This window comes from Porticoccaceae bacterium LTM1, assembly GCA_030252795.1.
Lineage (GTDB): Bacteria > Pseudomonadota > Gammaproteobacteria > Pseudomonadales > Porticoccaceae > SCSIO-12696.
Map to the genome: position 1 here is coordinate 1,958,944 of CP127080.1, position 115,343 is coordinate 2,074,286.

The following is a 115,343-nucleotide window of genomic DNA, read 5'->3' on the forward strand; positions in this document are numbered from 1 at the left end:
CGGTATTTTGTAGCGGCGTGACAGCGGCATCACACCTTTAAGGTGATCGCCGTGTTCATGGGTAACCAGAATTGCGCTTAGCTGCTCCGGCGTTCGCTCCAGTCGAGCCAGCCGTTTAACCGTTTCGCGTATGGAAAATCCGCAGTCAACAAGTAAGCAGGTGTCGCCACACTCTACCAGTGTGGCGTTGCCTTTACTGCCACTGCCAAGGGAGGCAAACCTCACAACAACCTCAGGAGAGGTTGCCGCGAAGTTCTTTCAGAAGGCGCAGGGCCGCTTTCTCTTCAGGATTAGAACCGTCCGGATTTACGATTCGGACCTCGACACCCTGGTCGACGGTTTTCAACAGAATATGGTAATCCACCCGGCGCGACTCTTCGTCATCCGAGCCAAACCAGCCGCTGAACCAGCCGCCGTCCTCGTCCTCGGATTTGAGCTGGACGTAGAAAATACCCTCGTCACGGTTTTTATCGACGGTTTTGAATTCGCCACGCTGCGCAGAGTAATCCACTGAGGCCCAGGAGCGCTCAAAGCTGAGCTTAATCAGGATGTAGGGTTCAGCACCTTTCGGGGTAACCACTTCTACCTTCGGCTTGCCACCGATTGACTGCGCCAGCAGGGACACAGTGCTATCAGACACATCCCCTGCCAGGGTTTCTGCCAGCAGCTTGAGAACTTCTTGTTCCCGAGCAGAATCATTGGAGGCTTCCGGCCAGGTCTGGGCAGATTCGGAACCTTTCATCGCCTGATTGTGCAGCACGCTGACTTCGGTTGAATTCAACTGAACACCCGGCTCAACTTTTACACGGAAGCGATGCGAATACTCTTCGTCATTTTCAAAGTTGACCCACACGGTTTCCATAATTCCGTCGCTGGCATTGGCCACTGCTGGCGGCAATGCATTACGCGAAAGCGCATTGCGCACTTTGGGCCACACTTCTGCTGGAGAAGCCTGAACCAGTGCCCAACTCTTGTCATCCAGGGATTGAATCTTGATCTTGTCTTCAAAACTGACTTCAGAAGCACGACGCGGACGAGGAACTTCAAACTCGTTAGGAATAACCGTATCGTCAGCAATCGAGGGGATCCGGTAAACCTCACCCAGACTCTCCGCATCCATACCTTCTGGCACATCGAGAACCGCTTGCTCCTCGGCAAGTTGATAATCATTACTGCGATCGCGAAAGGTATCACCAAACAGACCACACCCCGTCAAACTCAGAGAGGCTGCGATCGCTATTGCCAGATTCTTCTTGGTCATTATATTCCTCGACAATAATCGAAATTACAGAACGCCGGCGCCATTCATGGCACTGCGAACCTGTTCATGAAACTCTTCGGAGAGCTCGGTCAGCGGCAAACGGATTGCCTTGGACATCTTGCCCATTTCTGCAACCGCCCACTTTACCGGAATCGGGTTGGATTCAACAAACATAGCGTGATGCAGTGGATCCAGAACCGCATTCAAAGCCCTGGCTCGCTCCGCATCTCCATCCAACGCCGCTTGACACATCTCGGCCATTTTTTCAGGAGCAACGTTAGCGGTAACAGAGATATCGCCTTTACCACCCATCAGAATAAATTCAGTGGCAGTGAAATCATCACCGGAATAAATCGCAAAGCCTTCCGGACAGGTTTCGATCAACTCTTTAGCTCGTTCCAGATCACCAGTGGCTTCCTTAATACCCACAATATTGGGGAGTTCAGCCAGCTGGCGAACCGTTTCCGGAAGCATATCCACACCAGTACGACCCGGAACGTTATACAGAATCTGTGGGATATCGACAGATTCAGCGATCAATTTGTGGTGAAGGTACAGGCCTTTCTGGGTTGGTTTGTTGTAATACGGAGTCACCAACAGACAGGCATCCGCACCGGCGTGCTTGGCCTGGCGAGTTAGTTCCAGCGCTTCTTCCGTGGAATTACCACCCGTACCCGCAATAATCGGGATGCGGCCATTTGCAGCCTGCACTACCAGGCTCAACACCGCCTTGTGCTCGCCCATATCCAAAGTCGCTGATTCACCGGTTGTACCAACAGCAACAATAGCGCTGGTGCCCGCCTCTACATGCCAGTCGACCAACCGTTTAAGGCTGGCCCAATCCACCAGATTGGAGTCAGGCATCATCGGGGTTACGAGGGCAACAATACTGCCGGTGATCATAAAAATTCCTTATGTGTTATATGGGTAAAGGAGAGCTATGGTACTGGTCACCGCAGAACGGCTCAAGCACCTTTGCGCCTCTTTCTGCGGCTTCGACGGCGTTTTTCGACCGAATAGAGAGAGGGTTCACCTTCAGGACGAGTTTTAAAGCGACGGTGTACCCACAAATACTGTTCCGGACACTCGCGAACAAACTGCTCAACCAACTGATTGACTCTCAGCGTATCATTTCGTTCATCGCCTGTAGGGAAATTCTCGAGTGGTGGGTGAACCTTGATCAGGTAGCCGCTGCCATCCGGCTTGCGATGGTGAGTAAAAGGAAGCACCGCTGCATTGCCTTTGCCTGCCAATCGACTGGTTGCCACCACGGTTGCCGCTTCAACACCAAAGAAAGGCACAAAGATACTCTGGTTGCGCCCATAATCCTGATCCGGCGCATACCAGAGAACGCGCCCCTGACGCAGCGCTTTCAGCACACCGCGCAGATCGCGTCGCGGGTAGGCACGAGATCTCTGGCCACGTTTTTCCCTACCCTTGCGCTGCACATAATCAAATACCGGATTATTGTTGGGGCGATACATACCATCAACACAGGCTTTACTGTTAATCCCAGCTGCACCCATCTCAAGTGTGGTGTAGTGCAGGGCCATCAACAGGGCGCCGCGGCCATTGAGGTTTTCCAGGTTTTCGAGACCTTCAAATGTCATTAACCGATTAAAGCGTCGCGCCGACCACCACCAGGCAATGCCGGTTTCAAACAGGGCAATACCACTGCTGGCAAAGTTTTCTTTTAAGAGCTTGTTACGAGCCTCTGCACTCATTTCCGGAAAGCAGAGTTCAAGATTGCGCTCAGCAAAATAGCGGCGCTTTTTACCAGTGTGGTACATCAGCCAGCCAGTAAATCGGCCCAGCTTGAGCAGCACCGAATACGGCAGCATTACCAACAGACGCCAAAAACCCAGACCAATCCAGGTCAACCAATGTTTTGGGTGCAAAAGAGCACGTGAAAAGTGAGGGCGAATTTCCATGGAGCCGACTTTAGTCAAAAGTTCGGCATTATAGCGGCTATTACGCTGTTGGTCAGATCGATTAAATCCTTAGTAAGGCATCAAGCTGATCAACCACTTCGGCCCAGTCAGAATCATCGCGAATGGCATCACGGAGAAAGCTTTTTTGCGAATCATTCCAGAATTCCGCTTCGGTCAGACAGAGACTGGCTTCCAATGGGGCATGCTCTTCAATAAAGCGGTCAATAGCCTCCTCCATGGAGGGCAGGCCCAGCTGATCAAACAAAGTAGGTAATGTGTGGGGAACAGTATCCATAACGACAACAACAGATCATGGCTTCCCTATAGTTATAGACCCCTCAGGGCCTGTTTCCACTAATTTGCCAGTGCTCCTCACCAAACGCCCAGTGACGATCAATGGTTTTGACCGCGACACCGTCTTTTTCCAGTTTCAGCAGGTGCGCCCAGAGCGAATAGCGGGCAATTCTATGTAACCGTGAATCCACGTCGTCGTAAACCGCTGGCAACAGCTTGTCGAGGCTGGCTTCGCCCAGCTCGGCCATCTTCTCCAGCACTTTTTGCTCCCGCTTCAGGCGGTGAGCGATAAGACTGTTAATGACCACATCCGGATGCTGCATCACATCCCCATGGCCAGGGGCGATGGCGGTAACCGGATATTCTTTCAACTTCTCCAGCGACTCAAGATAAGCCTTCATATCCCCGCTGGGCGGAATAATCACCACCGAGCCGCCACCGAAGATATGGTCGCCGGCAAACAACACGCCCTCTTCTTTCAGCAGATAGCAGACGTGATTCCCCACATGGCCCGGCGTGTAAATGGCCTGCAGGTTAAACCCCTGCGCAGCCAGAATTTCACCGTCTTCAATATTTTTGGCCACCTGAAAAGTCGTATCCTGATGACCATCATCCGGCATAACCAATCCGACCGGCTGTGCCCCCGTTGCTGCTATCAGCGCCTGAGTAGCTGGCGAATGATCCGGATGAGTATGAGTGACAACTACCCATTTTAACTTGCCATCACAAGCCGCCAGAATCGCTTCGATATGACTGTCGACAGCCGGGCCGGGGTCAATAACGGCAATCTCATCCGTCCCTACCAGATAAGTATTAGTGCCCGCCGAGGTCATCGGCCCGGGGTTGGGCGCAGTGATGCGGCGAACCAGAGGAGAGAGCTGAATGAGTGAGTGCATAGTCGGGATAAACAAATTGTTTGTGAATTTCAGAATAAACAAAAAAGGCAGCCGAAGCTGCCTTTCCCAGAACGCTGACAAACTCCCCTTTCCGTCATTGCGAGCGTAGCGACGCAAACCAGTGTCTTCCAACAAGCCCGAAGGCACTGGATTGCCGCGTCGTCCTGCGGACTCCTCGCAAAGACCGGAATTTTAGAGAATTAAAGCTCTACAAGCGGGCTTATATCGGCATCGTAATCAACACCTTCAAAGCCAAAGCCGAACAGCTTCAGGAAATCTTCCTGATAACCAGCGTAGTCAGACAGCTCACGCAGGTTTTCAGTGTTCACCTGAGCCCACAGCTCTTTCACCTTGTCCTGAATGGCGTCGTCCAACTCTTTCAAGTCCACACGCAGACGGCCGACTTCGTCGATATCGCGCTCACCAGTGGTGTAAAGCTGATTTGCAAAAAGGCTGTAGATCTGCTCGATAACACCCTCGTGACAACCCTGCTCTTTCATCACCTTGAACAGCAGGGAGATGTACAGCGGCATTACCGGAATCGCGGAGCTGGCTTGGGTAACAACGGCCTTGAGAACCGCAACACGAGACTCGCCACCAATTTTTTCCAGCTTTTCGTTAATCGCTTTAGAGGCGCGATCCAGATCTTCCTTCGCCTTACCGATAGTGGCCTTGCCGTAGATCGGCCAGGTCAGCTCTTTACCGATGTAGGTGTAGGCAACGGTCTTGCAGCCTTCCGCCAGAAGGCCAGCGTCGGCCAGGGCGTCCATCCACATTTCCCAGTCTTCACCGCCCATCACCTTAACGGTGTTGGCGATTTCTTCTTCAGTGGCTGGCTCAACGGTAACGTCGCTAACCACTTCAGTGTCAGTGTTCAGGCCTTTGGTGGTGTAGCTCTGGCCAACCGGCTTCAGGGTAGAGCTGTAGGTTTCGCCGGTGTTCGGGTCAGTACGACGCGGAGACGCCAGACTGTAAACCACCATATCAACCGGGCCCATTTCCGCTTTCAGCTTGGCAATGGTCTGCTCTTTCAGCTCGTTGGAGAACGCATCGCCATTCAGGCTTTCCGCGTACAAACCGGCAGCGCGTGCCGCATCCTGAAAGGCAACTGAGTTGTAGTAACCGGCAGACGCCGTGCGCTTTTCGGTCGGTGGCTTCTCAAAAAAGATACCCAGAGTGTCAGCACCACCGCCAAACGCGGCAGTAATGCGGGAAGCCAACCCGTAACCAGTAGAAGCACCGATCACCAGTACCTTCTTGGGAGCGCCCTCAACAGGACCCTGCTGCTTCACATACTCAATTTGCTCGCTCACGCTAGCTGCACAACCGGCCGGATGGGCATTGGTGCAGATAAAACCGCGAATCTTAGGCTTGATGATCATTCAAAATCTCCAGTTAGGCTCTCAGCGGTCACTTCACACCGCCACAAAGGCGGCAATAATACCCTGATTTGGCTTTGGAATCAGCTAGTTGGGGAGGGTTGGGGTTGTAGATGTGAATTAGTGATTTGAGTTGGTGCCATGTAGTGCCGCACTTTGGCCTTCCCGGTTAAGCCGCTCCTCATAACACCCACAAATCGTCGCGGCTTAACCGGGAAGGCCAAAGTACTGGTTCAGGAGCAAAGGGGGCAGAGTTATTAGATGGCACAAGTTACTCACAAAGGGCTCTGCCCTCTTTCTTTGTGTTAGATTCTCTTATTAATTACTAGGGCCTCAATATTCTCTTGATTAATATTTCCGGCAGCATCTTTTAATTCCTTCTCATACTCAAGATACTTGATTTCAACATACTTGAAGATCTGATCATTTGTTCTAAACCTTTCTCCGTCAGATGCAAGGTCACCGATTGTTCCGAGCACAATATCCAGATAGTCATGAATATTCTTTATCAAAACATTGATATATCTAGGAGTGTGGCCTGCGTGAACGATTTGGTTTCTCGTTCTATAAATTCTTCTAATTTGCCAATCCACCCTATCGGCATGAGCCTTTAAAATCCGTGATATTTTCTTTGGAGAGGAAAGGCTTGTTGCAAAATAGTGAGTTCTATTTCTAAGCAAATAAAAGTTACCCAAATCAGAGTAAAGGGACGACCTTGCATCCGCGCAATCTTCCAACAACAGCAACCTAATGAATTTCTGCCTATCATTATCTCCATCGATGCCATGAAGAGCGCGATTAAGTGCAGACCTGTTCCAGATCCTATAGTCCCGGACCAGCCTATCTGTGAGTGAGTAAATGTAATTTAATGATAAAAATGGTATGATTGAATCGATTACATTATTGATTTTCGCCTTGCTTCGGCCAAGCTTACTTGGAACTATTGTCTCGAGAGCCACCCATAGGTTTAACAACTGATTTTCAGGCGAATCACTCCTTAGCGCAAGAGAATGAAGCTCGGCAGCACGGATAAACCTCTGAAAACTAACGAATTGAAGATCAAATTCATTGATAAAACTATTTAGTTTAACTGCCGCCTCAGCCGTCTTCATATCCGAGCACATAAGCATGGGATTTTCGGCACTAGAAATTTTTCTAGGCCTCCCTGTATCAAGATTGATTAGGAGGGCGCTCTTCTCCCAAGTAGGAACTTCTTTGTGGTGAAAGAAATTCACAAGTGTACTAAGCCTTTCCACCCTGCTTTCAGCATGATCTCTAGCAGAAAATACATCTAAAGATTCTATATCGTTAACTACGAGAAAAGATTCATCATCACCAACACTAAAGTTTTTATCACGTGCATACCCTGCCGTTTCTTCATCAAGGATCTTGGTGATATCTATTTTGAAAGGCGCACACGAATCCTTAATCTCATCAAAAAGAGTTGACGCCCTGAGCACAGCGCGATATTGATATCTCTTTCCGGAAACCAAATCAAAGAATATTTTTAAATCTTCAACTTTCGTAATCCTATTCTCACCCCAATAGAAAAATCGTCTCACAGCAGGATACAGATACCTTGTACTGTATCCCAAGCTAATTAAAGTAGTAATATAACTTCTGGCAAGCGCTCTTATTCGATTCTTCTCTCCCGCAGCTGAAATAGCCTCCATGAGTAAAGACTCTGTTTTTTCTTTGTATTTAGACAACAATATCTGTGAGTGTAAAATTTCAACTATCGTTTTCTTTTCCGTTAAAGTTGTATTTTCTTTAACAAGTTTATTTTCTATTGTTATAACATCTATGTCGACAAGACCACTAGCCACCTCATCTTTTTTCAGATTTACTACCAGCTCTTCCAACACATAATTCAAGTTAGCAGAATCTATTACCTCTTGCTCAATATCTCCTATAAGCCCCCTAGCCTCCCCACATAAGGTGCTAGTATTCATGGCAGAAGGCTTATATGTGTCAAGACTATAGTCAAAAAGCAACTCTTCGAGTAGTTGGGCAAAAAACACCATTCCTTCTAGCTCTTCTGGCTTTTCCCAATTTCTAAGAGTTCTAAACTTCATATCCTATTTCCTTAGTGGCGCAAAGGGATCTAACAGCCTATTTAAGAGGAACAAGCCCTCATAACAATTATTATCAGGAATCCCGTTTTAGATATTATCGAGAATTCAGCCAGCCTATAAGCCAATGATTTTATTGAACTTTATCCACATAAAATATTTTCAATACAGATACACGGGAAATTAATTCTGGAATTTCCCTTGAGAGAGGAAGGAGAAATTATACTGCGTGTCGTTACAGCACAATTTGGAGAGGAGATCCAAATAGCCCAGTCACCATTCCTTCGATCTATCAATGAGCACTTGCTCACCAGGCACTTCAGTTGTTGAACAATAAAGGGATATCTTTGTGGGATCAAGACGTGGGTGGGTTTTAGTGGCACGCAGCACCCAAGAGGTCCTTCGCTGCGCTCAGGCTGACAAGATATATATCGACCTTGCCACCTGGCGACACATCGCTCATACAGAGCACCGTTCAAGATGGATCCCCGCCTGCGCGGGGATGACGGGGAGTGGGTAGCGGGTGATGTCGGAGAATAGGGAGCGGTGTTGACGGAAAGTGGGGCGCGGGAATGACGGATGGAGGTGGTTGCACGTCTGCGCGGGGATTACGGGAAATGGGTGACGGGGGATGACGGAGAATGGTTGGCATCCAAGTGAGCCCTTGCCTAACCGGAACAGGTTTGCCCGATTTGGGGTATATGAGGGCGGGCCTGTTGTGGTTGGGCAAGGGCGGGTTTTTGGCACCGATTGGCAGAATCGCCAGCGATAGTGAGTACCGTTCAAGATGGATCCCCGCCTGCGCGGGGATGACGGCAAGTGGGGCGCAGGGATGACGGAAAATGGTTGGCACCCAAGCGAGCCCTTGCACAACCGGAACAGGTTTGCCCGATTTGGGGTATATGAGGGCGGGCCTGTTGTGGTTGGGTAAGGGCGGGGTTTGTGCTCCTAATGGGTATCGAGCAAACATGACCCAAGAGGTCCTTCGCTGTGCTCAGGACGACACGTCCCCAAAAGCAAAAAGCCCGACCAATTGGCCGGGCTTTTTGTTTGAACAGCGATCAATAATCACAAAATCAGCTTGCGAAGATCGCCAATCAAATCCACCAGTGTGGTCAGGAAGCGACCGGCATCGCCGCCGTTGATAGCGCGGTGATCGTAGCTCAGGCACAGTGGCAGCATATTGCGTGGTACAAATTCCGAACCGTTCCAAACCGGTTTAATTTCAGCTTTGGAAATACCCAGAATACCTACTTCCGGCGTGTTCACAATCGGGGTAAAGCCTTTACCACCAATTGCGCCGAGGCTGGAAATGGTGAAACAACCACCCTGCATTTCTGCCGGAGTCAGTTTGCCATCGCGAGCCTTAACGGCCAGCTCCATCACCTCTTCGGTCAATTCCCAAATGCCCTTCTTGTCGACATTGCGAATAACCGGCACCACCAGTCCGCGCGGAGTATCTACCGCCATACCGATGTGAATGTATTTCTTCTGAACAATGTGCTCACCATCCGCGTGCAGCGAACGATTGAACGCAGGGTTCTTCTCGATCGCAGACGCTACAGCTTTCAGCAGGAACGGAACCGGCGTCAACTTGGTGCCGCGTTTTTCCGCTTCCGCTTTCATCGATTTACGGAAAGCTTCCAGCTCAGTAATGTCGGCATCGTCAAACTGGGTAACGTGAGGTACGTTCAACCAGCTGCGCTGCATATTGGCCGCAGTGACTTTGGCGATTTTCGACATCTTGACCAGTTCGATTTCACCAAACTGGCTGAAATCAATTTCCGGCACCTGAGGAATTGCAGCACCACCGGCAGATGCGCCACCAGTTTCCGCTTTCTGAACGGCAGATTTTACGTAGGCGTTAACATCTTCTTTCAGGATGCGACCTTTCGGGCCGGTTGCGGCAACCTTGGTCAGATCCACACCCAGCTCACGAGCCAGGTTGCGAACAGCCGGGCCAGCGTGAACACTGCCACTCGGCGCAGCAGTAACCGCTGCCGCCGGCTTGGCTTCCGCTTTCGGCACTTCCTGTTTAACAGGTGCAGGCGCTGCTTGTGGAGCCGCTTCTTCGCTGGACTCATCAGCAGACTCCTCAACTGAAGCAGAAGCCGCACCCTTAACGACGGCAATCAAGTCGCCAGTAGCAACCTTGTCACCCTCTTTAACTTTCAGCTCAACCACTTCGCCGCCAAATGGCGCCGGAACATCCATCGTGGCTTTGTCGGACTCCAGCACCATCAGGGTGTCGCCCTCTTCGATGGTGTCGCCAACAGAAACACTCAGTTCAATAACATCAACCTTACCGTCGCTGCCGATATCCGGCACGGTAACATCTTGTGCCTTGGCCTCGCCAGCCGGAGCAGCAGGCTTGCTTTCCTGCTTGCTCGCTTCTTCAGCAGCCGGCTCTACCGATGGAATTTCCAGTGAAGGATCATCGCTCGCCTGGGCAGACTCTTCCGACGCTTCGCCATCTTCCAGTTCCAGCTCGATAATGGCTGAACCTTCACCAACGGTGTCGCCCTCTTTTACCAGTATGGTGCGCACCACACCCGCTTTCGGGCTCGGCACATCCATAGTGGCTTTGTCGGACTCCAGCACCAGCAGAGATTGCTCAACGTCTACCTTATCGCCAACCGATACTGCGATCTCAATTACCTCAACGGAATCAGCACCACCGAGGTCGGGAACATTAATAATTTCTGTAGCCATGTTGTTACCCTTTTATTTACTGTTCGACACTACTTAGCAGTAGAGTGGGTTGGCTTTTTCCGGGTCGATGCCCAGATCTTTAATTGCTTTGCTCACCACAGAAGCTTCGATCTTCTTCTCGTCCGCCAGGGACTTCAGTGCAGCCACAACAACGTAGTTGCGGTCCACTTCGAAGAAGCGACGCAGCGCCTCACGGCTGTCACTGCGACCAAAGCCGTCGGTACCCAGCACCTTGTAAGTGCCCGGAATGTACGGACGCAGCTGCTCGGTGTAGTTCTTCATGTAATCGGTAGCGGCAATAACCGGACCTTTGCGGCCAGCCAGCTGCTGAGTGATGTACGGAACCTTGGCTTCGTCTTCCGGGTGCAGCATGTTCCAGCGGTCACAAGCCTGACCTTCGCGGGTCAGTTCGTTAACGCTGGTCAGGCTCCAGATATCGGAGTCGACTTTGTATTTCTGCTTCAGGATGGTAGCCGCTTCGCGCACCTCGTTGAGGATGGTACCGCCACCCATCAACTGAACCTTCAGCTTGCCTTTGCCGCCTTCCTGCAACAGGTAAGCACCTTTGATAATGCCCTCTTCGGCACCTTTCGGCATGGCCGGGTGAACGTAGTTTTCGTTCATGGTGGTGATGTAGTAGAAGCAGTTTTCCTTGTCTTCGTACATCTTCTTCAGGCCATCCTGAATGATTACCGCCAGCTCGAAGCTGAACGCCGGGTCGTAGGTGCGGCAGTTCGGAATGGTGTTAGCCAGTATGTGGCTGTGACCATCCTGGTGCTGCAAACCTTCACCGTTCAGGGTGGTACGACCGGCAGTGGCACCAATCAGGAAGCCGCGCGCCTGTGAGTCACCTGCCGCCCAGGCGAGGTCGCCGATGCGCTGGAAGCCGAACATGGAGTAGTACACGTAGAACGGTACCATCGGGCAGTCGTAGTTGCTGTAAGCGGTAGCCAGCGCAGTCCAGGCCGCCATTGCACCCGCTTCGTTGATGCCCTCTTCAAGGATCTGACCTTTTTTGTCTTCCTTGTAGTACATGATCTGGTCACGATCGTGCGGAACGTATTTCTGGCCGCTGGAGGAGTAAATACCCATCTGGCGGAACATGCCTTCCATACCAAAAGTACGGGCTTCGTCCGGAACGATCGGCACAATGCGCTTGCCCACTTCCTTGTCTTTTACAAGGTTGGACAGGATACGTACAAACGCCATCGTGGAAGAGATTTCGCGGTCGCCGGTGCTTTCCAGCTGCTTACTGAAGGCTTCCAGTGAAGGCGCTTTCAGTGCTTCAAAATCCGACTGACGGGCCGGTACCGGGCCACCCAGCTCTTCGCGGCGCTTGCGCAGGTAAGCCATCTCGGCGCTGTCTTCCGGTGGACGGTAGTAAGGCAGATTCGGCAGCTGTTCGTCGGTTACCGGAATCGCGAACTTGTCGCGGAATTTCTTCAGGCTCTCGATATCCAGCTTCTTAACAGAGTGAGTTACGTTGGCAGATTCGCCCGCTTCACCCATACCGTAACCTTTTACAGTCATCGCCAGGATAACAGTCGGCTGGCCTTTGTGAGCCGCCGCTTCAGCGTAAGCCGCATACACTTTGTACGGGTCGTGGCCGCCGCGGTTCAGGTTCATGATGTCCTGGTCGGAGAGGTCTTTAACCAGCTCCAGCAGCTCCGGGTATTTGCCGAAGAAGTGCTTACGAGTGTAGGCGCCGCCGTTGAACTTGTAGTTCTGCAGCTCGCCGTCACACACCTCGTCCATGCGCTTCTGCAACAGACCGGTTTTGTCTTTTTCCAACAGGGCATCCCAGTGGCGGCCCCAGATAACCTTGATGACGTTCCAGCCAGCACCGCGGAATACGCCTTCCAGTTCCTGAATGATTTTGCCGTTACCACGTACCGGTCCATCCAGACGCTGCAGGTTACAGTTGATTACAAAGGTCAGGTTTTCCAGCTTCTCGCGGCCAGCCAGGGAAATTGCACCCAGGGTTTCCGGTTCGTCACACTCACCGTCACCCAGGAACGCCCACACCTGACGATCACCGCGCTCAACAAGGCCACGAGCTGACAGGTAGCGCATGATATGCGCCTGGTAAATTGCCTGCAGAGGGCCAAGGCCCATGGAAACGGTCGGGAACTGCCAGTAGTCCGGCATCAACCAGGGGTGTGGGTAGGAAGACAGGCCTTTGCCGTCTACTTCCGAACGGAAGTTGTCCATCTGGTCTTCGCTCAGACGGCCTTCCAGGTAGGAACGCGCGTAAATACCCGGAGAGATGTGGCCCTGGAAGAAAATCAGGTCGTCCAGATGTCCGCTGTCGCGACCGCGGAAGAAGTAGTTAAAGCCCACATCATAAAGCGTGGCGGAAGATGCAAAGGAAGCGATGTGACCACCGATACCCTCTTCGCGCTGGTTGGCGCGCATTACCATAGCCAACGCATTCCAGCGAATCATGGAACGCAGTTTGCGCTCCATAAACAGATCACCGGGCATGCGCTTTTCTTTGGTAACAGGAATAGTGTTGCGGAAAGGTGTAGTTATCGCTTCCGGCATTTGAACACCGGTATCGTTGGCGCGATCCATTAATTGCTGGATAAGAAATGCCGCGCGCTCTTCCCCTTCATTTTTGATGACAGATTCGAGGGACTCCAGCCATTCCTGGGTTTCGATGGGATCAATATCATTCTGCATCTTATAGTCCACCTTTGGGTCGTTGGCTTCGGTAGGTAAATGCGCCATTCGGCAATCAAAAATTCCACCTGACCGATAAAGCACAGGCGCCCCCTGATGGGAAAGCGCCTGTAGTCATATTACAAAACGCCCGGATTTTACAAAAATTACATTGTAACGTCCAGTAAACGGCGCTTTCTTCAAGACCCCGAAATCAACTATAAGCAATTGTTTTTTATGTTATTTTTAAATCTCAACCCCTTGGATGCAAAAATTAATTTAGCTACATTTGTGAAATTTGACCTTGAGGTCACCAACTTTTGTTACATTATAACAAAGCCTGCAATTCTTCATCTTGGGCACAGCAAGGGATCTCTTATGCCGGTTTGCGGCCGCTTAAAATCCTTCGCTACTCTCAGGATGACAGGTTCTAGCTCTTGGCCTCTTCCTGTCGATCAGTTCGTGGCCATGCGTTGTAAACAGCCTTGACCAAAGTTGCCAGCGGAATGGCAAAGAACACCCCCCAGAAACCCCAAAAACTGCCAAAAACCAGCACTGCCAGGATAATGGCAACCGGGTGTAAATTGACCGCCTCTGAAAACAACAGCGGCACCAGTACATTACCGTCCAGCAGCTGAATCAGCGTGTAGACGCCCATCAACATAAAGAACTCGCCTCCCCACCCCCACTGGAAGTAGGCCACCATCGCTACTGGCACCGTTACCAGGGCGGCACCAATATACGGGATCACAACAGAAAGTCCGACCATCAACCCCAGCAACGCCGCGTAATTCACCCCCAGTATTAAAAAGGCAACATAGGTGACCACACCGACAATAACGATCTCCGTTGTTTTGCCTCGAACATAGTTGGAAATCTGATCGTTCATTTCTGCCCAGATACGACGCATAACCGGTCGCTGTTCCGGCAACATCTCACCAACCATTCGGTGCAATTGATCGCGATCCTTTAAAAGGAAGAACACCATCAGTGGAACCATCACCAGGTAAACAACCACCGCCATAAGATTTGGAACCTTGCCCAGCGAGGACTTCAACAGGTCTTCTGCGCCGTGAGCAATTTGCGCCGACGCATAATTCATGAAAGTTGAAATTTGCTGTTCAGAGATCAACTGGGGGTACTTTTCCGGCAGCGCCTGCAGAGCCGTTTGCCACTGAGTCACCATGCCCGGTACCTCACCCAGCAGATTGGTACCCTGCCTGATAACCAGCGGGACCAGAAAGAACAGCACTGCCATCAGCAGGCCGATAAAAAAGGTAAAAACGGTAACAACCGAAATTAACCGTGGAATATGAAATCGGTGAAGTCCGTCAACCGCTCCCTGCAACAAAAAAGCAATAATGATTGCCGTCACCAATGGCGCCAATACCTGCCCCATTGTGAGCACCATAACCAGCGCAGCAATCAGCATTAAGGCCAGTAGCACAGCTTCCTTGTCGCCAAAATAGCGATTAATCCAGTTATCAAACACCTGCTTCATGAAATTGTCTCTGTTATTACTTGAACAGTTGGTTACTGTCGTTGTCGAACTCATGGTCGATTTGAGTAATACTGATAACCACTCATCAACCAGTATCAAGAGTAGCTAACTGGGCATTTTTAAGATAGTTTCTTGTCAAATAACTGATAACTCTGACATGAAGGACACCGGCTTCGTGAAATTATTCACCCTCAAACACCTACTGGCAGCATCTCTGATCGGGGCCTTGTCACTTATTCCCCTATCAAGTTCCGCTGACGACATTAAACTGCCAGAGCTGAGCGACTCCACTTCCGGAATTGTCTCTCCCGAGAAGGAGTATGTGCTGGGCCGAACCTGGTTAAAGGCCTTTCGCAGCCAGACCAAGGAATACTTTGACCCAATCGTTCAGCAGTATGTGGAAAACCTGATAAATCACATCGCCCGCTACAGTGAGCTGAACGACAAACGCCTTGAAATCACCATGGTAGATAACCCCACCATGAATGCCTTTGCAGTCCCTGGTGGGGTTGTCGGTGTACATACCGGACTTTTCGGCCACGCTGAAAATGAGCACCAGATTGCCTCGGTATTTGCCCACGAGCTGGCTCACCTCAGCCAACGGCACTTTGCCAGACGCATGGCTGAACAGAAAAAATCCACCATTACCACCATGGCCGGATTGCTGGCAGGCCTGGTTTTGGCCGCTACCGCTGACGGTGATGCCGGTATTGCAGCACTGACTGCCTCCCAGGCATTGGCTATGGATCAGCAATTACGCTATAGCCGCCAGAATGAGCAGGAAGCAGATCGCATTGGTATTGAAACCCTTTATAAAGCCGGTATGGATCCCGCTGCAGCACCCGCGATGTTTGAACGTATGCTGCGTGCAGGACGCTTCAGTGGCTCACGCCTGCCTGAATTCCTGCGCACCCACCCCTTAACTGAAAAACGAGTTGCTGATGCGCGCAACCGCCTTGAGAAATACCCGGTAAAGTCTTACAGCGACAATATCGATTACCACCTGAATAAAGCTCGCATCCGCCTTCATATGGATAAAAACCCGCAAAAGAGCATTATCTTCTTCCGCAGTGAGTTAGATGGACATTCAATCTCAGAAGAAGCCGCTCGTTACGGTTTGATGATTGCCCTGATGCAAGCCGGCCAATACAGTGAAGCCGAAAAAGAGTTGGCAGTGCTGAAAAAGCAGTCCAACCACCTTTACTACTCCCTTGCCGAGATTGAGCTGGAACGAGCAAAAGGTAATTTCGAACTTGCCGAACAGCTCAATCACCAGAAACTGCTGTTCCACCCCAATGACTACCCATTGCAAATGGCCCTGGCAGAAACCTTTTTGAAAGCCAAGCGCTACGGTGACTCAGACAAGGTATTAACTGCGGTATCCCGTCAACGCCCTACTGATCCATACGTCTGGTATGAACTGGCCGAAGTGCGTGGACTAGCCGGTAACATTGCCGGGGTGCATACAGCCCGAGCTGAGTACTTTATCCTGGTTGGAGCGTTTAGCATGGCCCGCGACCATCTTGATCAGGCCCTTAAGCTGACCCAGCACGACTTCAAGCAAACTTCTATTATTCGTCAACGGATGATTGAACTTGCCGAACTGGAAGAACAGATCGAGAAGCTTTAAGACCTGCTCGTGCAAACAAAAAGGCAGTTGAATATTTCAACTGCCTTTTTTATGCCTGTCGATCCTAAATCTGGATTCCCAGTTTATTCGAAGCCAACCTGATGAGCTCCTTATCCAGAGGCGGCGGCTCGATATCCACCCCTTCGCTCAAGACCTGATTAATCACTTTGATTACCTCAATCCATGCATACCATTTGTGATTTGCCGGTATCAGGTGCCAGGGTGCTCGCTTGGTGCCAGTTAATCCCAGCATGTCGTTGATAGCTACCTCGTACTCTTTCCAATTGAGGTGATTACGAATATCAGCCTCACTGAATTTCCATTGCTTGGCCGGGTTATTGAGCCGCTCTTTAAAACGCTCAATCTGGGTATCTCGATCAATATGAAGAAATAACTTTACGATCCTGACCCCATCATCCATCAACAGCCGTTCAAACTCATTGATCTCCTGATAGGCACGCTGCCACTCGTGCTTACCAGTGAGTCCTTCCACCCTTTCCACCAGAACCCGTCCATACCAGGATCGATCAAAGATGGCGATCATCCCCGGATTCGGTAAACGATTAAAAAAGCGATAAAGATAATGAATGCCCTGCTCCAATCCCGAGGGCGGGCCGATTGGGTGAACCTGATGCCCCCTTGGATCAAGCCTCTCGGTCAAGCGCCGGATTGAACCACCTTTACCGCTGGCATCCCACCCCTCAAAAATAATTACTGCGCGACGCTTTTGACGATAGAAGGCTTGCTGCACATTGAGCATTGTTTTCTGTTCGGCAAGCAGTGCCTGATGAAATTCTTCTTCACTGCCTTCGAATCGAGTATTCAGGTTCACAGAATCTAACTGCAGCGGCGGATTCAGCAATTCAATTTTGTCAGGTTTATGCATTGGACAGACCTAATTTTATTTACTGCTAAAAATTATAGTGCCCTAAAACGAATAAGGGCCTGCACAATGGCAGACCCTTTATTACTAACGATGATTATTGAATCAATCAGAGATTGCGATTTTTAAAATCGAGCATTCTCTCCAGTGGCTGCATCGCGCGTTTACCCAGCTCAGCATCCACGAACACTTCGTTAGTGCCATTCTCCAGGGCATCCATCATGTTTTTCAGGTGATTCATTCCCATCCACGGACAGTTTGCGCAACTGCGGCAAGTAGCACCATGACCTGCAGTAGGAGCAATAATCAGTTCTTTATCAGGTGCCTCCTGTTGCATCTTGTAAAAGATGCCTTCATCCGTGGCAACGATGCACTGCTTATTTGGCAGGTTTTTGGCTGCGGCAATAAGCTGGGAGGTGGAGCCTACGGCGTCGGCAATCTGGACCACATTATCCGGGGATTCCGGGTGAACCAGAATAGCCGCTTCCGGGTAGATCTTTTTCAGGTCCAGCAGGCCTTTGGCCTTGAACTCTTCGTGGACGATACAACTGCCGTCCCACAACAGCATGTCAGCACCGGTTTTCTTCTGAACATAGCTGCCCAGATGCTTGTCCGGTGCCCAGAGAATTTTTTCCCCTTCGCTGTCCAGATAGTCAATCACATCGAGAGCAATACTGGAGGTTACTACCCAGTCTGCCCGAGCTTTTACCGCCGCTGAAGTATTGGCATACACAACAACAGTGCGGTCCGGGTGCTGATCACAAAACTCGGCAAATTCATCCGCGGGGCAACCGATATCCAGTGAACAGGTTGCCTCCAGGGTCGGCATCAGTACCCGCTTCTCCGGAGTCAGGATCTTCGCGGTTTCACCCATAAACTTCACCCCGGCAACGATCAGGGTCGACGCCGGGTGCTGACTGCCAAAACGCGCCATTTCCAGTGAGTCGGAGACAATACCACCCGTCTCTTCCGCCAGCGCCTGAATCACCGGATCGGTGTAGTAGTGCGCGACGATAACTGCATCCTTCTCTTTCAACAGCTCCTTGATGCGCTCCTTGTACACAGCCTCCTCTTCCGGGGTGTACTTGGGGCCATCATGCAGGTGCTCAAGATATTCCTGAACAACAGCGCGATGTTCGGTATGTTCGGCGACTTTCAATTTTTCGGATTGGCTCATGACGACTGCTTTTGATGAATTTACGGCTCGATTTTACCACATTGAAGTGGCTGGGGTTTGGTTGCAAGGTGAGTAGTCACTGTAAAGAGAAAGCCAAATATATAATTCCTCAGCCAGCCATTGCTAGTCTGGAATAGGTTGGCCCGATTTGTGGGTATTATGAGGGCTGGCCTATTCCAGACTAGCAATGGCAGAATCAAGCGCCATTAGTGTCACAATCACCCCTGCCGAACTTCGTAATTGACCACAGGATTGACTCGCGCCGTCCGTAGGGCAACCTTTTTGTATTGGTGAGTCGTATAGGATTAATGCTTGCGCCCTAAGGGCCGCAACCACCCCTGCGGGGCTTCGCCGCTACGCGGCTCGTCTCAAAATGCTGTCGCATTTTGTCGAACCTGGTAGATTCTCATCTACTATACGACCCACCATATACGCAAAAAGGCCGCTCGTTTGAGCGGCCTTTTTGCGTATATGGTGGGTCGTATAGGATTCGAACCTATGACCAATTGGTTAAAAGCCAACTGCTCTACCAACTGAGCTAACGACCCTCTGCGAGATAAACCTTTTAAAAATCAAGGGTTTATCGAAGACCAAGCGACTTAGTAGCCTTTCGGTTTTTCCCTCCAAGTGTCCCTTTTTGATGCCCAAGAGGACACTTTTCGGACACTTATGCAGGGACCCAATTGGTCTAGAGGCGCGCACTATACATATGCGAATTACTCTTGGCAACCCTTGTCTAACGATTTGCATACATTGATTTTTTAGCTTTGATACTGAACACTCGAATACAACAAACCTTACGAGGGGGAATACATGACTTTTGCTGTAGAAATTGAGCTTGTAAGTGGGGATGAGAGGTTACTGACCGACCTCCTAAAGGACTTTGGACTCAATGTAATTAAGGGTGACAAAGACAACCTGCTGATAGAGTCTCCTAAGACTTTGCAAGAATGCTCCTCGAATGACTTACGTGATGTTGTTAAAGAGAAAATTTCCTTAATTCAGAAAACAAGCATCCAGACTCTAGAGGTCGAAGTGGGTTCAGTTATTGAATTCAATGAATTCGGGGAAAAGGTTGGAGAGCATGTATTTGCTGAATTAAGCGGTAATGCCACCTTCAACATCTCTGCCGCTGGGAAAATAACTGTGCATACATCCGCTTCACCTGAGGAAATAGCAAGGTTAGAAGCCGCCGAAAGTGAAAGAGAGTTTCAAAAAGCCTATTCAGTGTCAGCTACTCGATTAAGAGCTGCCCAAAAACACCCAGTATCCCTAAAGGTCATGGAATACTTAAACATGAAGCCGACTCCGCTAAATCTGTTTCACGCGGTGGAGATTATGATGAAACATATGCGCGGCAATTTGAATGAGCTGACTTCCAGAAGAAACCTGAGGCGGTTTCTACAATCAGTAAATCATCCCGAAGTCTTTCACCTGGAAGCTCGACACGCTGTGGCTAATAACAAAAAGCCAGATAACCCCATGACAATAACTGAAGCCGAGATATTTGCTAAGAAACTCGCTGAAAAATGGTATGAATACCTAGTGAATAATTGAATATACCGGGCTCACACTTTCAACTACATTTATTTGCCACGGGGTAACTCCAACCAAAAAAACTGATTGAGGCCCGAAGACCCCAACCAGTAAAAAGCCCACCACGTAAGCCTTAGCGAGTCACCGCATCACTCACAGCCATCCCTGTTTCTCTAAATAGCCCACGCCACAGGTAGTCCAAAACGGACCCCAAACGGGCCATATCGGTCCCCTTATAGAGTTCCTTCAGCTCACGACTAATAGCCTCCTGCTGCTCAGTCAAAGCGGCTTTGGTCTGCTTTCCGTCAATCAGCCGGTCAACCTCCCCTAAAGCCTTCCGCTCATCCATGTGCTTCACAACCGAAGCTGTTACCGGGGCAACCGCAGCGATTCCTTTAGCGGTTCCCAGGCCATACCGAAGAAAGAGTCTCAGTGCTGCTTCAGCGGTTCCTGAAGGATTGTCATTCCCTCGCAGAGATACCCGTTTACCCCTGAGCGACCATGCTTTAATCGCCTTTTGGATTTCAGCAGCACCCTCCTTGCCCCACAGATTCTCCTGTACTTCAGGGCTGAGCCGGTTGATAGTCCGAGAAAAAGCGGCTGTGTCGAATAGCTGCTGTCCACCTTCAGCAATCCTAGAGGTTTGCTTAGAGGCGGCTTCCAGGGCCTCCAACAAAGGAGCCTGTTTGATATTGGCCCACACTCGAGCATCTTCAGGTGAACCGAAAGCCAACTTACGGCGGACCTTCTCAAGCGTCTCTACGTTTTGAGGTCGAGTGAGGTAGGCAACTGCCTCCAAGGGTTTCATTCGATATTCGTCAGACCCTTTCCGCTTTGAGGTCAGCTTGTCGAAGACATCTCCGGTATCCCACTTTTCATGGAATGACCGCTTCGCTTCTCTTGCTTGACGACCTGCGGTTACTGCTGAGTCTGTCCCGATGTCCAACCGTTGAAGCTCAGAGTCCACGAAGAAATCCAGAGTCTTTTTAACCTGAGTAATCATCCGGTTCTGACCGTCCGACGCATTACGATTCCACAGAGCGTTTAGCTCCTGGATTGCACTTTCAGCATTACGAACCGTCAGTCTCTTTGAGGAGTCTTGTGGTGTAACCTTTCGTGCAAGTCCATCAGCGCCAATGGTCGTGGAGACTCTGGCCTTCGGGTCGGGCAGGATGCCATATTTAACTAAGACCTCTTTCACCTCCCCTTTTGCCAGCTTAAAAGCCTCTGGAGCCTTGTCTAACTGATTGAGAACAGTGTCTTGTAGTTGGCGCGTATCCAACTCAACATCATCACCCCCAGAACTCCTCCAGGATTCATAGGCTTCATTGACGGATCTGTAGTCGCCATCCCGTTCAGCCAGCAGCCGTTCAGCAAACGCCTCAGCCGTTTCCGTTTTGGTTTGATAATTACCACCAGTGTCAGCCGCCAGTCCCTCTGCTTTCGTGAAGATGTCCGCTTCCTGCTGAGCCTGAAACTGCCGTAGCTTCATCCCTGCTTCATCACTCCCTCTAATGAGGTCCTGCTTTTGTGCAAGTCCGCTATGGCGAGCGTAAGCGTCGGCGCTATCCAGAGAATAACCACCGTACTCATTAGCCTCGGACATACGAGAAGCTGCAAGCTCATCCTCAGCAGCATAACCACTTCGAAGGTCTTCAGCGTCTGCTCGCTTGGTAAAGCGTCGGATGCCAGCACCCACGGTATCAACGACCTTCTGACCGGCAGCTCCAAAGACAGCCCCTTGAGCAGCAGCACCAAGACGGTCTCCAAGGTCGCCCCGCTGAGTCACACCTTCGACTATTGCACCCTCGGTTGCAGCATATCGAAGCGGTGTTGATGTTAGACGAGAGCCTACCTGAGCTACACGACTGCCATTAGATGCAGCAACCCCAAGCCGACCGACAGCACCACCCACCCCCATGCCCAGCGGTAACGTAGCGGCAATCTCTCCGGTTACCTCACCGGCACTCGCAGCGAACGACTGGTCCGACAACTGGTTAAAGATGGCGTCTTCATCAGCGGACCGCTTGTTCAACTCAGAGAGAGCGTCATCGTCTCCCGTCATGCGATACCAGAGGTCCTGAGCGCCTCGACCAATATCAGTCATACCCTTACCGATACCGACGAGGAACCGTTCGCCGGTCCCCATGTCATCAATAACGGTTTGTCGGGCGTCGTAGGTTTGCTGCTGGGCTTTTAATTGTTCGTACTCTTCCTGCTTTCCGGTCTGCTCACGGATGTACTGAGCTAAACGGGTAGCTGCTGCGGTGTCACCCGCAGCGTGAGCATTCCGCAAGGCATCGTAGAGCCTTTGCATATCAACAGCCGGGGATTGCTGCTGTTGTTCGGCCTCCTGCTGTTTAACCTGTTTGTAAAGCTGACGTGCCGCCTCAGTGTCTCCCGCGTTATGGGCGCGGACCGCCATTCGTTTTAGATATTCAATATCAACAGCTGGAAATTTCTGAGCTACACCCTGCTGCTCACTATTTGCTTCCACCTTATCTAATTGACGGCCTATGGCTACAACAGCCTGCTTGTCACCTGCTTCATGGGCATTCCTCATTGCACCAATTAACTGTTCGCGGGAGTACTTCATTCAATCATCCCTGTATTTTCAGCTCTCTGGTTCAGTGGATGCTCTACGGGTTTCCAGTGGTTGGTCGAAGAATCATAGAAGTGTGGAGGTCGAGCGTCGATATTCTGCGTTCTCTCTGCCACCGTTGCTAACAACGGACGATATTCACTCCGTCCACTACTGTCCTTACCTGCTGCTGACGGGCCGTAATACCCTGACTCCTCAGCACTCTGTTTGGTCCTATCGTAAACATCAAGTTTCGTTGAATTACGCTTGGTTAATTCTTCATCCCACTTTTTCTCCTTCTCTTCTTGGTCTTTCGCTTCGGCATAACTACTCAACATATTTCCACCTGTTGTTAATGCGGTCGAAGCCAATAACTGATTTGATGTCGTCCAAGCGGCAACTTTACTGAGTAGCCCTCCTGTAACACCTCCAGCGGAGCCACCAGTTACACCAGCAAGTGTCCCGGTGCTAGTTATTGTCCCTGCCCCTCCAATACCTACGGAGATACCAGAAGCTCCTGCACCGGCTGCTGAGGTTGCTCCCACTGTAGTAGTGGTCGCCCCTGCCGTTCCCGCTGCTGCGGTTCCTCCAGCACCAAAGGCCCCCATGGCGGCACCTGCTGTGAAGTAGACCGCAGCAGCCATGAGGACAAGTTTGAACCACTTCTTCTTCATCAGCTTTTTAACGGGAGAAATGATTTTTTTGAAAACCTTTCTGACTTTCCTGAGAGGACTTAAGACTTTCTTTAAAGCTTTACTCATTACAATTATTTCCTTCTTTTGAATCTAAAAGAGCAACTTTCCGTCGCAGTTCGCACAGTTCATCTCTTTTTTTATTACGATACTTTCTGTTGTACTCCTGACAGCACACGACACAGTCACCTGTACTGGCTTTACGCCTTCTGCCGTGACCTTCTTTCCTACAGGGCCTGCCCAAATAGAAGCTGTCTCCGAATGCAAGAGCGCATTGACGCTCTAGGCGGTCTGCTCTGAAGAGGGCTTTTAGCTGACTCTTGGTCAGCACCTCGTAGCAGATGGTCCCCTCAAGTGTGATTTCTTCAGGGCGCGACGAATCGCCGCATTGGTTTTCAACCATGTGGTTTCCTTTTGGTTAGTTTTGGTTGGGGGTGATAGCGTTATATCCGAAAGGTAAACGCTGGTTACTCCGGGTGGAGTTCTGGCTGCATGACTGCCGGATTAGGTGAGAGATTCGCCTTGGCGTTTACCGTAGGCAATTGCTTTGGTGACGTCATTGGCAATCTGTTGAAGCAAGAATATCTCTGGTGGGAGGTCGGTCTTTTCCCTGTTTAACCGCTTCGGCATCACGACGAGATTATCCTGATGGTGGAGACCTCCGAGTGAATGAGGAATCCAATGGTCTACCTCCCAGGGTTCACCAGTTAGTTCTGCAAGCGCCCTCGCCAAATCATAATGTGAACGACAAATAGCCTTGTCGTAATCATCTGGCAGAAGATTGAGCTTCCTTGCTTTGTTCCTAGCATTGGCTTCAACTGCCATGACTCTATACTTCTTCGCTCTTTCTGGAACACGCTCCACGGTATTTCTGTAGTTGATAAGATGGCAGCTTGAACAAGCTTTATTAGAAGTAATGCGGCGGGCTATATGGCCTCGCTTACATTCTTTTCCGGTGAAGTAGTGTTTTGAGCCTACGACTTTTGCTTCAGCTCTTGATGAAGGCAGGTTTGATAAATCCACTTCTGTATTACTCATAGATTCTCCTCTGTTTATTGTTGTTAAGCGGCACAGTTGCGAACTAAATAGTTAGCCCTACCAGTTTTACCGATGGCCTCAGCAGGTACTACTGACCAGCAGTAGCTTTGTACAAAGACGGAGACTTTTTCTGTCCTCAACTTTGATTTAAGAAGGCCACTTCGCAATCCCGTTAGTGCTTCGACTTCAACGGAAGACAGGACGGCAGGGGTATCCTCCGAGACCAGAAGTTCTATCAGTCTCTCCTGTGGTTTCTTATTGTCTCCAGCTTCGGAGTAATCAGCGGCTACTGGAGTTTCTGCACCAGGAAATAACCGGCTGAGGTTACTGAGCAGCCTGTGGTAATCCATTGAGGTATGTAGCGTCATCTGACCGCAACGACCATTAGCATCAATGTTACGGACACGACCTCTGGCAGCTAACTGAGCAGTCCAACGCAGTAGGTCCCCTTCTCGGATAATCCGATAGTCTCCCTTCAGCTCTCGACCGTGAGCCTCCTCCTTCAAATTCCCATCAGCCGCCCTACATTGAGTAGTACCGAGAGTTGTCCCTAGTGTCGCAGAGCGTGGCTTGAAGAACTCCCCAAACAGGAATACATGACCACATTCTCTGTATTTGTTACTCCCAATTCCCATACCCCAAGTAATAATATTGATGCTTCGTCCTTCCCAATCCTGAGTGTTATCTTCCTCCGCACTGAGCGGAAATATCCCGTAGTCCTCAACAAGTTTCTTATGGACGACCAAAAGAGCCTTCTCGCCAGCAATGGTGGAATCCAAAACGACGCGCTTCATCCAGGCGCAATACTCCTTTGCTCTCGCTAGCTTTCCCGTTACCTCGCGGATGCTTTGGAATCGACTCGGAGGATTGATATGTCGTATCGACAAGTTAGAGTAATCAACCTTCGGTACAGGTATCTCCTCCATTCCCGGCATCAGTGCGACCATACCTGTCACGTCTGCTGTGGCATCCAACAGCACGTAGCCTGCTGAGTGTTTAAACCTGGGAGAATAGGCTACGAAGGTACGCGGAGTTTTCCTAGAGAAAAAGACATACCCCTCAGCACATGCCTGGATAAACTTCAGCGTCTCCATTGCTGACTCCAAAGACTGAATACCTTGTCCGTGAACATCAAAGAACTTTCGTATGTGGTCGTCAGTGAGTTTCTGAGCTTCTTCAAGTTTGACCAGGTCGATAGCCACGTAGTCACTACCGGGCGAATCAAAAACACTATCCATCCGACAGTAAATACCTGTGAGCAACGGAAGCCACTCATGCTCAGGGTCTAAGCGAGAAATAGTGTCTTTCAGCTTTGAAATGTCGCTTGGAGTCTTAGGGATAAGCTCCACGATGTCTGGATGCTCATCAATGAACAGCAAGCTCCGAGACAATCCATTGCAGTACCGAACTCCATTATCAACATCCCTCTCCATCTCACCGAGCCACTTCTTATGTGTGCAGACAATGATTGGAGCAGACTTCAGGTCCACAGCATGAAATTGAGCAGCGGGTGTTATGCCGTGTTCATCTCTGACTTTCTCGGGGTCAGCCTTACGGTCATGACCTCCAGACCAGACCACCACATCCTCAACAGACTCAGGTGGAAGCAGACGAGTCAGCTCCCGGTATATCTCGTCGCACTGACGAATAGTCTCAACCACAAAGGCACAGGTAAACTTGGGACTACAGCCACGGGCAGCGACAGCGAAGGCTACTGAACTAGTAGACTTACCTGTTCCTGTAGGAGCAGTGACATACTTGAAAGCTGAGTGATGTCGCCCCTCAAAGACATCATCCATAGCCATCATTGATGCCCGATAGATAGCGTCTGCTACTTGGTCGTTGATAGCGATTGATTCTCTCTTCTGTAGCAAAACCTGTTTTCCTCTGACCTCAGTGAATGCCTGCCTGAGTAACTGAGGGTCAATCTTACAGGCAGCCAAACGGCTACCCTGTGGGCATGTAGACATAAAGTCTCCTTGTGTTGGTTAAGAAATGTAAGTTCGAAGGTGTTGATGAGAGTCATAAATACCAGAGGTACTACTGGTAAAAATGACTGTAACGTGGAGTGGTTGTAGCTGACCTGTAGGTGTTAACACCTACCCCTATCAATTATCGAAGATAATTATTCTGGAGAGTCAGCCATAGCAGGACTGCCAGCCCCTTTGTAAACACCACTACAGTTTGGTCAGGCAGTATTCCTATGGTCTTCTTATGAAAGTTAAGACAATAAAAGTAGATAGCAGTAGATGGTCTCAGGCCTGTAGGTCAGCCGTAGGTAACCTCCCGGTCAGTCGAAAGACTAGCTATGGGGGGTGTATGGTCCTCTCGAACGGAGTGAGCATGGGTCTAGCGCGAGGAAACCAACGGTACTCTTCTTGAGCTGATTTTGTGTCGGCTTATTCTCTGGTATTCCGTGTTTTTATATCTTATTGATTTATAACGATTTTTCGAAACTGGCTAATGGTTAATTTTCTGTGGCCTCTCCCCCCCCTACATTTAGTCTTATTCTTGCTGGTCCCTGACACAAGAAAACCGCCGGAGTCACCCCCAGCGGCCTTTTAATTTTTCCATCAGATTTCGCTTTTATGTAATAAACGTTTTGGGGGTTCTCTAATATTCCGCCTTTTTAGCATCCCGTGAGGGAGCTTCTAAAGTTGGGCTTTTCTACACCGCTTGTGAACACCTTCGGCCATTGCCCCCTCCCCACGACCTAGCTCAATTAAAAGCAGCGGCTTGTTGCGCTTTGGTTATCTGGTCGAACACCATGTTACTATACGCTTCTTCAACATCTGGATAGCGGCTCATAAAGTTACCAATCTCCTCAAGATCGGACTCCAGCCTCGCTATCTCGTAGTGCTGCTGGATTTCAGTTCTAGCCATCTTCAGGTATTCACCTTTAAGCTCAGCGTAGGTCATCCCTTCAACAAACTCAGCGGCCTCTGCCACTTCGATTTCGTATTTACACATACAGCTATTCTCCTTGTGGTCTCGATATTTGATTACTGTTCGCTGGTGTCAGTGTTGAGATAACGATAAAGACTGGCTCGACCAATCTTAAACTCCTTGGCTATCTCAGACTTCGAGCGCTCCCCCTTGGCTACCTCAGCCCGTAGTCGGCCTATTTCATCATCAGATAGCTTTGGTTTGGCACCGAACTGGACACCCTTTGATTTGGCCTTAGCAATCCCTTCCATCTGACGCTCATGTCTGAGGTCATTTTCAAACTCCGCGATAGCCCCAAGCATGTTGAACATCAGCTTTCCGGTAGACGTACTGGTATCTATCTCTTGGTCCAGAACTTTAAGAGTGGCCTTCTTACTTTCGAGCTGCTCGACGATTTTGTGCAGGTCCGCAACGCTGCGTGCCAGTCGGTCTAACTTACAGACAACCAAAGACTCGCCCGGCCTGACATACTTCAAGCACTCCTGTAGAGCCGGGCGCGTATCTGCACGTTTCCCTGAGCGCTTTTCCTGAAATATCTCATCGCACCCGTACTCGTTCAGTTTTTCAAGCTGGACTTCCAAACTCTGCCCGTATGAACTGACCCTTGCGTACCCGACCTTCTGTCCGTGACTCAATGTCTCACATCTCCTTAGCATCATGAGAACCGCAATGTAAGACATATTATGAGACACTGCAACCCCTGATAGCCCCGTAGGGCTAAAAATGTTTCAGAAGGTTTACTTTATGAGATTTACTAAGATGAGGGTATCAATGATTCCATCAAGCTCGCGGCCTTAGAAATCAAGGCGCCACCCAATTCATTTGTCTGAGTGACTAATTCAACAAACTCATTACGCTTTTTAGTCACCTCTTCAACTGAGGAATCAATTCTTAACTGAACCTCTTCTCTAGTCAAAACCTCTTTCTGAATATCAGACTTTCGAGCTTCAAACAATCTACCCATCTGCCGAAAAGCTATATGTGCTTTTACAACCTTCTCAAAATATACTTCAGCAGAGCTTTTCAAGGTGGGGAAATATAGAGTACAAATAGAAGATGTCCTTAAAGCACTCTCGATTTCAACAGTACTTCTAAATTCTAAATTTTGTGCAGCCGCAATCATATTAATCAGACCAACACTTTCTGCACTTACACTTTCCACTAATTGCTCCAACCTTTCCCTCTGAAGCTTAACTCTCTCTTTCTCCCACCAAAATTCGTGGTCAATTTCTGCTTTAATATTCTCAGTAGTTCGAGTTGTTGCCTCCAGCTGCCGTAAAATCTTCTGTTGGTCAACCTGAAGTGCATGCAGCTTGCCACGCGTCCCAACGTAAGATGCCAACCACCCACCCCCAAATGTAACAAGCAATAGCAACCCTCCATACATGAGATAGAACTTCATATTTTCAGAAAATTGCTGGTCAACTATTAGGTGAGCTAGAGTTTTGAGCGATTCATTATCCATAACGCTTTTTTTCATCTATTCATTTGTCTTTTCGGAAATGTAAAACGACCAAATAACTTCAGCCATTTCACGTTTTTCATAAAAATAATCATACGCATTGTAATGGAAATTGTTTACACCTCCGCACCTATGATTCAAATATTTAGCTCTCAACTCCTCCCCATATCCAGCCTTCGCCAATATAGTATTGACTGTGGTACGAAGCTTATGTGGAGAGTAGTGCGGCATCTCCAACTGCTGACAGAACCTCTTCATTGCTTGCCGAATGGTTGAATCAGCCAGGTGCTTGGCGGGGTCAGTGGGCGAACGAAATAAATAGCCACTCTCAACAACCGCAGCCCTTCTACAAAGCATCCTATACAGCGACTCTGGCAACCACAAAACATGCTCTCTTCCCCCCTTGTTTTTCCCTGCTGGAATCAACCAGCTTTGATCTAGGGGACGTAGGTCGCTTACTTCAATAGTGCATACTTCAGTTACTCGACAGCCGGTCTGCATGATTAACTTAATCGCATCAATAGTGGCGTTATCAGCTTCACTATTGCAAAGGTGCCTCAATAATGTATGAGCTTCCAGCCGACTCATTGCGATAGGAGCCTTGTATTCAGACCTTAGTCGGATTCCTCGGCAAGGATTGGAATCCGCCAAGTCCATTTCCATGAGCCACGAGCAAAAGGTCGAGAGGCTCTTCACTACTCTGTTTCCACTGACGTAACGCTCTCGCTGGTAGTACGACAATAGGCACTGTCGAATACTCTGCTTGGATAAAGATGAGAGCTGGGGGTGAGCTTCGCCTAGAGAGTCATTGAAATAAAAAAAGTGACGCTGATAGCCTTTAAGTGTGTTCTCTGATCTGCCTAATAACTGCTGGTGTTTAATGAAGTTGTCTTGTAGATCCGGAAGACTTAGGTACCTCTTGTCGTCCTCACCAAACTGGATAGGAGGCATTGAGGGAAACCAAGCCCTATTAGAGGCAACAGACTGACCATCAGTATACTCGTTGAGTATATGCTGTATCTTGCGTCGAGCCTCTAATAAAGAGACCTCGGGGAATCGCCCCAAGTTGACGTAGAGCCTCTTAGAATACTTACAGTTTTGAGGTTGATTACACTTTTGGAAACTAATTTCCTTGTGAAAATAGAAAGTCTTAACTCCCCCAGGCATAACCCTAAGCACAAGACCGGGTGTCTTGATGTCTCTGACCGTATATATCTTGCGCCTGGGCTGAAGTGCTACAAGTGATTTGTAGGTGAACTCCAAGCAACTCCTCCAGTGCTGAGGCGGACACTATAGCACCATCCAAAAGCATCCGTCTCCTAGTTATACGTAGTCACTGTCTTCCAGAATCTTCCAGCCAATCGACCACAAGACAACCATCAGAACAAACAACCCGAGTGCCGCTAGTATCTGGAAGTGAATGATACTTGCGAGCATTGCAAAGCAGGATGCAAGTCCACCCAACCCCAAGACCATAAGCCAGAGCCAACGCTGCTGAATCAACCAGAGCGCCAGTAGGCCAAGCCCGAGGTAAATCATTGGTAGGTAGTGTTCAAGAACTTCCATTACAACTCCCTGTAACAAACAAAAGGAAACGGTTTTAGATAAATAAATCCTATCGAGGCATGAGTCCTATTTCCAGACCAATTGCCCCCCACCCCCTTTAAATACGCAGGAAGTGCGGGATTGAATAGAAAGGGTTCACGGAATTTTTTCTATGCTTTCTTCAGGGGTTTACAACCTCTTGAAAAGGAAACTTCTTCAGGTCCTCCTCAGACATCAAACTAAAGAAACGCTGTGGCGAATGGAAGTTAGCTGCATACCCTAAATACTGAAATGTAAACTCTATATTGGACAGCATACCAAGCCACGTGTCAGGCTTAACTAAAAACATGTCCATACGACTACACACACTATCGTACAACTCATTGAGTCTCATTTGTTCTGAAACATAATCCCACCTTCCCTTAATGACATGATGTATCCACTCTTTAACTTCAGTCCATTCTGCGGTTAGCTCCAACATAAGCTTTTCATCTAAAATCAAGTCACCCTCTAGCGCCCCTGGAAATAGCAATCCATGAGCTTTAATCCCGAGTCCAGAATTTAAATTATCGAAAACCTTATACCGGTACTTCATCTCATCAGAAACAGGAGATGGAAAAACTATATAACTATCCAACTTGCAAAGTGGTGATATTTTGGACTTATCAAATCCATCTTCTGACTCGAATACAGAGATATATTCACAGAATTCTCGTCGATGCTGATAATAATTCGAAAGAGTATTTTGCGAACGTTGAAGGCTAATATTAGTAGCCATCTGTTCAGACCGGTGGGTAGCCGCCGCAAGTCCAACAGCAGGAAATATCAACGCCAACATCGCCAAAGGAAGCTTGTACATCTCCCAGTAATTTTTATAACCCTCACTATCCCACTTCCACGCCCACCACTGGCCGTCATTCGCCCAGATAACGATAGATGTCAACAGCCATAGAAAGATTGGAATAAGAATAGCCAACCAAAAGCGAGGAAGGTCGTAGAGGCGTTTTTCCGCTGCCATGCGAAGTAGAGTCCTTATTTATTCCATTTACATTAAGAGTGAAGGGTTATTGCAACTAAAGGTCCTTCCCGTACACAACGTCACTTGGATCGTCAAAGAATTCAATCTTATAGAGTTTCCCCTTCTTGTAAAAAGCTTTATAGGGAATGTGATTGCCAGTTCTATCGGTAAGCGGGGTACTATATTTTCCACTGAAAATAGCGTACTCGCCCTCTTTGGTCTCCTTAATGGTTTTCACTTCAAGTTTATTTGACAGAGGAACGGCACGTTTAAGATCTTTTTTGACTGTATCAAGGTCATTGGCAAGTATTGCCTGAGAGAACAACAATGAGAAGAAGAGAGAAACGAACTTATTCATTCAAATTCCTTTTATCTGATTACATGAAGACCCTTCATAAGTACAGGGAGTCTATTGCATCACGCATCTCTTGGCTAGACTCTACTGTCGACTGCATATCGAGGCCATACATTATTTTAATTCAGGCCAAAAGAAACCCACCAGCAGTTAAGCTGGTGAGTGAAAAGTTAGTAGTAGGTTTACAATCTAAAGGAGAAACTTAGCGCTGTCATTAGGTCAACCTACAGTTTCTCCACTGGTGTTACCTATAGTGTGAGGTCTTATGCTCCTAAGTTCGGCCTTTTTAATTCAAGCCGCAGTCCCGCAGGTATCCCGCCACAGCCTCAGCCATCTCTTTATTCTCAGGGAAGTAGTCGTAGGCGTTGTAGTGGATGTCGGTAACCCCCTCTTCTGCGTGGTTCAGGTAACGCTTACGCATCTCCCGTGGAAACCCAAGTTGAGCCAGGATAGTACCTACAGTCCTCCGCAGGTCATGCGGCCTTGTGCGGGGGATTCCTGCGGTTTTACACAGGCGTTCTAACGCTTGGCGGACCGTGAAATGACTTAGGTAGCCTGTAGCACCGGACCTAGCGTTGAGGACGTAGAGACTACTGTGTGTAGCGAGGTGTTCCTCTAGCAGCGTACAAAGCCATTCAGGAAGCCATACGAGATGCTCTCGGTTTGACTTATTGCGAGACGCCGGGATTACCCAGGCCCTCTCCTGTAGATTCAACTCATGGCGTTGCATCTCGCATACTTCAGAGATTCGACAACCAGTCTGGAGAATGATTTTAACGGCGTGAAGTGTATCGGGGTGTGCTGCGGATTTACCTACAGCCTTGACCAGCTGTGTCAGGTGGGTCTTGTTCAGGTAGTCCTTGCGGACCTGCTCTCGGTTCCCTTTAAGTCCCAAGCAGGGATTTTGTGACATTCGTCCTGTCCTTACGAGCCAAGTGCAGAAACTACTCAGTGTTTCTTTGACTCGGTTAGCCGTGGTGGGTTTACCCTCCTCCTCTGTGAGGAATACGTGGATGCGTTGAACATTGAGAGTCGTGAGGTCAGACACAGAGGCTTTCTTTCTGCCTCCGTGGTCTTCGATGAAGAGGTCTAAATAATTCTGGTAGTTGGTTAGGGTTTTCGCTGAGCAACCTATAGCTTTCTTCGCTTTGAGAAACTTACGGACCAGCGGAACGAGAAGCTCCTGCCCGGCTTGTTCTTCAAGCTTGAACTCAGGTGTATTCGAAAGGATTTGAAAGTGAGTGCGAGCCTCTTTAACGGAGGTCGTGGGAAAGCTGCCTAGACGAGTACGCCGCTTTTTACCTAAGTGGACTCGCTCGTAGTAGAACGTCTTGGTTCCTGAAGGATGCACCCGCAGCGTAAAACCTTTGGAGTTTTTCTCGCGGATTGTGTAGGCCGTGGCCCGAGGTGTCAGGGATGCAACAGACTTTTCAGTAAAGCGCATAGAGCCTCCTTAAGTCTTCTCCGAGTCCACAAGAGGACACGAATCGGACACTTAAGAAAGGCTACTAAGCTGAAAATGGTGGGTCGTATAGGATTCGAACCTATGACCAATTGGTTAAAAGCCAACTGCTCTACCAACTGAGCTAACGACCCGAAGGAGGTGCGTATGATACTGGCAAAAACTGAAAGATCAACCCCTTTTTTGCCACTTTATGACAGTTATTTATACCGAGTGGGATCAGCAAGGCCCGCCTGCTCAAACCCCTCACGACGAAGGCGGCAGCTATCGCATTTACCACAGGCTGAACCATCTTCAGTTGCCTGGTAGCAGGAGACTGTTTCAGCGTAATTTACGCCCAATTCAGTACCCAGCTTAACGATCTCATCCTTGCGCAAGGTCATCAGCGGTGCATGGACGGTCAACTTCTGCCCTTCAACCCCTGCTTTGGTAGCCAGATTGGCAAGTCGCTCAAACGCCGCCACAAATTCTGGCCGACAATCCGGGTATCCGGAGTAGTCCACTGCATTCACACCCAGGAAGATATCGTTAGCGCCAAGCACCTCTGCCCAGCCCAATGCAATCGACAGAAATACGGTATTGCGGGCCGGAACATAGGTTACCGGGATTCCATCTGTTTCGTGCTCAGGGACCTCGATAGCGTCATCGGTCAGTGCCGAGCCACCAATAGTGCGCAGATCCAGTGACACCACCTTGTGCTCGACAGCACCCAGCTGGCGTGAGCAGCGCTCGGCGGCAGCAAGCTCCGAATGGGTTTTCTGCCCATAATCAAAACTCAGGGTGTAACACTCGTAACCCTGCTGACGGGCAATAGCCAATACCGTGGTGGAGTCCAAACCACCGGATACCAGCACAACAGCTCTTTTACTCATTTCTATTCCTATTTCCAACCTCTGGCCTGTTTACACTAGTTCAATGACCAGGCTCATCTTTCCACAACAGTTTGTGCAACTGGGTCTGGAAACGCACCGGCAGGCGGTCTTCAATAATCCAGTCCGCCAACTCTGTTGGGCTCAGCTGCCCCTGGCTGGGTGACAACAGCACCTCTTTCGCCTTGCCCAACAAGCCGAGCTCATCAATTTTCATGCGCGTCCACTCATAATCATTGCGGTCGCAGATCACAAACTTCACCTCGTCGTGAGGCAACAGCAATGGTATGTTCTCATAGCGATTGCGCCCCACCTCGCCGGAAGCCGGTGTTTTGAGGTCAAGAATCTTGACCACTCTGGGGTCAACCTTATCCACCGGCATGGCGCCACTGGTTTCCAGGGAAACGACATAACCTTTGTCGCAAAGTGCCTCCAACAGAGGAATACAGTTGGGCTGGGCGAGGGGTTCGCCACCGGTTACTGTGATGTAACGGGCACCATAACTGTCCACTTCGGCAAGAATATCTTCCAAGCTGCGTTTTTCACCGCCATAGAAAGCATACTCGGTATCACAGTAGTGACAACGCAACGGGCAGCCTGTCAGGCGCACAAATACCGTAGGCAGACCCGTGGTACTGGTTTCACCCTGCAGGGAATAGAAGATTTCGGTGATACGAAGACTGAGCTGGTTCATGGAGACGGCTTATGAAAAGCCGCAGTGTATCAAAAAAGCACTGTTTCATCAGCTCAATGAAACAGTGCCCGAGTAGTTGCAATCCTTACAGACTATCCTGTAGATACTGTTTGGCGAGCTGCGCAGCTTTTGAATTACCAGCAGCTACTTTCTCCAGAAGCTCTCTGGCTTTCGCCGCATCGCCCAGTTGGTGATAAACCGTGGCCAGCTTGTAAGCAGCATCCGGCGCTTTGCGGCTGGTCGGGAAGTTATTTACCACCATCGCAAATGAATCGCGGGACTTCTCCAGCTCAGCCTTGGACAGGTAAACCTCACCCAGCCAGTAGTGCGCATTGGATGTGTACTGGCCATTGGGGTACTGCTGAATGTGCTCATTGAAAGCGGCAACGGCTTTGTCCCAGTGCTTGTCACGCAACAATTGGTAGGCATTGCTGTAGTGATTCTTTTCAGCATCGCTGGAAACGGGCAGCAGCGCAGAGGCATTACCAGCCGGAACACCTGCATTCTGGCCCACGGACTGGGGATTGCCCGATGACTGAGCTGAACCGCTGATACGACGATCAAGATCCATGTAGTCGTCCATCTGACGCTGTTTAAGCTGCTTCATCTCGTAGGACATCTCCTCGATCATGCCGCGCAGCTGACGGACCTCTTCCTGGAGAACCTGCATCTGATAATAGAGCTCACCGGCCTGCTGATTAGCCGCCTGGTTGGCTGGCTTGGCTTTCTCTGTGGCAACTTCCAACTCTTCCACCGGGGCACGGCTACTTGCCAAAGCGGCGTTGGAAACAGCTGCACCCAGCAGCAACAGCATCAGTCGGTATTTCATGGCGGGGCTCCCTTATTTATCTCTTCTATGGACAACTCGATCCCGGTTTTTCGCCGGGATACATAAAAAAACGCGCAACCCTGTGGGGATTGCGCGTTATTTTATTACAAATCGCTCAAAAAGAGCGACAAGAGCATTACTTCAGCTCAACACGACGGTTCAGAGCCATAGACTCTTCAGTGCTGCCCATCGCTGCCGGACGCTCTTCGCCGTAGCTGATTACTTCCAGGTAACGACCGTCAACGCCTTGTTGCATCAGGAAGCCACGTACAGACTCGGCACGACGCTCGCCCAGGGCGATGTTGTACTCGCGAGTGCCGCGCTCGTCAGCGTGACCTTCCAGGCGAACCTGACGCGGGTTGTTTTTCAGCACTTCAGCGTGCAGCATCAGTGCAGCACGAGCTTCAGGTTTGAGCAGGGACTTGTCGAATTCAAAGTAGAATACGGTGTCTACGCCTGCCAGCGGATCGGTTTCCACTTCTACTACAGACTCTTCAGCACCGGTACCAATGGATACTGGCTCTGTAGTTTCAACGGTTTCTTCAGCACCAACAGTTTGCTCTTCGGTATCAGTTGTTGAACAGCCAACCAGTGCCAATGACAGCAGTGCGCCAATCATGCCCAGTTTCAGTGTTTGTTGTTGCATTTCCTCTTCTCCTGTGAGTTTTTATAAATAATAAAGTTAATCAATTTTTTGGCTATCACCTGCACATAACACCTGTGCCTGTTCCGCTTTGCCAAGGCGGCCTACCGTAAGAAAGGGGACCACGAAGGCTCCCGTACATCCCCATCTCTGGCCGGCAATAGAAACTTCACTCCGGCATCAAGCGACACAGCAGCAAGGATACCCTTGCCTGCACGCTTGGTAGCGTACATAACCATGGCTCCGTTGGGAGCCACTGTTGGCGATTCATCCAGATCAGTTCTGGTCAACACTCGCAAATCACCGGTTACAAGGTCCTGTGACGCGATGTGAAAGCTGCCATTATCCCGATGCACCATCACTAAAGTGCGGCCATCCGGAGCCAACTGTCCACGGGCGTTGTAATTGCCCCGGAACGTTAAACGTTGCACTTTACCACTAGCAATAGCCAATTTATAGATTTGTGGACTGCCTCCCCGATCGGAAGTGAACAGCAACGTATTACTGTCCGGCATCCAGGTGGGTTCGGTGTCAATGGCAAAGTGGTGAGTCAATCTTTTGAATTGGCGCGTCTGCAAATCAAACAGATAGATTTCCGGATTTCCGTCTTTAGACAAGGTCAATGCCAGCTTGCTACCATCCGGCGACCAGGCCGGTGCACTGTTAATTCCACGGAAGCTGGTGAGTTTTTCCCGCTTACCGGTATTTATCTCCTGGCTGTAAATAGCAGGACGACCACTTTCAAAGGATACGTAAACAATTTTCTTACCATCCGGCGCCCAGCTAGGCGACATGAGCGGCTCTTTGGACTGAACCAACTGAATTTCGTTGGCACCATCCACATCGGAGCGCATCAATCGGTAAATATACTGTCCCGGACCGGTTGGTGTAGAAGTAATGTAAAGCAGCTGCGTTGAAAACGCTCCGGGGATACCAGTGATTGCCTCATAGACGTTATCGCTAACAAAGTGCGCCATGCTACGCACCACCTTGGCATTACCGTTAACAGCGCGAGTAAACACCTCTTTTTGGCTGGTGATATTCACCAGGCTGTAAGTCAATCGAAGACCACTCTCACCCTGTGGTTCAACCTTACCGACCACCAGGTATTCCGCCCCCAGAATACTCCAGTCCCGATAACGCACATCCCTGGCTGTTGCCGGAAAGGAGAGCATGTCGGACTGAGGAATCGATTGGAAAAGACCACTGCGATCCAGGTCTGCGGCAACAATTGCACTGATATCCTCAGGCAGTGCCGCACCGCGCCAGGCGATCGGCGCAATGGCAATTTTAGTTGGCTGATCAATCCCCTGGGTAATTTCAATTGTCAGGCCCGCAAAGCTGTTACTGATCAGCGCACAGGCTCCCAGCAACGCAATAAAAATCTGTCTCAAAAATTTCACTTTTTTATAACCTCAAATCATCGGGACGGAATACCAGTTGCAGGTTACGAAAGTATGACTCGAATACTCTCGACTCCATCTTTTTAAGCTCCGGAAAGCTATCGGCCTTTCGAACAGCCTGCTCTACCGAACGGTCAAAGGCATCATTACCACTGGATTTAATAATCCGCACACTAACTACTCGACCGGTAGGTACCAACTGTATTTCCACCGTCGCTTCCATATCGCGACGGGCACTGGGCGGCCTGCTCCAGTTATTCTGAATTTTCTGCTGAATGACATTCTGGTAGCTATTAGCTATTTGCTCGTCATTTTCGGCGATTAAAAATTCCTGCTCATCATCCAGCGCACTGAGCAACTCTTCCTTACGCTGTTTTTCTAATTCCTGCTGCTTTTTTTCTTCGGCAATACGCTTTTTCTCGGCCTCTTCGCGTTCGCGTTTAATCTTGGCCTGACGCTTTTTTTCAGCTTCCGCTTTGCGGCGTTTTTCAGCTTGTGCTTTCTTTTTAGCTTCAGCGGCTTTTCGTTCTGCTTCTTTTTGTTGCTGTATTTTCTTTTGGTTGTCCGGCTGCTTTTTCGGCTTGGCTTTAGGCTCTTCTTTTGCCTTTAACTCAACCAGTTTGGCGTCAATATACTTGGGGGTAACCGCTTTGCGATGCTCACGCTCTGGAGTCCAGTTCGCGGTAACCACAAACACCAGCCCCGCATGCAACACCAAGGTGCATAACGTAGCTGCTGAATAGCTTCCCGCTTTACCTAACATAGCTCTCGCCCAACTTCTGAACTGACGTCTAACTTAACGATTTTTTGGTGGCTCGGTAACCAGGCCGACACTGGGAGCACCTGCGCCCTGCAATTCACTCATCAAGTGGACCACCACGCCGTACTCAACCTTGGTATCGCCCCATACCAGAACCGGGGTTTTCGGTTGCTGGCGCAAAATCTTACTCACCCGATCCTTGATAACAGCCAGCTCTTCTTTCTTCTGACCGTCGTTACCCAGTTCAAACCAGTAGCTGCCATCCGCCTTTACCGATACGATCAGGGGATCCTGCTCCTGATCTTCCAGCGGTACGGAATTGGCTTCCGGAAGCTCAACTTTTACGCCCTGCATCAACAGCGGTGCAGTCACCATAAACACAATCAACAGCACCAGCATCACGTCGATCAACGGCACAACGTTGATCTCGGACGTCAGCTTCTTTTTTGGCTTTTTCATGTGAATCGCCATAGGTCTGCCCTATCAGGATTTGCTGTGAACGCGACGGTGCAAAATGCTGGAAAACTCTTCTGCAAAAGTCTGGTAACTGCTGAACAGGTTTTCCGATTGTGCCGAGTAACGGTTGAAAGCCAATACTGCCGGGATAGCAGCAAACAGCCCCATTGCCGTAGCGATCAGTGCCTCGGAAATACCTGGTGCTACCACCGCCAGTGTGGCTTGCTGTACATTTGCCAGACCGCGGAACGACTGCATGATGCCCCACACGGTACCAAACAGGCCGATATACGGGCTGGTTGAGGCAACGCTGGCCAGAAATGGCAGGCTGGTGTTGAGCTTTTCCTCTTCACGAGAGAGTGCAACACGCATGGCACGTTCGGTGCCTTCCATTACCGCTTCCGGATCTGTACTGCCGCGCTGGGCCAGGCGATTAAACTCCCTGAATCCGGCGCGAAATACAGACTCCGAGCCGCTCATCATTTCGTTATTCTGGGCTTTTTCGTTACTTTCACGAAACAGCTCATTGAGATCCACACCGGACCAGAATGTCTGCTCAAACTTTCTGAACAGGCCATGAGCCTGACGTAAGTAGAGTCCGCGCTGGACGATCATCATCCAGGAAAATACCGATGCCAGAAACAGCAGCACCATCACTACCTGCACTAAGAATGATGCGTTACTTATCAGTTCCCAAAGCGAAAGTTGCTCTGCCACAGTGGCTCCTCTTGAATCCGTTTGATTATATTGGTTGTAAAAGCTGGCGCATGTCAGCGGGCAATGCTGAGGGTTTCATGGTATCGCGGGTGACATTGGCCACCTTTACCAATCCTTCACACAACAGTTCACCATTACGCCTGATCTGTTGCGCCACTTCAAAATAGGTTCTGCCAACTTTGTGAATGTCAGCAGTGACGTCCAGCTGGTCATCCAATTGTGCCGGTTTGCGATAATTCACTTCTACCGAATGCACCACAAACATCAGGTTATCCGCCCAAAAAGCCGGCTTGTCATATCCATAGCTACGCAGCATTTCTGTGCGCGCCCGCTCCATAAACTTGAGGTAATTGACGTAATAGACAATGCCACCGGCATCGGTGTCCTCAATGTAGACCCGCAGTGGCAGGCTAAATTCCTTTGCCATGACTCAGTCCATCAACCCCAATTGCGGATCCTGGGCACGGGCTATCGAGTCCGGCTCCTGCAGGCCAAAATGTTGGTATGCCAGCCGGGTAACCATTCGGCCACGCGGTGTACGCATCAGATAACCCTGCTGAATCAGGTAAGGCTCCAGCACATCTTCAATGGTTCCGCGCTCTTCACTGATCGCAGCGGCAAGGCTGTCTACGCCCACCGGACCACCATCAAACTTTTCAATCATCGTGAGCAGCAGGCGGCGATCCATATGATCAAAGCCGGACTGATCCACGTTGAGCATATTGAGTGCACTATCAGCAATTTCTGCGGTGACTACCCCGTTGTTTTTCACATCAGCATAGTCGCGAACACGACGCAATAAGCGGTTGGCAATACGAGGAGTACCTCGAGCCCGACGGGCAATTTCCAGAGCACCAGAGCTTTCCATCTGCATGCCTAGGATACCGGCTGATCGCTGCACGATGGTTGACAGATCCTCAACGGAGTAAAACTCCAGGCGCTGGACAATACCGAATCGATCGCGAAGAGGCGAAGTTAACAGACCAGCGCGAGTGGTTGCTCCTACCAAGGTAAAAGGAGGCAGATCCAGTTTGATGGAGCGAGCCGCCGGCCCTTCCCCGATAATGATATCGAGTTGGTAGTCCTCCATAGCCGGATAGAGAACCTCTTCCACCACCGGACTCAGGCGATGGATTTCATCAATAAACAGCACATCACCCGGTTCCAGATTGGTCATCAACGCTGCCAGGTCACCGGCTTTTTCCAGCACCGGACCAGACGTGGTTTTCAAGTCCACCTTCATCTCGTTGGCGATGATATTAGCCAGGGTGGTTTTACCAAGCCCGGGTGGGCCAAATACCAGTGTATGATCGAGAGGCTCAGAACGTTTTTTGGCGGCCCCGATAAAGATTTCCATCTGCTCACGCACAGCGGGCTGGCCGACATAGTCGGCCAGATTGACCGGGCGGATGGCTCGGTCAATTCGCTCTTCGCTGGGTGTCAGCTCCGCCGATACCAATCTATCGGGAGCCACCAGATGGTCTTTTTCAATCATTGTTATTTATCGTCTTATATTGGCTGCAACAGCCTCAATCAAATAAGCGCGCTACTTTACCAAACTTTTCAGGGCCAAACGGATAAGCGTCTCACAACCGGGCTGGTCATCGGGCACATACACCGCCTTGACCATTTTTGCCGCATCCTGGGGTTTGTAGCCCAATGCCACCAGGGCACTTTCCGCCTCTTCCGTCACGCTGGGTGTCATATGTGCCGTTGCAATAGCGCCACCGGAACCACCTTCGACACCCCAGGCTCTGAGACGATCACGCATCTCAATAATCAGGCGTTCTGCTGTTTTCTTGCCTACACCCGGTAATTTCACCAAAGAACTGACATCATCCAGCTGCACACAGCGAACAAACTCGTCAGCATTCATACCGGACAGAATCGCCAGAGCCATTTTGGGGCCAACGCCATTAACCTTAATCAGCGTACGAAACAGCTCGCGCTCACGAGTATCCGCAAAGCCATATAAAAGCTGTGCATCTTCACGCACCACAAAATGGGTAAAAAGTGTGACTGTCTCACCGACAGCAGGAAGCTGAAAAAACGTGGTTAACGAAGCCTGCACCTCGTAACCAACCCCCTGCACATCCACCAGCAGGTCTGGTGGCTGCTTTTCCAATAAAATCCCCTGGAGACGTCCGATCACTTATTTCGCCTTATTTTTATAGCTGGTGCGTAGTCTGAGGGATTTGCCGGGGAAATAAAATGGAAAAGTGGTGGAGATATTTGAAATATTGGTGGCTGGAGCTGCTGCTGGCGGTGTTTGGAGAGCTTTTTAACAACTTATTTGCATCTTTAAAGCCTGGCAGCCGAACACCCAAAGCAGCTCAAGCCACAGCCTGACAGGTCGCGACGATTTGTGGGTATTATGAGGAGTGGCCAGTCAGGTTGTGGATTGAGCGGGTCCAAAAGATGCAGACAAAACCGAGATCCTTCGCTGCTCTCAGGATGACAAAGGGATTAGTTAGTGGTGCGCACGGCGCACCCTACATGATCAATCTGTTGGAATGCCACCACCCAGACTAAATGTCCCAAAGTAGCTCAATCCACAGCCTGATAGGTTACGACGATTTGTGGGTATCATGAGGAGTGGCCTGTCAGGCTGTGGATTGAGCGGGTTCAACGCTTACATTCAGGAAAAAACACAGGGATTCTTCGCTACGCTCAGGATGACACCGATGATAGCTACTTCATCCTGCCGCGTGCATATCGATTGATCCCGGCCAGATTGGCCTGGGTCCGGCTACTGTGGGCATGACAAAGCGCAACAGCCAAAGCATCTGCCGCATCCTCCTTGGGGCGTGCCGCCAGCTTCAACAGGTATTTGACCATCTCTCCCACCTGATCCTTGGTGGCGGCTCCGGTTCCCACAACCGACTGCTTAACCGTACGCGCAGAATACTCCCCAACTGACAGGCCAGCGTTCATACCGGCAACAATCGCCGCTCCCCTCGCCTGTCCGAGCTTGAGCGCCGCACGAGGGTCTTTCGCAAAAAACACCTCCTCAATCGCCATCAGATCTGGTCGAGCTTCCTCAATGATCTCACTGACACCCGCATAGATAATTTTTAATCGCTCCGGCAGCGAAGCTTTGTCCGGCAACTTGATAATACCACTGGTCACGTACAGCTCCTTGCCACCCACCACTTCGATCACACCAAAACCGGTGCGTCGGGAGCCAGGGTCGATACCAAGAATACGTGTCATAGATCAGGAAACGTTAGTTGTTATAAGTAGAACAAGAGTACCGCAATCTTCCAGAACAAAACAGGCGGCCAATGGCCGCCTGTTTCTACGGGCGCCTCCCAAAATGCACTTTTTCAGAGGCGCCCCAATCTTTAAAGTAAGAGTAACTTACTCTTCAGTTTCGCCTTCTGCAGACTCTTCAGCCGCTGCTTCTTCAGCAGGAGCTTCCTGGGCAACAGATTGCTTGATCAGCTCTTCAGCCAGCAGGATCTTGGCTTTTTCTTCGCCGTTGATCCACTTATTGTCAGCGCCTTTTACCGCGTAACGCTCGTTGCGCTTTTGGTAGACAGTGTAGTCTGCTGCTTTCTTAACAGTTTTCATAGTTCATTTCCTTTGGTGAATGTTTCAACACTGGTTTGCTCGGCAAAACCCGAAAAGCAGACTGTTGAAATTCGTTTTCGAGGCAGCTACTGCAAGGCAAAAATGGGCAAAAAGAGGGAATTTATTGTAATAAATGACCGATTTGAGCCCATTTTTAACACCGCAGGAGCAACGCAGATAGAATTTCAATAGTCTGCTAACCCTTACTCCATTTCCGCCAGTACAGACTCTGGAATATCCGCATTGGTGTAAACATTCTGAACATCGTCCAGGTCTTCCAGCATGTCGACCAGACCCATGATTTTCTCTGCACCATCCTTATCCAGCTCAACCATGGTAGAGGCCACCATGGTTAATTCGGCATTTTCAGGAGTGAAACCAGCAGAAATCATGGCATCTTTTACGCTCAAATAGTCTTCAAACGCAGTGGTAACATCAACAGAGCCGTCTTCATTAACTTCAATGTCTTCAGCACCGGCTTCCAGCGCTGCTTCCATGATTGCATCTTCATCAACACCAGGTGCAAAGTTGAGCTGGCCAACTTTACTGAACAAGTAGGCTACCGAACCATCAGTACCCAGATTTCCACCGCGCTTGCTAAAAGCGTGACGAACTTCGGCAACGGTTCGATTGCGGTTGTCGGTCAGACACTCAACATACACAGCGATACCACCAACACCGTAACCTTCGTAGGTAGCAGCTTCATAGTTGGCATCATCACCGGTGCCAGCACCACGAGCAATAGCCTTGTCGATGGTGTCTCTTTTCATGTTGGCAGCGAGCGCCTTATCAACACAGGCTCGCAAACCCGGGTTGTCCTCAGGGTTCGGACCACCTGTTTTGGCAGCTACCACCAGCTCACGGATAATTTTGGTAAAAACCTTGCCACGCTTGGCGTCCTGAGCCGCCTTGCGGTGCTTGATATTGGCCCATTTACTATGACCAGCCATATTCCAAACCTCCGGTTTTGGTTCTGACGTCAGATGTCGGACGTCTGACGCTTTTATGTTGTACTTTGCAGGTCGAGATGTAGGCCGACCTGACAGTGCTTGATTTTAGCGTCGGACGTCCGACCTCAGACGTCCGACTCCAGGCTTACGCCTCTGTAACCTTCTCGCGAAGACGAATATTCAGCTCACGCAGCTGGGCATTGTCCACAAAACCTGGCGCATCAGTCATAACACAAGCAGCTGATTGGGTTTTCGGGAATGCAATCACATCACGAATTGAACTTGCGCCCACCATCAACATGATCAGCCTGTCCAGACCAAAGGCGATACCACCGTGAGGAGGACAGCCAAATTTCAGTGCATCCAGCAGGAAGCCGAATTTCTCACGCGCTTCCTCTTCGCCAATGCCAAGAATGCTGAGAACTTCGCTCTGCATTTCCGGATTGTAAATACGAATGGAGCCACCACCCAACTCGGTACCGTTCAACACCATGTCGTAGGCACGGGACAGAGCAGTTGCCGGATTGGCTTTCAGTTCTTCCAGAGAGCAGGAAGCCTGAGTAAACGGGTGGTGCAATGGTGTCAATGCGCCATCGTCGAGCTCTTCAAACATAGGGAAGTCAATAACCCACAACGGTGCCCATTCGCGATCGTACAGATCGAGATCGGCACCCAGCTGGCAGCGCAACGCACCCATGGCATCGCAAACAACTTTAGCCTTGTCTGCGCCGAAGAAAATGATGTCGCCATTTTCAGCCTGCAGGCGATCAAGAATCGCCTCGCGGGTTTCCATCGGCAGGAACTTAACAATCGGCGACTGCAAACCGTTTTCCAGATCGCTGCGATCGTTGACCTTGATCCACGCCAGGCCTTTGGCTCCATAAGTGGCGACAAAATTGCCGTAAGAATCCACTTTTTTGCGAGCCAGCTTCTCACCACCTTGCGGTACTTTCAGTGCCGCCACTCGTCCTTTCGGATCGTTGGCCGGACCGGAAAACACCTTGAATTCCACATCTTTCACCAGGTCAGCAATTTCCACCAACTCCAGTGGAATACGCAAATCCGGTTTATCAGAACCGTATTTGTCCATCGCTTCCGAGAACGGCATGCGCGGGAATTCACCCAGCTCAATACCTTTTACATCACGGAATACAGAGCGAATCATATCTTCGCTGAGCTGCATGATGTCGTCTTCATTGACGAATGCAAACTCCATATCAATCTGGGTAAATTCAGGCTGACGGTCTGCACGCAGGTCTTCGTCACGGAAACACTTAACGATCTGGTAGTAACGATCGACTCCGGACATCATCAACAGCTGTTTAAACAGCTGCGGCGATTGCGGCAGAGCAAAGAACTTGTGCTCATGAGTACGGCTCGGCACCAGGTAGTCGCGCGCCCCTTCCGGCGTAGCGCGAGTCAGCATTGGTGTTTCCACATCCATAAAACCACGCTGCGCCAGATAGTGGCGAACGGCTGTGGTTACATTGGAGCGGAATTGCAGGTTGCCCATCATCTCCGGGCGACGCAGATCCAGATAGCGGTACTTGAGGCGAATATCTTCACCAACTTTTTGGTGCTCATCCAGCGGGAATGGAACCGTTTCAGAGCTATTGAGAATGTTCAGGTGACTGGCGAAGATCTCAATTTCGCCAGTCTTCATATTGGGATTGACAGCATTGTTGTCCCGAGCGCGCACCTTACCGGTAACCTGGATAACGTATTCACTACGCAGGCGTTCCGCATTTGTAAAGTGTTCCCCACAGTCGGGGTCGAATACCACTTGCGCAATACCTTCACGGTCACGCAAGTCGATGAAGATGACTCCACCGTGGTCACGGCGACGATCAACCCAGCCACAAAGTGTGACTGTTTCATCGATGTTGGATTTGTCTAAGGCGCCACAATAACCAGTGCGCATAATCAATTCCTATTTAGTTTAAGGGTTTAGGGACAACGTCTGGCGATACGAAGCTATGCTTCGCTGCTGTCACCGCCAGCCAGGTTTTTCTTTTTGCCGGTTTTGAAGTCTGTTTCGTACCAACCACTACCCGTCAAACGAAATCCGGATGCAGAAATCTGCTTTTTGAGGTCAGCCTTTAAACAGGCTGGACAATCAGTTAACACCGCATCACTGATTTTTTGCAGCGCTTCCAGTTCGTGACCACAGGAGACACATCGGTATTCGTAGATAGGCATGCCAACACCAAATAAATTTCAAATCCACTCGACCGGCCAATAACATCAGTCCGGCGAATACAAAAGCGCCGCATTATACCCCAGTGGCCGCCAATGCTGAATACACCGCTCATTTAACGCCTGCCAGATGTAAAAAACGTAAGAAATAGCGTTTTTCCACTGTTTTTATAGTGTTTTCATGTTGCCTAAGGCAATTAGATGCTATATACATAGCGTCGGTGGCGGTTTAGACCCTTGGGGGAGGCCGTTAGCCACACAATAAAGATGTTTACTATCGTCAATAACAACCACAGAAGGAATCCAAGATGGCCGCCAAAAAAGCACCTGCAAAGAAGCCTGCCGCTAAAAAACCAGCTGCCAAAAAGCCTGCCGCCAAGGCTGCAGCAGCTCCAGCTCGCAAGACTACTGCTGTTAAAGAAAAATTCACCAAGACCCAAATTCTTAACGAAATCGCTGATAACACCGGCCTGAACAAGAAGCAGGTTACTGCCGTTCTGGACGAGCTGGGTGTTGTGATTGAGCGTCACATCAAGAAGCGCGCTGTTGGCGAATTCACCCTGCCGGGCCTGATGAAAATCAAGACCGTTAAAAAGCCTGCTCGCAAAGCTCGCAAGGGTATCAACCCATTCACCGGCGAAGAAACCATGTTCGCTGCCAAGCCAGCTTCTACTTCCGTAAAAGTTCTGGCTCTGAAGAAAATGAAGGACATGGCCAACGCCTGATCCTGAGTTACTTAAAAAAGGCCACCCTTGAGAGGTGGCCTTTTTTTTGCCCTTAGGGCTCTATCCATCAAGCAATAAAAAGCAACTATCCGTTGTAGCCGTTAATTGCCTTGATCTCCAGAAAATCGTGTAGCGCGTATTCTCCCCACTCACGACCATTACCGGATTGCTTGTACCCACCAAACGGGGCATCGTAATCCTGGTAAGCACCATTGATATGAATCATGCCGGCCTTGATTCGACGCGCCACGCGACGGTTGCGTTCCATATCGCCGCCGTGAACATATCCCGCCAATCCGTAGATAGTATCGTTGGCAATAGCAATGCCCTCTTCCTCATCACCATACGGAATAATGCTCAGCACCGGGCCAAAAATCTCTTCCTGGGCGATAGTCATGTCATTGCGAACATCGGCAAAAATGGTCGGCCTGGCGTAGTGACCAACCTCAAAGCCTTCCGGTTTACCCAGGCCACCACAAAGCAGACGCGCACCTTCATCAATACCAATTTGAATATATTTCTGGGTAGTGTCGTACTGGTTCTGGCTGGCCATTGGCCCAATATGGCGCCCCTCCTGTGTGGGGTCGCCCACCTGAACTTTTGCAGCGATACGCTGGGCAATTTCCAGCGCTTCTTCATAACGTGATTGCGGCACCAGCATACGAGTGGGCGCATTGCAGGACTGGCCACTGTTTTCAAAACAGTTGAACACTCCCCACTTCACTGCCTTTTCCATATCGGCATCGTCCAGAATCAGGTGAGGTGATTTACCACCCAGCTCAAGGGCAACACGCTTGATGCTATCCGCAGCATCTTTGGAAACCGAAGCTCCCACACGGGTAGAGCCAGTAACAGACACCATATCCACTTCCGGATGGGTGGACAGAATATGACCGACCTCGGCACCGCTGCCATTGACCATATTGAACACACCTTTTGGCAGTCCGGCCTGATGACAAATATCGGCAAACAGGTAAGCAGACAAAGGGGCAACCTGACTCGGCTTCATGACCATGGTACATCCAGCAGCCAGTGCCGGCGCTACTTTGCAGGCGATCTGGTTGATCGGCCAGTTCCAGGGACAGATAAATCCACACACGCCGATTGGTTCACGAACAACCTTGGCATTTCGAGTGTCCTCTTCAAACCGGAAATCACGCAGCGCATCAATCGCCGCCTGGATATGGCCTCGACCAGTATCGGCCTGGGCGGCTTTGGAAAATGAAATTGGAGCTCCCATTTCCATGGTTATTGCTGCAGCAACTTCGTCATAACGCTCCATATAGCAAGCCAGCAGGCGCTCCATCATCTCCAGACGCTCTTCGCGGGTGGTTTGAGAGAAGGATTCAAAGGCATTACGCGCTGCAGTAATAGCACGCTCGACATCTTGTGCACCACCCAGTACGGTAGTCGCCACCTGCTCGCCAGTGGCCGGGTTTTCCACCGGTAAATCCCGTGCCTGCAAAGGCTCAACCCATTCACCATCAATATAAAATTTGCGTAAATTATCCATTGTCTACTCCACCAATAGTCATCGGGATAAAAATAAGCCCCAGCACCTGTATTGGCTCTGGGGCAGCTCCCATCTTTTAACTCTTACTTTTTTACTTTATCAGCGTACCGAAAAGCCGGTTATACCTCTAAGGGGTGAATCCTCCCAAACTACCTGATCCACTTCTGCATCAGGCGGGCCAACACTGACCTGCGCTTGAACCATCAATACAGCAGCTGAATCACCGCTCAACAACACTTCAACCGTACCATCGGGCAAATTCGCTGCGTAGCCGGTTACCCCGTTCTCCTCGGCATGCCCTTGCACAAACTTTCGAAACCAGACACCCTGGACCTTTCCGGAAACAATACCTTTGGTGGTGACTTCCACAACTACGTCCCCTGCTCGCCATTCGGGTAATCCATGTCTCCCTCCATCTTGAGAATCACCATCTCCAGGGCTTCCACACTTTGCGGCCCCATCAACAGTTGCTGGAAACGACCTTCACGATCAATAACCAAGATTTCTGGTAACACCTCGCTGGGCTCAACCCCAAAACGACTGCGGGGGTCATCCAACAATAATGGGAATTTAATCCCCAGCATCTCGGCCTGCTTGGCCAGCTTTTCACCCTGCAAGTGATCCATATTCACACCAAGAGTGACAACATTTTCCTTGTGTCCACTGGCAAAGTTGTTTATCTCTTCAATCGCGCCTCGACAGGTGACACACCAATCTGCCCAGTAGACCAATAACACGGCTTTCCCGTGCAAATCTTCAAAGTTGATCGAGTCGCCACCCAATAATGGATAGTCTTCGATAGATTCCTGCTTACACCCAGTCGTCAGCAAAAAGACTGAGAGAAGGGCAATTAATGACAATCTAATCTGGTTCGCTTTCTTTATTATCATCGAATAAATCCCCCACAGATTTATGCATGAGTGGTTTCAAATGCTCATTCGTCCCTGAAAGCATCCTACTCAGACACCTGAACCAGTCATATCGTTCCAGCTTTTGCGCTGCTTCGGCTGATGGTTGGGCGGTAAACTGCTCTCCAAACATAGACACTATTTCGGCAATCGTCACCCTTCTGAGGTCTCGAGTTACCAGATACTGTCCTTTGGCCGATACTGCCAGCAAATTATTTTCAAGCATCATATTCCGCAAACTCTGCCAATGCTGTTGATCAATTCCCGCTTTCAGCATGTGACGATCCGTTACACCGGCTCCGCGCTGCTGGAGAGTGTAAGCGCGATAAAGAACCAACAATGCGGCCACCAAATTGGGGAAATGAAAGCCCTGCACCTCCGCTTTAAAGGTCTCTCGGCCGCGTACCAGTTCTGCACCGATCAGCAGCAGAGTCCACACCATGTAAACCCATAAGAGAAACAGCGGCACTACAGCGAAAGCTCCATATACAGTTCGAAAGCTGCTGTGCGCTACCACCACCCCAAAGACAGCTTGTAACCCTTCAAACAAAAGCGTGGTCAATAGACCGCCCAGCAATGCGTCGCGAAAGCGCACCCGACAATTTGGTACAGCCACAAACAACAGCGTCGCCACCACCCAGGTCAACAATAGTGGTAATACCTGAAACAGGGTCGCTACCAGGCCCAGGGTATCGTATTCATCCACCAACCATTGATAAGACAGCAGATAGGCATTCATCCACAAGCCGACACCTACCAGTAACGGTCCCAGACTCAAAATTGCCCAGTAGAGCAGAAAGCTGGTCAAGCCACGTCGACGACCGACAGTTCCCCATATCTTGTTGAAAGCCTTTTCGATATTGACCAGCATCATGTAGGAAGTAACGACGAGAATAGCGACCCCAAACCAGCTTAGTTTCCTGGCCTGAACCATAAAGCCATTGATGTAATCCTGCAGTCCATGGCTGACTTCGGGTAGAAAATAGTCAAATAGCAGCGACTGCAGTTTCTCATCCATCCCCTGAAAATCGGGAATAAAGGACAGCATGGTGAAGGTGACGGTGAGCATCGGCACCAGTGCAAACAACGTCATATAAGTGAGTGCAGCTGCCCTCTCCTGGCAGCCATCTCGGAAAAAGCGCGTCCCGACATGGTGAACAAACTGCCACACCAAATAAGTGCGCGCCTTGACCACTTCCATCAACTGGCTCATACCGGTTATTCCCTTTAGAATGCTGTTTTTATTATCTACGACTAATATTAGACAAAATACTATGACTACTATCTACCATAACCCCCGTTGCTCCAAATCCCGCGAAACCCTCAAACTATTGGAAGAGCGTGGCATTGAGCCGGAAGTCGTTCTCTATTTGGAAAATACCCCGTCTGCTGACGAACTCAAGGGATTATTGAGCAAACTCGACATAAGCGCTCGCGACCTTATTCGCAGCGGTGAAGATGCCTATAAAGAACAGAACCTGGCAGACACCAGCCTGACTGAAGCACAACTGATCGAGGCCATGGTAGCGCATCCGAAATTGATTCAGCGCCCGATTGTGGTAAACGGTGAAAAAGCTGCCTTAGGACGCCCACCGGAAGCTGTACTGGATATCCTGTAATTAGGGCCTGTTGGCACTAATTGAATACTTGCTGTTGTGACTAAAAAAGCGCCAATCAAGGCATGAGGAGAGTGGTTTGGTCATTCCAAATAAACGACGAATAACGCAGGGTGGCGCGTTTTTAGCCTCAACCCGAAGGGCTGAGGGCATTTTTTCGCCCAGCTGTGTTATCAGTCGCTTATGTAGATTGACTACACTGCACTCCTTCTGCCTTGCTGGCCAAAAAAATGGCCTTCAGCAGCGAATATTCAATTAGTGTCAACAGGCCCTAGAAAGAGCCGGGTTACTGTTCGGCTCAAGATAAACACTTGGGGGCCACAATCACAATGTCTGACAACTACGTATTGATTCTGTACTACAGCCGCTCGGGCAATACCCGCACCATGGCTGAGCAGATCGCAGAGGGCGTCGAAGCCGCAGGAATGGAAGGCAGGCTGCGTACCGTCCCCGCCGTCTCTACTGTTTGCGAGGCCACCGAATCAGATATTCCAGAGCAAGGCGATCTCTACGCCACCAAAGAAGATCTGCGCAACTGCAGCGGGTTGATCCTGGGCAGCCCGACCCGCTTCGGAAATATGGCTGCACCGCTGAAGTACTTTATCGACAGCACGTCAGAAGAGTGGTTAAACGGCGACCTGATTGGAATACCGGCAGCAACTTTTACCTCCACCGGTAGTTTGCATGGCGGCCAGGAGTCGACTCTATTGAGTATGATGCTGCCACTGCTGCACCACGGTATGGTTATTGCCGGAATCCCCTATTCCGAAGCTGCGCTAAATCGCACTCAAACCGGTGGCACACCCTACGGCCCGTCCCACAAGGCTGGCACCAACAGTGACATAGGGCTTTCAAAGGATGAGATTGAGCTCTGTCGTGCCCTGGGTCAGCGCATTGCCAAACTGGCGAGCAAACTTAAATAATTAACCGAGAACATCATGGAAAACTCCTGCAAATTATCACTGGCACGCTGGCTCACATGGTTAAGCTACGGCGCATTTATTATTACGCTGTTTTTTAATGCGTTATTGCGAGATGCGCCTCTAATGATTTACGCAATCACCCTGCTGCCCCTGTTGATTTTTATTCCTGGCATGCTGAAAGAGCACTACAAGAGCTATTCCATGCTGTGCTTTGTCTGCCTGATGTACTTTACGGTAATCACTGTAAACCTGTTTAAGCCCGAACCCAGTGTCTGGGATGTAATGGAGATGGTTTGGGTCTGCATATTGTTTATTTCTGCAATGATGTTTAGCCGCTGGAAACAGCGCAGTCTGCTATAACTGGATTTTCAAGGAGGTAATACCATGAGCAACCAATCCCCGGGAATTTTTCGCCGCGGCCTGCAATTTATCGGCAGCTCGCTTAAATCCCTGGCAAAAACCATTCTGAGCCTGTTTGTTCGTATCACCGTGTTACTGATTTTGGTAGTGATCCTGATCGCAATTGTTTCTCGACCGGAACCCATCAAACACGACGTCGCACTGCGACTGGCACTGCAAGGCGAACTGGTAGAGCAACTCAGTTTTGTTTCACCACTCGCACAAATGGGAAGCACCCGGCAACTTGAGACACTGGTTCGCGATGTTACCGATGCAGTCGACAGTGCCGCCAAAGACAAACGTATTAAAGGACTGGTGCTGGAGCTGGGACAATTCAGTGGCGGCAGCCTGAGTAAACTGGAAACAGTAGGTCAGGCCATTTCACGCTTCAAAGAGAGCGGAAAGCCGGTTATTGCCGTAGCGGACAACTACAGTCAGGCCCAATACTTTCTAGCCAGCCATGCGGACGAGATTTATGTAAACCCGATGGGTGCGGTAGAGATTACAGGGATGGGCAGCTTTCGCCCCTACTTCAAAGACGCGCTCGATAAACTGAAAGTAAACGTCCACGTTTTTAAAGTGGGTACTTTCAAGGACGCTGTCGAACCATTTACCCGCACAAACATGTCGGATGCCTCCAAAGAGCACAACAGCGAGTGGGTTAATGCGCTCTGGAAAATCTATACCGGTCATATCGAGTCACAGCGTGAACTGCCGGTGGGTGCCATCAGCGATTACATCGCGAATATGGACAGCGAGCTGATCAAGCAAGGCGGAAACACCGCGAAACTGGCACTCAGTGCCGGGCTTGTGGATGGCATTGCAACCCGCGATGAGATGCAGAACCTGTTGATTCAAAAAATTGGCCATAACGGTAACGGCCAATACCCCCGTGTGGAATTACGACGCTATATAGCCGATGTTCGCGCCCATGAGATGGCGAACGGTTTTCTGGCTGAGAAAAAGGTTGCCGTAGTCGTCGCTAAAGGCGAAATCCTCGATGGCGACCACCCTTCCGGCACTATAGGCGGCGATACCCTGGCCAACCTACTCAAACAGGTTCAACAGAACCCAAATTACAAAGCAGTAGTACTTCGTGTGGACAGCCCTGGAGGTAGTGCATACGCTTCGGAAGTTATTCGCCAGCAAGTTGTAAACCTGAAAAAACAGGGTATTCCGGTAGTCGTTTCAATGGGCAGTGTTGCGGCTTCAGGTGGCTATTGGATTTCGGCAAATGCCGATCAGATCTGGGCCTCACCTTCCACTATTACCGGCTCCATCGGTGTGTTTGGCATGCTCCCGACTCTGGAAAACAGCCTCAAGGAAATTGGCATCAATATAGATGGCGTAGGCTCAACGGATATGGCCGGATTTGCGTCACCGCTGTTGCCGATGAATGAAAAATCCAATCGCGTGATTCAGGCGACGGTTGATGGCATTTATCAGGACTTTCTGGAGCTGGTTGCCGAAGGCCGCAACTCTACCCCACAAGAAGTTCATCAAGTTGCCCAAGGTCGGGTCTGGACTGGCACCCGCGCCCAACAACTTGGACTGGTTGATCATCTCGGAGGCCTGAAGGATGCGATTAATGCGGCTGCGCAACTGGCCAACTTAACCGATTACCAAGCTGAGTTTGTTGAAAAGCCACTGACTCTGCGCGAGCAAATTCTGCGGGAACTATCCAACGGCAATATCGGTGTGGCAAAGATTGATATTCAATCTTTCTTGCCTGATTCATTACAGAATCTGTGGACCGGAGCAGCTTCACCACTAGTACAGGAACTTAATGCTTTAAACGATCCGAAAGGCTATTACTTGCGCTGCTACGATTGCACAATGTAATAGCTGTTTGAAACAACATAAAAGCCCCGGTACTGCCGGCAATGTAGTTCACTTAAGAAATATCGTCATTCCCGCGTAGGCGGGACTAAGGATTGAGTGCCGGAGGCGATAATCCGCCATTCCGAGTATTTTTCGAAATGGATCCCCGCTTTCGCGGGGATGACAAGTACTTCTAAGAATTTAAGTGAATAGCATTACGGTAGTACCAGGGCCTTTTTTACCTTTAAGCATTATTAAAGACAACTACATATTCTCGGGCAACCAGGTAACCATCTCCGGCATCGCCGAGATCAATGCAACCATCAGCAGCAGTATCACAAAAAACGGCAGCGCTGCTTTGGCGATATAGAGAATGTTCTTACCCGTGAGAGATTGCAGTACAAACAGGTTAAAGCCTACCGGCGGTGTAATCTGCGACATCTCCACCACCAGAACCAGGTAAATACCAAACCAGATCAGGTCAAATCCGGCGGCATCCACCAGTGGCAATACGATGGATGTAGTTAATACCACAACGGAAATACCATCCAGAAAACAACCCAACAGAATAAACAATACCGTCAGCGCCACCAGCAACCACAGTGGTGAAAACTGCTGCTCACCCACCCAGTTGGCCAACAGCTCAGGGATACCGGTAAAGCCCATGGCAACGGTCAAAAACGCTGCCCCTGCAAGAATAAAAATGATCATGCAGGAAGTGCGCATGGCACCCATCAGTGAAGCAGTAAAGCTATCTCTGGTAAGTGAACCCGTCATGCGCGCTAACAAGAGTGCCAGTGCAACCCCAACTGCAGCGGCCTCGGTTGGTGATGCAAGTCCGCTGTAAATTGATCCGATAATTCCCGCAATCAAAGCCACCGCCGGGGTAAGTTTTTTCAGTCCCTGCCACTTCTCACGCCAACCCGCAGGCTCAGACTCCTGGGGTACTTTGTCGCGATTCAGCATCGACCAGATCATCACATAGCCGATGAACAGGCCAATCAAAACCAGTGCAGGAATAATGCCGGCGATAAACAGCCGAGCGATTGACTGTTCTGAGCCGGCACCATAAACAATCAAAATAATGGACGGTGGAACCAGCAATCCCAGAGTACCTGAGCCCGCCAATGTGCCCACCATCATTTTTTCGTCATAGCCACGTTTTCTCAGTTCCGGAACTGTCATTTTGCCGATGGTAGCTGCCGTTGCCGCCGACGAACCAGAGATAGCCGCAAACACGCCGGAACCCAATACATTGGTATGCATCAAGCCACCGGGAAGTCGGGATACCCAAGGGGATAAGCCGGCAAACATATCGGACGACAACCGCGTTCGAAACAGAATCTCCCCCATCCAGATAAACATGGGTAGCGCTGCCAGCTCCCAGGAATTACTGGAGCCCCAAAACGCAAACGATATCGCCAGCCCGGGATCTACCGGTGTAAAAACCGTCAGCATGACAAAACCGGTTCCTACCAGGGCCAAAGCCACCCACAAACTGCTGCCAAGCAATACCAGCATTACCACCACAGTGGTTAGCAACAAAAGAAGCGCATTCATTCCTTCAAGCATCACTCGGCTACCTCCATATCTTCAGAGGCATCCACCAGTGTGTATGACGCATCCTCTCCACCCAGAACAACAACCAGATCATCCAGCAGGGCAATTGATAAAATCACGAGCCCCAGCGCCATAGGCAACTGAACCCACCACAGCGACACCGAGATAACTCCGTAGGATTGTTCATGAAACTGCCAGCTGTCCAACACAAGCAGCACCGCATGCCAACTGCAAAATGCCGCTAACAAAAAGCCGGTCAACAGACAGAATATTTCTACCTTGCGTTTGGCCTGAGCCGATAATTTTTGTGTCAGCAGCGACACGCGAATATGACTGCCGTGCCGCATGCTATAGGCCAGCCCCAGAAATGCCGAAGCAACCAATAAAAAGGCCGCAAATTCAGCCACCGATGGAATCACCAATCCCAGCGATTCACCACTTATTGATTTGGCGATGCCATTAATGATTCGACACATCACCTGTGCCAATACAAGTAAACCAATCGACGCCAAACAGGCTGCTGCCAATACGCCACTGGCTTTGTAAATCGTATTCAACAAACAGCGCATATCAATTGCCCTCCTGGTCAATAGCTTCAGAGAGCTTGCGATAAGCATCAATAACAGCCCTACCCTCTACCCCGGAGCGATTCAGCCACTCTTCGATCATCTGCTCACCAACACCATGCAGCTGCTCCATAAAATGCGCTGTTGGTTGGGTAATGCTCATCCCTTTCTCGGCCATTATTGCCACAGTTCGATCGGTCTCTTCTCTACTCGCCTGCCAGCCACGCAGCTCTGCCTGCTTGGCAGCATCCAGCAAAATCTGGCGTTGCTCCACGGTTAAGCTGTCAAACGCCTGTTGATTGACCACTACCATGTTTTTCACAAGGAAGGCATTGATTGGATAGTAGTGAGAGACATAATCCCAGGCCTGGGTGTTGGCACCGGTACTCGGCGAAGTAATCATGGCGTCTACCCGGCCGGTACTGAATGCTGTGGGTATATCTGGCGCTTCAACCTGGGTTGGTACTGCGTTTACAGCCAGTGCAATCTGCTCGGTTGCCCGGTTGTAGGCGCGAACTCTCAACCCGGCCATATCGGACGTATCGGCCAATTCGCGAGAGGCATACAGCCCCTGAGGGGGCCAGGGAACCGCAAACAGTAACTTCATCCCGCGTTCACTTAACACCTTCTCGATTTCGGGACGACTTGCCTGCCACAGTTGATACGCCTGTTCGTAATTTGAGGCGAGAAACGGGATGGAGTCGAGTTCATAGAGCGGATTTTCATTCCCCAGCCTCGACATCAGCAACTCACCAATAGGAACCAGCCCTCGTCTCACAACAGTGGCAATTTCCGGGTGCTTGAACAGCGAGCCAGCACTGTGAGTTTTGATCAAAAACTCTCCGTTGCTGGCCTGGCTGACCTGATCAGCAAATTCAATAATGTTGGCGGTATGAAAGTTTCGATCACCGTAGGGTGTCGGCATGTGCCATAAGGTCTCTGCAACGGCCGACGTTCCCCACAATAACGCCACAGCCATTAGAATATGTTTTTTCACTCCTGCCCCCTTCTTATTTAAAAATGCACTTTTTTTAGAAGTGCTCTTTAATTTATATTTTTGCTTTTAATTTTGGATGAAAATCAAAAAACTGCCTGAACAGGCAAAGCTCGTATTGAGCCTCTTCCAGGCTCCCTAACTCAAAGCGGATCTCGTCACCGGGCTGACACTGGGCCAACCTGGCAATATCCACTGCATAAATGTTGCCGAGTTTTGGATAACCACCAATGGTCTGCCGATCATTGAGCAATATGATTGGTTGTCCATCACTGGGCACCTGTATCGAACCCAAAGCGACTGCTTCCGACACCATATTTCCCGGTATATCGCTGAGCGGCTTGCCTTCCATGCGGCACCCCATTCGATCAGCACGATTAGACAAGTGATATCTCTGTCCAAAGAATTGCCGACGTGTCTGTTGGGAAAACTTATCGAACTGGTTACTCGGCATCACACGTAGAATTGCCGGCTTGGTGTAGTCGGGCCGGAAATGGCGACTGACGCGATTCAGTATTCCCGGCTCGCCCACATCGTAAGTAATCTCATCGCTGCCCTGAAGTGGCTTGCCATCTGCCAACCCACCCAGCTGATCTCCCATTACCGTTGCGCAACTGCCCAGAACCTGCGGTACATTAAAGCCACCATGCACAGCCAGGTAACTGCGCAAACCTGATCGTGGCGATTCTGCGCTGAGCACCGATCCAGCCTCGGCGTAATGAGTACGCCACAGCATCAACGGCATTCCGTCCAGACGCCAATTGAGATCAGCACCGGTAATGGCAAACCGAACACCCCGGTTAAATCGCGCCGAAAAATTGCCGTAACAGATTTCAATCTGGGTAGCGTTGGGATTGTTATCCAGTAGTTTATTGGCCCAGCAAAAAGCGTGGCTGTCCAGCGGGCCACCGGTCGTAATTCCCCGGTGTTGAGAGCCGAAGCGGCCACCATCCTGTAACAGTGATACCAATCCCGGATTGACAATCGTCAGGCTCACAACTGCCCTCCCAACCGAATAAATTCGTCGCGATCCACAGGTACAAATTTCACTCGATCACCCACCTGTAAAAGGGCTGCTGGCTCCGGGCCACTTCGATCAAACATCTCCAGTGGACAACGACCAATAATATTCCAGCCACCGGGGCTGACATCTGGATAAACCGCCGTTTGTGTCTCGGTGATCGCTACAGCGCCTTTCGGGACTTTTTTTCTTGGTGTATCCAGTCGAGGTACTTTTAAAGCTTCCGGCAAAGAGCCCATAAAGCCAAAACCGGGTCTAAACCCCAGTGCATAGACTCGCAGCTCACACTGGCTGTGCAACTCCACAACCTGCTCGGCAGTCATCCCGGTTAATTCACAAACACGCGCCATATCTTCAGCGACTTTTTCGCCGTAATAAACGGGCAATTCCAGGTATCGACTTTCTGATTCGGGAAGCTCTCCCTGCAAAAGCTCACTCACAATTGCCTGCAAGCTATGGCGCAGCTGGGAGTAATCGATATGGGATACGTCGTAATAGACTGTCAGGCTGGTAAAAGAAGGCACCAGATCAACAACAAATTCAGATAGCCTGGACTCAATCAACTCACCAAGCACGCGAATCTTTTCCAAAACCGTTTCGTCAGCCTGTTCAGCCAGGTAAATAATTATCGCTTCTTCACTGGCTGGAACAATGGAAACTTCTGAACTCACTCAACCGCCCCATCAATCAGCTGGCGCAAACTGGCAGCGACCTGTATTGATTCCGGGTTATCGCCGTGAACGCAGATGGTATCTGCGGTTAACCGTAATCGCTTCTCATTAACCGTAGTGACACTGCCCTCTTCCAGCAGCTGTTTGACTCGCTGAATAATGTCTTTTTCATTATGCAAAACCGCTCCGTTCTGATTGCGGGATACCAGTAAACCCTCGTCGGTGTAGGCGCGATCGGCAAAAAACTCGAACTGCAGGGACACACCGTATTGGTCCGCCATCTGCAGGTAATGATCATTGCGAGTCGTACTCATCAGCATCATCGATAAGTTTCTATCAACACCGGAAATGGACTCCATAATGGCACTGCACAGGCCATCATCTTTCATCATGTCGTTATAGAGCGCACCATGTGGTTTTACATACGAGACGGTAGTGCCATGGCGATGACAGATAGCTGACAAGGCACCCACCTGATAGGCCACCAGCGCAATGACCTCATCCCGCCCCATCGCCATGGAGCGACGCCCAAACCCCACCAGATCCGGATATCCGGGATGGGCACCAATGGTTACACCGTGCTTTACAGCCAGTTGTACGGTGCGATCCATCGTCAACGGGTCAGACGCGTGAAACCCACAGGCAATATTGGCCTGGTGAATATGCGGCATAACCGCTTCATCCATACCCATTTTCCAGGCACCAAAACTTTCGCCGAGATCTGCGTTAAGAAACATGAATTGAGTCCTACGATAAACAGCGCCTAAATATATCGGGATTTGGACACTATTGATAGCAAACATAGGGGCCTAAAATGACCCCATATTTACTCTGGATACAGGGTCATCGCTATATTTCAATTAGTGAGCTTTCACCTTGAACAGCGTTGAATAAAGCACAGGCACTACCAGCAACGTCAACAAAGTGGCGAAGAGTAAACCGCACATTATTGAAATGGCCATTGGCTCCCACATTTCCCCTCCCCCCAAATAAAGAGGGATCAACCCTAACACTGTGGTTGCCGTTGTCAGCAAGATGGGGCGAACTCGGCGCTGCGCAGCTTCCAGTACAGCATCAAAAGGGGTGCGTTTAAACTCATCCAGCTCAATTTGGATCCGCTCCAGCAACACAATAGCGTTATTGATCACAATCCCGGCTAAAGAAATAATACCGAGCAGTGTCATAAATCCCATAAAAGAGCGAAGCACCAACAACCCGACAATGACACCTATCAGCCCCAAGGGTATGGTTAGCAGCACGATACTGGCTTTTCTGATTGAGTTAAATTGACCAACCAGCAAGATAACGATGATAAGAACCGCTATCGGTAGCTTATCCATAATTGATTGATTCGCTTTGGCAGAAGATTCGGCTTCCCCGCCCAATTCATAACGGAATCCCAAACCCCACTCAGCGGACTGCTCAATAAGCCACGGATGTAGTTCAGCAAATCCCTCGGCTGCCGTGTAATCGCCTTCCAGCTGTGCTCCGACTGTAACCGTCTTGGTTCGATCCCGTCTCAGAATCCTCCCCGGCTCCCATACCACTTCGATATCCGCGACTTGCTTTAGAGGCACACTGATACCCGAAGATTGTGCGTATACAGACAACCCCTCCAGCTTTGTAAAGCTGTTCTCTAACGCGGCTTCAGAGCGCATAGTGACAGGAATAACATCGGAGCCTTCCCTGTACTGGGTAAGCTCAACACCACTCATACCAGCCTGCAGCGAAACAGCAATATCCTGACTACTGACTCCAGCTCTCAAAGCTCGGGCCTGATCTATTTTGACAACAAGCTTTTTAGACTGAATTCCCCAGTCATCGGTTATATTTTTCAAGTTGGGATTTCGACTCATCTGTTGTTTCAAATCCCCAACAATTTCGAAGAGACGATCAAACTCTGCCCCTGAAACACGTACTTCAACGGGGTTATCAATTGCAGCGCCTGTTTCAATTTTCTTGAGCTTTACAACCACATCGGGATAATTATTGATAACAAAACGCTCAATCTCCCCCATCGCCCGATCGATCACCTCCGCCGACTTGGTATTAATGACCATCAAAGCGTAACTGGGCGAATTGGGCTTCGGCGTATGAGTCAACACGAATCGTGCCCCACCGTTCCCGATGTAGGAAATCCAGTCTGTTACCGCCTTTCCATATTCAGACTCTTGAGCAAGCTCTCTTGCCACAAAGTTCTCCACCCCGGAGACCACCTCCTCCATATTCTCCAAAGATCGACCTTGTGGAAGCTCCAGTTCCACCTTGAAATAGGCACGATCCGAAGGTGGGAAAAATATATTGGGTATGTATTTCAGACCATACAAAGAGACAGAAAACAGGGCAACGACCACAAGCAGTGACATATAGCGGTACTTGATCAACGCCCCCAACACATTCCGGTAACCGGTATAGAAACGGCTGCTATATTCTTGCCCAGACGTTTTGATCTTTAGAAAAATCACACATAACAATGGAATTATCGTCATTGATAACAGCCAGGAACAAAGCAGGGTAATCGTTACAACCTTAAACAGGGAAGCTGTGAACTCGCCAGTACTCGACTCCGCCAAATAAATTGGTAAAAATGCAGCAGCTGTTGTCAGTGAGGACGTAAGGAGTGGAATTTTCAATTCAGAGGCTGAAGCAATCGCTGCATCAATTCGACTTTTACCCTCCTCCATTTGCACCATTATATTTTCTGACATAACAATGCCATTATCTACCAGCATTCCAAGAGCTATAATCAATGCAGCCAATGAAATCTGATCCAGTCCGATGGACAGCACATTCATCAACAACAAAGCAACCAGCATACTAAAAGGAATCAGCGCTGCAACGATCAACCCAGTTCTTATCCCCAGGAACACCAGCATAACCAAGGTAACAACGGCAACTGCCTGCAGAAGATTGGATACAAACCCCTTAACTTTCGCATCTACTTCTTCAGGGGAGAAATTTACGATATTAAAATTCACACCAATTGGGTAAGACTGCTTTAACCGCTCAGTAACGGCTTTCACTTGCTCACCTAAAACAATATTATTTCCACCTTCCCGCATCGATATTGCCAGAGCCAACGCCGGCTCACCGGTGGAACGAACCTTGTATTTTGCAGGGCTGATATAACCCCGATAAACCTGAGCGATATCCTTTAGAAATACGAGCGTTTCTGTGTTTGGTATACGGATAATACTATTTGCTATTTCTTCAACCGACTCAAAATTCCCCGACGCCTCTAATATAATGCGCTCCGAGCCAAGAGTAATTGCACCACCAGGTGTCAAAACATTCCTTGACCCCAGCATTTGCGAAAGCTGGTATGGCGAAATATTCAGCTCAGAGAGTCGCTCGTTATCATAGTCAACAAAAACACTCTCTTCTTGCTCTCCAAACACATCGACTTTTGCCACATCATTAATTCGCAGATACTCACGACGTGAATCCGAAGCAATATTTTCTATTTCTGCGTAGCTGAATCCCTCCCCTGTAATAGTCAGCACTATGCCAAATACGTCACCAAACTCGTCATTAACGAAAGGCCCGATAACCCCATCAGGCAAATCAAGTGCCACATCCTCCACCTTCCTGCGCAACGAGTCCCAAATGGGCCGCATCTCGGTATAACTTTCTTTAATATTGACAACGACTATCGAAACCCCGGTACGCGATTCGCTTTTAACGAAATCCAGCTCCGGCATTTCTTGTATCGCTTCTTCAATTTTATCTGTGACTAGCTGCTCAACGCGCTCAGAGCTGGCACCGGGAAAATAGGTAATAACTTGAGCTGCACGTATTGTAAATCCGGGGTCGTAGGCTCTCGGCATTGATTGAAATGCCATTATCCCAGCCAGCAATAAAACTCCCAGCAGTACGAAAGCTGTTCGATTATTTTCCAGTGCAAATTTGGTCAGGTTCATGATGCAAATCCCTTAATTTTTATCCATTAACAAGACGTGCATCTCTGGTGTGAGTTTACTCATACCAGCCGTAACTACTTCTTCTCCTCCCGAAAGTCCACCGGTTATCTGAATACCAAAAGCAGATATATCGCCAACTTCAACCGGCCTTCTCTCGATAACAGCGTATCCATCCTGGCTGGGTACAGCTACGAATACATAATGCCCCTGACTGTCAGCCAATACTGCCTGCGTCGGAAGGTAGGCAACATCAGTGGAATCATCGTTTTTCTCAAATGGGCGAACTTGGACTACAGCGGACATACCAGGTAAAACATTAAACGTCCTGATAGGGGGCAAAGCCAATGTAACAGGATACGTTTGTGTTCCAGTATTAGGCTGGGCCGCAACCTCTCTGATTTCAAGAGGAAACTGGCTGGATTCATGGCCATCAAAGGTGGCATACATCTCTGGCCTCATGCCCTCCCTCTGCGCCTGGATCATGACACTTTCCGGAACCTCAATAGTGATCAGTAATGAATTGAGGTCCATTAATGTCAATACAGGGGAGCGTGGAGCAATTTCAGAGAAGTTCTCAACATGTCTTTTAGTTATATAGCCCTCAAATGGAGCTAATATCGTTGCATACGCAAGATCTTGCTGCGCTTTTTCCAATTGTGCCTCAGCTATATAGAACTGCGACTCCAACTTTTGATAATCTGAACGAGACAAGATATTACGCTCATACAATGTTTTTGCTCGATCGAAATCTCCCTTACTTCGATCAAAGTCCGCCTGCATCGCCTTTAGCTGTATTTCAAAATCAGTTTGATCAAGTCTGGCGAGCACTTGATTTTGTTTGACATGATCACCTTCTCGAGCAGGCAATTCTGAAAGTGTCCCCCCAACTCGAAAGGCCAAATCGACCCTTCTATTAGATTTCACCACCCCCGAGAACTCTCTTGTGTTAACAGCATTCTGTAAAACTACCGTCACCGTTCGTACAGGCCGAATAGCTTCCTTTTCAGGTGTGGAGTCAGATTTTGAACAACCACTTAACTGAAGTACCAATAAGCTGACCAGCATCACCAGATTTAACTTCTTGTACATTGTGGCTCACCTTGTGAACAAGTATTTAACATAAACCAACCCAATCAAGTGCCAGATTTCCTGGCCACCCCCTTAACCAGACTGAATGCATCACCATGTGCATGACAAGATGTCGTCACACTGTGTAACTAACAAGCTTAGATTAGAAACAGCACCCTTAAGAAAGAAAAGTTGACTAAATAAAACCTCAATCGCACGAGGTAGGTGTAAACGCAGGGGCTGAAGAAAGGAGCCTATTACATTAATGGATTCAAGAGACTCTTTTATGGGGCTCAATATTGCTAAGACTTTGTGGTGATCAGCTGTATTGGTTAATCATTTTGAACAGACATTTCATCTTCTGAAATCGTGGGCACATACATCTTGCACAGCTGATTCTGCTCAGTGTAATTAGAAATCAAGGGGGCCAAAAATCTCTGCACATTTAGATTTACCTCTGGCACAATCTCAACTGCCAATGCATTACCAGAACAGGGCACCAGCCCCGTTCCGACTCCCGACAATTGCGACAGTGTATGCACACCCGTTGTTGATAGAGATAGATAGCCCGATCGGTTCTGTATTACGCTATTTTTACCCCACTGATTTATATTTATCGTCTTTATTTTTATGGGGGCAGTGAGAGATCTGTCCTATCGAAAAATAGCCGTATAGAGTTCACCATTAACATCAATTGAACCCCGGTACATACCCGGCGAGTTAAAGCTAAACACCACAGCCCCCTGCGGGCTCATGCCAACAATGCCGCCCTCGCCTTTCATATCGACCAGCTTTTCCATTACCACAGCGTCTGCTGCCTGCTGCAGCGATTTACCCTGGTACAGCACCCGGGCACAAATGTCGTGAGCCACCGCAGCGCGAATAAAGTATTCGCCATGGCCTGTGGCGGAGATTGCTCCGGCGTTATTGTCCGCGTAGGTGCCTGCACCGATCACCGGAGAGTCGCCAATGCGACCGTATTTTTTATTGGTCATGCCACCGGTGGAGGTCGCCGCTGCGAGATTACCGAACTTATCCAGCGCGACAGCACCTACGGTGCCGAACTTTTTATCGTCGGGCCATTTGCCATCATCGTAAGCGGCTGCCTTATCCGTTTCATCTTCCGACAACACAGAGCCGTCCGGATCTTCCGCCAATACTTTCATTAACTGGTTCCAACGACGCTCCGTTTTGAAATATTCCGGGTCAACGATTTCCAGCCCTACATATCGGGCGAACTGCTCCGCACCTTCACCACTCAGCATGACATGGTCAGATTGAGTCATCACCGCCGCCGCCAGTTTTACCGGGTTTTTCACCATCGATACGCCAGCCGCTGCCCCTGCGTTTAGGGTGTTGCCTTCCATAATAGAGGCATCCATCTCGTTGGTTTTGTGGTGGGTAAAGACCGCCCCTTTACCAGCATTAAACAGTGGCGAATCTTCCATCACCACAATGGCGGCCTGCACAGCTTCAACACTGGTGCCACCGTTCAGCAACACCTGATGACCTGCCCGTAGCGCCTCGGCCAGCGTGGCGTGATACTGCTGCTCCAGCTCAGGGGTGAGGTTCTCTTTTAAAATGGTGCCGGCCCCGCCGTGAATTGCTATGGCGAACGGTTGCTCCATTTTCTGATTTGACTCTTCCATCTCACAACCTCCCAACACACTCAATGACATTGTCAGTATTACCGCAATAATTTGTTTCACGCTACCGATCTCCTAAATCCCTTAAGAACCCCCAGATACTAAAGCCTGACTGGCGATCGCAACCTATCTAATATTTACTCACGCATTCTCCACCAGAGCTACCACACTTTACCTTTAATCCAGATAAAATAAAGGCGGCCAATGGCCGCCTCCACTTACAACATATGCTTCAAAGTGCATCCATTAAAAATGCGCCGTAAAGCCTACGTAAGGTCCGTCGATGGTCAGGTTGGTTTCCAGGTCACCCAGATCATCCAGATCCAGGTTCAGACGGCGGTAACCAGCTTCCACTCCCACATCAAACGCCACCAGGAAAGAGGCTTTCCAGGCAACAGCTGCCGAAAAATCGGTAATGCTGTCGCCGCTGTAGCTGATCACATTGGCATCGGCCTTCAGGGAGAAACCGGTCAGCGGCAGGTCGATTTGACCTTTCACATAGCCCATCGGCAACAGAGTATCCAGATCAATGGTTTCTGACTCGGACATGGACATTGCGGTCAGGTCACCCTTGTATTGACGAAGGGTTAAACCGAGATCCAGATTCAGCCAGTTATCGAGAATTTCGTAGTAGAAAGTCGCGTCAGTCTGGGTCAGGTCAAAATCGGTCATCAGGGCTTCCCCTGAAGTGAAGTTGATATCGTCAAACTGTACATCACCAGCCAGGGTTGCATTACCGGTGGTGGAGAGATCAGTTTGTTTCAGCATGATATTAGGTACCAGCGGTACCGGATGCTCCAGAGCGACGTATAGAACGTTGTTCTTCTCGTCATCGAAACCCAGGGTGGAGAAGTCTGTATCGGTAATACCGATTTTGCCACTCAACCCGGAACTCCACTGACTGGCACCAGCATAAACACCCAGCACAGTATCTGCCTGCGCCGCACCTGATAACAGGGCCATCCCCAGCCCAAGCGCTATTACATTTCTTTTCATTGTTTTCGTTAGCCTCCAAAAGCTATGGGTAACAGGCCCGAACTCTATGTTGTGCGGGCAAAAAAATCCGGAACCAATTCCACAAATTTCGTGATTGTTTTCAAATTGAATGGTGTAGGGCTGCAAGGTTCACTAAGTAAAAGTCACCGCCCGGGATTACCAGCCCAGCGTTTCCTTAATAAAAGGAATGGTCAATTTACGTTGCGCTTCCAGCGATGCGCTATCAAGCTGATCCAAAGCGACAATGAGCTCAGCAACCCCACGGGCACCATGATTAAGCAGATACCGGGCGGAATTTTCCCCCAACTCCATACCACGCAGCTCGGCGCGAAAACGCAACAAAGCGATTTTGTCTTCATCGGTAAGGGCAGGTAAATGAAAGGTAACACCCCAACTCAGTCGCGACTGCAAATCCGGCAATTCAACGCCCAATTCACGAGCGGACGCATTGGCCCCTACCAGCAGGCAGTTGCCGTTGTCGCGAATTCGGTTAAAGAAGTTAAACAGGGCCTTTTCCCAGTTCGGTTGGCCAGCTACAGCGTGGAGCTGATCAAGGCAGACCAGGTCCAGGTGCTCCAGCCCTTCCAGCAGAGCTTCCGGTGGATAATCCACCAGCTCTACCAACGGCAGATACTGAACCTCCAGCCCCAAATCCAGCGCCTGATGGCAGGCACCTTGAAGCAAATGTGTCACGCCACTGCCAGACGCCCCCCACAGGTATACAAATGGCTCGGCAGCTGTCAGCAGCCGCTCCTTGAGTAGTGCAACCGCGTGAGCTTGCGGCGATTGTTCAGGCGCATAGAAATTGCTGAGTGTCGCCTCATCATTGAGCGCAACTCCCAGGCTCAACTGGCGTGGACTGTCTGTCATGATGTTGTTCATTTATCTACAAACTGGTGGCGACTTAGCGTGTCACCGGTCTCCAGCGAAAAAATAAGCTCATCTCGTCGGTAGTCAGATCGGTGATCTCCGCGAGTTTTGGGTCGCGACGCAACAGGTCACGCAACTTTGCCGGGCTGCCATCAATGGCCATGCTCAGATCCAGCACATTGCCATTAGCTGCCACCAGGCGTACCGAGCGAACCATTTCCAGCCCTTCAAAGTGGCTGATTACCGCCTGGTACTCTTTATAGTTATCCACCGACTCAAGACGCAGGGCTACCTCTTCGGCGTTCTGCTTGGGAACAAAAGTATACCCTTGAGAGACTCGATCCACCGACCAATCAACGGCTTTGTCGATCAAGTCTTCCAACGAGCCAGCAATCAACGCTTCCCGATCACTGTGTACGCCCGCTTCCACCTGAATGGATGCGCGATACTCACCACTGTTGGTGCGATAAAAACTCAGCACAGTCCAGTGGTCGGTGTCGTAGCGTTGAGCAGCTTCGGTAGCACGCTCGGCGTTTTGATCCCAGGCATCTCTGGCCGACAGGTTGAGTTGGTCTTCCAGATCCAGTAATGGCAAACGCAGTGGCGCGGCACGCTCAGCCATCTTGCGCTCTAACAATTCGTAGGCCTCCGGCATCAGCTCACGGCTGACATGAAGACGCCCTTCATTGGGAAGATCCGTTACCATCCAGAATAATATCTCCGGGCGATTGGATGGCCAGATTGGCAATTGGGCACGGCGCAGCAGTCGTCTTATCTGGGTTTCATCGTAACGGAGCTTCAGGTTCAGGTACTCTGGAGCCGTCAATGTTGCAGGTTGGTGATCGTAACTGTGCTGGAGGCGATAACTGTCGGCTCGATTCAAAGCATCCTTTACCGCCGAATGATTAACCACATCGCTTCGGCCACTGACTTTCACCAGTACTTGCGCAAGGCCAGCGCGAGTGCCTTTGGTGCGCTCCAGTGCCGACTGGTCTTCCACTTTAACTGCCACCTCATACAGCCCTTTAACCTCTACCGCGTGGCTGGCAAAAGCAGTGCACAGCAAAATCAACGGCAAAATCCAGGAGCGTATTGCAAGACCGGCTGAACGTATGAGCATGGAAAACCTTAACTTATACCTGTTATTAGTAGCCGCACATTGTAACAGCAGCACCTGATCGGTAAATGGTAATTTCCAGTATTGCCAAAAAGTTAGGGGCTGTTAACACTCGTTGAGCGCTCTCCCTATCAATAAAGGGGGGTAAAATGACCGCTAGCAGCCTATATTCAGCCAGAGATAACCCTCCTTCGAGATTTAGATGGTTTCGCACCGTCGAAACGGCTAAAATACGCCGCTTTCCATGTTTCACTTAACTTTTTAACACTTCTGCGGTTGCCATCCATGACCACAAAACAGCAAACCACCCCCCTCAGCTACAAAGATGCCGGTGTTGATATCGACGCGGGTAACGCCCTGGTAGAACGCATCAAGCACGTTGCCAAACGCACTCGCCGCCCTGAAGTAATGGCCGGCCTTGGCGGATTTGGCGCCCTGTGCGAATTGCCCTCCGGCTACCGTGAACCCGTACTGGTTTCCGGCACCGACGGTGTGGGTACCAAGCTGCGCCTGGCGATGGACCTGAACATGCACGACACCATCGGTATCGACTTGGTGGGCATGTGTGTAAACGACCTGGTGGTCTGCGGTGCAGAGCCTCTGTTCTTCCTCGACTACTACGCCACCGGCGCTCTCAACGTAGACACCGCCGCTGCAGTTGTTGAAGGCATCGGTAAAGGTTGTGAGCTGGCTGGTTGTGCCCTGGTAGGCGGTGAGACTGCCGAAATGCCTGGCATGTACGAAGGCGAAGACTATGATCTGGCCGGTTTCTGTACCGGTGTGGTGGAAAAGTCTGAAATCATCGACGGCAGCCGCGTTCACGTTGGCGACAAACTGATCGCCCTCGGTTCCAGCGGTCCGCACTCCAACGGCTACTCGCTGATTCGCAAGATCATCGAAGTAAGTGGTGCCGACATCACCACCGAACAAGTGGACGGCAAGCCGCTGGCTGAAGCCCTGATGGCACCAACCCGTATTTACGTAAAACCGCTGCTGCGCCTGATTCGCAACAGCGAAGTTCACGCACTGTCCCACATCACTGGTGGCGGTCTGCTGGAAAACATTCCTCGTGTACTGCCGGACAACGCCAAAGCCGTTATCGACGTGAACAGCTGGGAAATGCCTGCAGTCTTTAACTGGCTGCAAGAAAAGGGCAACGTGGACAGCCGCGAAATGTACCGCACATTCAACTGCGGTATCGGCATGGTGCTGGTAGTTCCCGGCGCAGAACTGGATAACGCTCTGGACACCCTGCACGCTGCTGGTGAAGATGCTTTCGTAATCGGTGAAATCGCCCAAGCCAAAGCTGGCGAAGAACAGGTGGAACTCAAGGGCCTGACTGCGTGAGTTCAACCAGCACCACCGAAAAGCCGCGCCTGGTCGTTCTGATCTCCGGCAGCGGCAGCAACCTGCAAGCCTTTATTGATTCCGCCGCCGATGGCACCCTGTGTGCCACCGTTGCGGCGGTGATCAGCAACCGTCCAGGCGTAATGGGCCTGGAACGCGCCAGCAAGGCGGGTATCCCCACCCAGGTTGTCGACCACAAAGAATTCCCGGATCGCGAAAGCTTTGATACTGCACTGGGTGACTGCATCGACCAGTTCCAACCGGATGCTGTGATTCTGGCGGGCTTTATGCGCATTCTCACCCCCGGCTTTATTCGCCGCTATCAGGGCAGAATGCTCAATATTCACCCGTCGCTGCTGCCCAAATACCCGGGTCTGCACACTCACCTGCGCGCTATTGAAGCTGGCGATTCGGAAGGCGGCGCCACCGTGCACTTCGTCACTGAAGAGCTGGATGGTGGCCCTCCAGTGCTGCAAGCTCGAGTTCCCATCCTGTCGGGCGATGATGCCGATGCCCTTGCCAAACGCGTTCTGGGTTACGAGCACCAGATCTATCCGCTGGCTGCCCAATGGCTGTGCGAAGGCCGCTTGACCATGGAAAATGGTCGCGCCCTGCTGGACAATGAAGTGCTGCCAGAAACCGGCTACCCTTTTTCGGAAGGCTGATTCACAAATCAGAAAAAATACGGCAGACCGAACGGTCTGCCGCTATTACAATCTAAAGGTAAGTTGACACATCACTCAGGGAGAGATCATGTCACGCACCACGATTTGTAACCGGCATCAAAAAGAATCGCTGTTATTTTCTGTACTTATTTCCCTTTTATGCTTCTCAGCTTTCAGCATTGGCGAAACCAACGAGCCAACTGAACAACCATTACCTCCCACCGAGCAAGTTAATCCACTCACCCCTTTTCACGCCACTTACTCAGCAAACGTGAATGGCCTCAGCTTAACGACTGAACGCGAATTAAAACCCCTTGGTGGCAACCGCTTTCAAATCAGCAACAATGCCCGCAAGCGATTTATGGGGCACATCAACGAGCAGAGCACTTTTACCCTGAAAGCTGGAAATAAAGTTCAGCCGGAACATCACCTGCTATCTCGCAGCCTGTTTGGCTTTGGGGATGACGAAGAAACCCGCTTCGACTGGAAGAACAACCTGGCCCACTACAAAGATGATGATAAAGAGCGAAGTATAGAGCTTAGTGGTGGCGAACTGGATCTGCTGGGCCTTCAGGTGCAACTGGCCCTGGACTTGAGTGCGGGAAAAGAAAGCTTCGAATACCAGATTGTCCGTCGCGGCCGCAGCAAAGAGCAGAGCTACCGCATAATCGGCCATGAATCCCTGGACACGCCAATAGGTAAAGTGGACACCATCAAATTGCAGCTTCACCACGACAACCCGGATCGCTCCACTGAAATCTGGCTGTCACCAAAGCTGCACTATCAGGTCGTTAAATTTCATCAGGTCGACGATGACGGCGACGAATTCGATTTATCGCTTTCCGAAATCACCTTTGCCAATAAACGCTGAAATCAGGTGAACGATTTGCTCAGCTGAAGTCAAATGAATAAGCACAAACAACAGAGTTCCATACTTTCTGCAGTTTGTTGTTCTATCATCCCTGAAAAACCAATTCATTTCGGTATGGAGAATACAGATGGACAACTTTGATAATAATCGTCCAGAGTACAGCCAGACTTCTGCATCAAAACGCCCTATGCAAATTGCCATTTTAATAGTGGCTGTAGGCCTGTTAGTTATTGGCGGCTGGTGGTTAATGCGCCCCAGCGAAGCGCCTAATCCCGAAATTGAAACCGTACCAATGGAGCCAGTACAACAGGTTGAAGAGCCTGAGCCCGTTGTTGAGCCGGAACCAATTAAAGAACCAGTCGAGCCAACCGAACCCACCATGCCCGCTGAGCCAGCCCAAGTGCTGCCATCACTGGACGACAGTGATGAATATGTGCGAGAAGAGGTTCTGGCACTAAATGATGCCGAACCGGTGAAACAGTGGGTGCAGGCTTCCGACCTGATCAAACGCTCTACCGCCGTGATCGACGGCATCACCCAAGGCGTTATGTTACGCAAATTCCTGCCCGTTAAAGCACCAGCCGGAAAATTCGCCACCCAAAAAGTGGGCGAGCAGTACTTTATCGACGCCAACAACTACCAGCGCTACGACGACGTGGTTTCCCTGCTGACTAAGACAGATCCAGCTAAAGCTGCAAAGTCTATTACCAACCTGGAACCGCTGTTTGAAGAAGCCTTTGCCGCACAGGGCTACGAGAATCGCACCTTCAAAGATGCGCTGATCGAAGCCATCGATCAAATACTGGCAACACCAATTTATCAAGAGCCGCCAGAGTTAAAACTGGAGTCGGTTTACTTCAAATTTTCCGATGACAGCATAGAAAACATGTCCGATGCCCAGAAACAACTGATCCGCACCGGTCCGGAAAACACCCAAAAAGTGCAGCAGTACCTGCAAAAACTGCGTGTGGAACTGATGAAGATGTAGCTACATCCCTCGTCATCCCTTTTCATCCCTAGTCATCCCCGCGAAGGCGGGGATCCATATTGAACAAAGCTCCTAGCCTTCACAAACACCGAGACCTATGGATGCCCGCCTACGCGGGCATGACGTCCCTTCAAAAAAACACGCAATATGACCTACCAACTAATAAAAAACGCCCATATCACTTTCGCCATTATCAGCATCAGCTTCTTTATTATTCGAGCCTGGTGGTCCTACCGGCAATCGCCTTTGATTACAAAACGCTGGGTCAAAACAACACCCCACATCAACGACACCCTGCTCCTCGCCTGTGCCATCTACCTGATGATCACTATCCACCAATACCCTTTCGTAAACAGCTGGTTAACCGCCAAGGTGCTGGCACTGCTGGCTTATATTGGATTTGGAACGATTGCGATCAAGCGCGGGAAGTTATGGGCCGGGATAGTGGCGGTTGGCTGTTTTGGGTATATCGTGATGGTGGCGTTGGCACATAACCCCTTCCCTTTTTAGAAACACATCTGGTTAGAGATAAATTACTCCGGCCGGCTGTAGATGACTCTGTAAATCCTTGGTCGTCATTCCCGCAAAAGCGGGAATCCACCGATTTAGATGGCATGACTTTAGATTACCTATTTGGCGTCAAAAAACTCAAAGTGCTCAACAGACACGCTCTCCACAAGAGATTCTTCATCCTCCAGAAGAACGACCACCTGGTAATCTTCCCCTACCGCACTTTTTAGAGCCTCGAAACTTTCCCAAATAGAGATCATCGAAAACACCGTAGAGGTGGACCCCAATGGTCTCCCAGGGTAGTAAGCCACCAATCCAGGCTGGGATTTAAGCCAGGGGATCGAGAATTTTTCCACCTTCTCTTGCCATTCCCTATGATTTTCCGGGCTGATGGTCGCTTTGAATATGCGAGTAATCATTATCTATTCATCTCTATGATTTGATATTTATATGTCGTCCACACTCAAATATAGATGAGTCCAGTCCTGCCCACGCCCTAATAGGGACTCGGTTAGAAAATCCTCAATAAGGCCGGGAATGTGCGGTGCCGTCGGAGGTGGAGATTCCAGAGTGAGAGAATGCCAAGATCCTTAAGAAATTCTGCCCTACCAATCAGGATCTCTACAAATAGTTCCGTCTATTTCTGCTGGCATATATTGTATATGGAACGATTGCGATCAAGCGCGGGAAACTTTGGGCGGGGATAGTGGCGGTTGGTTGTTTTGGGTATATCGTGTTGGTGGCGTTGGCGCATAACCCAATGCCGATTTAGTTACTCGGATACATCTTATGGAAAAACACCCTTCCTAATCCAGCAGAATAAATCAGCCCCCTTTTCCTGATTACTCAACATAGCCACTGAGCGGTGACATTGTTGACTCATTGAAGACAATAGGTTCCAGCATATTAAGATACTTAGTGTTTACAAATACTATGTATGTTGGGTTTGTTTCTCCCCAGCCTGTGTAAAATGGATACAAAACTGTACCCTTCGGCAATTCCCCTTCTTGATTCGGCGACTCTTGAATTATGAGCCGAGAGGAAAGTGCTAGTGGGTTAGCTAAAATCTCACGATTTTTCCAAATAGTACCCGCGAAGAAGCTCGGAACAATCAACGCCATCACTATCAATATTCGATACATTAAAAATAGGCCCGCCCTTTTCTGCATTAGTATCACGCTTAATCAGCCCCAAAACCGGAAGGTGCCACAATACGCCTTAAACCACACATCCACTGAGCGAGAAACAAACAAGATATAGGTAATATCACCATAACTCCAGACTCTATTGAAACCCAATAAATACAGAGAAAACTACCAAGCCAGCCTATAAACCTGAATATACTAAGCCTATACCCAACATCAATCGCAGCAAATGACATACCAAGCATTACCAGGCTAAAGATTAGTGGAATTTTATCTTGATTCTCCTTAAATAAGAGGGCAATAAAGCAGAAACCACCAACCATCAACCCCCACCCAACCAAATTCAACACCCTCACCATCAGAAAATCCTTTGAGGTATAACGTCAACCAGCGTCCAATCCAAATAGGTACCCTCTAGCTAGGTAGACAAAATGAGCGGTTACCAGAAGAGGCAATATTAGAAACGCATACTGAGCGGCACTGGGATTCATAATAAAAGAAGCCAAAATAATAGCCACCACCCCAGCACACAAACAGAAAAAAATAATCCTTGGTGACTCAACAATTAGACTTGGAGTCGCTATCTTCAAGTAGGTTTGGGCAATTCCATATAGACCTGCGATACCCGTAATAGAGAGCAACGTAAAAAACAACCCCCAATAGTCACCATCAAAAGCCGAGACAATACCCAACAGCCCAAAAGCCGCACACACGACAACCATATAAGCTGGCCAAATAAAACATATGATAAGCTCTACGGCCAAGATTACTTTAAATAGCCTCATTGGTTAGCCACTCATACTGACTCTATAAATCTATCGGAACACAGTTAGAGTTAACCTAATAAAATAGGCATCCCCCCATCAAACCTCTTCCTCTTCCCCATCAATAATAAATCCAATCCGCCGCCTGAATTCTTCCTTCTCCACCCGCTCCACATAACACAGCAACTGCACGCTGGATTGGTGGGACAGCAGCATACATGGGCTGCCGTTCAGAGTTCCTTCGATGCGGATGCCGTGGAAGCTTTCCTGGGCGAGACGTTCTACGTGAACCTGGATACCACCGTTAAGGATGGCGAGGATCGCGGGTTGTTCGTCTTCGGGAAGTTGGCTGCGCCACTGGATTACGGTGTCAGCCAGACGGCGCATCAGGGCACCTGAGGAGCGGTACTCATTATCAAGCTCTGCATCGCTGGGGGCTTCGGCGATGCTGGTGTGGGGGAGTGGTACATTGGCAATGGCGGGAACACACACCATGCCTATGGATTCTACCGCCTGGCGCATTGCCTCGCGGTTGAGGGTTTCGATATTGGTTTGCTGCTCTTGGGGTTTGTCTTTCTCGGTCATTCCATCCACCTTTAACTTCAAAATACAAGTGTCAGACTACACGTATTCGTCGATATGGGGAATATCGTCTTCCAAATCGTCAGGATTAACCGGGAGTCGATTTGGCTTTTCTTCACGGGACTTTTGATCATCACGGCGTACGGGCTTTACCGGCGGGGCCGGTGTAGGAGGATTGATATGAACAACTTCCCCCATATTCCATCTCTTAACAGGCTGCTCTTTTACAGCAACTCCTCGGCAGCACGGACCTCGGGACTTACAGGAATAATCATCGCCGGTCGGCCAGCGCGATTGCTGGTTGGTGCCGGAATAATGGTGCCCGGTGCAGACACATTGCCAATATTGTCGCGAAGCGCGTCCATCATATTCTGGTTGTCGGCGTACTGGCTTGCTTTAACGACAATTACCACGCGACGGTTGCGGGCGCGACCGGCTTCGGTGTCGTTACTGGTTATAGGACGAAATTCACCGTAACCCACCGATGACAAGCGACCAGGGGTAATACCGTTCTCCGCAAATAGGCGCACCACAGTTGCTGCGCGACCGGCAGACAGCTCCCAGTTGGATGGGTAAATGGAGCTGCGAATTGGCTGGTTGTCGGTAAAACCTTCCACCTGAACCTGGTTATTAAAATCGTCGAGAATATCGCTGAGCTGTTTAATTACCGGAATGGCGCTTGGTGACAATACGCTACTGCCGCTTTGGAACAATATCTGGGTATTGATTTCCACTTCCAGCTGAAACGGATTTTTTCGCACGCTAACGACTTTATCATCAATCAGCTTTTTAAATGCCTCTTCCAACTCTTTGGACATTTTCTCCAGGCCACCGCCCACTTCCTTGCCTTGCAAAGCGGCAAGCGGCGGCGAATTGACGTTGGGCATTGGCGTGTGAATATCAATACGAATGGGCGAGCTGACAATGGCCTGCGGCGACATGGACGCTTTTGGCGCAAAGATTTGCGGTGAACGTACCGGTTGGCCTACCTGTATCGGGTTCAGCGCCCGCGCCGATGAGCGAAACGCGGCATTCAGCGATTCAGACAAAACCCGATATTTACCTTCATTAACCGAAGAGATGGAATACATCACCACAAAGAACGCAAACAGCAGGGTAATAAAATCCGCATAGGAGACCAGCCACCGCTCGTGGTTTTCGTGCTCCTCATGTTTCTTTTTTCTCGCCATACTGCGTTCTTTTTCTCTTCTTATCTAACAAGTGGCCGCGGTTATTTCACATAACCGTTTAATTTACTTTCGATATTACGGGGGTTTTCACCCTCGGCAATCGACACCAAACCTTCAACCAACATGTCGCGATGGGATGCCTGATGAGCGACGATACTTTTGATTTTATTGGCCATGGGCAGGAAAAACAGGTTGGCCAAACCAACACCGTAAATGGTAGCTACGAACGCCACGGCAATACCGGGGCCTAATGCACTGGGGTCGGCAAGGTTGTTCATCACGTGAATCAAACCCATTACCGCACCGATAATTCCGATGGTCGGAGAGTAACCGCCAAAGCCTTCCCATACTTTTGCTGCGGCATTATCCATATGTTCCTGAGATTCGATTTCCACTTCCAGAACTTTACGAATGGTGTCGGGCTCACTGCCATCCACAAGCATTTGCAGGCCTTTTTGCAAAAATTGATCGGGCTCTTCATCTGCCGGGCCTTGCAGACCAAGGAGACCTTCCTTACGAGCCAGCTTGCTCCAATCGACGATTTTTTGAATATCGGTAGGCAAGTCTGCTTGTGGTGGTTTAAATACCCAACCGGCTCGTTTCATACCGTGCTTAAAGGTTTTCAGGGATGTTTGTACCATTACGGCACCGGCGGTGCCGCCAAATACAATTACAAACGCAGTAACCTGCATCAGGGAGTCAGTGTGCCCCCCTTCAAGGATGTTGCCGCCGAGGATGGCCGCCAGTGCAACTACAACACCAATAAGCGTCAAAATATCCATAATTTAAGTCTTTTTAGCTTTTATGCGTTTACCCAACTGCCCAGTCGCGATCGCAACCGCGACAACGCCTGACTGTGAATCTGGCAAACCCGGGATTCACTCACCCCGAGAATTTCGCCAATTTCCCGCAAATTCATTTCATCATCGTAATAGAGCGACATGACCATTTTTTCCCGCTCCGGCAACCCTTCAATGGCTTTTACCAGTGAAGACCTGAAATCACCCTCTTCGATGCGATCCAGCGGGCCGGCATCTTCGGCAATGGCACCAGTGCCATTTTCTTCTTCCATATCAAGGCTGGAAACTCGACAGCCAGCGGTATCGCGCAGCATGTCGTGGTACTCGTCGATATCCACTCCCAGCTCGGAAGCGATTTCCGAATCACTGGCATGACGACCCAGGCGCGCTTCAACGGCAGCGGTCGCTTCGGCAAGCTGACGGGATTTGCGCTGTACGGAACGCGGTGTCCAGTCAGAGCGGCGCAATTCATCGAGCATGGCGCCTCGCACGCGAATACTGGCGTAAGTCTGAAAACTTGCACCCTGTGCAGCGGCGTAATTTTTTGATGCTTCCAGCAGGCCGATCATCCCCACCTGAATCAGGTCGTTTACATCAAGATCAGCGGGCAGACGCGCCATCAAGTGGTGGGCGATGCGCCGAACCAGCGGCAGGTGTTCCCTGACCAGCCGCTCCTGTTGCTGTTTGCAACTGTCTGCATACACCGCCGCGCCGTTCATCCGAACAACTCCCCACCCATGGTGTTAAAGCTGTTGGACTGAATTAGCCGTTCGACAAAAAATTCGAGATTGCCCGACGCCACATGCGGCTGCGGCCAGCGATCAATCTGTTCAGCGATTCGAGTTAACGCTTTTGACGCCTTACTGCGCGGGGCCGCTTCAACCACAGCAGTCTGGCGCTGCACCGATTTACGCAACTGCTCATCAAAAGGCACTGCTCCGAGATAGCGCAGACTCACGTCGAGGAAGCGCTCGGCAACGCGGCTGATTTTGAAAAACAGCTCTTCGCCCTGCACCTTGTCTTTCACCATGTTGGCAACGATATGGAATCGCTCAACACCATGATCCCGGCTTAACACTTTAATCAGCGCATAAGCATCGGTAATGGAAGTAGGCTCGTCACATACCACCACCAGTACTTCCTGGGCGGCCTTGGAGAAACTAACCACACTGTCGGAAATCCCGGCAGCGGTATCCACCAGCAGAACGTCTACCGGCTGGCTCAACTCACTGAAGGCGCGAATCAAACCGATATGCTCGGCGTTGGACAATTCCGCCATGCGGGTAACACCGGATGCGGATGGCACAATCTGCACCCCGCCCGGCCCCTGAATCAGAATCTCTTCCAGCGAACGTTCGCCAGAAATTACGTGACGCAGATCGTAGCTGGCATGCAGCCCCAGCATCACATCCACATTGGCAAGGCCGAGATCGGCGTCCATCAACATGACGTTCTTGCCCATGCGGGCAAGGGAGGTGGCCAGGTTTACCGATACGTTGGTTTTACCGACACCACCCTTTGCCCCCGTTACCGCAATTACTCGAACCGGTTTGGTTTGAGCCATCTGCCGCAGTCCGCTGGCCTGATCTACAAAGGCGTTATGCGAGTCCAGCATTGAGAGTCATACCTCCAAAAGAGTCGGCAGCCATCATTGGCTGATTCCAACCGACAGTTTCCATCATCTCCTCGGCGTGCTTGACCAGATCGGCCGCCCGCGCGGGGTGTAAATCTTCCGGCACTCGCTGGCCGTTACCGATGTAGGCAACCGACAGTTTGTAGCGAATCAGCGCCGACAGAATCGGTCCCATGCTGGCGGTTTCGTCCACTTTGGTGACGATGGCACCGGCCAGATTGGTGCTGCTGAATTTGCGTACAACTTCGTCGAGAATGGCGAGCTGTGACGTTGCTGACAAAGTCAGGTAAATCTTGATGCCCGGCTCCACGCCGGTCAGGGTTTCGAACTGTTGGGTCAGGCCCATATCGCGCTGGCTCATACCGGCGGTATCGATCATCACCAGTTTGCGGTCAGCAAATTCGGCCAGAGCCTGGGAGAGTTCTTCGCGATTGGTGGCGACCCGCACCGGTACGCCGAGAATGCGGCCAAAGGTATAAATCTGCTCCTGTCCGCCAATGCGGTAGCAGTCGGTGGTAATCAGAGCCACCTGTTTGCGGCCGTGACGCATCGCAAACCGTGCCGCCAATTTGGCGACCGAAGTGGTTTTGCCAACACCGGTTGGGCCAACTACGGCCACGCGACCGCCGTTGTTAATAATGTCGTCCTGATTTTCGATAACTTGAGATCCCAGATTTCGCAGGCAGGCATCCCAGCCGTAATCCATATCAATACTGCCGGGCAACTGTTCGGTGAGTTTCAGGCTCAGATCGCGACTCAAGCCGAGACCACCCAAGCGGCGCACTAGATTGCTTCGAACCGGTTGACGCTGCCCCATATCGCGCTGTGACAATTGCGAAAGTTCACCTTCAAGCATGCCGCGCAGGTTGGTCAGCTCGCGACGCATTTCGTTGTATGAATCCAGATCAGGCTTGGCCTGTGCTGGCTGCTGAACCGGACGCTGCTGCGACGGTTGGGCGACTGGCTGTTGATGAGCTGACGGCCGCTCATAAGAAGCAGGCTGGTAAGACGCCGGATGCTGATAGGAAGGCTTCTGGTAACCAGTCGGCTGCGGACGGGACGCTTGGCTAGAAGTGGCGGCCCCATGACCGGCGCGAGCCGGATTGAGCAGCTTGTCGTCGTAATCCGCTGCTGCCACTACTTCAACCCCCTCTTCCACTCGACTGCTGGAGAGAATGACGGCGTCGCCACCCATCGCCTCACGCACAAGGCGCATGGCTTGCTTGCTGTCTCTGGCTACGAAGCGCTGAATCTTCATACCTGTTACCTTCGCTGTTCGCTCAGTTAATCCCAATTGGGCTTGCTAATTATCCGGCCAGTGCCACTGGCTGTTTGCCGATAGAGGCAGTTACCTTCACCCGTTTGCTGGCGGGAATTTCGTCATAGGCCAGCACGTTCAGGTTCGGGGTGGTGCCGCGGATCAGTTTTGCCAGCCACAATCTCAGCGGCGACGACACCAACAGCACCGGGGTTTGACCGGCAGCTTCTTGCCGCCTTGCCTCTTCTGCCACCTGTCTCATCATGGTTTCGGCCAGTCCTGGCTCCAATCCACCGACACCTGCGGCACCCTGCAATGAGTTATGCAACATCTGTTCCAACTCTGGATCGAGAGTCATCACACCCAGCTCAGACTCCATGCCAGCTATGTTTTGGTAGATGGTGCGCCCCAATGCGACCCGCACTGCAGCAGTGAGAGCGTCGGGTTCCTGACTCTTCGGCGCGTGTTCCGCCAATGCTTCGGCGATGGAACGCACATCGCGAATTGGAATGCCCTCTTCCAACAGGTTTTGCATTACCTTCAGCACCACACCCAGCGATACGGTTTTCGGTACGAGGTTTTCCACCAGCTTGGGCGAGGACTTACCGAGCACATCCAGCAACTGCTGCACTTCATCGTGGCCGAGCAGTTCGTTGGCGTGTTGTTTAAGAAGTTGGCTGAGGTGGGTCGCAACCACCGTGCTGCAATCCACCACGGTGTACCCCATGGTCTGCGCTTCGTCGCGCTGGGATGGCTCAATCCAAACCGCCTCCAATCCAAATGCGGGATCGATACCGGAAATGCCATTGAGAGTGCCAAATACCTGACCGGGATTAATTGCCATCTCTTTGCCAGGATGAACTTCACCTTCACCCACTGGCACGTCCAATAAAGTAATACGGTAGGAACTGGGCGACAGATCCAGGTTGTCGCGAATATGAACCGAGGGCACCAGAAAGCCCAATTCCTGGGAGAGTTTTTTGCGCACGCCTTTAATACGAGTCAGCAGTTCTCCACCCTGGGTTTTATCCACCAGCGCAATCATCCGGTAGCCCACTTCCAGACCAATCATGTCTACCGGCTGGACGTCATCCCAACTCAGTTCGCGGGGCTCAGACGATTTTTCTTCCTGCTGCTGTTCTTTGTTTTCATCAACCAGCTCGGCTTTTGGCTTGCGAGACATTCGCCAGGCCATGTAACCGAGGCCACCACCAATACTCAGGAATACAAAATTAGGCATGCCTGGAATCATGCCGAGCACAAGCACAATTCCGGCAGTGATTCCCAGCGCTTTGGGCGAGCCGAATAACTGGCTGCTCATTTGCTGGCCCATATCCTGGGTAGAGGAAACACGAGTTACGATAATGGCAGCGGCGGTAGACAGCAGCAGTGAGGGAATTTGCGCTACCAGACCATCACCGATGGTGAGCAGTACATAGTTATGACCGGCCTGCTCAAAACTAAGGCCATGCTGGCCCATGCCGACGGCAAGACCACCGATCATGTTAATCAGCAGAATCAGAATACCGGCAACCGCATCACCGCGAACAAATTTACTGGCACCATCCATTGCCCCGTAAAAATCCGCTTCCTGGGCGACGTCTTCGCGACGGGCGCGTGCTTCGTCCTGATTAATAATGCCGGCGTTAAGATCGGCATCAATGGCCATCTGTTTGCCGGGCATGGCATCCAATGTGAAGCGCGCATTTACTTCAGAAATACGGCCGGCACCTTTGGTAACCACAACGAAATTGATAATTACCAGAATGGCAAAAATCACAAAACCGACGGTGTAGTTGCCGCCGATTACAAATTCACCGAACGCCTCAATTACTTTACCGGCGGCATCGGTACCGGTATGGCCGTTGATCAATACCACGCGGGTGGAGGCGACGTTCATACCCAGACGCAGCAGTGTGGAGATAAGCAACACAGTCGGAAAAACCGCAAATTCCAACGGCCGTCCAGCATACACCGCAGCCAGTAGTACGATCAGGGAGAGTGCAATATTGAAGGTAAAAAGCAGGTCCAGTAGAAATGCGGGCAACGGCAACACCATCATTGCCAGCATGGTCATCAGCAAAATGGGTGTACCGAGACCAAGTGCGTTAATTCGACCGCTTAATAACTGCTTCATGGTTGTTATGTGATCCAGTGTTGTTTTTTTGGCGCTTTTTTTAATTACCAAAGGGGTATCTCAAGATTCGTGCCAAGTTTTGAAAGGAGAGACGAGAGATGGGAGATGGGAGATGGGTGAGTTACTGTCTTCCTGAGCACAGCGAAGGATCTCAAGGGTTTGCGCCTACAGATCCAATCAGAGATTGTCGCCTTCGGCGCCCAACGCACTATGCGCTTTTGTCTTCGCTGCGCTCGGGATGACAGGAGTTCGATTGCAGCTATAGTTTTTGATGTTTTAATCCGCCATAACCAGACCGGAACAGGCCAACCCTCATATACCCACAAATCGGGCTAACCTGTTCCGGTCTGGTTTTGGCTGGTTTGGGGGCTAACTTAATTCACTAACTCCACTCACCAGGCGGCACTGGCAAGTCGGTGGGCTTCTCAGGCATTTCACCGCCCATCATATTATTGAGCTGGTATACGTAAGCCAGCACCTGCGCCACCGCCAAATACATATCTGCTGGAATTTCCTGATTTATTTCAGTGGTAGCGTACAGCGCCCGCGCCAGAGGCGGCGCTGAAAACAGAGTGACGTTGTTTTGACGGGCAATTTCACGAATATTGGCGGCAATTAAATCCTTACCTTTTGCCACCACTACCGGCGCACCACCAGCATCATCGTCGTACTTCAGGGCAACGGCATAGTGCGTGGGGTTAGTAATTACCACATCAGCTTTTGGCACTTCGTCCATCATCCGGCGCTGGGACATCTCCCTCTGCAACTGGCGCACTTTACCTTTTACTTCCGGGCGCCCCTCGCTCTCTTTCATCTCGTCCTTGACTTCCTGTTTGGTCATTTTCAGCTGTTTATTGTGCTGATAAAGCTGGAACGGCACGTCGATAGCTGCAATTAAAATCAGCGCCGCACTGAGAATTAAAAACGACCAGCCAAACATGGATGCGGAGTGAGCAAGCCCCTCCTCCAACCCTTCCGCACCCAGGCCAATCAAATCGTCCAACAATTCCGCCAGCACCAGGTACGCCACCCCTGCAACAACCAGAAATTTGGCAATGGCTTTTAGTAATTCCACCGCACTTTTGGCGGAAAACATTCGAGCGATACCTTTAAACACATTGAGTTTTTCCACCTTAAAGGCCACCGCCTTAATACTGAATGCAAAACCGCCAACACTGAGCGGCCCTAAAAATGCTGCAACAATCAGCAATACAAAAAGTGGAATTAATATTTTTATCCCGGTGACAAAAGTATCACCCAGCGAAGCCACCATCGCCGAAGGGTTATAGATTGACTTAATATCGATCGACAGACTGTCGCTCAACAGCGCAGCGAGATCACGGAGCATAAATTCGCCCATAAACAGTAACCCCACAGCACCGCACACCAGCGACAACATGGTATTGAGTTCGCGTGAGCGCGCTACCTGCCCTTTTTCGCGAGCTTCCCGCTGCCGTTTCGGCGTGGGATCTTCTGTTTTTTCCTGACCCTGATCTTCAGCCATTGCGAATAATCTCCTGCAATGTCATCAGGGCGTCGGCAAACAGTTGGGAAATTTGTGGCAATAGACTGGAGGTGCTGAACAGCACCAGAACAAATCCGGCCAGCAAGGTGATCGGAAAACCTACCGCGAAAATATTTAATTGCGGTGCAACGCGGGTCATTACACCAAACGACAGGTTAACAAGCAGCATGGACGTCATTACCGGCAAAGCTACCAACACGCCACCGGCAAACATATAAGTCCCCCAACTGGCAATTTGCCAGGCGAAATCCGCGGTAAAACCGGCGCTGCCGATGGGCAGTAACCGAAAACTCTGCACCAGGGTTTCCAGTAGCAATAGATGCCCATCCAGGGCCAGAAAAACCAGCGTGGTAAATACGGTGTAGTACTGGCTCATCACTGGAACCTGCACGCCATTCTGTGGATCCACTGCCGAGGCAAAGCCGAGCCCCATACTCATCGCCACATTCTGGCCGGCAATTACCATCGCCCCCATCACCAGCTGCAATAAAAAGCCCATCGCCACGCCAATCAAAACCTGTTGCAAGGTAATTAAATAACCGGCTGGAGAAAATGGTTCAACGGCGGGAGCTGCAGGCAAAACCGGGTAGAGCATAAAAGAGATCACCAGTGCCAGCACAATGCGAATTCGTACCGGCAATGTACGCGCACCCCACACAGGCGCGGCCATGAACATGGCGCTCAGGCGAACAAAGGGCCAGAACAGGCTGCCGACCCAGGAGTAGATTTCGGAAGTGGTTAATTCCATATTGGTCGGACGTCGGACGTCGGACGTCGGACGCCAAAACCCCTAAAAATATATTCAGGCTTTTTCATCACGCACGTCACCCAATTAAATTGGGAATATCCAGAAACAGGTTTTCCGCAAACGACAGCCACACATCCAGCATCCAGGGACCGGCAATGGCGAGTGCGGCGGCGAGACCAATCAGTTTGGGAATAAAGCTCAGGGTCATTTCCTGAATTTGAGTGGCGGCCTGAAAAATACCAATCAGCAGACCGATAGCCAGTGCCGACAGCAGCAGCGGCGCACTCAACAGTACCGTAATCGTGAGCGCATTGCGGGCGAGATCCATAACCGATTCGGGTGTCATTATTTATTCCCCGCTAAGTGTAGAAACTGGAGGCCAGCGTGCCGAGAATCAGCGACCAACCGTCTACCAGAACAAACAACATAATTTTGAAGGGCATCGAGATCAGCATGGGCGACAGCATCATCATACCCATAGACATCAATACACTCGCCACCACCAGATCGATAATCAAAAACGGAATAAAAATCATAAAGCCAATCTGGAAAGCGGTTTTTAGTTCGCTGGTTACAAAGGCCGGCAACAGCACACTGAACGGTGCATCTTCCGGCCCTTCCAGCTGCTCCAGCCCGGCCATATCGGCAAACATCGCCAGATCATTTTCACGAGTCTGGTTGAGCATAAAATCACGAAGCGGCTGACTGGCAGCCTGCATCGCGGTGGTAAATTCCATCTTGTCTTCGATGTAAGGTTTGATACCAGCGTCGTAGGCTTTTTCAAACACCGGCGTCATGATGAAAATACTGGTAAACAAAGCCAGACCGATCAGCACCTGATTGGAGGGCGTGGACGCGGTGCCAAGCGCCTGCCGCAAAATCGACAGCACTACAATAATGCGGGTAAAAGAGGTCATGGTGATCAGCGCTGTCGGCAACAGGCTGAGCACCGTCATAATCAGAAGAATCTGAATGGTGGTGCTGTAGGTTTGGCCACCGTCAGCATTGGGCGTTACGGTGAGCAAATCCAGACCCTGCTCGGCAAAGGCCAGTGTCGGCAAAGCCAGAAAGCAAATCGCCGCCATTATTTTGAACAGCTTTTTCACGAGCGATCTCCGCCCTTGCCGAGACCGCTAAGAATCGTCGCAAAATGATTTCCGGCAGCAGAAGGGGTTTTCTGGTTTGGATCAATTACCGGCTCATCAAAAACATGCAAGGTAGTAACACGCCCCGGAGACACCCCCAGCAACATCTGTTTATCACCCACCTGAACCAGCACGGCACGCTCACGTGCCCCCAGACTCATCGCCGCCAAAACATGCATTTTTGCCAGATCATTTCCCGGCATACGATTCAATTTTTTCAGCAACCACGCCAGCGCGCCAATGCCCACAAGCACTACGGCAAGACTCATCACCAGCTGCAAAATATAGGCACCACTGTTGGTTTTTTCTGCCAGCGGTATAGCCTGCTCCGGATCAGCTGCCAGCGCGGTACCGGCAATCAAAAACAAAATCAGCAGTGATTTGGGGGCAAAGGCTTTCATAATTATTTCAACTTTTTAAAACGCTCGGCAGGATTTACCACGTCAGTGAGGCGAATGCCGAACCGCTCGTTAACTACTACCACCTCACCTTTTGCCACCAGCGTGCCATTAACCAGCACGTCCAGAGGCTCACCCACCAAACGCTCCAGCTCCACTACAGAACCGGGGTTGTATTGCATCAAGTCGCGAATCGGCACCTGGGTGCGACCAATTTCCACGGTGACTTTCACCGGAATATCGAGAATCGCATTCAGGTTCAGGTCGCCACCGTGGCTGGCCATCGGCTCGGCCGACATGGTGGCCACATCGTCTGGTTGATAGGCTTGCGCCTGCGGCTGATCAGCGGCCATTTCTGCCGCCATAGCTGCCGCCATCTGGTCTTCCAGCGACATCTCACTGGTATCTATTTGATCACTCACTTGGCTCTCCAACTATTTGCAGACAGTTACTGCATCACGAAGTCGGTCAGGTACACCTCTTCAATGCCGGTACCGTCCGGCAGGCGAACAATGCCCTGTACCTTGCTACGAATCTGGTCACGCAGTACCTGCTTGCCCTCCACACTGCCAAGCTCTTCGTACGTGCTGTTGCTGAGCAAAGCGACAACTTCGTGGCGAATGGCTGGCATATGGTGACGCACTCGCTCAACCACATCTTCACTGTGAGTCATTACCGACACTGAAACCTGCAAGTAACGCAGCACACCGTTGTGAGCAAAATTAACCACAAACTGTTGGCTCAGCGGCTCGTAGATAGTGGTCATGTCATTACTCACGGCTTGTCCGGAATTTGAATCAGGTCCTGCGGGGCTGTCTTTCTCTTCGCCATTTTCCGCACTGGCTTCAGTTACAACCTCTTCGTTGGCTGAAGAAGAACCGGCAGTCAGGTAGACCGTAAGACCGACACCGACACCAACCAAAACTGCAACCGCTACCGCGATAATCAGGGTATTTTTCATACCGCCCTCTTTTTTGCCCTTGCCCAAATCGAGTTCAGGATTTTTCTCAGCCATTCTGTATGAGCTCCAGATTGTCTTCCTGCCATGTACGACTGGTGATTCACAGCCATGAAAATTCAAATATGCAATCAATCACCTACTGGCAGGCAAATAAGCAATTGTCATGCCATGAAGATAAGTCTTTGTATTTCAGTAAGTTGGAGAACTAAACATTTGGAAAGGACAAAGTTTTGACGGGGGAAATACGAAGTCAGGGAAAGGGGAACGCCGGGAAACTGGCTGTTATCAGCTTTTTAAATGCTTAGCATTTGGAGTAGGTCAGTTTCAAACCGAAAGAGTGGGTTGTGTAGGGTTTTCTGAGACCGTGGCCAGCATGGATACTGGCCTCGAGTCTCCATGGATGGGTCTAAGACGTGTCTCAGAAAACCCTACACAACCCACATCTTCCAGTGCGCCACAAGCTGCAGTAAAAGCTTTCTACTATTATCACTGACTACAACCCAAACGCTTTTTATTGTTTAAATGTAGTAATCCACCAATCCATTACGACTGTCAGCAACAATGGTTTGAGAAGCTACCGATTCACCTTCGACGCCATCATCTGAGCCGCCTCCAGCATAACCACTACCGCTCTGGCCATCCCGACCATTTTCACTATTCATACTGCGCTGTTGGGAAACATTCGCATCGGCCAACTGCAAACCGCTGTCTCCAAACATCTCTCTCAAACGCGGCATCGCTGCTTCAAGTGCTTCGCGTGTGGCAGCGTTCTGGGCAAAGAAGGTCACACTAGTGCGATCACCGTCGCTGTGAATCTTCACCTCCATAGAACCCAACTCAGGTGGATTCAGGCGAATCTCCGCAGTCTGGTTACCGCGCTCTACCAGAACCCGCAATCTAGTCCCCATTTCCTGGGCCCAGCCCTCTTCGCCAACCGGCGTGTTCATACTGACCTGAGGTCGCTGGGCGTCCAGCTCAGAACTCGCAAATGGTCTTGCCGCATCAGCCACTGGATTAGTAGAACCGTTTGCTGCACCAACCTGTACCACCTGAAAAGAAGTGTTCTGCTCCAGCGCGGTTTGCTGGCCAACGTTTTCCATTACCGCGGCAAACTCCGGTTTAATCACCGGCGTGTTTTGCACAGACTGGGGCAAAACCGCATCCTGCTCAGCCAGATTAAAAGGAGCATTACCCAAAGCTGGTTGCGGTCGCTGCGGATCAACTTCTTCCGAGCGGTCGGCCATCATTACTCCCGCCGGAGTTTCTGCCCCCGTCGCCTGCTCCGCATTGCCCGGCTGCTTACCATTCAATAATTGCTGGATGGCAAACGGCAATGGCTTGCCGTCCACCGGCAAAGCGTCACCCTTGGCAACTTCAATTTGCGGTGTGACTGTATTTATCACTTCCCGAAACTGGGCCAGCACTGGCGGCGATATCGATGCAGCATTCTCCGGATCCGCCAGCCATTGTTCAGCGGCTTCTACCAGTTCGGACAACTCCTCCATTTCTGGTGGTGTCTCTCGCTCCAGAGCCGTAAGCAACTGCTGCAGCTGTGGTGGCAACGGCTGCTCTTCCAGCTTTCCCGACCCGGCCTGCAAAACTTCCCCGACCCTTTTTAACTGATCAGCAAAACTGCCATCAATCCGGGCCGCTGCCTCACCAAGCGAGTTGCCGGGTGCGCGTGGCGCTATCACCTCGGCCGCCTGGATTGGCAAAATCATGTTCGCCTGCATCTTATGTGCTCCGCGTAAAAAGTGGTTTCATTCCATTCCTGTTCTCATATCGCATAACACTGCAAAACCCTTGCCAAGTTTTGAGACCATGGATTTCCTTTGGGCAATATCACCCGCAGGCATTCGCGGCTATAATCTTGCGCTTTGTGTCCACTGGCCCCAAAGAGAATCCATCATGTCCCACCGCCCGCTCGACGGAATTCGTGTTATTGAAGTTGGCCAACTCCTGGCTGGCCCATTCACCGGCTCAATGCTTGCTTACTTTGGCGCCGAAGTGATCAAAATCGAACCACCAAATGGGGGCGACCCAATACGCGGCTGGCGAAAGCTGGAAGAGAGTGGTACCTCGTTCTGGTGGCGTAGCCTTGGGCGCAACAAGAAATGCGTCACTCTGGATTTGAAAACCGATAAAGGCCGCGCGCTGACCAAACAGCTGATTGACGGTGCCGACGTAGTCATCGAAAACTTTCGGCCCGGTACCATGGAAAAGTGGGGACTTGGCCCTGAGGAATTCAAACAGACCAACCCAGGGCTGGTTTATGCCCGCATCTCCGGTTACGGCCAGACCGGCCCCTACTCCCATAAACCAGGCTTTGCGTCTGCCTGCGAGGCTATCAGCGGCTTTCGCTATGTGAATGGTCACCCCGGCGAAGCACCAGTTCGCCCCAACCTCTCAATCGGTGACACCATTTCCGGTCTGCACGCTGCACTCGGCATTCTGCTTGCGATTATCGAGCGAGATCGCGGCGAAGGTCAGGGGCAAGTGGTAGATGTGGCGCTTTACGAGTCCATGTTCAACCTGATGGAAGCTGTGATTCCGGAATTCTCGGGAGCTGGCGTAATTCGCGAGCCTTCCGGCAGCACCATTACCGGCATTGTTCCGACCAATACCTATCGCTGTGCGGATGGAAAATACGTCGTGATCGGCGGTAATGGTGACTCCATTTTCCAACGCCTGATGGTGGCAGCCGAGCGCCCCGAGATGTCGGAAGACCCCCGCTTTGCCGACAATCCGGGACGGGTTGCCCATCAGCAGGAAATTGACCAGGCACTCAGTGAGTGGTGTGCCCGCTATAACTGCCAACACATTCTCGACAAACTGGAAGAATCCCGCGTACCGGTTGGGCCTATCTACAACGTCGAAGACATGTTCAACGACCCGCACTTTCAGGCCCGCGGCCTGTTTGAGCGGGTGGAAATCAACGGCAAACCTCTCGACATCCCAGCCATTATGCCAAGGCTTGGAAAAACCCCGGGCAGTACTGACTGGGCTGGCCCGGAAGTGGGCAGTCATAACAAAGAAGTGCTTGGCGATATTCTCGGTCTTAGCGAACAGGAAATTGGTGAGCTGACTGAACAGCAAGTAATCTGATTTATGAGTCGATTTTTTCCTGTTTTTTTATGGGTTGCCGTGCTGGCAACCTGCCTGGCCAGTAAGTCCGTACTGGCCCACGATGTCGATCCGGAAGTACTGCTCAGTGAGCATTACAAGACAATGGTGGATTATCGGGGAGGCATCAATTTCGGTTTTGGAATGCCCGCTACCATGGCACCAGACGATGGTGGCGCAGACCTTAAATATGAGCGTATTGAGTTAAGTCTTGGAGAAATTATCCGCTTTTATGTAAAGGAAGGGTTTAAACACATCATTCCTTCCGGGCTTGACCATGTACTGTTTGTGCTTGGGCTATTTTTCCTCAATAGACGACTCAGGCCGCTACTCTGGCAAGTATCCGCCTTTACCGTTGCACACACCATTACCCTGGGCCTCGCCTCAGCCGGTTATATTCCACTCAATCATGACTGGGTTGAAGCCCTGATTGCCTTATCGATCTGTTACGTCGCCGTTGAAAACCTGATCACAGATAAGTTGCATAGCTGGCGACCTGTAGTTGTATTTGGCTTTGGTTTACTGCACGGTATCGGCTTTGCCAGCGTACTCGGTGAAATCGGCCTGCCAAACAACGAGTTTTTCCCAGCCCTGATCAGCTTTAATATCGGGGTTGAGCTGGGTCAGCTGGCAGTGATATTGCTGGCTTTTCTGGCATTTATCTGGCTATTCAATAAGTCCTGGTACCGAACCGCGATTATGACCCCGGTCTGCTCAATCATCGCTTTAATAGGCGGCTGGTGGTTTATTGAACGGGCATTTTTATAGCGTTTTTTTAGGGCCTGTTCACACTAATTGAATATTTACTGTTGTGGCTAAAAAAGCGCCAATCAAGGCGTGAGGAGAGCAGTTTGGTCACTCCAAATAAACGACGAATAACGCAGAGTGGCGCTTTTTTAGCCACAACCCGAAGGGCTGAGACCATTTTTTCGTCCAGCAGTAATTATTCAATTAATGTGAACAGGCCCAGTAGTATTTTTTTGACTTTAAATATCGACAAAACGGAGTGAAGGTAGATGAAACACGGATTTAAATTATCCGCTCTGGCACTGGCCATTGGCCTGACTGCCTGTGGTGAGCAGAACACCACCAACAGCGAATCAACCCAAAACCAGTCACCGGAAACAACACAAGTGGCGGAAGCAACCAATCCATTCTTCAAACCCTGGGGCACCCCATTTGAAGCACCGGACTTTGGCAAGATCAAAGAAGAGCACTACATGCCTGCCTTTGAGAAAGGCATGGCGGAGCACAAGAAAGAAGTTGATGCCATTATCAACAATCCGGAAGCACCCACTTTTGACAACACCATTGCCGCGCTGGAGCGTACCGGTGCGTTGCTGACTAAAGTCTCCGGTGTCTTTTACAACCTGACCAGTGCCCATACCAACGATAAGTTGCAACAGTTATCCGTAGAACTGGCGCCCAAAATGAGCGCTCACTCAGACGACATCAATCTGAACGAAGACCTGTTTGCCCGTGTAAAAGCCGTTTACGAGCAACGCGACAATCTGGACCTGACCACAGAGCAATCAAGACTGCTGGCTAAAACCTACAAAGGATTTGTTCGCAGCGGTGCCAACCTTGAAGGTGAAGCCAAAGAGCAAATGCGCAAGCTCAACAGCGAGCTGTCACTGCTGTCCCTGAAGTTTGGTGAAAACCTGCTGAAAGAGAACAAAGCCTTCAAACTGGTTATCGACAACGAGGCTGATCTCGCCGGCCTGCCGGAACCCGTAATTCACGCTGCTGCCGAAACTGCCGCATCGGCCGGTTTGAATGACAAGATGCTATTCACGCTGGACAAACCCAGCATGCTGCCATTCCTCTCCTACGCGGATAATAGAGAGCTGCGCCAAAAACTGTACACCGGCTATATCAGTCGTGGTGACCAGGGCAACGAATTCGACAACAATGAGATTGTTGCCAAAATGGCCAACCTGCGTTCACAAAAAGCCAAGTTGCTGGGCTACAACACCCATGCTGACTTTGTGCTGGAAGAGCGCATGGCCAAAAATTCCGAGAACGTATTCGCCCTGCTGGATAAACTGTGGGCACCAGCCCTGGCCAAAGCCAAAGCAGAACGCGCCGAAATGCAGGCGATGATTGATGCCGAAGGCGGTGATTTCAAACTGGAGTCCTGGGACTGGTGGTACTACGCCGAGAAACTGCGTAAAGCCAAATACGATCTGGATGAATCCGAAATCCGTCCTTACTTCCAGCTGGAAAATGTAATTGAGAGCGTATTCTACGTTGCCAATCAGCTGTGGGGCATCCAGTTCAAACAGCTTGATAACATTCCGACCTATCACGAAGACGTTCGCACCTACGAACTGACCGATAAAGACGGTAACCACATCGGTATTTTTTACGCCGACTACTTCCCGCGTGACAGCAAACGCGGTGGTGCCTGGATGAATGCTATTCGCGGCCAGTCCAACATGGATGGAGAGTTTGTTACTCCGCTGATTATGAACGTGGGTAACTTCACCCCGCCAGTTGGCGACAAGCCGGCTCTGCTCTCTTTCGACGACGTGAGCACCCTGTTCCACGAATTCGGCCACGCTCTGCACGGCTTCCTGTCACAGGCGCATTATCCTTCCCTGGCAGGCACCTCCACGCCGACCGACTTCGTAGAATTCCCGGCACAGCTGATGGAGCACTGGGCAAATGAGCCAGCCATCATGAAAAAGTTTGCTGTCCACTACGAGACTGGCGAACCGATTCCAGATGAACTGATCGAAAAAATCCAGAAAGTCGGCACCTTCAACCAAGGCTTTGCCACCACCGAATATCTCGCAGCCTGTCTACTGGATATGGCATGGCACAGCATTGAAGAAGACGTTACTGACACCCAGGCTTTCGAAAAAGCTGTTCTGGAAGAGAAGTACGGCCTGATCCCGGAAGTTGTTTCACGCTACCGCAGCTCCTACTTTGCCCACATCTTTGCCGGTGGTTACTCGGCAGGTTACTACGCTTACATCTGGTCAGAAGTACTGGACAGTGATGGTTTTGAAGCTTTCAAAGAGACCTCCCTGTTCGATCAGGAAACCGCTGCCAGACTGCTCAAGTACGTCTACTCAGCCGGCGGTACCGATGATCCAGCTACCCTGTACCGCAACTTCCGCGGTAAGGATCCGGTAATCGATCCGCTGCTGAAGCGTCGCGGACTGGATACTGCCGAATAATTTTTATTCAGCAGTAAACGTAAAAGGCTTAAATCTCATTGGGATTTAAGCCTTTTTTTTCATTCGATATTTTCTCACTGTCATCCTGAGAGCAGCGAGGGGTCCCTACTACGACATTCCCGCATAGGCGGGAATCCATAAACTTCGAGCATTATCCAAAATGGATCCCCGCCTTCGCGGGGATGACAAGGAATGGGAATTCAAAGGATTGACACCAGCCTGAGCCATAACCAGACCGGAACAGGTTAGCCCGATTTGTGGGTATATGAGGACTGGCCTGTTCCGGTCTGGTTATGGCGGATTCAGCACCCAAATCTACAACCAAAAGAGATCCTTCACTTCGTGAAGGATGACAATAAAACTCGTCTCCCACGAAAATGGCAAACCTCAATACCCCCTGCTTAACAATGGATCCCCGCCTACGCGGGGATGACAAAGAGTGGATATTCAGCGGATTGGCACCAAGCTGAGCCATAACCAGACCGGAACAGGTTAGCCCGATTTGTGGGTATATGAGGACTGGCCTGTTCCGGTCTGGTTATGGCGGATTCAGCACCCAAATCTACAACAAATAGAGGCCCTTAACTTCGTTCAGGATGACAATAAAACTCGTCTCCCACGAAAACGGCAAACCTCAACGACCCTGCTTAACTATGGATCCCCGCCTGCGCGGGGATTACAAAGAGTGGATATTCAGCGGATTGGCACCAAGCTGAGCCATAACCAGACCGGAACAGGTTAGCCCGATTTGTGGGTATATGAGGACTGGCCTGTTCCGGTCTGGTTATGGCGGATTCAAGCACCAAAATCTACAACCAAAAGAGATCCTTCACTACGCTCAGGATGACAAGGAACGGAAATTGACAAGCTGCCTATCGTGGCAACGACCGAGGATTACCAGCGCCAGAATTGCCCCCAGCAACGCCAACCCCATATCCGACTGGGTATCCCAAACATAACCCTGAGTTCCCAGAAACGCCTCTGCACTAGAGTCACCCAACAGCGCCGCCCACCACTCAATCAACTCATAAAATGCACTGAGTGCCAGACAAAAACAAACGCAAAAGAAATTTCGCCAGCTGTGACTGTTGAAAACCTCATGGCGAATCACCACCTCGCGAACCGCAATAGCCGGCACAAACCCCTGAATAAAATGAGCCAATTTATCGAAATTATTGCGCGGCCAGTCCAACCACTCGGAAATGTGACCAAACAAAGGCACCTCCGCATAAGTGTAGTGTCCACCAACCATCAGAATAATACAGTGAAATAAAATCAAACCGTAGAGCAAAGGTGTTAAAGGAAAACGCCTATAAGTCACCACCAAGACTACAAGCGCGGCTAAAGCTGGAAATACCTCCAGCCACCAAGTGAGGCGGTCTTTTGGGGAAATTGCGGACCAAATTAAGACAACGAAGAAAATAAACAGCCAGCTAACTTTTTTCACAATAACTCCTTTTTCGTTTAAAAGTAGCACCGCGGAGATAACAAATTCAATCAATAAACTGGTGGACGCACCCGCCCCGCCAACTCATCCGTCTCCGCCTGCTGCTTTTTATCGAGCAAAAACTGCTCCAAAGCACGCTGCTGATCAACAGCCTTTTCCAACGCCTGCAGTCGCTGACGAGCGTGGAGCCATTGTTGATGTGCTTTATCAAATTGTTGGCGGGAGCGCTCTACTGAAGCCTGTTGCTGGTTGACTGCACCATCCAACTTGCCCAGAAAAAGCTGGAAATCCCTGAGCTGCTGAACGCTGCTGCCAGTAGCACCTAACTGTTTGTATCTATCAAGGTATTCCGAGCGGAATTGTTCTAGTTGTTGCAGCTGCTGTTGTTGATTATTGAAAGCCTGACGCTGTTGCGCCATCAGTCTACCCGCCTCTTTCTCGCGGTGGTCGGCAACTCCGGCAACCTGTTTGAAGCGAGCAGATTTTTTCATTGCCTACCCTACTGGCCAGACTGCTGAAGCTGAGCCATTTGCTGATTGGCTTGGTGCCACTGCTGCTCCAGCTGCTTGAGCTGGTGCGTGCTTTGATTCATCTGCACCTGCTCAGTCATACCCTGAGCAAGAAAATGTTCCAGCATCGGCTGCACCAGAATTGCCTGATCGATGTTGGGATCGGAACCGGGCTGATAGGCACCGACGCTGATCAGGTCGCGGTTCTGCTGGTAGGTGGAATAGATCGCTTTAAATTGCCTTGCCAATTGCAGTTGTTCGGGCGGCACAATGGCAGACATCACTCGGCTGATCGACGCCTCGATATCAATGGCCGGATAGCGGCCTGACTCTGCAATTTTTCGACTCAGCACAATATGGCCATCAAGAATAGCTCGGGACGCATCAGCCACCGGGTCATTGTGATCATCACCATCCACCAGCACAGTGTAAAACGCAGTCATGGTGCCACCACTGTCCGTATTACCGGCGCGCTCCACCAACTGTGGCAGACGAGCAAAAACCGAAGGTGGATAACCTTTGGTGACCGGAGGCTCACCAATCGCCAGCGCCACTTCCCGCTGCGCCTGTGCAAAACGGGTAAGCGAATCCATCAGCAATAAAACATTCAATCCACGGGCACGAAAATACTCGGCAATAGCCGTGGCGCGCCAGGCACCGTGCATACGCATCAATGGTGAATCATCAGCTGGCGCTGCTACCACCACCGCGCGTTTCAAACTCTCCGGGCCAAGAATTTCCGCAACAAATTCCTGTACCTCGCGACCCCGCTCACCAATCAAACCCACCACAATGACATCCGCATCCGTGTATCGTGTCATAAGACCAAGCAGGGTGGATTTACCAACACCACTACCAGCAAATAGCCCCATACGCTGACCACGGCCAACAGTGAGCAGTGCGTTGATTGCACGAACGCCAGTATCCAGCGGCTCACGAATCGGGGCACGGCTTAAAGGGTTGGTGCTTTGGCCAAGCAGAGGCACATGGCTATCTCCTTGAATCGGTCCTTTCCCGTCTAAGGGATGACCGGCGCCATCAATCACCCGGCCAAGCAGGCCATCGCCGACAAAGACCTCACTACCCTGCCCAAGTGGAATAACACGGGCACCGGGTTGTACACCGCGAATATCACCGATCGGCATCAAGTACAGGCGATCGTCATGAAAACCAACCACCTCAGCATAAATATCCTCCCCGTAATCCACTACGACCCGGCAACAGCTGCCTACTGCAGCACGGCAGCCTGCCGCTTCCAGAGTGAGGCCCACCATACGGGTGAGCTTTCCTTCCACCATCGGCTCCGGCTCACGCAGCTGGCCGCGCATTTCTGCCAGACGGGAAGCGAGATTGCCACCACTGCGAGCACCTTGAAAATCATTCATTGGTGCTTATCGCTCTTTAGAAGAAGCAAGTTTTGCTCGCAGTTGTCGCACTCAAAAACGCTATCCAAAACCGGATCAATTTCGTCAGCAATATGTTCCGGGGTGCTATTCAGTAGATTACCCACAAGGTGATAAAGACGGCTGCGCATACTGAGATCAATGTGGGCATTATTAGCTTCTACTCGCACATCCCCCTCTCTCAGCTCCGGAGACTCAACTACTTGCCAGTGCTGCTCAGGATCGGGAGACGACAAAATATCAGCAACAAGCGCGGCATCGACCGGGTTGAGATAAATATGAACACGACGGGAAGTCGTGCGCAGTGCAGTTACAGCGGAAGCGACAATATTATTGAGAATATCCGGATTTACACTCAGCTCACGGCGAACCAATTGACCGGCCATTGCTCCAGCCAACAGAACCAGTTCTCGCTGAACCTCTTCATCCAGTTTTGCCAGTGGATTACTGAGCGACTCACACAATTTTTTAAATTGCTCGCCCTGCTTTTCCAGTTCTTCCCGGCCAGCGTTCATACCTTCCCAGCGCCCCATCTGATAGCCCTTGGCATGAGCCTGCTTTTCGATGGCTTCTCGCTCTTGCTGGGTGATGGGCGATGGCGCTTCAGGCTCAGGGGATGGTTCTGTACCTGACAGCCCATCTTTTGAAAGCAAGGTAGAACCCTGACTGCTATTTACTGAGGGTACATCCCACTTCTTGAATTCGGTTGTCTGATCGCCGGAAATTATTTTTGGCATCTGTCGTCTAGGGCCTGTTCACTCTAATTAACTATCCAGCCAGCCTTTAACTACCTGGGCCACTCGCTTGGGATCTTCTTTTACCACTGAGCGAGCCATGGTCAGCTGCTGTTCGTAATTGTTGCGATCCACCTGATTCGGCAATTGCAACTGCGGCGCACTCAGGCTTACCTGATCTTCGTCCATACTGCGATCCGGAAGTGCAGGTGCATCATCATTACCCGCGCCAGCAGCTGCCAGTGCCGGTTTCGAATTAGCAGGTTGTACCGTTGCCAGGCTGCGCAATACCGGTCTCAACACCCCAAAAATCAACACCAGAATGGCCAGGACTCCAGCCAACTGTTTGCCCCACCCCACGTAGCGCGGGTTATCGAGAATCTCTTCCACCGTTGTTTTTGGCGGGGTATTGTCGTCCAATTGAAATTCAATCTGATCCTGGCGGAATGGTGCATTGACCACATTAATACTGTCGCCACGCATCTCTGAAAAACCCACTGCATCGCGGACCAGCGCTTCGATTCGATTAATCTCCTGATCGCTCAAAGGTGTGCGCGTCAGTTTCCCATCGCTGCCCCGCTGGTCGATATAATCCACCACTACCGCAACTGACAGACGCTTGATCGCACCCGGTGCTTCTCGCACATGGCTGATTACTTTATTCAACTCATAATTACGAGTGGTGTTTGTAGTACTGCTGGCCTGCTGACTCTGCTCGGCGGCGCCTCCCTCTTCCGGTGGTGAAGCATCTGCGGTGGGTGGTGAATTCGACAGTGCACCGGCAATACCGCCACCACTATTGGAGCCTGAACTGGTCTCTTCCACCATCTGCTCACTACGAATACCGTTACGAATCGGCTGGAACTGTTCGCTGGTTTTTTCCGCGTGGGTAAAATCCATCTCCACACTAACCTGCGCACTGACACGGTCCGGGCCCACCATTGGAGTCAACAGCTCGACAATGCGCTGGCTGTAATTGCTTTCCACCTCGCGCATAAAACGGAACTGTTCGGAACTGGCAGCAAGATGAGAATCTTTTTTCGAACGGGTCAACAACCGACCCTGCTGATCCACCACAGAAACCATTTCCGCTGGCATATCGGGCACACTGGACGAGATCAAGTGAACAATACCGGCAACCTGGTCTTCAGTGAGTACTCGTCCGGGAAAGAGGTTAACCAGTACTGACGCACTGGCGGAATCGCCTCGACGGGCGAATACGGATCGCTTGGGAATGGCGAGGTGAACCCGCGCGGCCTGAACACTGGCCAACGTAGTGATCGACTGACTCAGTTCGCCTTCAAGGGCGCGGTTGTAGCGCGCCTTTTCCATAAAGCTGCTGGTACCAAATGGCTGCTCCTGATCGAGAAGCTCAAAACCACCCTCTTTCTCGGCACGAGGCACACCTTCACTTGCCAATTTCAAACGGGTTTCATGAACCTTCTCGGCGGGCACGGAAATAGTGCTGCCGTCGATCTCATATTCAGTGCCACTTTGCTGAAGAATCTGCACAACCTCGGCAGCATCCTGAGATGACAACCCTCCATACAATGGCACAAAACTGGGGCTTTGCGACCAGTTCACCACCCAAACCCCCAATGCCACACTGGCGGCCAGACCGGCCATTAAACCAAGTTGCCTGAGCATTGGCAGGCCGCTGAATGCTTCAAATTGCCGGGCCGCTTTTTCAGTATTTACGAGTGCCATTTCTGTTTTTACTTTTTAAAAATATTAATCAATCACAAACCGTTTGAGCGTTATGAGCGCCGTTGATGCAAGGCAAAAACTTTTGAAAAGCGGGAGTGTGCAATAGCACATGACTGCCTTGAAAAAGTTTTTAACGCCGCAGCAACAAGCGCAATAGCTCAAACCTGCATGTTCATCACTTCCTGATAGGCGGAGAGTAATTTATTGCGCACCTGCGTCATCGCCTGAAAGGAGAGACTGGCCTTTTGCACCGCAACCATTACTTCCGGCAACTCCGCACCGGGCTCACCAGCTTCAAACGCTTTTTTCAGTTGTGCCGCTTCGGCTTGGGTCTCGTTGACCGACTCAATTGACTCGGCCAGCATTTTCCCAAAGTCAGGTTTTTCTGCACCGGCTACTGCACCTGCAGCCTGCGATGATTCAACGCCGCCAGATGCCTGGGTGGCCATCACCCGCATCTGGGCCAGCATTTGATTGACGTCCATATTGCTCATAATTCAGTCACTCTCGAATTTCGAATCAGGCCGGAGCCAGACCCGGAATGGAAACGCCCTGCTCTCGCAGTTTGGCCAGTTTATAACGCAGTGTGCGCGGGCTGATGCCGAGGCGTGCAGCGGCCTCTTTGCGGCGACCGTTTTCCGCTTCCAACGCCTCGATAATCAGCGCTTGTTCGCGGTTTTTCATTTCGTTGCCCAGCTGGCTGCCGCTTTCTTGTTCGACCTGTGCAGCAGCTTGAACAGGGGCTGCCATTACCTGATTAACCGGTGCCGATTCAGCATGTTCAAAGTGCAAATCCTGCGGATGAATTACGTTGCCGACGCAGAGAATCAGTGCACGCTGTACCACGTTTTCCAGTTCGCGAACATTACCGGGCCAGGCGTATTGGGTCAGCTTCTGCTCGGCCTCGCGGCTGAACTGCATGCCAGAACCGGCCGGTGCGTAACGTTCGACAAAGCTGCGCGCGATTGGCGCAATATCAAACGGACGCTCGCGCAGCGGCGGCAGTTGCAAGGGAAAAACGTTGAGGCGATAAAACAGGTCTTCACGGAAGCGACCTTCGGCCACTTCGTCGCGCAGATTGCGGTTGGTGGTGGCCAGTACGCGCACATCCAGTTTTACCTGCTTCTGACTGCCCAGACGCTCCACTTCGCGCTCCTGTAAAACCCGCAGCAATTTTGCCTGCAGTGACAGATCCATTTCGGAAATTTCATCCAGCAGCAGTGTGCCGCCCTGGGCCTGTTCAAATTTACCGGCGCGGGATTGGTACGCTCCGGTAAATGCACCTTTTTCATAACCGAATAGTACCGACTCCAGCATGCTCTCCGGAATCGCCGCACAGTTAATGGCAATAAAAGGGTTTTCCTTACGCGGTGACTGGTTATGAATCAGACGGGCAAACACCTCTTTACCCGAACCGGATTCACCACTGATCATTACGGTGGCATCGGAATTGGCAACGCGACCTGCCAGTTCCACCAACTGCAAAGTGCGAGGATCTTCCGCTACCAGATCTCCTGCCGGCGTCGAATTATCGACGATAAAGCGACTGACCATTTCCACCAGCACTTCCGCTTCAAACGGTTTTACCAGATAGTCCGCCGCGCCATCACGCATTGCATCTACGGCACGCTCAATACTGCCGTATGCAGTCATCAATACTACCGGCAGTTCAGGCCAGCGGCCTTTAATCTGGCGCAGCAGAGTGTGACCATCCATTGCCGCCATCTGAACATCGCTGACCACCAATCCAACGCGTTCATTGCGCAGCAGTTCCATCGCCTGCTTGCCGTCACACGCGTGGATCACACTGAATCCGGCAAACTCAAGGGTGTCGCACAGCGCTTCGCGCAGGGTTGCGTCGTCCTCTACTACCAGTACTCGTGATTTTTTCATGGCTCAGCCTCTTAATTTTTTTATCCAAAAATTATTAATTTATGTCGTCAGTCAGTGCTTTTTTCTCAGTATTACCAACTCCCTGACTGACACTATTACTCTGCCGTGCCCACATCCCCGCACCAGGGTCGTCGGCCATTTTTTCGGCGTGCAGTGGCAAGCTGATGCGAAACTCTGCACCGCCCTCACCATCAATTGCCGGGGCGTCATTTACTTCGATGGTGCCGCCGTGAGCGCGAATGGTCATCGCGACCACCGCCAGCCCCAACCCTGTACCTTGCACGCGAGTGGTAAAAAACGGATCAAAAATTTTGCTGCGAATAGCACGATCGACACCGGGACCGTTATCGCGCAGACATATGGTCAACTGGTTTTCGTCGGTTTTGGCCAGCAGTTCCAGGCAGACGTCTTCGCCCACCACATCAATGGCGTTGTCTACCAGGTTGAGCAGTGCACTGTGCAGTGCTTCGCGATTGCCCTGCAATTCCACATCCGGTTGCGGAACGGTCAGGCACAGCTGGCCATTTACCGCAGCGAGTTGTTGCTCAGCGATATCCGCAACGGAATTAAGCAACTCACCAATCGACATTGCCTCGGCACCACAGGCACCGCCGCGCACAAAAGTGAGCATGCTGTTAACCAGCTGCTCCATATGGCGCAACCGTCCCATCACTTTGTCGCTGATTCGTTCACGATCTGCTGGCGGCAAATCCGCGCGGCTTATTTGCGGCATGTATAGAAGTGTGGAGCTGAGTGGGGTACGAATCTGGTGCGCCAGTCGCGCGGCCATTTCGCCCATCGCCGACAGGCGTTCTTCTCGATCCACCCGCGCTTTCAGTGCCACCATTTCGGTGATGTCGGTGAGCAGAATCACGCGCTCATTCACATCTGGCAATGAGCGCTGGGTAATACTCAGGTGGCGACCATCGCGCAATATCAACTCGTGTTCATCGCCTGGAATATCACTGGCGTTGCGGTCGACAATCTCTTTCCAGGGACGTCCAGCCAGTGGAAACCCAAGCATTTCCGCTGCTTCCGGATTCACTTCGCGAACATGATGGTTGGGATCGAGCACTACTACACCACCGGGTAGTGCGCCCATCAACAATGCCAAACGATTGGCCAGACGTTCTTTTTCCGCCAGCTCTTTAAGGCGAGCGCTGCGGGCTTCGGTAAGTTCATCGGTGAGTTGAGCGACACGCTCCTGCAGAGCGCGGTAACTGGTATCCAGCTCATGGGAAACCCGATTAAAAGCTGCAAAAGCTTCTTCGAGTTGCTGCGCTGTCAGTTTGGGTTGATCGCTCATGGTTCTGCTCATTTTGCGTTGGCCGATTGGCGGCCAACTTCACATCACAGAACAAGCAATTAGTGTGCCGAAAAATAAAAACCCATTAAAAACAGAATGTTAGGGATTAGGCAATGGCACCAAGTCAAAAACCTGACGCCATATCCTCTTGAGTAATATCGTACTTGCGGATCTTCTCCACCAGAGTGGTTCTTTGTAACCCCAATAATTTGGCTGCTCGGGCAACAACCCAGTCAGAGTCACGCAAAGCCTGGTTGATTAACTCGACTTCCATATTACTGAGATACTCTTTGAGATCCACACCGCTACGAGGCAGGCGAGCACCGCCACTGGGCAGGAACGGGTCATCATTGATACTGTTATTCGGGGTTTCGACTTCAGCAATTTTTGTTAAGTCGACATCGCGAAGATACTTTTCTGGCAAGTCCGTATGTTTTACGGTTTTACCCGGGTACAAAATAGCCATGCGCTCAATCAGGTTAGCTAATTCACGAACATTGCCAGGCCAATCGTACTGGGACAAAGCAGCCATAGCACACTGATTCAAGCCAACCGAGCCACGCCTCTCACCCTCCATACGAGCAACAAATTCCTGAATTAACAGCGGCACATCTTCCGGGCGCTGCTTAAGGCTTGGCATTTCGATGGGAAATACATTGAGGCGGTAAAACAAATCAACACGGAATTTTCCTTCCGCAACGTGCTCTTCAAGGTTTTGGTGAGTAGCTGCCAGAATTCGCACATTCGCTTTGATACTTTTGTTGCTGCCTACTCGTTCAAAAGTGCGCTCCTGAAGAACACGCAATAACTTTACCTGCATTGGCAGGGGCATATCGCCAATTTCGTCCAGGAACAGGGTGCCACCTTCAGCCATTTCGAAGCGCCCCTGGCGTGCACTGATTGCACCGGTAAACGCGCCCTTTTCATGGCCGAACAATTCTGACTCCAGCAGCTCTGCGGGGATTGCACCACAATTGACTGGTACGAACGGGCCGTTGCGACGACCAGAGTGGTAATGAATATTGCGCGCAACCACCTCTTTACCGGTTCCGGACTCGCCAAGTATCAACACATTCGCTTCAGTATTTGCCACCTGTCGAACCAGCTGGCGCACCTGCTGAATTTTATCGCTCGAGCCAACCAGGCTTCGAAAAAGATGCAAAGAAGTTTTTTCCTTGACGTGTTTCGGCATTGCCAACGCCATCTCTGCCTGATGCAGGGAATCAACAACCTGTTTGTATTGGAGAGGAAAAGTGAGGGTGCCTTTCATGTCATTGTTGAGAGGCTGAGTGACGGCTCCCTGGGCTGAATCCTTCAGCATAAAAATTGGGACACCTGGGTAAACACTTCGAAAGTCAGGAACAGAGGCCAGATCTTCCCCGAACATGACTGCCAACAAAGGTGTATCGGAGTCTAATTCGGAGTGCCAGCTATTGATGCTTTCACACTCAACAACAGGATACTCGAGAAATTCGAGGACTGTTTTGAGGGCACGACTTCGCTCACTCACAGGCTCTATCAAAAGCACCTGAGCTTTTTGTTGTACTGACATTGTTGTTAACCCTTGGTGTGGAGCTCCATTTAAAGGGCTCCAAATTTATTCTCTGGTACCAAAGCAATCAAACATTGCCACAAATGGCATTGTTCATTGAATTTGGTCCAAATTTTTTTGTTTTACTTCATACAGCCTGAAATTACAGTCTGTTGCACCTTACTTAGGACTTCCGTGTAACTCTTACTTAAGAGGTAAAGCTGGCGGGTAACTAGCCATTAATTTCCATGCAGGCATTGTAGGGGGGAACTGTTACACGTCAATAATTCGACGTAGTTCACAGAAAAATAGTGACGGATGTTCTACTTGCGGGGACTTGTGCCAATAAAACGTTATGTCAGACTGTGGATAACTTCAGTTATCCCCTGCCAGCGTGCTGAGCCACGTATCGCCTGTGTTGACGGAACAAAAAGCGGTCCAGGAAGTTCTCAACTCCCACCCCCACCTCATGGAATGAAACAATCACTTTAGGTTCACTTTTCTCCTCAATATGAAACACTGTTCCATAAAACTGCAGGGGTGTTGGAATGGATGGATACAAATAGATAGACACCAGTAGCCGCTCATCAGCCTGTGGCAACCGCCCATCCGACCACTCTACCCCTCGACTGCTGAGGCGTACCGGGACTGCTGCGGGTAAGGATAATTTTTGGCCAAGAAGTTGGCCGGTGAGCTCTATCAACAGATTTACTTTTAACTCCAGCCGCATCACTTCACCGGCCAGTTCACTGTGATCTTCAGACAGATCCATCGAGTGATCATCAATTGCTGCTGCGGCCCTCAGCAACCGCTCATTCCGCTCAGCAAGCACGGTACACTGAACCGCATCGGGAAACTGATCCACTACCTGCCAATCCACCACCAGTGGTGCGCTATAAACCGTGGCATCGCCAAACAACTTGTCGAGCATGGCATTATATTCAACGGTATTCATTTCTCAGCTCCCAAACAGAATTCCATAAAAAGTATAATGCCTAACCGGCACTGGCGTAGGCATGCACCGCCGAGCGCCCTTTCTGCAGATTGCGAAATTGACGAGCACTCTCTTCGCGAGCAGTTTGCAACACGGTTGTCAGTCGCTCATTCAATGCCATTAACTGCTCAATATGGGCTCGCACTCGCGGGGCCTCAGTTGCCGAAACCGGTAAGTCAAAGCAGGCCAGCATATCGGGACGGCGGCGCTGTTCCAGACTGACAAATTCATCCCACTGGCCGCGATCGGCGCTATCGAGCATCTCCTGGGAAAGGGCAATCACCTGCTCAAGACGACGCTCGCGAGATTCGATCTGTTCTCTGTTCATTAATTCTTTTCCAGCTCGATTGGGTCTGTTAAAACTATTTGCCACCTTTGTGTCGCATCTCTTCAGGGATCTCATCCCAGCCCGATTTCACTTCGCGAATCAGCCCTGCCACTTCATCAAGAATTTCCTGGCTGCTGTTCAGGTTTGCTTTCATCAGTCGACTTTCGATGTAGTCGTACAAGCTGTGCAGGTTCTGGGTCACTTCGCCACCCACTTCGTGATCAAGACTGGCGCGCAGGCTGTCAACAATGGCAATGGCCTTGCTGATTTTTTCACCTTTTAACGACACTTCGTTGCGGTCGATATGGCCTTTTGCTTCGGCTATGCGCTGTAAAGCGCCGTTGAACAACATGGCCACCAACTGATGAGGAGACGCATCCATAACCGCACTTTGATTGCCTACATTTCGATACTGCTGAAGAGCACTGTTTGCATTCATTTTTCTCTGTTCCTGTTATTTATTCTGGTGTGTCGTTAACCATCACTGCTGCCGGAATATGCGCCCGGCAATGCGGCAAGTTGCTGGGTTAAAAACTGTTGGGTGCTGGTCGCTTGTGAAATAAGTAAATCCAGCTGGGTAAACTGTTTGCGATAACGCGCCTCGACCTCTTCCATACGTCGGTCGAGTCGTGCCTTGTCATTGGTAATGCTTTCCAGACGCTGATTAATACTTTCGGTGCGAGAGTCCAGCGGGCCATCGGCGTCAAGAATTTGCCCAACCAGGGTGTGCAGCTGATCGGCTATACCGCGCGTGAAAGAAACATTGCCCCGGCTTCCCAGTGCGCCACCAAGTACTTCTATCTGTAAACCTTCAGCATCGGTATCGTCAGCACCAGTGAGCAACTGCCCCACCCCTTTCGCAGCTACACCATTAATTGTGCCTTCGACGTTAACGCCATTAACTCCCTCGCCCACGGAAAAACCCAGCGTGGCGGCGGTATTGGTGTCGACTGTGACAAACTCCACCTTGGAACTGGAGCCGTATTGGTCGGATTGAATATCAAAACGATTGTTGACGGAGTCGTAGGTAACTGTGACAGCAGTACCCACTTGAGCAAGTGCGCTGGCACCATTAATTTTCGACTGCAACTCTGCAGCTAACTCTTCACCGGAACTATAGGTGCCCTGTGTCAGGGAAATCCCTTCCGCCAACAAACCGTCGATGCGAATATCAAAAGTGTCGTTATCAGCGTCGATTACCAGCGAGCTGCCACCAGCAAAGTCGGGCAATACACCAGTGCCACTGTAAGTGCCGCGCGTTGCCAACTGGGTTATCTCAACGTCGTAATCACCAACAGCTGTCTCATCCCCGGAACCGACAAATTTAAGCAGCGTATCGCTGGGCTTGCCAACTGCGGCAAACATACCGGCGATATCGTCAAAGTGTTCACCCACCACTTCTACCAACCTGGCATTATCAAATTCCAGTTTTCCGTCACTTTTGGTTTTGATGCCAAAATCGGCAAGTGTCGAGAATTCATCACTGATGCCAGTAACGGCACTGGTTAGCATCTGCTGCAGCTGGCTGGTGATGGTGCGCTGGGTAGCATCCCCCTGCAGAATGCCACCAAAACCATCTTCTTTATTAAAGTTGGCGTGCTGAATCACCACGTCCATAAATTTATTGTAACCTTCAACCAACCCGACAATGGCGGTACGCACGGCCACTTCGTCGTTGGCCACTTCCAGTGCAACCGGGCTGCCGCTGGTAGTTTTCTTGAGATCCAGGGTAACGCCCTGAATTGCCCCTTCCACTTCATTACTGGGACTACTTACTGCCAGGCCATTAATGGTTAACAGAGCATCCTGACCGGCGACGGTCTGGCTCATGTTGGTTGCATTCTGGTTAAACGCCAGCTGTGATAAACCGCTGTTATCAGTGTCACCACCTTCCAGGTCACTGACCGATATTTCCATGCTGTTGGCAGCACCGCTGTCTTCACTGCTGAACAGCAGGCGGTAGCCGGTACCGTCATTAACGATACTGGCTCGCACACCGATGTCGGCATTATTTACTGTGTCGCGAATACCTTCGAGGGTGTTATTGGTAGCGTCGATGGTGATGGTGGCCGAGGATTTTTTGGCGTTAACGCTAAAACTATTGTAAGTATCAGTGCCGGAGTTGTAGTCGGTAGTACCAAAACGGAAGGTAATCTCACCCAATCCGACGGTATCCAATGTGGAGTCAAATGAACCGGAAGCCAGCGACTGTGGCTTGGCCAGTTGGCTCACTTCCATATCGTAAGCACCCACTGCCGCCCCGGCGCTGGCAGTAAGAGTGGCCACCGTTTCATCGCTGGTGGTGGCTTTCATCTTTTGATAAGTGGTGGGCGAAGTCAGCTTTGACAGTGAGCTTTGAAAGGTGGACAGTGCACTTTTCATTGCACCAAAGGCGGTAAGCTGGGCATTGGCCACCAGCTCTTTGCGGTCAAGACGCAGGTCGGCAGCAGAACGCTCGGCCGCCACCAACTGGGTCACCAGTCCGTTAACGTCGAGTCCCGATCCTAATCCACTAGCGGTAATCGCTGCCATATTTGCCTCTGTTTTGCATTCTGTTGTGTGTCACTTCCGGTATCAAAAATAAAGAAATGACGCTATTCGAATCGCTGTTGCAGCATCTGCTGACCGAAAATATTCGGCTCTAAAAATTCAAATAGTAATAGGGGTTTTTAACCCTGACAGACACTAAGCAAAGGCGATGCCAAGTTTTGAAAAGTTGTAAAAATATCTGAAAATCAGGCTTCGCTTTGCAGCAATAAACCACGCGCCGAGTCCGGGGTAATCCGTTTGACGATTCTGGACATTTCCAAAACCTCCTCGGAAGGCACCTGGCGCACGACTTCTTGTGTGATTCGGTCTGTTACCGTCATCACCGTACGGCCACTTTCCTGATCCACTGAAAACTCCAGATCGCGACTCACATTTTGAACAAAATTAGCAATACGATGGACTGCATCATCCACCTGCTCTTCCGTTGGCGGTTCTTTTGCCTGTTCTGACGGCAACGATTTGCCGCTGTCAGTGGCAACTTGCCGCTCGGTACGAACATTTACAGCGGCAGTATTACTTACCGCCGACACCAATGCCGGGTCCATGGAACTGAGTTTGGTGATATCCGTCATCTTGTTTACCTTTCAGCGATAGCCTGTTGAATATAGGTTGCGATAAATGGCTTACTTTTTTACCAGTTAACACAATTACCGTTTTCAGCTACTGCTCAGAAATCACGGTGTTGGGGAACTCCAAGCGCCCAAAAATCCTTAGGCTATCCAGAGGTTCCTAAAACCAAAGCGGGAGCAGCCATCGCTGGCCGCCCCCTCGACTTAAATAAAGTCTGTACCAGAGTGCGGCTTAACGCAGCAGACCCAGTACGTTTTGCGGCAGCTGGTTCGCCTGACCCAGCATCGCAGTACCGGCTTGCTGAAGCACCTGTGCGCGAGACAGTGCAGCAGATTCGGCAGCGAAGTCAGTATCCTGAATCCGCGAACGCGCAGCAGACAGGTTTTCAGAGGTGGTCTGGTTGTTGGCGATTACCGAGTCAAAGCGACTCTGTACCGCACCCAACTCGGCGCGCGCGGTGTTCACAGACTTCAGCGCTTCATCCATTTGCACGATGGCTACATCAGCACCGGCAGCAGTAGTGATGTCCAGATCGTCAAAGCCATTGGCAGCAACAGTGGAGCTCGCCAGACCAGCCAGGTCAGTCGCACCGGTACCGTTCAGGGCAACAGTGATGTCGCTGGTGCTGGTCAGGGTCAGGTCAGCGCCATCAGTAGTGGCGTAAACACCGGTCTGATCGGAAACCGCGTTGATGGCATCAGCGTAGTTGCTGGCCTGTTCGGTAGCGTTGGCACCGGCAGCAACCGCACCAACGTTTACGGTGTTGATAGTTACGTTGTTAGTACCATCACCGGTTACACCGTTGGTGGCTGCGGTAGTGGTGGTAGATACAGCGGTGTTACCCAGTGCAGCAACGTTGGCATCGGTGATGGAAGACACAGAAATGGTGTCACCCACGTTGGCACCTACCTGGAAATCCTGGTTGGCAAAAGTACCATCCAGCAGTTTTACACCGTTAAAAGAAGTGGTATTGGCAATACGGTCAACTTCGCTTTTCAGTGCTTGCGCTTCAGTGTTCAGGGCGGCGCGGTCGGTGGCGCTGTTGGTGGCGTTGCGAGACTGTACAGCCAGCTCACGAATACGCTGCAGGTTATTACCGATTTCACCCAGTGCACCTTCAGCGGTTTGCGCCAGGGAAATACCGTCGTTGGCGTTACGAGTCGCCTGGTTCAGACCGCGAACCTGGGAAGTCATACGCTCGGAGATCGCCAGACCCGCGGCATCGTCTTTTGCAGAGTTAATACGCAAACCGGAAGACAGACGCTCCAGAGAAGTCATTTGAGAAGACTGTGAGCTGTTCAGGTGACGCTGGGTATTCAGCGACGCGATATTAGTGTTAATTACCTGTGGCATGATTTTTCCTCTATTCTCCCCGCTGTTCCCAATCGGGGAGTTGCGGTCAATTATTTTTCACCTCGGGAAGTTAACTACTGCCTTCCTTCAATATTATTAGCGACCTTTTTTTTGCGGCCTTTAGTCTTTTTTTAAATAATTTGTCAACTTTTTCACATTTTTTAATGCATAAAAAAGGCGACCGGATCGGTCGCCTTTTTGTTGCTGTTTTTTACAACTTAGAGTTGTGAAATTAACGCAACAGTCCGAGTACGTTTTGCGGCAGCTGGTTTGCCTGACCCAGCATCGCAGTACCGGCTTGTTGCAGAACCTGTGCACGGGAAAGTGATGCAGATTCAGCAGCAAAGTCTGTGTCCTGAATACGTGAACGGGCAGCAGCCAGGTTTTCAGACGTGGTCTGGTTGTTGGCAATTACCGAGTCAAAACGACTCTGTACCGCACCCAGCTCGGCACGAGCGGTGTTTACAGACTTCAACGCCGCATCCATTTGCAGGATAGCCTCGTCAGCGCCGGTAGCAGTGGTGATATCCAGAGCACTGAAACCGGTGCGAGTTTGAGTATCAGCAGTAGTTGCAGTGATATCTGCGGCAAGCACATCAGTAGTCGGAGCAGGGCTGGTGGTTTCGGTCAAGGTGAACGCTTCGCCGGAAACACTGGTCACCGTCAGTGCGTCGGTGGCCGTATCGTAAGCAGCAGTAATACCGGTATTACTGGTTTCCGCATTGATGGCCGCCACAAGAGCTGCACCTGCCTCATCCGCATCGGCTGAAGCATCGTTAGTGATAGAGATAGACGTTGTAGAACCTGCAACCGTCAGATCAAAAGTGTGGGTTGCACTGTTATCACCAGCAGTAACGGTACCGGTTTGCTCAACAACAGTGTAGGAACCCAGCTGATCAGCGTTGGCATCAGCAATACCACTTACGGAAATAGTGTCACCTACGTTGGCACCCACCTGGAAATCCTGGTTGGCGAAAGAGCCGTCCAAAAGTTTTACACCGTTAAAAGATGTGGTGTTGGCGATGCGGTCAACTTCGCTTTTCAGTGCTTGCGCTTCGGTGTTTAGAGCGGCACGGTCGGTTGCACTGTTGGTGGCGTTGCGAGACTGTACTGCCAGCTCACGAATACGCTGCAGGTTGTTACCGATCTCACCCAGTGCACCCTCAGCGGTTTGCGCCAGAGAAATACCGTCGTTGGCGTTACGAGTCGCCTGGTTCAGACCGCGAACCTGGGAAGTCATACGCTCAGAGATCGCCAGACCAGCAGCGTCGTCTTTTGCAGAGTTAATACGCAGACCGGAAGACAGACGCTCCAGAGAAGTCATTTGAGAAGACTGTGAGCTGTTCAGGTGACGCTGGGTATTCAGCGACGCGATGTTAGTGTTAATTACCTGTGGCATGATCTTTTCCTCTACTCTCCCCGCTTTTCCCGGTGGGGAGTTGCGGTTATATTTTTTCGCTTGTGGAAGTGACTACTGCCTTCCGTCCACTTTATTAGCGACGTCTATTCTCAAGTCTTTAGGAAAAATTTAAATTTTCTGCATTTATTTTTCGATACAAAAAAGGCGACCATATAGGTCGCCTGATTTAGCTAAACTACAAATCTTAACGAAGCAGCCCCAGCACGTTTTGCGGCAACTGATTCGCCTGACCCAACATCGCTGTGCCAGCTTGCTGTAACACCTGAGCGCGAGACAGCGCGGCAGATTCAGCGGCAAAGTCGGTGTCCTGAATCCGTGAACGGGCAGCGGACAGGTTTTCCGATGTTGTTTGGTTATTGGCAATTACCGAGTCAAATCGACTCTGCACCGCACCCAGTTCAGCGCGAGCGGTATTAACCGCCTCCAGCGCCGAATCCATGCTGGTAATCGCCGCATCCGCACCACTGGCCGTACTAATATCCAGCGAAGAGAAACCGTTGGTGGTGGCATTCAACGCCACACCGTTGGTGCCGGTAGTATAGGTGCCTATTGTCAGGCCGGTCATATTTTGAAGCTCTTGAGAGGTCAGCGGAAAATTGGATGAAATGACAATATCGCTGCCATCGGCAGAGGTAAGCTCCACACCATTGCCACTAACACTCAATTGTGCTGTCACCCCAGTAGTACCACTGTAGCCATTAATCGCCGTTACCAATTTACTGGCACGTGCTGCCGCCGAGGCCTCGATAGCAAAACCACCAGCATCTGGCCCATTGATATCGACACCATTGATGGTCAAATCATTGGCAACCATGGCAACATCATAACCACCACCACCGACGGAGCTTGCATCATCCGGAATATCTCCCCCGGTGTACCGCACGCCAGTGGTTGTCCCGGTCTGGGTACCCAGCGCATCCACATTCGCATCCACAATTCCCGATACAGAAATAGTGTCACCAACGTTTGCACCCACCTGAAAATCCTGATTGGAAAAAGACCCATCCAATAATTTCACACCGTTAAATGAGGTGGTATTGGCGATGCGATCAACTTCACTTTTTAACGCCTGAGCTTCTGTATTCAAAGCGGCGCGGTCGGTGGCACTGTTGGTGGCGTTGCGAGACTGAACCGCCAGCTCGCGAATACGCTGCAGGTTGTTACCGATTTCACCCAATGCACCTTCAGCAGTTTGCGCCAGAGAAATACCGTCGTTGGCGTTACGGGTTGCCTGATTCAAACCGCGAACCTGTGAAGTCATCCTCTCGGAAATTGCCAATCCGGCAGCATCGTCTTTTGCCGAGTTAATGCGCAAACCGGAAGACAGTCGCTCCAGCGAAGTCATTTGTGACGACTGGGAACTGTTTAAATGCCGCTGCGTGTTCAACGAAGCGATATTGGTATTGATAACCTGAGGCACAGTTATATTCCTTTTGTTAGAAAAGCACCCGAACAGGAGTAACGCTTTTATCTCTCAATAGTTAGCGGCAAAACACTACTTTTCTTTATAGAGAATTTTTAAATACACACTTATTTATTAGCTATTTTTTACGGCATCCAAAAAGAAAAAAGGATGGCAGAAGCCATCCTTTTTAATCTGCGATTGCTGTCTGTATAGCGACAACAATTACAGGAGGTGGGTATTCTATTAACGCAACAGACCCAACACGTTTTGCGGCAGCTGGTTAGCCTGACCCAGCATTGCAGTACCCGCTTGCTGCAGCACCTGTGCGCGAGACAACGAAGCAGATTCAGCAGCAAAGTCAGTATCCTGAATACGTGAACGAGCAGCAGACAGGTTTTCTGACGTAGTCTGGTTGTTGGCAATTACCGAATCAAAACGGCTCTGTACCGCACCCAACTCAGCGCGAGCGGTGTTTACCGATTCCAGCGCTTTGTCCATTTGGTTAATCGCCACATCGGCGCCAGCACTGGTACTGATGTCGAGGTTTTCAAAACCGGCTTGGGTAGTTGCAGCGTTAACACCTGCAGTCAAACCAGTGTTTGCAGCAGCGGCAGTACCGGTAAAACCAACAGTCACATCGCTGTTACTGGCGATAGTCAGGTCAGCACCATCAACTACGGCGTAAACACCAGTCTGGTCAGACACGGCGTTGATTGCGTCAGCAACATTAGCAGCCTGACCAGCAGCACTGCCACCGTCGGCAATTGCGCCGATGTTTACAGTGTTGATGGTCACGCTGTTGGTGGTACCGTCGAGAGCGGCGTTAGCACTAACGGTATTGGTTACTTCAACAGCAGTGGTTGAACCCAGTGCGTTAGTATTAGCGTCGGTGATGGAAGACACGGAAATGGTGTCACCCACGTTAGCACCTACCTGGAAGTCCTGGTTGGCAAAAGAACCGTCCAGCAGTTTTACACCGTTAAAAGAAGTAGTGTCGGCAATACGGTTAACTTCTGCTTTCAGCGCTTGCGCTTCGGTGTTCAGAGCGGCGCGGTCGGTTGCGCTGTTGGTTGCGTTGCGTGACTGCACTGCCAATTCACGAATACGCTGCAGGTTGTTACCGATTTCACCCAGCGCACCCTCGGCGGTTTGCGCTAGGGAGATACCGTCGTTGGCGTTACGGGTTGCCTGGTTCAAACCGCGAACCTGGGAGGTCATCCGCTCGGAAATCGCCAGACCGGCGGCGTCGTCTTTTGCGGAGTTAATACGCAGACCAGAAGACAGACGTTCCAGTGAAGTCATCTGCGACGACTGGGAGCTGTTCAGGTGGCGTTGCGTATTCAGTGACGCAATGTTGGTATTAATTACCTGTGGCATAACAAGTTCCTCTGTGGTTTCCCCACTTTTTTGTATTGGGGTTACACGTGGTTTTATGGTCGCCCGAAAACCTCACTGAAGGCTTCCGACACTCCGTTTAGCGACGAACCTTTGGGAACCTTTAGAAAAAAATTTTAGGAAATTTGATATTGGAGCTGAATTTAGCTAGGAGAAAACTGCGAAAATCTTTTTATTTCATGGGGTTGATCTGGGGATCAACTTTGGAGAAATTAATACGCAAAGTATCAGGGTGGCCTTTCAAAAGCCGAGCCTGCTTGCCCTAGTTGAATGCTTCCTGTTGTGACTAAGAAAGTGCCAAACTAGGCATGAGGAGAGAAATTTGGTTACTCCAAATGAACGACGAATAACGCAGGGTGGCGCTTTCTTAGGCTCAACCTTTATGGCTTTAGCAGGAGGTATTCAACTAGGGCAGGCAGGCTCCCATACATCCCTGTAGCTCTCTGGCGGCTTCCCTGCCGCCAGAGTTTTTGAAAGCTCCCCCTGACACTTTGCTCAGTTTGTGCCCATTCGATATCAGAGAATTTCTCGTAACTTGAAGATATGGATAGCGCCTAATACTCTGTGACCGTGGCCAGCATGGATGCTGGCCCCGAGTCCCCATGGATGGGTTCACGACGTGTCACAGAGTATTAGGCGCTCTCCATATCCCGCACCCCAATATTTACAACATCTGAAACAAAGAAAGTCTTTGCACCTGCACATAAGACTGCTGAGCCGCCTGCAACGCAACCTGCTGCAAATTCAAATCACTGATCGCCGTGGCCATATCCAGATCTTTCAGCGACGACTCCATATTCTGGAGCTGCAACTGGTAGTCCTCGTTGATATTGCGCTGGCTCTCGATATTGTTCAGGCGCACACCGATATTGGCTCGAACCTCCAACACCCGGTCAATCGTGGAGTCCAGTCCTTCCAGCCCTCGGTTGACAGTATTGTGAAAATGAGCCGTTTCACTTGCAGTTGAAGTCGGGTTTTCCAGAGCAGTGATAATGTTTTCCATTACCGTAAAGATATCGCGGTTACCTGAAGGGGCAACATCAATAGTGTCGCCATTGGCCGGTACACCAGTAAGATTAATTCTGGCACCGTTGAAAGAAATCCCGTCACCCTCAATAAAATTCCCGGAGGCCACCACACCGCTGGCAGCACCAACTACCTGATAGGTAATGGGATCTGATGGTGTCGCCTGGTTAAAGGCAACTGTGTACTGGTCATCCACAAACAAACCGTCCCGCGAAGTGGAACCAATTACCACGGTACCGCTGTTGGCGGGATTTACATCCGCTTTAAAAAAACCGTTACCTTCAGAAATTCGCATAAATACATCTGCGCCGGAGTCGCCCATCGGCACTTGGGTAGAAGGA

General features: G+C 50.5%; 110 protein-coding genes and 2 tRNA genes (2 of these 112 only partly in view). 16 read left to right on the forward strand and 96 right to left on the reverse strand.

Annotated elements, in window-relative coordinates:
* The 11 genes from QP938_08550 to QP938_08600 form a co-directional block, all read right to left on the reverse strand.
* On the reverse strand, nt 1-225 hold the 5' portion of the coding sequence (locus QP938_08550; protein WIO73351.1) for an MBL fold metallo-hydrolase. 531 nt of this gene lie to the left of the window's left edge; only the first 225 of its 756 coding nucleotides appear in the window; its start codon is at nt 223-225; its stop codon lies off the left edge, out of view.
* Between the two features lie 7 nt (nt 226-232).
* Nucleotides 233-1,261: an outer membrane protein assembly factor BamC gene (bamC, locus tag QP938_08555; protein ID WIO73352.1), complete on the reverse strand. Its 1,029-nt coding sequence runs from the start codon at nt 1,259-1,261 to the stop codon at nt 233-235.
* A gap of 24 nt (nt 1,262-1,285) precedes the next feature.
* Nucleotides 1,286-2,164 (reverse strand): 4-hydroxy-tetrahydrodipicolinate synthase, encoded by an 879-nt coding sequence (dapA, locus tag QP938_08560; GenBank protein ID WIO73353.1) that lies wholly within the window; start codon nt 2,162-2,164, stop codon nt 1,286-1,288.
* 62 nt (nt 2,165-2,226) lie between these two features.
* On the reverse strand, nt 2,227-3,192 hold the full coding sequence (gene lpxL, locus QP938_08565) for an LpxL/LpxP family Kdo(2)-lipid IV(A) lauroyl/palmitoleoyl acyltransferase (protein ID WIO73354.1): 966 nt from the start codon (nt 3,190-3,192) through the stop codon (nt 2,227-2,229).
* A 61-nt stretch (nt 3,193-3,253) separates the two neighbouring features.
* The gene (locus QP938_08570) at nt 3,254-3,487 is read right to left on the reverse strand and encodes a DUF2789 domain-containing protein (protein WIO73355.1); all 234 of its coding nucleotides are present in this window, start codon (nt 3,485-3,487) and stop codon (nt 3,254-3,256) included.
* Nucleotides 3,488-3,530: 43 nt separating this feature from the next.
* Nucleotides 3,531-4,382 carry an MBL fold metallo-hydrolase gene (locus tag QP938_08575; GenBank protein ID WIO73356.1) on the reverse strand — a complete coding sequence of 284 codons (852 nt, stop codon included), beginning with the start codon at nt 4,380-4,382 and terminating at the stop codon, nt 3,531-3,533.
* 200 nt (nt 4,383-4,582) lie between these two features.
* Nucleotides 4,583-5,764 carry a trans-2-enoyl-CoA reductase family protein gene (locus QP938_08580; protein WIO73357.1) on the reverse strand — a complete coding sequence of 394 codons (1,182 nt, stop codon included), beginning with the start codon at nt 5,762-5,764 and terminating at the stop codon, nt 4,583-4,585.
* A gap of 302 nt (nt 5,765-6,066) precedes the next feature.
* Nucleotides 6,067-7,836, reverse strand: a complete 1,770-nt coding sequence (locus QP938_08585) for a HEPN domain-containing protein (GenBank protein WIO73358.1) — start codon at nt 7,834-7,836, stop codon at nt 6,067-6,069.
* A gap of 1,065 nt (nt 7,837-8,901) precedes the next feature.
* Nucleotides 8,902-10,545: a dihydrolipoyllysine-residue acetyltransferase gene (gene aceF / locus QP938_08590; GenBank protein WIO73359.1), complete on the reverse strand. Its 1,644-nt coding sequence runs from the start codon at nt 10,543-10,545 to the stop codon at nt 8,902-8,904.
* A gap of 33 nt (nt 10,546-10,578) precedes the next feature.
* A complete protein-coding gene (gene aceE / locus QP938_08595; GenBank protein ID WIO75645.1) occupies nt 10,579-13,227 on the reverse strand; it encodes a pyruvate dehydrogenase (acetyl-transferring), homodimeric type in 2,649 nt (882 codons plus the stop codon).
* 409 nt (nt 13,228-13,636) lie between these two features.
* Complete coding sequence (locus tag QP938_08600) at nt 13,637-14,707, reverse strand: AI-2E family transporter (GenBank protein WIO73360.1); 1,071 nt, start codon at nt 14,705-14,707, stop codon at nt 13,637-13,639.
* A 175-nt stretch (nt 14,708-14,882) separates the two neighbouring features.
* Between QP938_08600 and QP938_08605 the strand changes: the two genes are divergently transcribed.
* Nucleotides 14,883-16,337, forward strand: a complete 1,455-nt coding sequence (locus QP938_08605; GenBank protein WIO73361.1) for a M48 family metalloprotease — start codon at nt 14,883-14,885, stop codon at nt 16,335-16,337.
* A gap of 64 nt (nt 16,338-16,401) precedes the next feature.
* On the opposite strand, the gene QP938_08610 is transcribed toward QP938_08605, so the two are convergent.
* The 3 genes from QP938_08610 to QP938_08620 form a co-directional block, all read right to left on the reverse strand.
* The gene (locus QP938_08610; protein ID WIO73362.1) at nt 16,402-17,223 is read right to left on the reverse strand and encodes a polyphosphate kinase; all 822 of its coding nucleotides are present in this window, start codon (nt 17,221-17,223) and stop codon (nt 16,402-16,404) included.
* Nucleotides 17,224-17,329: 106 nt separating this feature from the next.
* Nucleotides 17,330-18,397, reverse strand: coding sequence for a quinolinate synthase NadA (gene nadA, locus QP938_08615; protein WIO73363.1), 1,068 nt, complete (start codon nt 18,395-18,397; stop codon nt 17,330-17,332).
* A 472-nt stretch (nt 18,398-18,869) separates the two neighbouring features.
* Nucleotides 18,870-18,945 (reverse strand) — tRNA-Lys (locus tag QP938_08620).
* Nucleotides 18,946-19,210: 265 nt separating this feature from the next.
* Here QP938_08620 and QP938_08625 point away from each other — a divergent pair.
* Nucleotides 19,211-19,954, forward strand: coding sequence for a hypothetical protein (locus QP938_08625; GenBank protein WIO73364.1), 744 nt, complete (start codon nt 19,211-19,213; stop codon nt 19,952-19,954).
* A gap of 112 nt (nt 19,955-20,066) precedes the next feature.
* On the opposite strand, the gene QP938_08630 is transcribed toward QP938_08625, so the two are convergent.
* From QP938_08630 to ruvA, 24 genes are all read right to left on the reverse strand, one after another.
* The gene (locus tag QP938_08630) at nt 20,067-22,529 is read right to left on the reverse strand and encodes a hypothetical protein (protein WIO73365.1); all 2,463 of its coding nucleotides are present in this window, start codon (nt 22,527-22,529) and stop codon (nt 20,067-20,069) included.
* Nucleotides 22,526-23,275 carry a hypothetical protein gene (locus QP938_08635; protein ID WIO73366.1) on the reverse strand — a complete coding sequence of 250 codons (750 nt, stop codon included), beginning with the start codon at nt 23,273-23,275 and terminating at the stop codon, nt 22,526-22,528. Before QP938_08635 ends, QP938_08630 begins: the two co-directional genes overlap by 4 nt.
* A 435-nt stretch (nt 23,276-23,710) precedes the next feature.
* Entirely contained in the window at nt 23,711-24,244 is a 534-nt protein-coding gene (locus tag QP938_08640; protein ID WIO73367.1) for an HNH endonuclease signature motif containing protein, read from the reverse strand.
* Nucleotides 24,245-24,267: 23 nt separating this feature from the next.
* Entirely contained in the window at nt 24,268-26,187 is a 1,920-nt protein-coding gene (locus QP938_08645) for a DEAD/DEAH box helicase family protein (GenBank protein WIO73368.1), read from the reverse strand.
* A gap of 775 nt (nt 26,188-26,962) precedes the next feature.
* A complete protein-coding gene (locus QP938_08650; GenBank protein WIO73369.1) occupies nt 26,963-27,214 on the reverse strand; it encodes a hypothetical protein in 252 nt (83 codons plus the stop codon).
* Nucleotides 27,215-27,246: 32 nt separating this feature from the next.
* Complete coding sequence (locus tag QP938_08655; GenBank protein WIO73370.1) at nt 27,247-27,825, reverse strand: recombinase family protein; 579 nt, start codon at nt 27,823-27,825, stop codon at nt 27,247-27,249.
* Between the two features lie 119 nt (nt 27,826-27,944).
* On the reverse strand, nt 27,945-28,670 hold the full coding sequence (locus tag QP938_08660) for a hypothetical protein (protein WIO73371.1): 726 nt from the start codon (nt 28,668-28,670) through the stop codon (nt 27,945-27,947).
* Nucleotides 28,671-29,240, reverse strand: coding sequence for a tyrosine-type recombinase/integrase (locus tag QP938_08665; GenBank protein ID WIO73372.1), 570 nt, complete (start codon nt 29,238-29,240; stop codon nt 28,671-28,673).
* A gap of 735 nt (nt 29,241-29,975) precedes the next feature.
* The gene (locus tag QP938_08670; protein WIO73373.1) at nt 29,976-30,218 is read right to left on the reverse strand and encodes a hypothetical protein; all 243 of its coding nucleotides are present in this window, start codon (nt 30,216-30,218) and stop codon (nt 29,976-29,978) included.
* Between the two features lie 160 nt (nt 30,219-30,378).
* Nucleotides 30,379-31,215, reverse strand: a complete 837-nt coding sequence (locus tag QP938_08675) for a hypothetical protein (GenBank protein WIO73374.1) — start codon at nt 31,213-31,215, stop codon at nt 30,379-30,381.
* A gap of 55 nt (nt 31,216-31,270) precedes the next feature.
* Complete coding sequence (locus QP938_08680; GenBank protein WIO73375.1) at nt 31,271-31,573, reverse strand: hypothetical protein; 303 nt, start codon at nt 31,571-31,573, stop codon at nt 31,271-31,273.
* A gap of 283 nt (nt 31,574-31,856) precedes the next feature.
* Nucleotides 31,857-33,014 (reverse strand): tyrosine-type recombinase/integrase, encoded by a 1,158-nt coding sequence (locus tag QP938_08685; GenBank protein WIO73376.1) that lies wholly within the window; start codon nt 33,012-33,014, stop codon nt 31,857-31,859.
* A gap of 76 nt (nt 33,015-33,090) precedes the next feature.
* Nucleotides 33,091-33,166: transfer RNA gene (locus QP938_08690), tRNA-Lys, on the reverse strand.
* Nucleotides 33,167-33,232: 66 nt separating this feature from the next.
* A complete protein-coding gene (gene queC / locus QP938_08695; GenBank protein WIO73377.1) occupies nt 33,233-33,904 on the reverse strand; it encodes a 7-cyano-7-deazaguanine synthase QueC in 672 nt (223 codons plus the stop codon).
* 40 nt (nt 33,905-33,944) lie between these two features.
* Nucleotides 33,945-34,595, reverse strand: a complete 651-nt coding sequence (gene queE / locus QP938_08700) for a 7-carboxy-7-deazaguanine synthase QueE (GenBank protein WIO73378.1) — start codon at nt 34,593-34,595, stop codon at nt 33,945-33,947.
* Between the two features lie 85 nt (nt 34,596-34,680).
* Nucleotides 34,681-35,424: a tol-pal system protein YbgF gene (gene ybgF / locus QP938_08705; protein ID WIO73379.1), complete on the reverse strand. Its 744-nt coding sequence runs from the start codon at nt 35,422-35,424 to the stop codon at nt 34,681-34,683.
* A gap of 136 nt (nt 35,425-35,560) precedes the next feature.
* Nucleotides 35,561-36,070: a peptidoglycan-associated lipoprotein Pal gene (gene pal, locus QP938_08710; GenBank protein WIO73380.1), complete on the reverse strand. Its 510-nt coding sequence runs from the start codon at nt 36,068-36,070 to the stop codon at nt 35,561-35,563.
* 101 nt (nt 36,071-36,171) lie between these two features.
* Nucleotides 36,172-37,461 carry a Tol-Pal system beta propeller repeat protein TolB gene (gene tolB / locus QP938_08715; protein WIO73381.1) on the reverse strand — a complete coding sequence of 430 codons (1,290 nt, stop codon included), beginning with the start codon at nt 37,459-37,461 and terminating at the stop codon, nt 36,172-36,174.
* Between the two features lie 13 nt (nt 37,462-37,474).
* Nucleotides 37,475-38,233, reverse strand: a complete 759-nt coding sequence (gene tolA, locus QP938_08720) for a cell envelope integrity protein TolA (protein WIO73382.1) — start codon at nt 38,231-38,233, stop codon at nt 37,475-37,477.
* A gap of 33 nt (nt 38,234-38,266) precedes the next feature.
* Nucleotides 38,267-38,689 (reverse strand): protein TolR, encoded by a 423-nt coding sequence (tolR, locus tag QP938_08725; GenBank protein WIO73383.1) that lies wholly within the window; start codon nt 38,687-38,689, stop codon nt 38,267-38,269.
* A gap of 24 nt (nt 38,690-38,713) precedes the next feature.
* On the reverse strand, nt 38,714-39,403 hold the full coding sequence (gene tolQ / locus QP938_08730) for a protein TolQ (GenBank protein ID WIO73384.1): 690 nt from the start codon (nt 39,401-39,403) through the stop codon (nt 38,714-38,716).
* A gap of 25 nt (nt 39,404-39,428) precedes the next feature.
* Nucleotides 39,429-39,830, reverse strand: coding sequence for a tol-pal system-associated acyl-CoA thioesterase (gene ybgC / locus QP938_08735; protein WIO73385.1), 402 nt, complete (start codon nt 39,828-39,830; stop codon nt 39,429-39,431).
* A 3-nt stretch (nt 39,831-39,833) separates the two neighbouring features.
* Nucleotides 39,834-40,898 (reverse strand): Holliday junction branch migration DNA helicase RuvB, encoded by a 1,065-nt coding sequence (gene ruvB / locus QP938_08740; protein WIO73386.1) that lies wholly within the window; start codon nt 40,896-40,898, stop codon nt 39,834-39,836.
* A 51-nt stretch (nt 40,899-40,949) separates the two neighbouring features.
* Complete coding sequence (gene ruvA / locus QP938_08745) at nt 40,950-41,555, reverse strand: Holliday junction branch migration protein RuvA (GenBank protein WIO73387.1); 606 nt, start codon at nt 41,553-41,555, stop codon at nt 40,950-40,952.
* Nucleotides 41,556-41,614: 59 nt separating this feature from the next.
* On the opposite strand from ruvA, the gene QP938_08750 reads away from it, so the two are divergent.
* Nucleotides 41,615-41,752: a hypothetical protein gene (locus tag QP938_08750; protein WIO73388.1), complete on the forward strand. Its 138-nt coding sequence runs from the start codon at nt 41,615-41,617 to the stop codon at nt 41,750-41,752.
* Between the two features lie 342 nt (nt 41,753-42,094).
* Here QP938_08750 and ruvC read toward each other — a convergent pair whose 3' ends face one another.
* From ruvC to QP938_08775, 5 genes are all read right to left on the reverse strand, one after another.
* Nucleotides 42,095-42,616 (reverse strand): crossover junction endodeoxyribonuclease RuvC, encoded by a 522-nt coding sequence (ruvC, locus tag QP938_08755; protein ID WIO73389.1) that lies wholly within the window; start codon nt 42,614-42,616, stop codon nt 42,095-42,097.
* 147 nt (nt 42,617-42,763) lie between these two features.
* Nucleotides 42,764-42,976, reverse strand: a complete 213-nt coding sequence (locus QP938_08760) for a hypothetical protein (GenBank protein WIO73390.1) — start codon at nt 42,974-42,976, stop codon at nt 42,764-42,766.
* A gap of 203 nt (nt 42,977-43,179) precedes the next feature.
* The gene (locus QP938_08765) at nt 43,180-43,926 is read right to left on the reverse strand and encodes a YebC/PmpR family DNA-binding transcriptional regulator (protein ID WIO73391.1); all 747 of its coding nucleotides are present in this window, start codon (nt 43,924-43,926) and stop codon (nt 43,180-43,182) included.
* Nucleotides 43,927-44,071: 145 nt separating this feature from the next.
* Nucleotides 44,072-45,847, reverse strand: a complete 1,776-nt coding sequence (gene aspS / locus QP938_08770) for an aspartate--tRNA ligase (protein WIO73392.1) — start codon at nt 45,845-45,847, stop codon at nt 44,072-44,074.
* Between the two features lie 53 nt (nt 45,848-45,900).
* The gene (locus tag QP938_08775) at nt 45,901-46,125 is read right to left on the reverse strand and encodes a zinc ribbon domain-containing protein (protein WIO73393.1); all 225 of its coding nucleotides are present in this window, start codon (nt 46,123-46,125) and stop codon (nt 45,901-45,903) included.
* Nucleotides 46,126-46,430: 305 nt separating this feature from the next.
* Between QP938_08775 and QP938_08780 the strand changes: the two genes are divergently transcribed.
* Nucleotides 46,431-46,847, forward strand: coding sequence for an HU family DNA-binding protein (locus QP938_08780; GenBank protein ID WIO73394.1), 417 nt, complete (start codon nt 46,431-46,433; stop codon nt 46,845-46,847).
* Nucleotides 46,848-46,932: 85 nt separating this feature from the next.
* Here the strand turns inward: QP938_08780 and QP938_08785 are convergent, their stop codons facing one another.
* From QP938_08785 to QP938_08800, 4 genes are all read right to left on the reverse strand, one after another.
* Entirely contained in the window at nt 46,933-48,360 is a 1,428-nt protein-coding gene (locus QP938_08785) for an aldehyde dehydrogenase family protein (protein ID WIO73395.1), read from the reverse strand.
* Between the two features lie 99 nt (nt 48,361-48,459).
* Nucleotides 48,460-48,729, reverse strand: a complete 270-nt coding sequence (locus QP938_08790) for an acylphosphatase (protein WIO73396.1) — start codon at nt 48,727-48,729, stop codon at nt 48,460-48,462.
* A gap of 2 nt (nt 48,730-48,731) precedes the next feature.
* Entirely contained in the window at nt 48,732-49,250 is a 519-nt protein-coding gene (locus tag QP938_08795; GenBank protein WIO73397.1) for a TlpA disulfide reductase family protein, read from the reverse strand.
* Nucleotides 49,222-50,481, reverse strand: a complete 1,260-nt coding sequence (locus QP938_08800) for a YihY family inner membrane protein (protein WIO73398.1) — start codon at nt 50,479-50,481, stop codon at nt 49,222-49,224. The genes QP938_08795 and QP938_08800 overlap by 29 nt, the downstream gene beginning before the upstream one ends.
* Before the next feature lie 61 nt (nt 50,482-50,542).
* Here QP938_08800 and arsC point away from each other — a divergent pair, with 61 nt between their 5' ends.
* From arsC to sppA, 4 genes are all read left to right on the forward strand, one after another.
* Nucleotides 50,543-50,887 carry an arsenate reductase (glutaredoxin) gene (gene arsC, locus QP938_08805; GenBank protein WIO73399.1) on the forward strand — a complete coding sequence of 115 codons (345 nt, stop codon included), beginning with the start codon at nt 50,543-50,545 and terminating at the stop codon, nt 50,885-50,887.
* 326 nt (nt 50,888-51,213) lie between these two features.
* Nucleotides 51,214-51,807 carry an NAD(P)H:quinone oxidoreductase gene (gene wrbA / locus QP938_08810; protein ID WIO73400.1) on the forward strand — a complete coding sequence of 198 codons (594 nt, stop codon included), beginning with the start codon at nt 51,214-51,216 and terminating at the stop codon, nt 51,805-51,807.
* A 15-nt stretch (nt 51,808-51,822) separates the two neighbouring features.
* On the forward strand, nt 51,823-52,167 hold the full coding sequence (locus QP938_08815) for a DUF2069 domain-containing protein (GenBank protein WIO73401.1): 345 nt from the start codon (nt 51,823-51,825) through the stop codon (nt 52,165-52,167).
* A 24-nt stretch (nt 52,168-52,191) separates the two neighbouring features.
* Nucleotides 52,192-54,048: a signal peptide peptidase SppA gene (sppA, locus tag QP938_08820; protein WIO73402.1), complete on the forward strand. Its 1,857-nt coding sequence runs from the start codon at nt 52,192-52,194 to the stop codon at nt 54,046-54,048.
* A 243-nt stretch (nt 54,049-54,291) separates the two neighbouring features.
* On the opposite strand, the gene QP938_08825 is transcribed toward sppA, so the two are convergent.
* The 12 genes from QP938_08825 to QP938_08880 form a co-directional block, all read right to left on the reverse strand.
* Nucleotides 54,292-55,599: a TRAP transporter large permease subunit gene (locus tag QP938_08825; protein ID WIO75646.1), complete on the reverse strand. Its 1,308-nt coding sequence runs from the start codon at nt 55,597-55,599 to the stop codon at nt 54,292-54,294.
* Entirely contained in the window at nt 55,599-56,156 is a 558-nt protein-coding gene (locus QP938_08830) for a TRAP transporter small permease (protein WIO73403.1), read from the reverse strand. The genes QP938_08825 and QP938_08830 overlap by 1 nt, the downstream gene beginning before the upstream one ends.
* Nucleotide 56,157: 1 nt before the next feature.
* Nucleotides 56,158-57,150 (reverse strand): TRAP transporter substrate-binding protein, encoded by a 993-nt coding sequence (locus QP938_08835; GenBank protein ID WIO73404.1) that lies wholly within the window; start codon nt 57,148-57,150, stop codon nt 56,158-56,160.
* A 52-nt stretch (nt 57,151-57,202) separates the two neighbouring features.
* On the reverse strand, nt 57,203-58,144 hold the full coding sequence (locus QP938_08840) for a biotin-dependent carboxyltransferase family protein (GenBank protein WIO73405.1): 942 nt from the start codon (nt 58,142-58,144) through the stop codon (nt 57,203-57,205).
* Nucleotides 58,141-58,839 carry a 5-oxoprolinase subunit PxpB gene (gene pxpB, locus QP938_08845; GenBank protein WIO73406.1) on the reverse strand — a complete coding sequence of 233 codons (699 nt, stop codon included), beginning with the start codon at nt 58,837-58,839 and terminating at the stop codon, nt 58,141-58,143. The genes QP938_08840 and pxpB overlap by 4 nt, the downstream gene beginning before the upstream one ends.
* Complete coding sequence (locus tag QP938_08850; GenBank protein WIO73407.1) at nt 58,836-59,576, reverse strand: 5-oxoprolinase subunit PxpA; 741 nt, start codon at nt 59,574-59,576, stop codon at nt 58,836-58,838. Before QP938_08850 ends, pxpB begins: the two co-directional genes overlap by 4 nt.
* Before the next feature lie 123 nt (nt 59,577-59,699).
* On the reverse strand, nt 59,700-62,759 hold the full coding sequence (locus tag QP938_08855; protein WIO73408.1) for an efflux RND transporter permease subunit: 3,060 nt from the start codon (nt 62,757-62,759) through the stop codon (nt 59,700-59,702).
* Between the two features lie 12 nt (nt 62,760-62,771).
* Complete coding sequence (locus QP938_08860; GenBank protein WIO73409.1) at nt 62,772-63,848, reverse strand: efflux RND transporter periplasmic adaptor subunit; 1,077 nt, start codon at nt 63,846-63,848, stop codon at nt 62,772-62,774.
* Nucleotides 63,849-64,480: 632 nt separating this feature from the next.
* Nucleotides 64,481-65,536 (reverse strand): isoaspartyl peptidase/L-asparaginase, encoded by a 1,056-nt coding sequence (locus tag QP938_08865; protein WIO73410.1) that lies wholly within the window; start codon nt 65,534-65,536, stop codon nt 64,481-64,483.
* Between the two features lie 183 nt (nt 65,537-65,719).
* Nucleotides 65,720-66,469 carry a TIGR04219 family outer membrane beta-barrel protein gene (locus tag QP938_08870; GenBank protein ID WIO73411.1) on the reverse strand — a complete coding sequence of 250 codons (750 nt, stop codon included), beginning with the start codon at nt 66,467-66,469 and terminating at the stop codon, nt 65,720-65,722.
* Nucleotides 66,470-66,625: 156 nt separating this feature from the next.
* Nucleotides 66,626-67,339, reverse strand: a complete 714-nt coding sequence (gene hda / locus QP938_08875) for a DnaA regulatory inactivator Hda (GenBank protein WIO73412.1) — start codon at nt 67,337-67,339, stop codon at nt 66,626-66,628.
* 34 nt (nt 67,340-67,373) lie between these two features.
* Nucleotides 67,374-68,459, reverse strand: coding sequence for a DUF2066 domain-containing protein (locus tag QP938_08880; GenBank protein ID WIO73413.1), 1,086 nt, complete (start codon nt 68,457-68,459; stop codon nt 67,374-67,376).
* 282 nt (nt 68,460-68,741) lie between these two features.
* On the opposite strand from QP938_08880, the gene purM reads away from it, so the two are divergent.
* From purM to QP938_08905, 5 genes are all read left to right on the forward strand, one after another.
* Nucleotides 68,742-69,803 (forward strand): phosphoribosylformylglycinamidine cyclo-ligase, encoded by a 1,062-nt coding sequence (gene purM / locus QP938_08885; GenBank protein WIO73414.1) that lies wholly within the window; start codon nt 68,742-68,744, stop codon nt 69,801-69,803.
* Nucleotides 69,800-70,468, forward strand: coding sequence for a phosphoribosylglycinamide formyltransferase (gene purN, locus QP938_08890; protein ID WIO73415.1), 669 nt, complete (start codon nt 69,800-69,802; stop codon nt 70,466-70,468). The genes purM and purN overlap by 4 nt, the downstream gene beginning before the upstream one ends.
* Before the next feature lie 88 nt (nt 70,469-70,556).
* Complete coding sequence (locus QP938_08895) at nt 70,557-71,339, forward strand: DUF3108 domain-containing protein (protein ID WIO73416.1); 783 nt, start codon at nt 70,557-70,559, stop codon at nt 71,337-71,339.
* A gap of 127 nt (nt 71,340-71,466) precedes the next feature.
* A complete protein-coding gene (locus QP938_08900; GenBank protein ID WIO73417.1) occupies nt 71,467-72,327 on the forward strand; it encodes a DUF3014 domain-containing protein in 861 nt (286 codons plus the stop codon).
* Nucleotides 72,328-72,474: 147 nt separating this feature from the next.
* On the forward strand, nt 72,475-72,837 hold the full coding sequence (locus QP938_08905) for a SirB2 family protein (GenBank protein ID WIO73418.1): 363 nt from the start codon (nt 72,475-72,477) through the stop codon (nt 72,835-72,837).
* A gap of 119 nt (nt 72,838-72,956) precedes the next feature.
* Here the strand turns inward: QP938_08905 and QP938_08910 are convergent, their stop codons facing one another.
* From QP938_08910 to QP938_08995, 18 genes are all read right to left on the reverse strand, one after another.
* Nucleotides 72,957-73,256 carry an antibiotic biosynthesis monooxygenase gene (locus tag QP938_08910; GenBank protein WIO73419.1) on the reverse strand — a complete coding sequence of 100 codons (300 nt, stop codon included), beginning with the start codon at nt 73,254-73,256 and terminating at the stop codon, nt 72,957-72,959.
* 1,109 nt (nt 73,257-74,365) lie between these two features.
* Complete coding sequence (locus tag QP938_08915) at nt 74,366-74,767, reverse strand: hypothetical protein (GenBank protein WIO73420.1); 402 nt, start codon at nt 74,765-74,767, stop codon at nt 74,366-74,368.
* Between the two features lie 78 nt (nt 74,768-74,845).
* Nucleotides 74,846-75,331: a hypothetical protein gene (locus tag QP938_08920; GenBank protein WIO73421.1), complete on the reverse strand. Its 486-nt coding sequence runs from the start codon at nt 75,329-75,331 to the stop codon at nt 74,846-74,848.
* A gap of 36 nt (nt 75,332-75,367) precedes the next feature.
* Complete coding sequence (locus QP938_08925) at nt 75,368-75,526, reverse strand: hypothetical protein (GenBank protein ID WIO73422.1); 159 nt, start codon at nt 75,524-75,526, stop codon at nt 75,368-75,370.
* Between the two features lie 26 nt (nt 75,527-75,552).
* Nucleotides 75,553-76,518, reverse strand: a complete 966-nt coding sequence (motD, locus tag QP938_08930) for a flagellar motor protein MotD (protein ID WIO73423.1) — start codon at nt 76,516-76,518, stop codon at nt 75,553-75,555.
* Nucleotides 76,519-76,559: 41 nt separating this feature from the next.
* Nucleotides 76,560-77,300: a flagellar motor protein gene (locus tag QP938_08935; protein WIO73424.1), complete on the reverse strand. Its 741-nt coding sequence runs from the start codon at nt 77,298-77,300 to the stop codon at nt 76,560-76,562.
* A gap of 20 nt (nt 77,301-77,320) precedes the next feature.
* Nucleotides 77,321-78,037 carry an RNA polymerase sigma factor FliA gene (locus tag QP938_08940; protein ID WIO73425.1) on the reverse strand — a complete coding sequence of 239 codons (717 nt, stop codon included), beginning with the start codon at nt 78,035-78,037 and terminating at the stop codon, nt 77,321-77,323.
* A complete protein-coding gene (locus QP938_08945; GenBank protein WIO75647.1) occupies nt 78,034-78,882 on the reverse strand; it encodes a MinD/ParA family protein in 849 nt (282 codons plus the stop codon). The genes QP938_08940 and QP938_08945 overlap by 4 nt, the downstream gene beginning before the upstream one ends.
* A 34-nt stretch (nt 78,883-78,916) precedes the next feature.
* Entirely contained in the window at nt 78,917-80,209 is a 1,293-nt protein-coding gene (gene flhF / locus QP938_08950) for a flagellar biosynthesis protein FlhF (GenBank protein WIO73426.1), read from the reverse strand.
* A gap of 49 nt (nt 80,210-80,258) precedes the next feature.
* Nucleotides 80,259-82,346, reverse strand: a complete 2,088-nt coding sequence (flhA, locus tag QP938_08955; protein ID WIO73427.1) for a flagellar biosynthesis protein FlhA — start codon at nt 82,344-82,346, stop codon at nt 80,259-80,261.
* Between the two features lie 382 nt (nt 82,347-82,728).
* Complete coding sequence (gene flhB / locus QP938_08960; protein WIO73428.1) at nt 82,729-83,850, reverse strand: flagellar biosynthesis protein FlhB; 1,122 nt, start codon at nt 83,848-83,850, stop codon at nt 82,729-82,731.
* Nucleotides 83,843-84,619, reverse strand: coding sequence for a flagellar biosynthetic protein FliR (gene fliR / locus QP938_08965; GenBank protein ID WIO73429.1), 777 nt, complete (start codon nt 84,617-84,619; stop codon nt 83,843-83,845). Before fliR ends, flhB begins: the two co-directional genes overlap by 8 nt.
* Nucleotides 84,620-84,695: 76 nt before the next feature.
* The gene (gene fliQ, locus QP938_08970; protein WIO73430.1) at nt 84,696-84,965 is read right to left on the reverse strand and encodes a flagellar biosynthesis protein FliQ; all 270 of its coding nucleotides are present in this window, start codon (nt 84,963-84,965) and stop codon (nt 84,696-84,698) included.
* A 13-nt stretch (nt 84,966-84,978) separates the two neighbouring features.
* The gene (gene fliP, locus QP938_08975; protein ID WIO75648.1) at nt 84,979-85,704 is read right to left on the reverse strand and encodes a flagellar type III secretion system pore protein FliP; all 726 of its coding nucleotides are present in this window, start codon (nt 85,702-85,704) and stop codon (nt 84,979-84,981) included.
* Between the two features lie 17 nt (nt 85,705-85,721).
* Nucleotides 85,722-86,165, reverse strand: a complete 444-nt coding sequence (gene fliO / locus QP938_08980) for a flagellar biosynthetic protein FliO (GenBank protein WIO73431.1) — start codon at nt 86,163-86,165, stop codon at nt 85,722-85,724.
* Between the two features lie 2 nt (nt 86,166-86,167).
* Complete coding sequence (gene fliN, locus QP938_08985) at nt 86,168-86,584, reverse strand: flagellar motor switch protein FliN (GenBank protein ID WIO73432.1); 417 nt, start codon at nt 86,582-86,584, stop codon at nt 86,168-86,170.
* Between the two features lie 26 nt (nt 86,585-86,610).
* Nucleotides 86,611-87,177, reverse strand: a complete 567-nt coding sequence (locus QP938_08990; GenBank protein WIO73433.1) for a flagellar basal body-associated FliL family protein — start codon at nt 87,175-87,177, stop codon at nt 86,611-86,613.
* 464 nt (nt 87,178-87,641) lie between these two features.
* Nucleotides 87,642-88,844: a flagellar hook-length control protein FliK gene (locus QP938_08995; GenBank protein ID WIO73434.1), complete on the reverse strand. Its 1,203-nt coding sequence runs from the start codon at nt 88,842-88,844 to the stop codon at nt 87,642-87,644.
* A gap of 187 nt (nt 88,845-89,031) precedes the next feature.
* On the opposite strand from QP938_08995, the gene QP938_09000 reads away from it, so the two are divergent.
* The 3 genes from QP938_09000 to QP938_09010 all read left to right on the forward strand — a co-directional run bounded on the left by QP938_09000 (nt 89,032) and on the right by QP938_09010 (nt 93,431).
* The gene (locus QP938_09000; protein ID WIO73435.1) at nt 89,032-90,228 is read left to right on the forward strand and encodes a CaiB/BaiF CoA-transferase family protein; all 1,197 of its coding nucleotides are present in this window, start codon (nt 89,032-89,034) and stop codon (nt 90,226-90,228) included.
* 3 nt (nt 90,229-90,231) lie between these two features.
* A complete protein-coding gene (locus tag QP938_09005) occupies nt 90,232-91,014 on the forward strand; it encodes a HupE/UreJ family protein (GenBank protein WIO73436.1) in 783 nt (260 codons plus the stop codon).
* A 248-nt stretch (nt 91,015-91,262) separates the two neighbouring features.
* A complete protein-coding gene (locus tag QP938_09010) occupies nt 91,263-93,431 on the forward strand; it encodes a M3 family metallopeptidase (protein ID WIO73437.1) in 2,169 nt (722 codons plus the stop codon).
* Nucleotides 93,432-94,269: 838 nt separating this feature from the next.
* Here QP938_09010 and QP938_09015 read toward each other — a convergent pair.
* The 19 genes from QP938_09015 to flgL form a co-directional block, all read right to left on the reverse strand.
* Nucleotides 94,270-94,932 carry a DUF2238 domain-containing protein gene (locus QP938_09015; GenBank protein WIO73438.1) on the reverse strand — a complete coding sequence of 221 codons (663 nt, stop codon included), beginning with the start codon at nt 94,930-94,932 and terminating at the stop codon, nt 94,270-94,272.
* Nucleotides 94,929-95,369 (reverse strand): flagellar export protein FliJ, encoded by a 441-nt coding sequence (gene fliJ, locus QP938_09020; protein ID WIO73439.1) that lies wholly within the window; start codon nt 95,367-95,369, stop codon nt 94,929-94,931. The genes QP938_09015 and fliJ overlap by 4 nt, the downstream gene beginning before the upstream one ends.
* A gap of 8 nt (nt 95,370-95,377) precedes the next feature.
* A complete protein-coding gene (gene fliI / locus QP938_09025; protein WIO75649.1) occupies nt 95,378-96,715 on the reverse strand; it encodes a flagellar protein export ATPase FliI in 1,338 nt (445 codons plus the stop codon).
* A 53-nt stretch (nt 96,716-96,768) separates the two neighbouring features.
* A complete protein-coding gene (locus QP938_09030; GenBank protein WIO73440.1) occupies nt 96,769-97,527 on the reverse strand; it encodes a FliH/SctL family protein in 759 nt (252 codons plus the stop codon).
* Nucleotides 97,528-97,554: 27 nt separating this feature from the next.
* Nucleotides 97,555-99,231, reverse strand: a complete 1,677-nt coding sequence (gene fliF / locus QP938_09035) for a flagellar basal-body MS-ring/collar protein FliF (protein WIO73441.1) — start codon at nt 99,229-99,231, stop codon at nt 97,555-97,557.
* A 158-nt stretch (nt 99,232-99,389) separates the two neighbouring features.
* Nucleotides 99,390-99,725, reverse strand: a complete 336-nt coding sequence (gene fliE / locus QP938_09040; GenBank protein ID WIO73442.1) for a flagellar hook-basal body complex protein FliE — start codon at nt 99,723-99,725, stop codon at nt 99,390-99,392.
* A gap of 25 nt (nt 99,726-99,750) precedes the next feature.
* Nucleotides 99,751-101,124: a sigma-54 dependent transcriptional regulator gene (locus QP938_09045; protein ID WIO73443.1), complete on the reverse strand. Its 1,374-nt coding sequence runs from the start codon at nt 101,122-101,124 to the stop codon at nt 99,751-99,753.
* 34 nt (nt 101,125-101,158) lie between these two features.
* Nucleotides 101,159-102,430: an ATP-binding protein gene (locus tag QP938_09050; GenBank protein ID WIO73444.1), complete on the reverse strand. Its 1,272-nt coding sequence runs from the start codon at nt 102,428-102,430 to the stop codon at nt 101,159-101,161.
* 124 nt (nt 102,431-102,554) lie between these two features.
* Nucleotides 102,555-103,982, reverse strand: a complete 1,428-nt coding sequence (locus QP938_09055; protein ID WIO73445.1) for a sigma-54 dependent transcriptional regulator — start codon at nt 103,980-103,982, stop codon at nt 102,555-102,557.
* A gap of 358 nt (nt 103,983-104,340) precedes the next feature.
* Complete coding sequence (locus QP938_09060; GenBank protein WIO73446.1) at nt 104,341-104,916, reverse strand: PilZ domain-containing protein; 576 nt, start codon at nt 104,914-104,916, stop codon at nt 104,341-104,343.
* 40 nt (nt 104,917-104,956) lie between these two features.
* Nucleotides 104,957-105,283, reverse strand: coding sequence for a flagellar protein FliT (locus QP938_09065; GenBank protein WIO73447.1), 327 nt, complete (start codon nt 105,281-105,283; stop codon nt 104,957-104,959).
* Between the two features lie 34 nt (nt 105,284-105,317).
* Entirely contained in the window at nt 105,318-105,722 is a 405-nt protein-coding gene (gene fliS / locus QP938_09070) for a flagellar export chaperone FliS (GenBank protein WIO73448.1), read from the reverse strand.
* A gap of 35 nt (nt 105,723-105,757) precedes the next feature.
* Nucleotides 105,758-107,815 (reverse strand): flagellar filament capping protein FliD, encoded by a 2,058-nt coding sequence (fliD, locus tag QP938_09075; GenBank protein ID WIO73449.1) that lies wholly within the window; start codon nt 107,813-107,815, stop codon nt 105,758-105,760.
* Between the two features lie 203 nt (nt 107,816-108,018).
* Nucleotides 108,019-108,405, reverse strand: coding sequence for a flagellar protein FlaG (locus tag QP938_09080; GenBank protein ID WIO73450.1), 387 nt, complete (start codon nt 108,403-108,405; stop codon nt 108,019-108,021).
* 229 nt (nt 108,406-108,634) lie between these two features.
* Nucleotides 108,635-109,756: a flagellin gene (locus tag QP938_09085; protein WIO73451.1), complete on the reverse strand. Its 1,122-nt coding sequence runs from the start codon at nt 109,754-109,756 to the stop codon at nt 108,635-108,637.
* A gap of 232 nt (nt 109,757-109,988) precedes the next feature.
* Nucleotides 109,989-111,155, reverse strand: a complete 1,167-nt coding sequence (locus tag QP938_09090) for a flagellin (protein ID WIO73452.1) — start codon at nt 111,153-111,155, stop codon at nt 109,989-109,991.
* A gap of 205 nt (nt 111,156-111,360) precedes the next feature.
* The gene (locus tag QP938_09095) at nt 111,361-112,596 is read right to left on the reverse strand and encodes a flagellin (protein WIO73453.1); all 1,236 of its coding nucleotides are present in this window, start codon (nt 112,594-112,596) and stop codon (nt 111,361-111,363) included.
* 228 nt (nt 112,597-112,824) lie between these two features.
* Nucleotides 112,825-113,958 carry a flagellin gene (locus QP938_09100; protein ID WIO73454.1) on the reverse strand — a complete coding sequence of 378 codons (1,134 nt, stop codon included), beginning with the start codon at nt 113,956-113,958 and terminating at the stop codon, nt 112,825-112,827.
* Between the two features lie 682 nt (nt 113,959-114,640).
* Nucleotides 114,641-115,343, reverse strand: the 3' portion of a protein-coding gene (gene flgL / locus QP938_09105) for a flagellar hook-associated protein FlgL (GenBank protein WIO73455.1). 500 nt of this gene lie beyond the right edge of the window; 703 of the gene's 1,203 nt are visible here — the last part of the coding sequence; the start codon falls outside the window, past its right edge; the stop codon is at nt 114,641-114,643.

Bases quoted from the DNA above. Each gene is read 5' to 3' on its own strand.
- bamC (WIO73352.1), bottom strand. From the start codon at position 1,261: ATGACCAAGAAGAATCTGGCAATAGCGATCGCAGCCTCTCTGAGTTTG.
- dapA (WIO73353.1), bottom strand. From the start codon at position 2,164: ATGATCACCGGCAGTATTGTTGCCCTCGTAACCCCGATGATGCCTGAC.
- lpxL (WIO73354.1), bottom strand. From the start codon at position 3,192: ATGGAAATTCGCCCTCACTTTTCACGTGCTCTTTTGCACCCAAAACAT.
- QP938_08570 (WIO73355.1), bottom strand. From the start codon at position 3,487: ATGGATACTGTTCCCCACACATTACCTACTTTGTTTGATCAGCTGGGC.
- QP938_08575 (WIO73356.1), bottom strand. From the start codon at position 4,382: ATGCACTCACTCATTCAGCTCTCTCCTCTGGTTCGCCGCATCACTGCG.
- QP938_08580 (WIO73357.1), bottom strand. From the start codon at position 5,764: ATGATCATCAAGCCTAAGATTCGCGGTTTTATCTGCACCAATGCCCAT.
- QP938_08585 (WIO73358.1), bottom strand. From the start codon at position 7,836: ATGAAGTTTAGAACTCTTAGAAATTGGGAAAAGCCAGAAGAGCTAGAA.
- aceF (WIO73359.1), bottom strand. From the start codon at position 10,545: ATGGCTACAGAAATTATTAATGTTCCCGACCTCGGTGGTGCTGATTCC.
- aceE (WIO75645.1), bottom strand. From the start codon at position 13,227: ATGCAGAATGATATTGATCCCATCGAAACCCAGGAATGGCTGGAGTCC.
- QP938_08600 (WIO73360.1), bottom strand. From the start codon at position 14,707: ATGAAGCAGGTGTTTGATAACTGGATTAATCGCTATTTTGGCGACAAG.
- QP938_08610 (WIO73362.1), bottom strand. From the start codon at position 17,223: ATGCATAAACCTGACAAAATTGAATTGCTGAATCCGCCGCTGCAGTTA.
- nadA (WIO73363.1), bottom strand. From the start codon at position 18,397: ATGAGCCAATCCGAAAAATTGAAAGTCGCCGAACATACCGAACATCGC.
- QP938_08625 (WIO73364.1), top strand. From the start codon at position 19,211: ATGACTTTTGCTGTAGAAATTGAGCTTGTAAGTGGGGATGAGAGGTTA.
- QP938_08630 (WIO73365.1), bottom strand. From the start codon at position 22,529: ATGAAGTACTCCCGCGAACAGTTAATTGGTGCAATGAGGAATGCCCAT.
- QP938_08635 (WIO73366.1), bottom strand. From the start codon at position 23,275: ATGAGTAAAGCTTTAAAGAAAGTCTTAAGTCCTCTCAGGAAAGTCAGA.
- QP938_08640 (WIO73367.1), bottom strand. From the start codon at position 24,244: ATGAGTAATACAGAAGTGGATTTATCAAACCTGCCTTCATCAAGAGCT.
- QP938_08650 (WIO73369.1), bottom strand. From the start codon at position 27,214: ATGTGTAAATACGAAATCGAAGTGGCAGAGGCCGCTGAGTTTGTTGAA.
- QP938_08660 (WIO73371.1), bottom strand. From the start codon at position 28,670: ATGAAAAAAAGCGTTATGGATAATGAATCGCTCAAAACTCTAGCTCAC.
- QP938_08665 (WIO73372.1), bottom strand. From the start codon at position 29,240: ATGAGTCGGCTGGAAGCTCATACATTATTGAGGCACCTTTGCAATAGT.
- QP938_08670 (WIO73373.1), bottom strand. From the start codon at position 30,218: ATGGAAGTTCTTGAACACTACCTACCAATGATTTACCTCGGGCTTGGC.
- QP938_08675 (WIO73374.1), bottom strand. From the start codon at position 31,215: ATGGCAGCGGAAAAACGCCTCTACGACCTTCCTCGCTTTTGGTTGGCT.
- QP938_08680 (WIO73375.1), bottom strand. From the start codon at position 31,573: ATGAATAAGTTCGTTTCTCTCTTCTTCTCATTGTTGTTCTCTCAGGCA.
- QP938_08685 (WIO73376.1), bottom strand. From the start codon at position 33,014: ATGCGCTTTACTGAAAAGTCTGTTGCATCCCTGACACCTCGGGCCACG.
- queC (WIO73377.1), bottom strand. From the start codon at position 33,904: ATGAGTAAAAGAGCTGTTGTGCTGGTATCCGGTGGTTTGGACTCCACC.
- queE (WIO73378.1), bottom strand. From the start codon at position 34,595: ATGAACCAGCTCAGTCTTCGTATCACCGAAATCTTCTATTCCCTGCAG.
- ybgF (WIO73379.1), bottom strand. From the start codon at position 35,424: ATGAAATACCGACTGATGCTGTTGCTGCTGGGTGCAGCTGTTTCCAAC.
- pal (WIO73380.1), bottom strand. From the start codon at position 36,070: ATGCAACAACAAACACTGAAACTGGGCATGATTGGCGCACTGCTGTCA.
- tolA (WIO73382.1), bottom strand. From the start codon at position 38,233: ATGTTAGGTAAAGCGGGAAGCTATTCAGCAGCTACGTTATGCACCTTG.
- tolR (WIO73383.1), bottom strand. From the start codon at position 38,689: ATGAAAAAGCCAAAAAAGAAGCTGACGTCCGAGATCAACGTTGTGCCG.
- ybgC (WIO73385.1), bottom strand. From the start codon at position 39,830: ATGGCAAAGGAATTTAGCCTGCCACTGCGGGTCTACATTGAGGACACC.
- ruvB (WIO73386.1), bottom strand. From the start codon at position 40,898: ATGATTGAAAAAGACCATCTGGTGGCTCCCGATAGATTGGTATCGGCG.
- QP938_08750 (WIO73388.1), top strand. From the start codon at position 41,615: ATGGAAAAGTGGTGGAGATATTTGAAATATTGGTGGCTGGAGCTGCTG.
- ruvC (WIO73389.1), bottom strand. From the start codon at position 42,616: ATGACACGTATTCTTGGTATCGACCCTGGCTCCCGACGCACCGGTTTT.
- QP938_08760 (WIO73390.1), bottom strand. From the start codon at position 42,976: ATGAAAACTGTTAAGAAAGCAGCAGACTACACTGTCTACCAAAAGCGC.
- QP938_08765 (WIO73391.1), bottom strand. From the start codon at position 43,926: ATGGCTGGTCATAGTAAATGGGCCAATATCAAGCACCGCAAGGCGGCT.
- aspS (WIO73392.1), bottom strand. From the start codon at position 45,847: ATGCGCACTGGTTATTGTGGCGCCTTAGACAAATCCAACATCGATGAA.
- QP938_08775 (WIO73393.1), bottom strand. From the start codon at position 46,125: ATGCCTATCTACGAATACCGATGTGTCTCCTGTGGTCACGAACTGGAA.
- QP938_08780 (WIO73394.1), top strand. From the start codon at position 46,431: ATGGCCGCCAAAAAAGCACCTGCAAAGAAGCCTGCCGCTAAAAAACCA.
- QP938_08785 (WIO73395.1), bottom strand. From the start codon at position 48,360: ATGGATAATTTACGCAAATTTTATATTGATGGTGAATGGGTTGAGCCT.
- QP938_08795 (WIO73397.1), bottom strand. From the start codon at position 49,250: ATGATAATAAAGAAAGCGAACCAGATTAGATTGTCATTAATTGCCCTT.
- QP938_08800 (WIO73398.1), bottom strand. From the start codon at position 50,481: ATGAGCCAGTTGATGGAAGTGGTCAAGGCGCGCACTTATTTGGTGTGG.
- arsC (WIO73399.1), top strand. From the start codon at position 50,543: ATGACTACTATCTACCATAACCCCCGTTGCTCCAAATCCCGCGAAACC.
- wrbA (WIO73400.1), top strand. From the start codon at position 51,214: ATGTCTGACAACTACGTATTGATTCTGTACTACAGCCGCTCGGGCAAT.
- QP938_08815 (WIO73401.1), top strand. From the start codon at position 51,823: ATGGAAAACTCCTGCAAATTATCACTGGCACGCTGGCTCACATGGTTA.
- sppA (WIO73402.1), top strand. From the start codon at position 52,192: ATGAGCAACCAATCCCCGGGAATTTTTCGCCGCGGCCTGCAATTTATC.
- QP938_08825 (WIO75646.1), bottom strand. From the start codon at position 55,599: ATGCTTGAAGGAATGAATGCGCTTCTTTTGTTGCTAACCACTGTGGTG.
- QP938_08830 (WIO73403.1), bottom strand. From the start codon at position 56,156: ATGCGCTGTTTGTTGAATACGATTTACAAAGCCAGTGGCGTATTGGCA.
- QP938_08850 (WIO73407.1), bottom strand. From the start codon at position 59,576: ATGTTTCTTAACGCAGATCTCGGCGAAAGTTTTGGTGCCTGGAAAATG.
- QP938_08855 (WIO73408.1), bottom strand. From the start codon at position 62,759: ATGAACCTGACCAAATTTGCACTGGAAAATAATCGAACAGCTTTCGTA.
- QP938_08860 (WIO73409.1), bottom strand. From the start codon at position 63,848: ATGTACAAGAAGTTAAATCTGGTGATGCTGGTCAGCTTATTGGTACTT.
- QP938_08870 (WIO73411.1), bottom strand. From the start codon at position 66,469: ATGAAAAGAAATGTAATAGCGCTTGGGCTGGGGATGGCCCTGTTATCA.
- hda (WIO73412.1), bottom strand. From the start codon at position 67,339: ATGACAGACAGTCCACGCCAGTTGAGCCTGGGAGTTGCGCTCAATGAT.
- QP938_08880 (WIO73413.1), bottom strand. From the start codon at position 68,459: ATGCTCATACGTTCAGCCGGTCTTGCAATACGCTCCTGGATTTTGCCG.
- purM (WIO73414.1), top strand. From the start codon at position 68,742: ATGACCACAAAACAGCAAACCACCCCCCTCAGCTACAAAGATGCCGGT.
- QP938_08895 (WIO73416.1), top strand. From the start codon at position 70,557: ATGTCACGCACCACGATTTGTAACCGGCATCAAAAAGAATCGCTGTTA.
- QP938_08900 (WIO73417.1), top strand. From the start codon at position 71,467: ATGGACAACTTTGATAATAATCGTCCAGAGTACAGCCAGACTTCTGCA.
- QP938_08905 (WIO73418.1), top strand. From the start codon at position 72,475: ATGACCTACCAACTAATAAAAAACGCCCATATCACTTTCGCCATTATC.
- QP938_08910 (WIO73419.1), bottom strand. From the start codon at position 73,256: ATGATTACTCGCATATTCAAAGCGACCATCAGCCCGGAAAATCATAGG.
- QP938_08915 (WIO73420.1), bottom strand. From the start codon at position 74,767: ATGAGGCTATTTAAAGTAATCTTGGCCGTAGAGCTTATCATATGTTTT.
- QP938_08920 (WIO73421.1), bottom strand. From the start codon at position 75,331: ATGACCGAGAAAGACAAACCCCAAGAGCAGCAAACCAATATCGAAACC.
- QP938_08925 (WIO73422.1), bottom strand. From the start codon at position 75,526: ATGGGGGAAGTTGTTCATATCAATCCTCCTACACCGGCCCCGCCGGTA.
- motD (WIO73423.1), bottom strand. From the start codon at position 76,518: ATGGCGAGAAAAAAGAAACATGAGGAGCACGAAAACCACGAGCGGTGG.
- QP938_08935 (WIO73424.1), bottom strand. From the start codon at position 77,300: ATGGATATTTTGACGCTTATTGGTGTTGTAGTTGCACTGGCGGCCATC.
- QP938_08940 (WIO73425.1), bottom strand. From the start codon at position 78,037: ATGAACGGCGCGGCGGTGTATGCAGACAGTTGCAAACAGCAACAGGAG.
- QP938_08945 (WIO75647.1), bottom strand. From the start codon at position 78,882: ATGGCTCAAACCAAACCGGTTCGAGTAATTGCGGTAACGGGGGCAAAG.
- flhF (WIO73426.1), bottom strand. From the start codon at position 80,209: ATGAAGATTCAGCGCTTCGTAGCCAGAGACAGCAAGCAAGCCATGCGC.
- flhA (WIO73427.1), bottom strand. From the start codon at position 82,346: ATGAAGCAGTTATTAAGCGGTCGAATTAACGCACTTGGTCTCGGTACA.
- flhB (WIO73428.1), bottom strand. From the start codon at position 83,850: ATGGCTGAAGATCAGGGTCAGGAAAAAACAGAAGATCCCACGCCGAAA.
- fliR (WIO73429.1), bottom strand. From the start codon at position 84,619: ATGGAATTAACCACTTCCGAAATCTACTCCTGGGTCGGCAGCCTGTTC.
- fliQ (WIO73430.1), bottom strand. From the start codon at position 84,965: ATGACACCCGAATCGGTTATGGATCTCGCCCGCAATGCGCTCACGATT.
- fliP (WIO75648.1), bottom strand. From the start codon at position 85,704: ATGGCGGCGATTTGCTTTCTGGCTTTGCCGACACTGGCCTTTGCCGAG.
- fliO (WIO73431.1), bottom strand. From the start codon at position 86,165: ATGAAAGCCTTTGCCCCCAAATCACTGCTGATTTTGTTTTTGATTGCC.
- QP938_08990 (WIO73433.1), bottom strand. From the start codon at position 87,177: ATGGCTGAGAAAAATCCTGAACTCGATTTGGGCAAGGGCAAAAAAGAG.
- QP938_08995 (WIO73434.1), bottom strand. From the start codon at position 88,844: ATGATTTTGCCAATCCAGGCGGCCGAGGTGATAGCGCCACGCGCACCC.
- QP938_09000 (WIO73435.1), top strand. From the start codon at position 89,032: ATGTCCCACCGCCCGCTCGACGGAATTCGTGTTATTGAAGTTGGCCAA.
- QP938_09005 (WIO73436.1), top strand. From the start codon at position 90,232: ATGAGTCGATTTTTTCCTGTTTTTTTATGGGTTGCCGTGCTGGCAACC.
- QP938_09010 (WIO73437.1), top strand. From the start codon at position 91,263: ATGAAACACGGATTTAAATTATCCGCTCTGGCACTGGCCATTGGCCTG.
- fliJ (WIO73439.1), bottom strand. From the start codon at position 95,369: ATGAAAAAATCTGCTCGCTTCAAACAGGTTGCCGGAGTTGCCGACCAC.
- fliI (WIO75649.1), bottom strand. From the start codon at position 96,715: ATGCGCGGCCAGCTGCGTGAGCCGGAGCCGATGGTGGAAGGAAAGCTC.
- QP938_09030 (WIO73440.1), bottom strand. From the start codon at position 97,527: ATGCCAAAAATAATTTCCGGCGATCAGACAACCGAATTCAAGAAGTGG.
- fliF (WIO73441.1), bottom strand. From the start codon at position 99,231: ATGGCACTCGTAAATACTGAAAAAGCGGCCCGGCAATTTGAAGCATTC.
- fliE (WIO73442.1), bottom strand. From the start codon at position 99,725: ATGAGCAATATGGACGTCAATCAAATGCTGGCCCAGATGCGGGTGATG.
- QP938_09045 (WIO73443.1), bottom strand. From the start codon at position 101,124: ATGAAAAAATCACGAGTACTGGTAGTAGAGGACGACGCAACCCTGCGC.
- QP938_09050 (WIO73444.1), bottom strand. From the start codon at position 102,430: ATGAGCGATCAACCCAAACTGACAGCGCAGCAACTCGAAGAAGCTTTT.
- QP938_09055 (WIO73445.1), bottom strand. From the start codon at position 103,982: ATGTCAGTACAACAAAAAGCTCAGGTGCTTTTGATAGAGCCTGTGAGT.
- QP938_09060 (WIO73446.1), bottom strand. From the start codon at position 104,916: ATGAATACCGTTGAATATAATGCCATGCTCGACAAGTTGTTTGGCGAT.
- QP938_09065 (WIO73447.1), bottom strand. From the start codon at position 105,283: ATGAACAGAGAACAGATCGAATCTCGCGAGCGTCGTCTTGAGCAGGTG.
- fliS (WIO73448.1), bottom strand. From the start codon at position 105,722: ATGAATGCAAACAGTGCTCTTCAGCAGTATCGAAATGTAGGCAATCAA.
- fliD (WIO73449.1), bottom strand. From the start codon at position 107,815: ATGGCAGCGATTACCGCTAGTGGATTAGGATCGGGACTCGACGTTAAC.
- QP938_09080 (WIO73450.1), bottom strand. From the start codon at position 108,405: ATGACGGATATCACCAAACTCAGTTCCATGGACCCGGCATTGGTGTCG.
- QP938_09085 (WIO73451.1), bottom strand. From the start codon at position 109,756: ATGCCACAGGTAATTAACACTAATATCGCGTCGCTGAATACCCAGCGT.
- QP938_09090 (WIO73452.1), bottom strand. From the start codon at position 111,155: ATGCCACAGGTAATTAACACTAACATCGCGTCGCTGAATACCCAGCGT.
- QP938_09100 (WIO73454.1), bottom strand. From the start codon at position 113,958: ATGCCACAGGTAATTAATACCAACATTGCGTCACTGAATACGCAACGC.